Source organism: Herminiimonas sp. Marseille-P9896, assembly GCF_903993245.1.
Lineage (GTDB): Bacteria > Pseudomonadota > Gammaproteobacteria > Burkholderiales > Burkholderiaceae_D > Oxalicibacterium > Oxalicibacterium contaminans.
On the sequence record NZ_CAJEVT010000001.1, the window covers coordinates 229527 to 344869 of the forward strand.

A 115343-nucleotide genomic window follows, 5' to 3' on the forward strand; every position below is an offset into this window, starting at 1 on the left:
GCCCGGGTTTTTCGGCACAAGCACTGGCGCCTGTCTCGGATTCGGTGTAAAGCCGAACTGTCCGGCCGAAAAATTCTGCGCCCCTCCCGTATTTGTCACGGCAATCAAACCATCAATTACCTGCACATACAAACCCGGCGGCAACGGTGGCGTTGAACCAGTAGCGGTCGGCGTCACTCCTGTGGGCAAAGGTATATTGAGTTGCGCCAGCAGCAAAGGCCGGATAACTGCAGGTGCTGGCATGTCGCTGCGAATTGTCAGCATGGAGGAATCAAGCGCCGCAGTACTTGCCAGCAAATATGCATGGCGCGCAGCTGCAACTGTTTCCTCTGTCGGCTTGACATACTGCACGATCACATTCGCGGCTTGCATATTGATGTTGGCACTCGGAGTCACCATCTGCACGCTGTCCTTGCTGCGCTTGCCGAGTAAACCGGCATTGGAACGTACGCCACCTTGTACCAGCGTGAAGGCAACACTATCTGCCGCAGGCTTGGCCGCATCATACGAGAATTTATCTATAGTCAGCGTGGTATCTGGTTGCAGGATGAGCGTACTGCCATCGCTGAACCTGACTTGCGCATACGCTTTACCCTGGGTGGATAAAGTATCACCCGCTTCTACCGATGACTTCGTACCCAGCACGCGCATCGTACCGTTTGCTTTCTTTGCCAGCAAGGGTCCACTCAACAACGTGACCTTGCCGACTTCTGCCGCCTGAACCACTGTTGCTGTACACAAGACGGCCAGCAACAGGGCTGACTTAATTACAGTACATTTTTTTGGTCGGTTCATTTTTAGTTCCACTCTTGTCATTGGATGCGACTTCTTTGGTGTCGGCTTTCTTGTCATCGGATTTTTTATCATCTGGCGTCGAGCTACTTGCAGATGGTCCCGAACCGCCAGATGAACTATCGCCTTGCTTTTTTGTATCGAGGAAAGCTAGCTGATCGAAATCAGTCTTAGGCGCGGATGAATTAACGGTCTTGATGATTTCATTGCTTGCCTGTTGTACCGGCTTGACTGGTTCACTGGCAGTTGGCGGCGACAATACCTGGCACAAGGCCGAATTAGGCGCGATAGTGCAGATGTCAACGGAAGGGGGTGGAGTCACTGGAGGGACTACAACGGGCGGATTCAAATAGTCTGTAATGGTCTTGACCCCTCCGGCATTGATGGCAGTTATACCATCACCTAGAACTCGCCCTTCCCCAGTACCAAAGTAATTCGCAGCCAGCGTTATGTTTTTAGTGAAACTCAACATCGCATCCACGTATATGTTGTTACCGGCCTGAGCAGTGAGACTCACACCTTCATGTGTGTTGACGACACCATACTGAAAGGTAATGTCGTTGGTCGCTTGCAGAATAACGTCTGCTGTTGCATTCGACAGTAACTGCGCACTGATTTCTGTAGTTTCACCGGGGCGACTGTCAAATGCTGCAACATCAATCAAAGACGCAGGTCCGTCGTTCACAATAATATTTTCCGGATCAAGCAACCACTGACCGTTCTTTCCTTTCGACGCACCGGCATTCACACGTATGCCCGCCACATCCAGATGATGACCAGAGGTTTCGATAAATCCACCATTCCCCGACTGCGCACCGCCGCGTGCAAAGATAGAACCATAAGCCTGCGCAGTCTGGGTACCCCAGACAATGACCTTGCCGCCATCACCACTCGTGATCGCGTCTGCTTTGATGACCGCATCCTTGCCGACAAAAGTTTGCTCGGCATTCATCACCGCAGCATTTTTGCCCTGGTAGTCACCACCGATCAGCGCTGTCCCGCCGCCGGTCTGACCGCTGACATCAACTAATGCGTCACCCATCAGGCCAACTTTTTCACCGAGCACCTGCACTTCGCCGCCTTTGCCCTCACCAGTTGCACTCGTCACGCTACCGGCTTCCAGCAAAGTCGTACCGCTGGCCTTCAGGATAATCTTGCCGTTCTCACCGACCACCGCGCTGTTCGCATTCAGCTTGCCGCGCTGGTTAATCAGAGCGCCATAGATACCGATCTTGCCGCCTTGCGCAATGACGTCACCAAGATTCAGCGCACGATCAGTCGGCGCTGATACGACTACCTGCATGTCTGGATTGGTCGAGTCTGCCAGTTGTACGCTACGCCCCGCTGCCAGTACCACATCACCTTTAGGCGAGGTGATGATGCCGCTATTGCTGACATCCGGCGCGATCAGATAAACCTGCCCACCGCTAGGCGTGGTAATCGCACCGAGATTGCTCACCGCTCCGGTGACATCACCTGCGGTGAATTTATTCTTACCAGCGAGGAAGTCGCTATTTGAAATCGCCAGCGTCGATGCTACAAGACCAGCCACGTTCACTTGCGACCCAGCACCAAACATAATGCCGTTTGGATTGATCAGGAACACGCGACCGTTTGATTGCAGTGCACCCATAATGCGGGTCGGGTCCTGACCAGTGATGCGGTTCAACACAGCGCTGCTGCTGTTTTGCTGTATGAAGCGCACCATCTCACCGGCACCAATGGAGAAGCTGCTCCAGTTAATAATCGCGTTCGGGCTATTCGTAATCGTGAAGACATTCCCTTGCTGCGAGAAGGTGACCTGTCCATTCACGACTGTAGGATTGGATGGATTCGCAACTGCGCTACCGATACCTGTAACACCGAGGCAAGCGGCCAACAGCGGCGGTAAAAATGCGCAGCGCACAGACCAGGCGAGGGTAGAGGGTTTATTCAAAGCCATATTCATCGATTTCTTCATCATGGCTCCTTAGAAAGACAAGGCAAGACGTGCGTGTACACGGTTGTCACCGCTGCGGGTTACTGTCAGCGGAGAATCCCGCAGCACATGGCCGACATCAACCTGGAAGTTCACGTCATTACCTAGCTGCAAGCGTAGACCTAAACCGACGCTATTGATAGAAATTGTGCTGAACTCGCCTGGCAAGGCGTGATTACGTGTCAGATAAGCATGATCGTAAAAGGCCAAGGCGCGGCATGACCACTTGCTATTGCTGCATAAAGGCGCGGTGTACACCTCAAAGTTACCTGTAATACCGGAATCATTCGCCACTTCACGTTCGAGGAAACCACGTACCGAAGCAGAACCGCCAGCACCAAATTGCTCACCCGGAATCAAGGCATCCTTGGTGTACTGACCATTAATAATCGCGCGCGCCAGCCATTGCTCCGGCAAGGCTTGCGTCAGGCTCGCACCGACGCGCAGCGCTGTGTAATTCGCTTTTGCGTTAATACGTGCACGTTCAAAGTCGCTCTGACGCCCATTCGAACCACCAGAAATGTTCTGCAATAAAGTCGTAACGAACCCGATGGAACCATCGCCCCAAGTCCAATCTGCCTGATAAGCCAGGCTCAACGGACGCACCGTAATATCTGCGCCCAGCTCGTAGCCGCTCCACTGAGTACTGTTTTTATACTCTTTCAAGTCGATGCCATAAATCAATTTGGATTCGTAGTTGCCAACGGTCGCTAGGTTTTGGTTATAACGTGCGCCATACATATAACCTTTACCGCTCACTACGAAATCAAGAAGTCCTGCCGTCACCGTGCCTGCATTCACATCCGAATAACTCGCATAGAAATCCATCGAGTCACCCAGCGCATATAGCGGCACGTGATAACCAACGCCATACACACCGACACGGCTAGGTTCTTCCAGCGTAGTCGTGTACTGCAAGCTCATCACATGATCGAGACCGAACATATTTGCGTTCTGCAAAACGACACCAGCGCGGGTACGGCCAGTGGACGGCACGCCGGTATTGTCCAGGCTCACCGTCGTACGCCAGATCGATTCGTCAACAACTGCCAACGTCGCTTCGACTTCATCATCCTGCTCGGTCGACTTCATCCGCATCGTCACCTTCTTGGCCGGATTCTCATTCGCCAGCTTCAGGCTCTTGGAAACCGCTTTCAGATCAGGTGTTTGTCCCTCTTGCAGCGCAGGCAGGGAACGACGGATATTCGCATCATCGAAATGGCTATTGCCTTCGATGACCACATTGCTAATCTTGGTCTGCACCACATTCAGCACTACGGTGCCGTGATCCAGCTCCTGCTCAGGCAAATCGACACGCACCAACTGATATCCGCGCGCGCGGTAAGCCGCCTCCAGCGCTTCCAGCGCCCCCATCACATCAGCAAAATCACGCTGCTTGCCGAGGTAGGGCGCAACCAGGCTATCGACAGTCTGCGCAGGCAACAAAGTATTGCCGCGGACATCGAAGTGGTTGATATCAAAATGAACGGAAGTGCCAGTATCGGCGGACGCCGAAGCACAGGTCGCGGCCAGCAAAGTGCCGGCCAGCATAGACATAAAACGGTATTTCATCGGATCGCCCTTGGGCAGCGTAGTTATTATGGTTTTAGGTAGACGCCACGCGGGTTGCGGAGCGATCCTGCCGTGGGGTTCTAGTCTACAGAATTTGTATTTCCTGTAAGGAAAATTTCTGCTTGGGAACTGACATATGATGTTGGGACGCTACAGTCCGCTCACGATTTGATTACAACTAAAAATCGAACTCTTCCGATGGAAATGATATTAGTTATTTCCATGCCACAACCCTTTTCGATTGCTCTTTTCTGCATATTCATCTGGGTTAAATGAGTGATATCATGTCACGCATTAATCCCCGAAATAAAAATGACCATGAACTCAAAAGACGAAGAATTATCCCTATTAAAAAGTGTTCTTGAGATTTATGATCAGAAGTATATTGCCGAATACCTGAACAGGATATCACCGACAGATTGGTGCAGAGAGACTATCAATCGTTGGCTCAATGGCAAAGCATCGCCCAAACTTAGCCACAATGAATTTGAGGAATTGCAACGCCTGCTTCCTCAGCCGCCCTCGGCTAAAACCAAATATGATTTTGACTTCATTGATCTTTTTGCCGGCATCGGGGGCATTCGTCTTGGTTTTGAAAAAGCAGGTGGCCGTTGCGTGATGACCAGCGAATGGAATAAATACTCTGTCAAAACATATAAAGCAAACCATTATTCTGACCCTGACGCGCACATTTTTAATGAAGACATCCGCGAACTGACTTTAAGCGATAAAGAAGATGTATCCGAAGATGATGCTTATAAGCACATTGACTCCGCGGTGCCCAACCATGATGTTCTACTGGCTGGCTTCCCTTGTCAGCCATTCTCGATTGCCGGGGTTTCGAAGAAAAATTCGCTTGGTGTAAAACATGGATTTGAATGCAAAACTCAAGGCACATTATTTTTCGATGTCGCCCGGATCATTGCTGTCAAACGGCCGGTTGCGTTCGTACTTGAAAACGTCAAAAATCTAAAAAGCCACGATAAAGGACGCACCTTTAAGGTCATTACAGAGACACTGGAAGAACTTGGATACTGGATTGCAGATGTAAATCACGATGGCACAAACGACCCCAAAATTATTGACGGGAAAAATTTTGTGCCACAACATCGCGAACGAATAGTATTAGTCGGTTTTCGAAAAGATTTAGGCGTTCACGATGGCTTTACCTTAAGTGACGTATCTAAACAATTTCCGAAGCAGAAACCGGTTTTAAGTGATGTCCTTGATGAGGTTGTAGATAATAAATACATTCTGACTCCCAAACTTTGGGAGTACCTGTTCAACTATTCCATTAAACACAAAGCCAAAGGAAACGGATTTGGTTACGGACTAGTCAAAGGCACAGATACGACACGCACCCTATCCGCCCGGTATCACAAAGATGGCTCAGAGATTTTGGTTGATCGTGGCTTTAATCATTCAAAGCCACTGTCTGACAAAAAAAATCAAGCAAATCGTCCGCGACGCCTGACTCCTCGCGAGTGTGCGCGACTAATGGGTTATGACGGTCCAGGCGAAAGTAATTTCCGGATTCCTGTTTCTGATACTCAGGCATACAGACAATTTGGTAACTCTGTCGTGGTACCGGTTTTTTCAGCTGTCGCCAAAATAATGAAATCCAGAATTCTGGAAGCAAAGGTACGGGCCTGCCAAAAACTTGATAAGGCTGCGTAACTTTTGACAGATGTTCACAGCACATCAATTCGCTCAAAAAACATGCGGGCTATCCGGCATCGTGATACGAAGCCGGAACTTCTCATAAGAAAAGCCCTGCATAAGAGAGGATTCAGATACCGCCTGAACGTTAAGAAACTACCAGGCACTCCAGATATCGTACTTCCGAAATATCGCGCCCTGATCTTCGTCCACGGTTGTTTCTGGCATGGTCATCAATGCCATCTGTTTAAAATCCCCAAAACACGAACAGATTTTTGGCTTACAAAGATAGAGAATAATCTTAAAAGAGATATAATTTCCCAGAAGAACTTATGTGCCGGGGACTGGCGCGTAGCTGTCGTTTGGGAATGCGCTCTTAAAGGTCAGCACAAGCTTTCCTTCGAGGCACTGATCAATGAGCTAAGCAATTGGATAGTCAATCCCCGAGTTCAAAACGTTGAATTCCAGGGGACGGTGATTGAAAGAGTTTCAGACACTTGATGCGTTGCTAGCTTGCGTGACCGGTCTTGGTGCGAAACATGTTTATTGCAAATTGCTCGCTGAAAATGACAATACAAAGCAGCAAATTTATCTCGGTAAGAATTTTGACGTTCTGAAGTTGCTGAAGTTTGGACCAGTGCAAACCTTCCCAGGAGGCAAGCGTCCGAATTTTAAGGCTAATGTTCCGATGAGTTGGATCGATGGAACTGGCCAAGCAGAGCCTGCAACCGGGGCGCAACTGATTCTTTATCCCGACTATCCGGAGGTACGACTTTCCGGCTTCTTACGAGGCTGCAAACTCGCACCCTCCCACCTGCTTCAACCCATCCCAAAGGAGTTTCGGAAATTTAATCAGGGCAGAGATGGCCGCGTCATGTTTTTTGCTGTCACTGAAACGGACGTGTATACCTATCTGGCTGCCGCCGATACCGCTGTAGCCAGAGAGATTCAAGCGGTAGGTTTGCCGGAAGGCCTTCCGGAATGGGGCACATTACAGGAAGTTGTCAGTGCTAAGTCTCCCGATCTGCGAGAAGTCCTGTTAGCCAAACTAAGCGAATTTTGTAATTCAGGATGGCATAAGTCTCAGCGCCTGAACAAACATGGCGTCTTGCAACCATATGTTGCTCAGAATGGTGGTGGCTATACCTTAGAAGCTTTGTTCGGCATCATTCCTAATGGCAAATCCGCCCCCGATTTTATGGGGTGGGAGCTAAAAGCCTACAGCAGTTCACGTATTACATTAATGACGCCGGAACCTGACGGCGGCTATTACGGAAACAATGGCGTCGAGGCATTCCTCCGGCGGTACGGCAGACAACTCGAGGACGATGTCATCTATTTCACCGGCAGCCATAAAAGTGGTGTACCGTCTGCAAGCTCTGGACATACCCTTTCGATATCGGGGTTTGATGCTATCGCCAACAAGGTCACCGACGTAGATGGCGGCATTCAGTTACGAGCACCTGATGGAACACTATCAGCCGAATGGTCATTTGCAGGTCTGATTGAGCATTGGGGGCGCAAACACGCAGCTGCCGCTTACATTCCATATCAAAAATCAAAAACTATACCACCTGAGTATCAATACGACAGCCCGATCTTGTTAGGTGAAGGTACTCAGTTCACGTTATTTTTAAGTGCATTGGCCGCGGGATATGTAGTTTATGACCCCGCACCAAAACTTATGAATGCCAGCGGCATACGACCAAAGACGAAGGCCCGCAGCCAGTTCCGGATGAAAGTAAAAGATCTGCATCATCTTTACCTTCGCTTCTCCGAAATTAAGCTTTAACTGCGTCCCTTCAAACGATATGACGCAGACCACAGAATTTGATGACCAAAGATACCTGGTCGACTGGATACATAAAGCAGAATGGATCTTCCCGACAAGAAGTTCCGAAACAGGAAATTTATCTTCTAGGACCCCAAGCCTTGTAACCGACCTGCATTTTGAGCATTACCTTATCGGACGTTCCGAGCTTGGCCTTGATGGCGACATAACATTCGGCTGGAGCGTATGCGAAGAACATCGCACAATGAATCGTCATTGGTACAAGATTTCCGAGAAAAATCAGAACCCACAAACCGACCTGAATAAAGCTTTTATTCTTTCCGTTGCACAGGCTTCCCCGAAAGACCGTTTCTTTGTTGTCGACTGGAGCGTAGAGGAAGAGCAAAACGCGCCGCCGAGCCTCAATTGGAAAATCAAGGAGGTAATAGTCAATGCGGGCAACATCAAATGGGCTTCAAATCAAAAGCTTGCTGAGTACCAATCCAAGACCATTTCTAAAAGTGTCAAAGCAGCACTTGAAAGTCGCAAGAACTGCGAACACAACGGACTGATCTCCAAATGGCTGATGCGAATTGGATCCGAGCATTTGAAACGTCTTCTGATTACTCGTTGCCTGATGAATTTCGGCGGTCTATACCTGACAGATATAGACGCTGTTGGGACAGATACATCCGGACGAACTCAAATCATTGAGTTCAAACGAAAAGATCCCGCAAAGGGTAATGATTGTTATCAACTGCTCCCTCTGCCTCCTGCAAAAGAAACCATATCAACATACTTGAATGTAATAGCTACCGAATTGGATCCCATTAAGAAAAACAAGGTCGAACTCAATGCCACATTTAAGAATAAGGATCGCTGGAAACAAATGCCGGCTGAAGCGTGTTTTGGATTAGATACATCACATGCAAAGAATATTGAATTATGTGAGCGGACTGGAATGATATACAGACATATCATATGGAATAACGATGAAAAAACACCTGGAAATTTACTTGAGGCAGATCTGACACCGGTACATTTTCAAAATTTACTAATGCTCACAGTATGTGCCAAGCATATAGAGAAAATCAGCAGGACCGGTGGACGAGATTCAGGCTCCTATACAACTAACACGCGGTTCCAGTTAATGATTCCAGAGAAAATATTTGAACCTGTAAAAATAGCTCCTTACTAAAATTTATCAAAAAAAACGGCCCTTACGGGCCGTTTTTAACAAGAACATATCAGATATCAATATTCCCCGCCGAAAGCGCATTCAACTCAATAAACGCCCGACGTGGTTCCACGTCATCGCCCATCAAAGTAGTGAAGATCTGATCCGCAGCAATCGCGTCTTCGATCTGCACTTTTAACAAGCGGCGTACAGCTGGGTCCATCGTTGTTTCCCACAGCTGCTCTGGATTCATTTCACCCAGACCTTTGTAGCGTTGTTTGCCGACGTTGCGTTCTGCTTCGCTACGCAGCCAGTTCATCGCCTGGTGGAAGTCGCTGACTGCCGATACCTTGGCTTTGTCGCCTGCGCCACGTTGCACGATTGCGCCTGGGCCGATGAGGCCTTTGAAGGTTGCTGCTGCAGCTGCCAGTACGGTGTAGTCGGAGCCATTGACGAAGTCGGTGTCTATGCTGCTGACTTTGACGTTGCCGTGGTACATGCGCTGGATGCGCAGTGTGTGTTTGTCGGACAGTTCATCCGATTTCACGGTGACGGTGACCGATGGTTCGTTGATGCCGTCTTGCAAACGTTGTGCCGATTCTTGTGCTGCGCTGACCGAGCTCAGGTCCAGCGTGACGCCGGTCATGATGGCGGTGAGGGCGGCGCCGTCTACTGCGCGGGTGAGGCGGTTGATGATGGCGTTGGCCATGTTGTACTGGCGTACGAGTTCGGCCAGTGCATCACCAGCGATCGGTTGTGCACCTTCTGCAGGAATCAGTGCCGCGTCGTTCAATGCGATTTGCATCATGTAGACGGCTTCTTCCACGTCATCTTTCAGATAACGTTCGTCCTTGCCGTGCTTGACCTTGTACAGCGGCGGTTGCGCGATGTAGACGTGGCCGCGCTCTACCAGTTGCGGCATCTGGCGATACAGCAGGGTGAGCAGCAGGGTGCGGATGTGCGCGCCGTCGACGTCCGCATCGGTCATGATGATGATGCGGTGGTAACGCAGTTTCTCGATGTTGAATTCGTCGGCACCGATGCTGGTACCCAGCGTTGCGATCAGGGTGGTGATTTGTTCGCTGGCCAGCATTTTTTCAAAGCGGGCTTTTTCAACGTTGAGGACTTTACCGCGCAATGGCAGGATGGCCTGGAATTTACGGTCGCGACCTTGCTTGGCCGAGCCGCCCGCGGAGTCACCTTCGACTACGTAGAGTTCGCACAGTGCCGGATCTTTTTCCTGGCAGTCAGCCAGCTTGGCGGAAAGACCGAGGCCGTCCATGACACCTTTACGACGGGTGAGGTCGCGCGCCTTGCGTGCTGCTTCACGGGCACGTGCTGCTTCGACGATTTTGCCGCAGATAATTTTGGCGTCGTTTGGTTTTTCCTGCAGGTAGTCAGCCAATGTCTTCGCAACGATTTCTTCGACCGGGCCACGCACTTCGCTCGATACCAGTTTGTCTTTGGTTTGCGAGCTGAATTTAGGCTCAGGTACTTTGACCGACAATACGCAGGTCAGACCTTCGCGCATGTCGTCGCCGCTGATTTCTACTTTGGCTTTTTTCGCGAATTCGTGTTCGTCGATGTATTTGTTGATGACGCGTGTCATCGCCGCGCGCAGGCCGGTGAGGTGAGTACCACCGTCGCGTTGCGGAATGTTGTTGGTGAAGCAGAGTACTTGTTCGTTGTAGGCGTCGTTCCATTGCATGGAGACGTCGACCGTGATGTTGGTGTTCTGGTCCGACATACGTTCGCCAGTTGCCTGGAAGATGGTCGGGTGCAGGACGCTCTTCGCTTTATTGATGTATTCAACGAAGCCACGGGTGCCGCCTTCGAATGCGAAGTCTTCTTCCTTGCCGGTGCGCTGATCGCTGAGCTTGATGTGCACGCCGTTGTTGAGGAAGGACAGTTCGCGGATACGCTTGGCCAGGATGTCGTAGTGGAATTCGACGTTGGTGAAGATTTCTTCATCCGCCCAGAAGTGCACTTCGGTACCGCGCTTTTCGGTATCGCCTATGACTTTGATCGGAGAGACGACCATGCCGTCTATGGTTTCGAGTTCACGGTTTTGCGGTACACCGCGCACGAATTCCATTTGATGTTTTTTGCCATCGCGACGGATGGTCAGGCGCAGCAGCTTGGATAAGCCGTTGACGCAAGAGACACCCACACCGTGCAAACCGCCGGAGACTTTGTATGCGTTTTGATCGAATTTGCCGCCTGCGTGCAGTTCGGTCATGACGATTTCTGCCGCGCTGCGTTTAGGCTCGTGCTTGTCATCCCATTTGATGCCGGTCGGAATACCGCGGCCGTTGTCAGTGATGGAGATGGAATTGTCTGAGTGGATGGTGACGTGGATGTCGGTGCAGTGACCGGCCAGCGCTTCATCGATGGAGTTGTCCAGCACTTCGAACACGCAGTGGTGCAGACCGGTACCGTCCGACGTATCACCAATGTACATACCTGGGCGCTTGCGCACCGCTTCCAGCCCTTCGAGGATCTGGATGGAGGACGCACCGTATTGAGCGGATTGCGGCTGTGGGGCGTTGTCGTTAGGGATCGCGGACATGGTTACCTTTAATAACGGTTACTAAGTCATAGACCTGCTGTGGGAGTGTGGACGGAAGGCGGGTTTGAATACCTGGCGGTTACTCAAAGAGGCTGACCTGTCCGGTTTCTCCTGAAGAAGAACTGGCTTGCGCGGCTTACGCGCTGGCTGGCTTGACCTCACACATACGGGCTATGACTTAACTACAAAAAATTGCTGCAAAACTGAGTGCTACTACGGCAAAGCCGGACCATCTTTATTTAGTGCAACAAAACAAGGATGGTGCGTGCTTTGCGATCTTTTCTACATGGGGGCAAAGTGCTGTTTTTAAAGCGTTTTATCCCCTTTTTTACCTCTGATTCCGGGCCTTAAATACGCATCGGCATGACGACGTATTTGAAGTCTGGATTGTCCGGCACGGTGATCAGTGCAGACGAGTTGGCGTCGCCGAGGGCGATGTTGATGCTGTCGCCTTTGAGGTTGTTCAATACGTCCAGCAAGTAGGTCACGTTGAAGCCGATATCGACGCTATCGCCGCCGTAATCGATTTCGATTTCTTCGACTGCTTCTTCCTGGTCGGCATTGGTCGAGCTGATTTTCATGCTGCCCGGGCTCATGATGCAACGCACGCCTTTGAACTTGTCCGAGGTCATGATCGCTGCACGTTGCAACGAACGCAGCAGCGCATCGCGGCCGATGGTGAAGTTGTTTTTGTAACCCTTAGGTACGACGCGGGTGTAATCCGGGAACTTGCCTTCTACCAGTTTGGAGATCAGTTCGATGTCGCCAAAGGTCAGCTTGACCTGATTGTTGGCGATTTCCAGATCGACTGGCTGATCGTTTTCTTCCAGCAGGCGTTGCAGTTCGATGATGGTTTTGCGCGGGATGATGACTTCCTGACGCGGGAATTCCTGCTCGGTTGCGACCTGGCAGAACGCCAGACGGTGACCGTCGGTAGCCACCGCAATGACGTTCTTGCCATCAACGACCAGCAACAAACCATTGAGGTAGTAACGGATGTCTTGCTGCGCCATCGAGAAGTGCACCATGTTGAACAGGTGCTTCAAGGTTTTTTGCGGCAGCGTGACTTTGGCGTTGTATTGCTCAGCCTGGGCCACGGTAGGGAATTCTTCAGCCGCCAGGGTCTGCAATGCGAAACGGGATTTGCCCGATTGCACGGTCATGCGCTTGTTAGCGAGTGTCAGCGAGACGTCACCGGAGTCCGGCAGCGCGCGCAAGATGTCGAGCAGTTTACGTGCAGCAACCGTGGTCGATGCAACGTCGTTGCCGCTACCGACTTGGGCGTGCGTAGTGATCTGCACTTCAATGTCGGTCGACAGGAAAGAGACTCTCTCGCCATCCTTGCGTATGAGGATATTGGCCAGAATCGGCAATGTGTGCCGACGCTCGACAATACCACTCACAATCTGCAGCGGACGTAACAGCGCGTCTCGTTGGGTTTTGACCAATTGCATAGTTAGATCCTTATCGATAGTTAAACGAATACGGTATTCAGTGAAACCCATGCCTGATGCACTTCATCGGCACTCTATATATAGAGACTGATTTCGCGCACGTCGACCGGCATTCTTTTTGGCCTTCATTCCATTTCCACCTGGATATATACAGAGGGAAAGGAACGCGGCATTTTTAACCGGAGGCATACTCTACAACACCCCGTATTTTGACAGAAACACCCGTCTAAAAGCCGGTTTGCCGCGATTTTGTCCTTCTTCTTACTTATGCACCGGATATCCACCACTTATCCCACGGATATCCACAAAGTTATCCACAGGCCGATAGGCAGCAGCGATTTCGGTGCTTAACCCTTTAAGGTTTGCTCGAGCACGTGCAACTCATGGTTGCATTCCGGGCTCTTGCCGCGATCCGCGGCGATCTTGCGAACTGCGTGCAAGACTGTCGTGTGGTCGCGTCCGCCAAACAGCTCACCAATTTCGGGCAAGCTCTTTTGCGTTAATTCTTTAGCAAGGTACATCGCAATCTGGCGTGGTCGGGCAATATTCGCAGGGCGTTTTTTGGAGTACATATCCGCCACTTTGATATTAAAAAAGTCAGCCACGGTCTTTTGAATGTTCTCTACCGAGATCTGACGATTTTGCACCGATAACAAGTCTTTTAATGCATCCTTGACAACTTCAATCGTGATGTCTTTGCCATGGAAACGAGAGTAAGCAAGAATCTTGCGCAGCGCACCTTCCAGTTCACGGACGTTGGAACGTAAATGTTTGGCAACAAAAAATGCCACGTCATCGGAGAAGGTCACGCCTTCCTGCACCGCTTTTTTGAGCAAAATGGCAACCCGCATTTCCAGTTCCGGCGGTTCGACGGCGACCGTCAAACCCGAATCGAAACGTGAAATCAGGCGATCATCCATACCCGTAATTTCTTTTGGATAGGTATCGCTGGTGATGATGATTTGCTTCTTCGCAGCGATCAGCGCTTCGAACGCATAGAAGAATTCTTCCTGCGTGCGGCTCTTGCCGCCAAAGAACTGGATGTCGTCGATCAGCAACAGATCGAGCGAGTGATAGTAGCGCTTGAAGTCGTCAAAACCCTTACGTTGGTAAGCGGTCACTACGTCGCGAACGTACTGTTCTGCGTGGATGTAGCGAATTTTGACGTCTGGATTGTCAGCCAGCACCTGGTTGCCGATGGCGTGGATCAAGTGGGTTTTACCGAGGCCGACACCGCCATATAAGAACAGCGGGTTGTACGAACTACCCGGATTATTGGCGACCTGAATCGCTGCCGCGCGTGCCAGCTGGTTGGCTTTACCGGTGACGAAACTGTCAAATGTCAGTGCTGTATTAATACGGCTTTGATCACGACGTGGGGTCGCTTCGCTGGCGTTCGATGGAATCGGTTCGAGCACGCTGGCCGGCACATCGTCGGATTGCGATGGCGCAATACTGGCGGAGGTGGTTGGCTTTTTGGCTGCGCTCAGGCGTGGGTCCAGGACAAACTGTACGTCCACCGGCATTTCCCAGAATTGGGTCGCCAGGGTGGTGATGCGGCTCGCAAACTGGGTTTTTACCCAGTCCAGCTTGAAACGATTCGGCGCGGCGATACGCAAGGTGCCGTCCTCGTAATCAAGCGGAGCGAGTGGTTTAATCCACGCACTATATTGTTGAGGCGTCAATTCCTGCTCCAACTGGGCGGAACAGGTCTGCCAGAAATTTTCCATGAATCTTCTACGTGAATTTGTTCGGGGGTGTTGCTGCGGCGCCCAGGGGTGGTCTATTTATATGCCGGGCGGCGTGCCACATGTAGTCCTATTCTACCCTTGACCGGCAAAGTTATCCACAGGCCAGGCGCTTATTTCAATGTGTACTTTCCTACTAAAAGTATGCTAAGTGATTGACAGGGAAGCGGAAAATGCTGTCTAATTCAGGGTTCACTACCCAGGATGTTGGTAAGTTGTGTTGTCGCCAGTCAGGCATCAGCATGCACCAGCTGCCCAGAAATTTGGCGATGGGCGCGTGATGTTCCGATTTATATTATTTGCTGATTAGCGAGACCAACATGAAACGTACTTACCAACCTTCCGTCGTACGCCGCAAGCGCACCCATGGCTTTCGCGTCCGTATGGCAACCCGCGGTGGCCGCGCTGTGCTCAATGCACGTCGCGCCAAAGGCCGTAAGCGCCTCGCTGCTTAAGCGAATGGCGTGACCGGCGATCGTTCGCTCGACTTTGCACGCGATCGGCGGATCGTTAAAACGGATGAATTTTCATCCGTTTTTCGTTTGCGACCCGTGCAACGTACCGCACACTTCGTGCTGTATACACGTCAGACCGATCTGCCACACGCCCGTCTGGGTGTGGTAGCCGCCAAGCGCTTCGCGCCACGTGCCGTGACTCGTAATACGATCAAGCGCGTGACGCGGGAGTTGTTCCGACAAACGGCATTGCCGTCCATCGATTGCATCGTCCGTCTGTCACAACCTGTTAATTCGAAAAAAGGGCCAGCCACTACAGCCAGCCTGAAAGCCGCATTACGGGAAGAATTGACGCGACTGTTTGCTTCTCTAAGTCTGCATCAAGGTGTTTCGCAGCGTTTGCCGGAGGCGAACAAATGAAAACGATCTTGCAGTTACTGGTACGTGCTTATCAATTGGGCATCAGCCCGTTTCTCGGACAAAATTGTCGCTTTTATCCAAGCTGCTCCAGCTATGCTATCGAGGCTCTTGAAGAGCACGGTGCACTGAAGGGCAGCTTTTTGGCGGCCAGACGCTTGTGCAAATGCCATCCGTGGCATGCCGGAGGCCTTGATCCGGTACCCAAAAAATCATCGTCCAAAACTTCTACAACCGCTTGCGGTTGCGGCCATTCCTGATTACTGATTAAGACACTTATGGATATCAAACGTACCGTCCTGTGGGTTGTGTTCTCGTTTTCACTGCTAATGCTGTGGGACAACTACAACCGCTATACCGGCAAACCATCGATCTTCTTCGACAATCCGACCACGCAAGCAGCCAAACCTGCTGCCACCGACGACGGTAAAACGGCCCCAGCCCCAACCGCAGACGTTCCGACTTCCAGCAGTGCACAGCAGGCAAATGCCAGCGGCGTACCAACTGACGCTGCCACAGCAGCAACAAAAAGCGAAGTGGTTACCATCACCACTGACCTGATCAAGGTTGACATCGATACCGTCGGCGGCGAAATCCGTCACCTGGAATTGCTGACCCACCACGAAAGCTCGGATTCGACCAAAGACGTGGTCTTGTTTGATTCGACTCCGCCACGTACTTACCTCGGCCAGACCGGCCTGATCGGCGGCGCGTATCCTAACCATAAATCAGTCTTCACCGTACGTCCGGGTCCACGCACACTGGAAAGCGGTGATCAGGTTCAACTGGTACTGGAAGCCGAACAAAGCGGCGTGAAACTGGTCAAGACCTACACTTTCAAGCGCGGCGAATACAAGATCGACATCAAGCATGACGTCGTCAACAAAACCGCTGCGCCTATTAACCCATCGCTCTACCTGCAACTGGTACGCGACGGTTCCAAGCTGAACAATGAATCGATGTTCTACAGCACCTTCACTGGTCCTGCGGTCTACTCGAATACCGACAAGTTCCAGAAAGTCAGCTTCGAATCGATCGAAAAAGGCAAGATTGAGCACGTCCTGAAAGCCGACAGCGGCTGGATCGCGATGGTGCAGCATTACTTCGTTTCGGCGTTCGTACCACCGGCCGATGCGCCACGTGAATACTTCACCAAGAAACTGGCAACCAATCTGTACGCAGTCGGCGCGATCATGCCTATGGGCGCTGTCGCTCCTGGCGCAACCGGATCGATGGACGCTACGCTGTACTCCGGCCCACAAGAATCGAAACGTCTGGAAGCCGTGGCTCCTGGCTTTGAACTGGTCAAGGACTATGGCTGGCTGACCGTCATCGCACGTCCGATTTTCTGGCTGATGATCCAGATCCACCAATTGCTCGGCAACTGGGGCTGGACCATTATCGTGTTGACCATCGTCATCAAACTGGCGTTCTTCCCATTGTCGGCAGCCAGCTATCGCAGTATGGCGAAGATGAAACTGGTCACGCCAAAAATGACCGAAATCCGTACCAAGTACAAAAATGAGCCGCAAAAAATGAACGCGGCCATGATGGAGCTGTACAAGAAAGAGAAGATCAATCCGCTGGGTGGCTGTATGCCTATCCTGATCCAGATCCCGGTCTTCATTTCGCTGTACTGGGTACTGCTGGCCAGCGTCGAAATGCGCAATGCACCATGGCTGTGGATTACCGATCTGGCGTCGCCTGACGTGCTGTTCGGCTCCTACATGATCGGTTCGTTCCACCTGACCATTGGTATCCTGCCTATCCTGATGGCGGTTTCGATGTTCATCCAGACCAAGCTGAACCCGACACCACCGGATCCTATCCAGGCTAAAGTGATGATGTTCATGCCGATCGCATTCTCGCTGATGTTCTTCTTCTTCCCGGCCGGTCTGGTGCTGTACTGGGTAGTCAACAACATCCTGTCGATTGCGCAGCAATGGACCATCGGCAAAAAGATGGGTACCAACTAAAACTGCATGCCGGTAATCGCTGATTACCGTATATAAAAAAAGCCCGTGTTGTTTGCGGGCTTTTTTGTTGCCTAAAATATCTGAACTCACTATAGAATTGCTGCATGAACTTTGACTCTTCCCCCATCGCAGCAATCGCCACCGCACCAGGCCGTGGCGGCATCGGCGTCGTACGCGTCTCCGGTAAAAATATCTCTTCCATCGTCGAGGCAGTGTGCGCCACCAAAGGTGCCGAACTCCAGCCGCGGCATGCCACTTTCACCAACTTCGTCAACGCTGATGGCAGCGTGATCGACCAGGGCCTGGCGCTGTACTTCAAGGCACCACATTCCTATACCGGCGAAGACGTGCTGGAACTGCAGGGCCACGGTGGCCCGGTGGTTTTGCAAATGTTGCTGACTCGCTGCCTGGAAGCAGGTGCGGACATCGGTTTGCGCATGGCGCAACCAGGTGAATTCACACACCGCGCCTTCCTCAACGACAAACTGGACCTGGCGCAAGCCGAAGGTGTCATCGACCTGATCGAAGCATCGACCGAAGCCGCCGCCAAATCCGCCTCGCAATCCTTGTCCGGCGCATTCTCCAAGACCATCCAGGAACTGGTCGACAAGATTACCAACCTGCGCATGCTGGTCGAAGCTACGCTGGATTTCCCGGAAGAAGAAATCGACTTCCTGGAAAAATCCGACGCGCGCGGTCAGCTCACCGGCATACGTGAAGCGCTGCAAGCGGTTTTCGCCCAGGCTTCGCAGGGTGCCTTGCTGCGTGACGGTCTCAACATCGTGCTGGCCGGACAACCGAACGTCGGCAAATCTTCGTTGCTCAATGCGCTAGCTGGCAGCGATGTCGCCATCGTCACCGCCATCGCCGGTACCACCCGCGACAAAGTCATCGAAACCATCCAGATCGAAGGCATACCGGTCAATGTGATCGATACCGCCGGTATCCGTGACGCCAGCGATGCGACTGATGAAGTGGAGCGCATCGGTATCGAACGCACCTGGGCCGCAGTAAAAACCGCCGACGTCATCATCCACATGCTGGACGCCAGCCGCGGCCCGACCCGTGCGGATGAACAAATCGTCGAACGCTTCCCGGAAAACATCCCGGTCATGCGCATCTGGAACAAGATCGACTTGTCGGGTCACCGCCCGGCGATCGACCGCATGCCGGACTCGACCCACATCTATGTCTCGGCAACGGATTTGCAGGGTATGGATTTATTGCGTGGTGAATTGTTGCGCCTGATCGGCTGGCAGCAAACCGGTGAATCGCTATACCTCGCACGCGAACGTCACTTGATCGCGTTGAAAGCAGCGCATGATCATCTGGAAATGGCAGCACAGCATGCGGCGCACGATAGCGAAGCAACTGATCCGGCACTCGATTTATTCGCTGAAGAATTGCGTCTGGCGCAGGAACGTCTGTCCAGCATTACCGGTGAATTCACTTCGGATGATTTGCTCGGTGTGATTTTCAGTCGCTTCTGTATCGGCAAGTAACTATCTCGGCCAGGGTTTCGTCTGCTTGCGGAACCCCAGTCGCATCACTCCTGCAGCGGATAAATATCCTTACCCCACATTTCTGCAGACCCATCTACCGGAAACAGTACTACGCCGGTCTTGCTAGGCATCAAGATGGGTGCGTGTTGCTGGCCCGCTTGTCGTACATAGCGCGCGCCTATAAAAGTCTTCACCAACACACCACTGCGATACTCTATCGCGCATGAATTGCCATCCGTATCCAGACCAAACCTGCGCGCTATTTCATCTGGCGACAAACGTTTTGCCGAAGACTCGATGATGTTCCAGCGCTCTGACTTGGCCTCGCGTTGCATCAGTACAAATCTGTTCTTTTGCCGCTTCACGCGATATTGGGTTTCTGCACCTCGCCACGGCTCATACATGCCGATCAGTTCGCTGCACGCCCATGCCGACGGCACGACCAGCATGAGTGCCGACAGCAGCGCTACCGGTTTTACCCGATGTATCCCGTTCATATGGTTACTCCCCGCCTGTGACGATGCCTATCAGCTAGCCAGTATTCATCTCCGTCTGAGTCGCGGAGAATAGGACGCTTCCCGAAAGGTCAGGCGGGGCTTTGCGAACACTGGTTCTACCCGCGTAAACCCATATAACTCTTGTGGATTTGTCACAATAAGCAGTCTGGTATGCGCTTGCGACCACAGTTGGGTACAATTTGGGGTTCCAGTCACACTGAAACCGAATTGGCGACCACAGATCTGCCATCAAGAGACCCGTGTGATACTCAGCCGTCCCTGCAGCGGCTAATAGAACTCATTTCACAAATATCCGTGAGATGCGTTCTAAGTACAATATGCACGTGTAACCGTCGTGGATGGCGACCCGGGCATACAGCAGATGTTCCACACTAACGTGTCATCGCATCGATCACGGCAAGAGCCGCTCCTTGCTTTGATATTTCTTTACCTCCGCACTATAGGAAATGACCCATGTCAGCACGCTCAAAGATTATCTACACCCTCACTGACGAAGCACCTGCGCTGGCAACGTACTCATTACTTCCTATCGTCGAAACCTTTACCCGTTCTTCCGGTATCGCCGTGGAAACCCGCGACATCTCGCTGGCTGGCCGTATCCTCGCCGCCTTCCCCGACTACCTGGACGACAAACAAAAAATCGCACCGGCACTGGCCGAACTCGGCGAACTGGCGACCAAGCAGGAAGCCAATATCATCAAGCTGCCCAACATCAGCGCCTCGATCCCGCAGTTGAAAGCCGCCATCAAGGAACTGCAAGATCAGGGCTACAAGCTGCCGTCCTATCCGGATGAAGCGAAGACCCCGGAAGAAAAAGATGCCAAGGCACGCTACGACAAGATCAAGGGCAGTGCGGTCAATCCGGTACTGCGCGAGGGCAACTCTGATCGCCGCGCACCTTTGTCGGTTAAAAATTACGCACGCAAACATCCACACAAAATGGGTGCGTGGTCCAAGGATTCGAAAGCCCATGTAGCCCACATGAGCAACGGCGACTTCTACGGCAGTGAAAAATCTGCACTGATCGCGCAAGCGGGCAATGTGAAGATCGAATTGTTTGCAGCGGATGGCAGCAAAACCGTACTGAAAGAAAAGACCGTCGTTAAAGCAGGCGAGATCATCGACGCAGCGGTCATGAGCCGCAATGCCCTGCGCAGCTTCATCGAAGCGCAGGTGGTCGACGCCAAGGCACAAGGCGTACTGTTTTCCATCCATTTGAAAGCAACGATGATGAAGGTGTCCGACCCTATCATCTTCGGCCACGCGGTTTCGGTGTTCTACAAGGATGCGCTGAGCAAACACGCAGACAGCCTGAAGCAAGTCGGCTTCGATCCGAATAACGGCATCGGCGATCTGTACACCCGCATTAAAACCCTGCCAGCCGATACCCAGGCTGCCATCATCGCCGACGTGGAAGCCGCCTATACCCTGCGCGCTCCCCTGGCGATGGTGAACTCAGACAAAGGCATTACCAATCTGCACGTACCTAGCGATGTCATCGTTGATGCATCGATGCCAGCCATGATTCGTGACTCCGGCAAGATGTGGAATGCCGCCGGCGACTTGCAGGATGCGAAAGCAGTGATTCCTGATCGCTGCTACGCCGGCATCTATCAAGTCGTGATCGACGACTGCAAACAAAATGGCCCGTTCGATCCGGTCACCATGGGCAGTGTGCCTAACGTCGGCCTGATGGCGCAAGCTGCTGAAGAATACGGTTCACACGACAAAACCTTCCAGCTCGCAGCGGACGGTGTCGTGCGTGTGACAGATGAAAACGGCCAGGTCTTGCTGGAGCAAAAAGTTGAAGCAGGTGACTTGTTCCGTATGTGCCAGACCAAGGATGCGTCTATCCAGGATTGGGTCAAGCTGGCCGTCAACCGTGCCCGCGCTACCGGCACGCCAGCTGTGTTCTGGCTGGATGCACAACGTGCACACGATGCGCAAATCATTGCCAAGGTAAATCACTACCTGAAAGACCACGACACCAAAGGCCTGGACCTGCGCATCCTGTCGCCAGTCGAAGCGATCAAGTTCTCGGTCGAACGCATCCGCGCGGGCAAGGACACCATTTCGGTGACCGGTAACGTCTTGCGCGATTACCTAACCGACTTGTTCCCTATCATGGAGCTGGGTACCAGCGCCAAGATGTTGTCCATCGTGCCTTTGATGGCAGGTGGCGGTTTGTTCGAAACCGGTGCCGGTGGTTCGGCGCCGAAACACGTGCAGCAATTCGTTGAAGAAGACTTCCTGCGCTGGGATTCGCTCGGCGAATTCATGGCCCTGGCCGCTTCGCTGGAACACCTCGGCAATGCTTACGGCAATGCCAAGGCGCTGGTACTGGCAAAAACGCTGGATCAGGCGACCGGCAAATTCCTCGATACCGACAAATCGCCAGCACGTAAGGTCGGCGGCCTCGATAACCGCGGCAGCCATTTCTATCTGGCACTGTACTGGGCGCAAGCACTGGCCGAACAAACCGAAGATCCAGCCTTGCAAGCGCAGTTCAAAGGTCTGGCGCAAGCACTGCAAGATAACGAAACCACCATCGTGGCCGAGTTGAAGGCAGCCCAAGGCAAGCCGGTCGATATCGGTGGCTATTACCATCCTGACACCAGCAAAGCCAGCAAGGCCATGCGCCCAAGCACCACGCTGAACCAGGTATTGCAAGCCGTAGCTTAAATCCCGCATCAGCAGCCACACTGCGGATCGCCCCGGCCTGATGGTCGGCGCGGTCCGTTTTTTCCGGGCAAGATTGTTAAGATAATGTTCAGATTGCAACACTCTCTGCACAGCCTGCTGCAGTTGGGTACAATTTGCCTTTCGCCCTGTCTGTACTATTTCTACCAATGATTAAATGGACTCTAATCACGCTCTTCCTGGCCAGCGTTTGCTATACGCACTATCGCGGCAAGGTACGGCATAAATGGCTGCGCCAGTCGACCGACCATTCGACTTTCATGGCGCCTATCAACGCGTTCATGACGCTGTTCTCCAGCCTGCCGGACAAGCCTTACCATGATGTAAACAGCTATCCGGAACTGAAGAAGCTGGCTGACCAGTGGGAAGTCATCCGCGATGAAGCGGTCGCGCTGCAAAGCGAAGGCGGCATCAAGGCTTCGGCCAAGATGGATGACGCCGGCTTCAATTCCTTCTTCCGTCGTGGCTGGACCCGCTTCTACCTGAAATGGTACGGTGACAGCCACCCATCGGCGATCGCACGTTGCCCGCGCACAGTCGAAATCCTGGATTCCATCCCTTGCATCAAGGCGGCCATGTTTGCGCAATTGCCTCCGGGCGCTGATCTCGGCAAGCACCGTGATCCGTATGCCGGTTCGCTGCGCTACCACCTCGGTCTGGTTACACCTAACGATGATCGCTGCTTCATCAATGTGGATGGCGTCGATTACAGCTGGCGCGACGGCGAAGCGGTGATCTTTGATGAAACCTATATCCACTGGGCAGCCAACAATAGCGACAAAAACCGCATCATTCTGTTCTGCGATCTGGAACGCAAGATGAAATGGGGTTGGGCGCAAGCAGTGAACCACTGGTTCAGCAACACCGTGATGTCGGCCACGGCAGCGCCTAACGATATGGAAGATCGCACCGGCGGCGTGAATCGCGCATTCAAGAATATCTATGCGATCCGTGCCAACGGCAAGAAACTGAAGGCTTACAACAAGCCGCTTTACTATTTGGTGAAGTGGTCCATCCTGCTCGGCATCGTGGCTGCGATCATCCTGATCTGATGCTAACGGACTGAAACAAGAAAGCTCGCTACGGCGGGCTTTTTTATTGTCTATCGCATGTGCTAAAGCGAACGCCCAAATAAAAATGGCCTGGTTGCCCAAGCCATTAATCGTGGTTACAGGTGTTTATCTAATGGTGTACGGCGGGAATATCCAGCCGCTTGTTCCAGGCAGTTACTGCGTTTTCGCTATTCTTGGCTTCAGTGTTGCCGCTGAAATGCGCAGTGTTGTGGTTGAGGGTGCAACTTTCACTCGTGCAATGCACGTAGCTGTAAGGCAATTCGGATTCAAGGTAATGGGCTTCTTTCAGTTCTGCCTTGCTGCCGCAAAACGGACAGGATTTCAGTGCTTTATCCATTTTTTTCCTCCAAGTGATTGCGTTATATCTCTCAGTTTGGTCCCATCGTTTGATAACTTGGATACTCAAGAGTTCAGCCGAATTCCCCTTAATAAAAATGAGTTGTTGTTGACGCCTGATGAAGGGCTGCAGTGACGCAGCCACTCGATTTAAATTCTAGTACAAATTTAAAAGTAAAGTTTGAAGTAAAACTGATAACCCTATTACTTGTATCTATATTGCCGCAGGACTCAGTTTGTTCCGCTCAGCGCGTTGCATTTCAACTGGTCGCTCGGCCACGGCTGTACGTGCAGGCGTTGACCCGCCACCTCCAGATCTTGGAACAGCGGCGTAGTACTGCGGAAGCGACCAGCGGCCAGCGCTTCTGCCACTTCCTTGCAACCAGCGTTACCCGTCATCGTCCCGGCTGGTTTCCACGATCCATCGGTTTGCTGCGCAAACACGACTAACTGGCCGTAATCCTGCACATTTTTCAACAGGATCTCGGTTTTGCCGTCGCCGTTCAAATCCAGTATGTAGGCATTGCATTTGCTGTCCTGCAACTTGAGACAGTCAGGCAGCAGATAACTACGCCCGCCATCGCCCCAGTCCTGTTTCAGGAACGCTTCCGGCAAAGTCTGACCTTCCGGCCAGACCGTAATGTTGGCGCCACGCGACTGGCTGTTCGCATCCGGATTCTGGCGGCTCCAGCGATTTTTCTTTTCCAGCGCGGCAGTCGCACGTTTGCTGATCACCGCCGCGTCCGGACCTTCAGCTTTCTCCTTGAACGCTTTCAAGGCTTTATCGCCGTAGCGCGCACCTTGAAAGCGCAGGTATTCAAAATCAAACTTATCCGCGCTGACCTGGCCGGACTGCAAGCGTGCCAATTGATTAGCGACGGAGATCCGCGCCGGATCTGCCACCGGAGTAAACAGTGCCAGCAGTGTCGCCAGGATCAGGAAGGAGGTCAGGACATTGACCGCCGCTATGCGCGCCAGCCAGACTCCGCGTTCCAGTGCCGCCCACAGATAACCGCTGGCGTAGCAAGTGGCCACCAACAGACAGGCGGCGGCAATCACACGATCATGGCTCCAGCCATATTGCTGCACACGCAAAGTCAGCGAATAGATGGCGATCAGCGTCATCGGCAACAACAGTACACAGGCCAGCCGGGCGCTGATACGTAGTACGCGCGCGACTTCCTTACCGACTTCGCCGCCCTGGAATGCCGCATTGATCAATATCACCAGGGTCGCGCTGGCACCGAGCAAGACCGATGTCGCATGCCGCGTGGCCCATAGCGGTTCCAGTCCGGTGAACGGCAAGGTCAGCAAAAAGCCGCCCACGATCAGGGCCGTAATCGGCAACAGCCAGGACATCAGTACCAGCAACAGGCTGCGTATGCCTCGCACGATGCCGGGTCGCACATCGGTAATGTGCAAAGCAGTGGAGAAGGCAAAGGTGATCACCGGGATGACAAACCAGGATTGCTCCATCAACTTTCGCAAGAAGTTGACCTTGACCAGCATAAACAGCGTGGCGCCCAGCCACAGGATCAGCCACAGCACGGCGACAAAGAGTATGGAGAACTTGATCTGGATGATCAGCTTCCACGCCGTTTCAAAGTAAGTCGGGTAACGCGCGATGCGTTTGTCATCGGCCGCAGCGGCGAGTACCAAGGCATGCGCTATATAAAAACCGCCGGTAACGAATAACAGCACCAGCGTGGAAGGCGTGCGTCGGACGCCGTTCACGCCGAACAAATCATTGCTGTCGACATAGCCTATGCGCCAGATATCGTAGACACCCATCACCACACATATCACGGCGGCGACTATCATCCAGATCCACATCCGACGCGCGTTCAGATGTCCGAGCGCAGAGATGAAGAGGATGGGCACGAAGACAAAAATCATCGTCAACGGCGAAAACAGATAGCCGTTGGTGGCAGGCCACGCTTTCTCTTTTAGACTGAGATAGAGCGCATACAGGATCACACCCTGCAGCAAACCCATCAACAGGCGCAGGCGTGCCACGCGGCTGGTGACGATGGCTTTGGGTATCGATAGTTCTTCATCTGCCGTATGCATGCTTGCTCTCACTGTTGTTATTCATGACGGGACGCCCGGGATGTGGGCACCACTCTACACAGGAATTGCCAGCCTGACCACGCATGAGCCTGGGGCTCAGATAAAACTGAAGAGAAGGAGGAACTTGACTCAGGCTTTTTCAAACACACCGGCACTGCGGTTCTTGCGCACATTATTCCAGGTGAAGATTTGCGCATTCATCGCGATGTAGACGCCATGCGGCAGTGCCTGGGCGATGCCGCAGGCAAAACCAAAGTTGAACAGCGCATCTGAATTCTTGATTTCATACGGAATCATCGCACCGGTCAGAACGATAGTCTTCGGCAGTTGTGCCGCGCCGAGTACTTCCGCGGTTTCGCGCATGGTATCGGTACCGTGCACCACGACTATGCTGGTTTCATCTGCGCGCAGGCAGCAGGCCGCAATGCGCTGGCGATCCGCATCATGCATATCGAGGGAATCAAGGAAGGGGAGTTGTTCCAGCTGCAGCGGTACGGTGATGCGTGCGCGCTTGATGACCTGCGGCAGGTGACCATGACTGAAATTTAACTGGCCAGTAATTTCATCGTAATGCTTATCGAAAGTACCGCCGGTAGCAATGATGCGCAGTGTCATTTAAGGTCACACAACTGAGATAGTCCAAAAGCGGATATCACATCATAAGCGAGCCGGATGATTGTGAAAAGAGGCGCGCATTTATTAGCCGATAAATTTACAAATGGTTGGGCCGATATCCAGGCCCAACCATCATGTGCTTATGCAGCAATTTTCATGGTCTCGCTTACAGCTGTATGCGGAATCGGGATTTCCTCATCATTCAGCAGTGCAAACAAATGATCGACGTTGATAGCCTGGATCAGCAAACGGCCAGCGTTCGCCTGGATCACTTCGGTCACCAGCATGCCGTCGGTCGGGCTGGCCAATGGCGTCGGCGTGATTTGTGACTCCTGGAATTCGGGCACGCCGTGCAATTCGCTGACCAGCAAGCCTATGCTTTGCGAACCACGCTTGACGATAATGACCTGACTGCTGCTATCGATCTCGGAGCGGTAACCGCGCATCAGATGGCCAAGGTCAAAGACCCAGACGAAACGCTTGGCTTCTTGGTCATGTTGCAGTGCGAGTATGCCTATGCGTTCTGCACGACCACCCATGGAGACAGGTGACACCGCAGATGCTGGCAAGGCTTCCTCGGCGTGTTCTGCTGCAATCGCAAACAAGGAACCATCAATGAAGAAGGTCGCGAACTCACGACCCGGTACCGCATTGATATCGACTTCCAGCGTGGTGTCGACATTGTTGCCGTTGTTGATTTTTTGCCGTTCCTCACCGAAGGATTTATAAACTACGGCCAGCACATCTTCGCGATAACCGTCCGTCGTTTTGAATTCGCGATAGCCGTGCGATACAGTGCAACCAAGAATCGCATAGTGACCGTCATGGATAACAATGCGCGATGTGCTGCTGCCGTTTTCCATCGTCAACAGTTCCGGTGCGATATCCAGCACGTCACCGACCGGACGTGTGGGATCAGTGCTGGAGATAATGCGGCCGCTACGGTTGATGAAGAGGGCGCTGACATCTTCCTTGTCACCCAGCGCACCTTGCAGCATCGCAGCAAACTCCGGCTCGGAATCAAACACGATCCCGATGCCTCCGACCATTTGCGCCGTGTGCTCCGGATGACGGATCGCGGCGTGGTACACATAGGTCGGCCGCTCACCGTACAAGGCCGTGCTTGCAAACGGCGTCACGTAGTATTGCTGATCGTTGCGTAGCATGGTCACATGTTCCAGCGTCGAGCTGTCTATGCTGGTACCGACCACATCCAGTCCGTCCGCTTTGAAATCTGTACTGGCGATGATCACACCTTCGCTGTCGTAGATAAAGATGCGCGTATAAACGGTGTAGAGCGAGTTGATGTAATCGAGGATTTCGGTCAGGCGCGCCACACTCTCTGCCGATTTATGTGGCTCGGCCAGCGCTACTTGCAGCTCCGGCGTCAGCGCCCACCAGCGGCAGTCATCCGAGCGCTCGTATAGATTGCGATCCAGCAGATCCACCATCAGGTGCGACACGAATTCCGAATCGCTCAGGCTGGACGACAGCACCGTTTCATACAAATCACGTATCGATTGCGAGAACAGCTCATTGCTGCGCGCACCGGTTTCGCTGATTTGCTCCAGTATGGTTTTCAGTTTCAGCAGTTCACCGTTTTGTCCGGCCGTCATGACCTGGCCATTCCACACCACGCGTCGTATCGTCTCGGCTGCACTCATGATTTCAAACAAAGGCGGGCAGAACGATTGCGCGTGCGACAGCAAACCATCGGCGACGTCGACATCCAGCGATTTCAAAGCCGTGGTTGCCAGTCCGGTAAAGCCGAGCTCGACCGGAATCATGACTTGCCCTTGCCAGCCCGGTGGCCCCATATAACCTTGGTAACCGTCAGCCGAGAAAGTACGCGCCAGGTATTCGCGGCCGCCATAAACCACTAGCCGCGGATCGGCATCGCGATTGACCGGTACCGTCGCACCTACCGGTATCCACAATGGATCGGCACTGGCGATAACGCGATTGCTGCCATCCAGCAGCAACATATTCGAACGTTGCGCCGGATCGCGATGCGAACGGAAAATACCCGCCATTTCTTCTTCGAAGTGAAAGCACAGACACAGGATGCCGACCACCTCACCGGTTTCCGGATGATGCATGCGACGCGAGTAAACCAGAGCTTCGTGTTTGCCGGGACGCAAATCGGTGGCGCGAAAGGTTTCAACATAGTTATCGGATGCCAGTGTTTCCCTCAGCAGCGGATCGGTGGTGCCTTCCAGCGGTGTAGCTTCATCGATTTGCACCAGCACATTCCCGGCCACATCGATCAGCATGATTTCATCGTAGACGGTGTACTTGCTGCGATAGGCACGCAGGCGCGCACGTATCATGTCGCGGTCTTCGTGCAGGCCCGCGACGAAGCTACACAATTCGCGGTCGGTAGCGAGGAAGCCGACGTCAGCGGTGCGCTCATACAGATTGCGCACCACGATATCGATGACGTATTGCGCCTTGGTGCCTATCTCTTCCAGCACATTGGCGACTTTCTCGCGTACCAGGCTGCTGACCAACTCTTGCTCGAGGCGATTGAAACCGGCGCGCGTCGCGGCCATGGTCGGCAGGATGGCCTTGGCTTCGACCGGACAATTCATCTTGGCCGACGCTTCTATCATGCGCCACATCAGGTTCAGTTCCCGCAAGGACTGTTCACATCGGCTGACATCCCGCATATACGGCAAGAAGGTATCGATTTGTAGCGCGGCTTGCGGGTTCATCATGGGCTCCTGGGCTGTAATTATTCTGACGCTGACCCGCATTCATTACTGCGAGACCCGGCACAGGGATTTCCTGCGCCTTTAGATGCTTCAAAGCAATTTACAGACCACCCAAACCCGCTGAATCAGCCCACACACGCACAGCGGAACGGCGTTTTTAGCGCAGGTATTCATGTGTGAACCCGACACGGTATACTTACTCTTTTTTGCGCGCACCGAAATAGTGCAAGCGACTGTACAAGCAAGCATTAAAAATGTGCCGCTGCCATATGCACGACAGAAATTCCCGCTACACTAGCGCGGGATCAAAACCCTGATTAAAAGTATTTACGAACTCGCTTTACCCATGAAACCTATCGCTCCCGGCACTGTGATTTTCCATCGCCATCGTGGCTATGGCGTGATCACGGCCGTCAACCTGATGACAGGCTGGATCTCGGCTCGTTTCGGCAACGAGATGCGCACGCTCGACCTGAATTTGTCGACCGATGAGGTGCAGCATGCTGATGGGGAAGCGATCCTGTTCCGTCGTGCGCCACCTGATCCTATGCCGCATGCACGGCTGATGGCGATGGTGCGCGAGCTGCACAAAGCGGGTTACCAACGCCTGTATCTGTATAGCTGGCCCAAGCCTTCCGGCTTGCACTGGCGCTGGCATTTGTTCACCGGCCCACGTAGCTGGATGGAGCGTCCATGGCGCGAAGGCTGGTATGGCTCAGGTGCCGAGTACAACTGCAATCCGGTAATGGGTTGGGGCGATGCGCCGGGTGAAACCGCAGAAGAATTGGCCAGCACCCTGGCGCAGTTCGATCCGACCGGCCTGGCACAAGCACTGGGACGTGATGAAGACCATACCAGATGGTTCGATATGGTGTGTGATGCGCTACTGCCTGACTACACGTTCTCGCTGGGTTGGGATAAACAGGATGGCCGTATTCCCGATGCCTTGCCGGTGATACCGGTGCGTCGCGGTGTGCCGGAATATACAGGCCCCGCCTTGCCGTGGCCACCAGGCTGGGCCAAGTTGCTGGGTAGCGCACACCTGGCCAGTACGACTGCGACCGTGTTGCCGAAACCAGCCAGCAGCGATAAATCCGATACCGTCAAATAAACTGCGACTTTACATCCGCAGCATCACTGCAAAACATTCTTGGGCGTGCCATTGGCGTAGTCGACGATGTTTTGAAACGCGCTGCCAAAGTAGAGTTCGTAACTATCCTTCTCTACATAGCCGAGATGCGGCGAGGCCAGCACATTCTCCATGCGTAGCAGAGGCGACGTCGGCGGCAGTGGCTCACTCTCAAATACATCCAGCGCAGCAAAACCGGGACGACCTTGTTCCAGTGCTGCCAGCAATGCATCCGTTGCCACCAGCTCGGCACGACTGGTATTCACAAACAAAGCTTGCGGTTTCATTTGCGCCAGATCGTCGGCAGTAACGATGCCGCGCGTCGCATCATTCAGGCGCAAGTGCAGGGTCAATACATCCGCCTCACTAAAGAATGCCTGTCGCGAACTCGCTGCACGATAGCCGTCACGTACTGCGGCCTCACAACTGGCGGGACGTCCCCACACCATCACATCCATGCCGAAAGCTTTACCGTAAGCGGCAATCATCTGGCCGATGCGGCCATAGCCCCAGATCCCCAGCGTGCGTCCTTTCAATGCCGTACCCAGCGTATTGCGCGCAGGCGACATCGATGCGATCTGCCACAAACCATCTTTCAGATTATTTACATACTGCGGCAGTTTGCGCATCGCTGCCATGATCAGGGTCCAGGTCAGCTCCGCTGGCGCAGTCGGATCGCCAACGCCTTCCACGATGGTGATACCGCGCGCCGCTGCTGTCGCCAAATCGATATGGCCGCTGACCTTGCCGGTTTGCGCAATCAGTTTCAGATTGGGTAATTTTTCCAGCAACTGCCGCGACAAGACCGTACGCTCACGTATCAGAACCAGTGCGTCGAAGCTTGCCAGGCGGATTGCCAGCTGACCGACACCACGTGCACCGTTGGTAAATATTTTGACTTCATGCCCATCCAGCAGCGAGTAACAGTCCAGGTGGCGCACGCTATCCTGATAGTCGTCGAGTATCGCAATTTTCATCTACACATTCCTGTCGAGGTCAGCTGATTGAGCTGCTTATTATCCGACAGCTGGGGCAGATGCGGATGCTCTCGCCAAGTTGTCTGGACAATAAAAAAGCCGCTGATCATCAGCGGCTCAGTTCAACCATGCCAGCGGACGTTAAACAGTCTGCATATGCGACGCATCCGATGGCGCGGCCTTGCGTGCTTCGACCCTGGCGCGTATACGTTCCCACATCTTGTCGTGCAAGGGCAACAGCATCACGTTACAGATAGGCTCGACCACTGCGGCCACACCGCCCAGCGCGAGCGAACCAGTGGCGACATACATAACGGCAAATGCAACGGTCATGTGCATTGCAACCTGGCTAACGGTTTTTGCTGCGGTGACCATGATGGAATCCTTTCTTTCTTCTTAGCGGGAGCATTCATTTCTGAACCATGTAACAGATGATAACGATACGCATTTGATAGTTCAAATTGATTTAAATAAAGAATTTAATAGAAATTGGCTATAAATCCTTCAGCGCTTTACCAACGGCTTAGTCCCGCTTCGCGTAGAATCAAGGGGAGATTTACCCTTTAGCCATCCGGAACATACGTGCCACGTCGAATCACTCCTATCATTGCATCGCCTTATCGTGTGATTCGCAACTCCGTCCATACCCTGTGGGCCGTCCAAAGCCGGGAACGCGTGCGCCTGTGGGATGAGATGAACGAAATGCGTGGCTTGCTGCCTTTGCTCATGAAGCAACGCAATGGCTATCGCTGGACCGAACTGGATCGCAAACGCATCAAGGTGCACCTGCGCAAGCTGGTGGAACTGAGTCCTTACCTGGTTTTATTTGTTGCGCCGGGCGGCTTCATCGTGCTGCCGGTACTAGCCTGGTGGCTGGATAGACGTCGCCTGAAACACGACGAAGAAACCGCTGCACGCATCGCGGAAGAAGCGCAGCAACCTTAAAATTCAGGCTGCCGCGCGTGGCGGCAAGATGATGCGCATCAGCGCATCGATGACGAAGCAGGTGGCCCACACCAGCCACATACTCCACAGATTGTGCGACAGGAAATGCGCGCCGCGCGCCATTTGCACCACACTCATCAGCGCACCTATCGCCAGGCTGAATACCAGTATCAAACGCGCCAGTTTTGCTTTGCTGTCACGCAAGGCAAAATAACCCGCCATCACCGCAAAGCCACCCGAGGCATGACCGCCCGGCCAGCACAAACCCGGACCGGACATGGCGCCGATAGGACCAAATAAAGGAAACCACTGCGCCGAGCCGCCAAAGGTATTGATATCCCACGGGCAGGAATGCACGCTCGCACCTTTCAGGGTTTGCACCAGATAGGCTGCACACGCTGCCATCACGACAAACACAAACAATGCACGCCGCCACGGCTTCAGGCTCTCCACCCAATTGCTGGCGACCATCGCGACTCCGGCAATAACAAGTATCCAGACCGTAAACAATTTCAATACGGTGTGCCCCCAGAAATCCAGTGCGTCAGAAACCCTTAAAGGAAAGCTATGGGTAGAGGGATCGAAGAACAGGTGCGCCAACCGGAAGTCCAGCGCGCCATCACGCGCTATCCATGTGAATAACAAGACGCACAACAGCAAGCCGATCACATTGATCGTGGCAAAACGGGCATAGGAAGAATTCATTTTTTATCGTCGCGCAAACGGATCAGGCCCTCTTGCGCCACGGTCGCCAGCAATACGCCATATTGATTGTAAACATGTAGGAAACACAGGCCGCGACCACCGGATGCATTCGGGCTTTCCATCGCAAACAGCAGCCAGTCATCCATGCGGATCGGACGATGGAACCAGATCGTATGATCAAGGCTGGCGATCTGCAAACGCGGATCACCCATCTGGATGCCATGTGGTTGCAGCGCAGTCCATAACAAGCCGAAATCGGATACATAAGCAAACAAGCTCTCATGTACCAATGGATCGTTCGGCAACTCGACAGGCGCACGCGCCCATACCTGACGCACCGCCGAAGCCCGCTCTCCGCCAAAAATATCATCGGCTACATTTGCCCGGAAATCAACCGGTGCCGGATAGAAGGCACGACCGGTGGAAATGCCGCGTTGCTGCCATAGCTTGACACTGGAAGGCAGCGTCTCTGGATCTGTCATCACCGGCGCCGCCTTCTGATGCGACAGTCCGTCCTCTTCCGACTGAAAAGAAGCCGACATCACAAAGATACGTCGGCCTTCCTGCGTCGCCACCACGCGACGTGTGCTGAAAGTACCGCCATCACGCACACGCTCGACTTCATACTCGATAGGCAACTGATGATTGCCCGGCAGGATGAACAAGGCATGCATTGAATGCGGCCGGCGTTGCGGTACCGTGCTGCAGGCTGCATACAGTGCCTGGCCCAGCGCCTGGCCGCCGAACACATTCGGGCTACCCATGAAATGGCTTTGCCCGATGTATCTGTCCGTGTCGATTTGCTGCAAGGCCAGTAACTGGACTATCTCTTCCGTGTTGTATAAGGATGTATCCAGCATGGGATGCCTTTGTTAGGGACGATTAATCGCTCAGGACTGCCAGACATCAGCCACGATGTCATACGAACGCACGCGTTTGGCATGATCGAAAATCATGCTGTTGATGATGATCTCATCCGCTTGCGTGCTTTCCAGGAAATCTTCCAGCTTTGCTTTCACCAGCGGTGCATCACCAATGATGGAGGCTCGCAGCATGGACTCCACCGAAATGCGCTCATGCGGCAGCCATGCATCGTCCATATTCTCTATAGGAGGCGGCAATTTACCCGGCGTGCCACGCACCAGACTCAAATGCATTTGCTGTTGCGAAGTCGCCAGGCGCTGTGCTTCCTCTTCCGTTTCCGCTGCGAACACATTCACGCCTACCATCGCATACGGGGCGTCCAGCGTATCGGAAGGAACAAAAGTCTGGCGATACAAATGCAATGCATTCAGCATGTAATCGGGTGAAAACTGTCCGGCAAATGCAAACGGCAAACCTAGATGTCCAGCCAGTTGTGCGCTATAGCTGCTGGAACCGAGCAACCAGATAGGGATATCGATACCTGCACCCGGCACCGCTTTCACCGCGGCGTTTTCATTGGTCGGCTTCAGGAAAGCACGCAGCTCATTCAACTGACGCGGAAATTCGCTGCCATCATCGCTGATCTCCCGACGCAAGGCACGCGCCGTCGCCTGATTCGAACCCGGTGCACGCCCCAGGCCGAGATCAATACGCCCCGGATATAAGGAAGCGAGCGTGCCGAATTGTTCTGCGATGACGAGCGGCGCGTGATTCGGCAGCATGATGCCGCCGGAGCCGACGCGTATGGTCGAGGTCCCGCCTGCGACGTAACCAATCACGACCGAAGTCGCCGCGCTCGCAATACCCGGCATGCTGTGGTGCTCGGCCAGCCAGTAACGGTTATAACCACGCTTCTCTGCATGTTGTGCGAGATCGAGCGAACGATGAAAAGCATCTGCTGGTGTACCGTCCACCAGAATAGGAGAGAGGTCCAGTACGGATAAGGGCGTATTTTTCAGGGATTTCATGAGCAACTATCTGACGGCGTAATGTATGCAATCCGTTGACACTCGGAAATACACAAAGAAGTTTAAGCAAGGAACATAAGACAGACAGCATAGCGTGAATCTGAAAATCGGGTCGGCCATCAAAATTTGGCGAGGACGATACAGTCGCAAAAGCCCTGAGCGGAGAACAGTGCGCAATTGCGTGTAATTTTTACAAACCCGGGCTTTTCTTCTTATTGTTGAAAAATAAACCTTACCTTGGCCCGATTCGCTCACTACAATGGGACGACCAACTCACTGAAGGAGGTCACATGCTTTATACCCGCTCCATACTTGTTTCTGCTTTTCTGGCGATACTGTTGATCGGTTGTAAAAAAGCAGAAACGCCACCAGTGCCGAAAATGGATAGCAGCGGCTCCGTCGCTGCTCCAGTCACTTCCATGCCGCCATCCGAAGCCAGCACACCAGCTGCAGCACCTGGCGCCGTTACCAGCGGCGGTGATACCAGCGGAACGACGCAGGCCAGTCCGAAAGAGTTGAACAAAGAGCAGGAATCTGCTGCCATGCCTTTGCCTGGGCAGGCAAATAATCACTCAACAGCACCACCGGCAGACGGCAAAAAATAAAGCACTGTTGTACTTCAAGCCAGCAGTCGTACGGTAAATTCCGTGCCCTGGCCGGGTTCGCTCCTGACCGTGATGGTGCCGCCATAGCGCGCAACCAGCGTGTAGCTGATGGACAGACCCAGACCGGTTCCGCCTTGTCGCTTGGTGGTGAAGAAGGCATCAAAGATATGCGCGATGTCTTCTTGCCGGATGCCGCTGCCGGTGTCTTCTACCCGTATCAGGACACCGCGCGCACCTTTTTCATCTGCCCAATCGCTGGTAACAATAGTCAGCTTGCCGCCATCCTTCATCGCATGTATCGCATTGGTACAGAGATTAATCAACACCTGTTGCAACTCGCCGCGATTGATGGAGACAGACAAGGTCGCTTCTTTTTTATGCACGACGACGATGCGGCTTTGATTCAGTAAATGTCGTACCAGCACCAGCGAGTCGGCAACCACTTCATCGATGTTGACCGTTTCAACGTAACCGGCAAATTCACCCGGGCTGGCAAATTGCAGCAACTTGGTGACGATGGTGTTGATGCGATAGATTTGTTGATCCATCAATTGCAATTCACCTTGTACCGGCTGGACCGCTGCGCCCAGGGTATCGCGCAGCACATCCAGATTGCCTTGCAAGACTGCAACCGGATTATTGATTTCATGCGCGACGCCTGCGGTGATCTCACCGATCGCAGCCAGCTTCTCGGCCAATACCAACTGCTGTTGTGCCTGCACCAGCAATTTATTGGTTTGCTGTAATTCGGCGGTGCGCTCGACTACTTTTTGATCGAGCTCATTACCCCAGCTTTTCAGTTCCGCATTTTGCTGCTGTACGGTATCCAGCAATTCATCGAGATGGCGTGACAGATTGCCCAGCTCATCACGTGCTTGCACGCCACCGGTACGCGCATCCATATCACCCAGCTCTACCGCAGTCATGGTGCGGTTCATGCCCTTCAGCGGTTCGTAGATGCTGCGTGCGACACGCAAGGAGAAGTAAGCACCACCGATACCTATGGCGATAAACAGGAGCGCCAACAGGAGGATGGCGGTTTCCTTGGCCTTGCGGAATGGCTCTTCGAGGTAACCAACGTACAACATGCCGACCCGCTTACCGAAACTGTCGCTGATGGGCTCATATGCCGAGATGTACCAGTCGTGCACAACGAAGGCACGATCCAGCCAGGTCTTGCCATCATTGAGTACATGATCGCGTACGATTTGCGATGCACGCGTACCCAGCGCACGCTTGTTGCCAAACAGGCGCACATTGGTGGCGACGCGCACATCATCGATGAAGAGGGTGGCGGTACCGGCACTACCTTCCGGCAAGGAGCCTTCGGCGTAGACCAGGCTGTTGATGGTATCGACGAAGCTCAGGTTCTGGTTCAACAACATGCCGCCTTCGAGTACACCCAGCAATTTGCCATCGTCGTCATACACTGGCGTTGCCGAGTGGATCACCATGCCGCTCTTCTCTGCAGTCTTTTTGGTGGCGGCTGCATTCGGCGTATTCAGTAATTCTATGTAAGCCTGCTGCGCTGCCTTGTCGCTCAGCTGACGCAACTGCTCTTCGGAGTAGATATCAATCGCGGTCGCTTTCTCACCCTGCAAGGCGCTGTACACCACCGGCCAGCTTTCCGCGATCAGCTCTGCCGGTTTGCCATTGGAAGAGACGATGACGCGTCCTTGCGGATCGAGGAAGTTGAGGAAATCGAGGTCCAGTGATTTTTGCTTTTCCGCCAGCATGCGCTGCAGGTTTGCATTGCCGTCATCACGCACGGTCGTCACGAAGCGATAGGAATCACCGAGGCTGGACACGTCCTGGCCTATGCGCTCGCGCACATGGATGAAGTATTCATGCGCGACCGTCAGGTCGCTGCTGACCTTGAAGGTCAACAAGCGGTCGTAGTAACCGAGACCCCAGTAGAAAATCAGTGAGAAAAGTATCGGCAGCGCCGTCAGCAAAGGTACCAGTGCCACCAGCAATAGCTTGGTGCGTACCGAGACATTGCCAAGGATATGACGGGTAGCGACCCATTGCATGAAACGTCGCACAGTCTTCCGTTTCTATACGCCCCACTCGGCGCATTTGCGCTCGAGGGTCTTGCGTGAAATGCCGAGGCGACGACCAGCCTCGGTTTTATTGCCACCGACTTCGGCCAGTATCTTGAGGATATGTTGTTTCTCGACAGCTTCCAGCGTGACGTCACCGTTCGCGCTTGTAGTTCCGGTATTGGTCGCTGCGGTCACATCGGAGATATTACCGAGGATAAGCCAGCGCTCGATCAGGTTGCGTAGCTCGCGCACATTACCCGGCCAGCTGTATGTCGCCAGTGCAGCGAATAAATTGCTATCCGGTTTCTTCGCTGCCACGCCTAGCTGGTGCGCCAGTTGACGCACAAAGTATTCAGCCAGCGCAGGGATGTCTTCGCTACGTTCACGCAGCGGCGGCATATGCAGTTGCACGACGTTGAGGCGGTAATACAAATCCTGACGGAAGCGCCCTTCCTGCACCGCCTCTTCGACATTGCGATTGGTCGCTGCGATGACGCGTACATCAACGGGTATCTCGCGCTCGGCACCGACCGGACGTATTTTCTTTTCTTCCAGCACGCGCAGCAGTTTGACTTGCATGGTCAATGGCAACTCGGCGACTTCATCGAGGAAGAGGGTGCCGCCTTGTGCGTAAAAGAATAGGCCTTCACGTGATGAAGCTGCGCCACTAAACGCACCTTTCACATGACCGAACAATTCGCTTTCGATGATCTCTGGTGCAACCGCACCGCAATTAACCGGGACAAAATGATTGCCCGAACGATTGCTGAGATTGTGCATCGCGCGTGCGGCGATCTCTTTGCCGGTACCTGATTCGCCGGTGATGAGCACCGTGCTGGGTACGGTCGCCAGGCGCTTGATCGCTTCACGTATCGGTTGCAAGGCGGCTGAAGCACCGATCAATCCATCGACGCCAGCGAGATCCACATGCGTATCCAGCTCGCGGCGCAGGATAAAGTTCTCACGTCGTAGATGCGCACGATCAAAGCAACGACCTATCGCACTCAATATCTGATTAACGCGAAAAGGTTTGAGCAGGAAGTCAGCCGCACCAGCGCGCAGGGCACGGATGGCCGTTTCCAGATCGGCGAATGCGGTGATCAATACCACGTCGTTATGCAAACCCAGTTCGCGTATTTCTTGCAACCAGTCGACACCTGATTTACCCGGTAGCGAGTTATCCAGAATGATCAAATCAAAATGATACTGACCCAGCAATACGTTAGCCGCTTCTACCGACTCCACGGTTTCTACACGACTACAGCGTCCGACCAGCGTACGTTGCAAAAAGCTGCGCATGCCAGGTTCGTCATCCACGATCAGGATGGAGCGCTCTTGCCAACCGCCAAATGCTTCGACGAAAGGCTCTTCTGGATGGTTGACGGGGGTTGCAGCAGTCATAATCAATTTTATGCGGGATGGGCCACGAACTATGGATAAGCTTTTCTTATAACCCATAATTGTTCTTCCTGCAGTAGCCGTCTGGCGAGGCGGCAACAGGGCAGAAAAAAGCGAGGTACATCCAAGTACCTCGCTTTGGCCGGATGCGATGGAATTTAATGGAACAGCGCCATCGCCTTTTGCAGCGTAGACCACACGCCCCAGACCAACGGTATCGTGACGTACGCCCAGAAAATGGCGATCACTGCCGGGCTGGTTTGCTTGCTGCTAACAGATGTATTTGCATTCATATCTTTCTCCTGGTCATGTATCGCAAGCTTAAGCAGCGCTGGCAGCTTGTGCGTTACCGCCGTGCACCGGCTTGTTGGCTTTCGCTGTGTCGTCACGCATATAGTGCTTGGCATCTACCGGCTTGATCAGCATATTGCAGACGAAACCAACCAGCAGCAGACCGGCCATGATGTACATGGTGACGGCATAAGCTTCACCTTTGGCGACACCCTGATCGATCTGGTATTGACGGATGTAATTCACCAGCACCGGACCCAGCACGCCAGCAGCCGACCATGCGGTCAGCAAACGACCATGGATTGCACCGACGAATTTGGTACCGAACAGATCGGCCAGGTACACAGGCACGGTCGAGAAGCCGCCACCGTACATGCTGACGATGATGCCGTAGAAGATCACGAATAGCGCCACGCTACCGCTATGACCGGTGTATGGAATGCATGAGTAGAGGATGATGCCGACGGTAAAGAAGATGAAGTAGGTACGCTTGCGACCGAGGTAGTCAGATGCCGACGACCAGAAGAAACGGCCACCCATATTGAACACGCTCAACAGGCCAACGAAACCAGCAGCTGCTGCGACCGATACAGTGTCCTTGAAGGTTTCCTGGATCATCACCGAAGCCTGACCCAGGACGCCGATACCGGCGGTGACGTTCAGACACAGCACCAGCCACAGCAGATAAAACTGTGGTGTTTTCATCGCTTGTTCAATATCGACGTGGTGCTTGGTAATCATTTTGTTCTCGACCACCGGCGGTACCCAGCCTGCCGGTTTCCAGTCAGGTGGTGGAATGCGGATAGCCAGCGCACCGATTGCCATCGAGATGAAGTAAAGCACGCCCATCACAACGAAGGTTTCCGTTACGCCGACCGAAGTCGCGGTCTTGAAGTGATCCATCAGGTAGACCGACAATGGTGCGCCTATCATCGCGCCGCCGCCGAAACCCATGATGGCCATACCGGTCGCCATGCCGCGACGATCCGGGAACCATTTGATGAGCGTTGAGACCGGTGAAACATAACCGAGACCCAAACCTATGCCGCCGATGACGCCATAACCGAGGTATACCAGCCAGATCTGGTGCAGCGAAACACCGATGGCAGAGATCAAAAAGCCACCGCCGAAGCAGCAGGCTGCAACAAACATGGTCAGGCGTGGACCGACTTTTTCCAGCCATTTACCACCGAAAGCGGCTGCCAAACCCAGGAACACGATGGCAAGACTGAAGATCCAGCCCAGCGTGGTCAGCTTCCAGTCCTCCGGTGCCGGACTGTCTATACCTATCAACTTGGATAAAGGGCCGTTGAATACGCTGAACGCGTAGGCCTGTCCTATACACAGATGAACTGCCAATGCGGCTGGCGGCACCATCCAGCGGTTGAAGCCGGGACCGGCGACACTTTTATCTTTAGCAAAAAAATCGAGCATGTAAATCTCCTCATTTGATCTTGTTCGCAACATCGCTGTGTTGCGAGGCGTTTTTGACGGCGCTCATGCATCGTCTGCGGTGAAGCTTCTTCACCAGGCCCGGATCTATAGGCAATCGACATGCCATGCAGGGAAATCAATACAAGTCATTGATTCTTATTACTTATTGCGACCGCACATTAATTCGGCGCAGGGACAATTTGACCGCGTATAGCGACAATTTGACCCGCTTTAACTAGAAATGATGACTACTCTCAAAACTGCCATGCCTGCGCTCAATCTGTGGCAAATCATCATCAAATCCGGTTAATTTATCGTTAAATCATTATGTCGTTTAAATGCATAACGTATATACTCTCGCTTTTTAAAAATAGGTCGTTATTCCTGAACAGCTACAACGTGGCCGTCAGCGAGGCCATAAAATAGTAGAGGGAGTAAGATGAAATACCCGTTGTCCCGTACCACCATTGCAGCGTCCTTGCTGCTGGCGTTCGGTAGCAGCTTCGCTGCAGAACCGACGAATGAATCCAATGTATTCAAGCTGGGTGAAATCAATGTTGCCGGAACCGGCAGCAAAGCACCTGCCGTCGGTGGCGGCAGTGTCACTCGCGAAGATTTGGATGATTTCAATCGTGAAACCCTGGTTGACGCACTCGACCTGCTGCCTGGCGTGACCACCACAGGCGGTGGTCAGCGTAATGAACGCATGGTGACGGTACGTGGCTTCGATAGCCGTCAGGTGCCAGTCTTCATCGACGGTATTCCGGTCTATGTTCCATATGACGGCAACGTCGATATGTCGCGTTTCACGACTTACGATCTCTCCACCATAGAAGTCGCCAAAGGATTCAGCTCGGTACTGTACGGTTCGAACACCATAGGTGGTGCCATCAACCTGGTGACACGTCGTCCGGTGAAAGCATTTGAAGGCAATGTCGGCGTCGGCATCCGCAGCAACGACAGCTTCAACAGCAATGGCAAGAGTACCAATATCAATCTCGGAACCAACCAGGGCTTGTGGTACGCGCAGTTGGGCTTGTCTTATCTCGACCGCGATGCTTACACGCTGTCGCGCAACTTCCGTCCTGTCGCCGAACAACCGGATCGCGAACGACGCAATTCGTACAGCACAGATAAAAAGCTCAACCTCAAAGTAGGCCTGACACCAAATGCGACTGATGAATACGCACTGAACTACATCAATCAAAAAGGTGAAAAAGGCAGCCCACCATATGCAGGCAAGGTTGATACCGCACGCTATTGGCAATGGCCGGCATGGGATAAAGAGAGTTTGTATTTCATCTCGAATACAGCCATCGGCCAGGCCTCATATATCAAAACCCGTTTGTACTACGACAAGTTCACCAATCGTCTGACTTCGTATGACGATGCAACGTATACCGGCGTGTCTAAAGGCTATGCGTTCCGCAGCTTTTACGATGACCACACGTACGGTGGTAGCGTCGAGCTCGGCACCAAGATTTCGGACGTCAACACCTTGAAGGTTTCCCTGCATGTGAAGAAAGACTTTCACAAGGAACATAACCTCGGTGAGCCGGAACAGCGCTCGGAAGATCGCACCACCTCACTCGGTATCGAAGACACGCACAAGCTGACCAGCAAACTGGATCTGATCGTCGGTGCCAGCTATGACAAACGCAAAGAAGAAATTGCGCAGAAATGGGACAAGACACGCGGCCTGTACAACTTCCCGGTGAAAGATTCGTCGGCCTTCAATCCGCAAGCAGGCTTGATTTATCACACCTCGGAAACCGGTAATGCTTACTTCACGATTGCACGTAAGTCACGCTTCCCGACCATCAAGCAACGTTACTCCGGTGGCCTGGGTACAGCGCTGCCGAATCCTGACCTGAACGTGGAACGCGCGATCAACTATCAATTGGGTATCTCGGAAAAGCTGAACTCAAAAGTCCGGGTCGATGCCGCGATTTTCTATAGTGACATTACCGATATGATGCAGTCGAACATCGTTGCAGGCACCGTATGTCCGGATAGCAAGAATGCCGGTAAAGCCTGTAATCAAATGCAAAACATAGGCAAGGTTTCCAGCAAAGGTATAGAGCTCGGCCTGACAACAGCCGTCAGCAATACGCTGGAACTGGGTGGCAACTACACCTATCTCGACCGCAAAAACAAAACGGATACCAAGTTCCTGACTGATGCCCCTGCGCACAAACTGTTCACCTATGCCAAATGGGCGGCAACACCTAGTATGAATGTGATTGGTAGTGCGGAATACAATTCCAAACGCTATAGCAACGACACGGGTACACGTATTGCAAATGGCTTCAGCATGGTCAACGCAAAGCTGAGCTATACGCTGCAAAAAGATGTAACGCTGGAAGCAGGCGTCAACAATCTGCTGGATCGTAACTACGCGTATTCCGAGGGCTACTACGAAGAAGGCCGTAATTTCTTCGCTAACATGAACTACCGTTTCTAAGAGTTTTACTATGCTACGTACACCATTTTCTCTCGGTAAGCTGTTCGCTACTGCGCTCTTCAGCTTCGTCTCTGTCATCGCTTTGGCGGCAGACAAGCCTGCGGGCAAGGTCGTGGTCATGACCAGTTATCCGGAAGAAGTGGTGTCGCGTTTCGAAGCTGCTTTTGAAAAAGCGCATCCCGGTACGCGCGTCGAAATACTCTGGCGCCGTTCCGGAGATGCCTTGTCTTACTTACGCAAACCGAATCAAGGCAATGTCGATGTCTACTGGACACCGGCACAACGCAATTTTCAAATCCTCGCCCAAGAGGGAGCATTCCGCCGTCCTGATCTGGATATGACGGGTCTGCCTGCCAAAGTCGGCGGCTTTCCTATCTCCGATCCTGCCGGTTTCTATCTCGCCAGTGAAATTGCGGGCTATGGCCTGGCGATCAATCCACAACGCCTGCAAGACAAAAAGTTAGTACAACCACGACAATGGACAGACCTGACCGGTCCCGAGTGGCAAGACGAAATCGTTTTCCCGGTACCGGGCAAGGTCGGCTTCGCACCGATACTGATAGACATCATCCTGCAAGGGTATGGCTGGGATAAAGGCTGGGCGCTACTGCAGGCTATCGGTAGCAACGCGAAACTATTGGGTCAAGGCGGAGCCAATATTTCTGACGACGTACGTAACGGCCAGGCCAGTGTCGGCGTTTCCATCGACTTCTTCATCAAATCAGCTATCGCGAATGGCGCGCCGCTGCAATTTATCTACCCCGGCATTACCGGTTATTCGCCAGCACATGTAGGCATCATGAAAGGCGCACCGAACCCGGAAGCAGCGCGCGCATTTGCTACCTTCGTTTTGTCGGATGAAGGGCAAAAAATCTTGTTCCATCACGACATCCGTAAACTGCCGGTGCGTCCCGCAGTCTATGCGAACAAACCAGCTGGCTACTACGATCCGTTCGAAGCAGCTAAGGCCATGCCGTTTGTGTTTGATACCACGCACGCACTCGCGCGTCAGGGCTTGAACAACACTTTGTACGATGTATTGATCAGCAATGAACATGCGCGCCTGCGTCAGACCAATGACAAAGTCATGCAGGCTGAACGTGCTGCCAACACCGCTGCCTTGAAAGCAAAAGCGGCGCAAGCGCGCAACCTGCTCGATGCGGTGCCAGTAAGCGAAGCTGAAGCCGACAAACTCGCGCCGCAATTTGTGTTTGCCTTCGATGAAACCACAGACACACATCGCAACGACGCCATCACCGCACAATGGACGGCACGCATACGGCAAAACCGTGACCGCGCAGAACAACTGGCGCAAGAAGTATTGAACACCGCAGGTACAAAGTGAAACTTGGGCGTCTTGTTGGCTACCTCGGTATCTTGCCGCTAGCCTTTCTGTTAAGCGGCGCGGCCAGCGTAGATCCGAAAGCATTGAGCGGCGGCACTGCCACCGTGTTTGATGACAGCCGTGAAGCATACTCGCTACCGAGTCCGGTCATGGACCCGGACAATGTCGCCGCATTCGCACAAGGCCGTAGCCTGTTCCGTCAGTCCTGGGTCATCGCTCCGGCGAATGACAGGGCGGCCGGGCTCGGCCCGCTGTACAACCGTATTTCCTGCATCGCCTGTCATGCCAAGAACGGTCGTGGCGGCGCGCCGGATGGTCCCGACGGCACCATGCAGGCGATGCTCTTGCGCCTCAGCATACCCGGCGCCAATCCGCATGGTGGCCCGAAACCACATCCGGCCTATGGCGACCAACTGAATGAACGCGGTGTGCCTGGCGTACCGGGTGAGGGTATAGGCTTTCTGATCTATGACGAGCATGTGGAAACACTGCCTGACGGCACCAAAGTAACGCTGCGCAAACCCAATGTGCATTTCAAGGAAATGGCTTACGGCGCACTCGGCTCAGACATCATGGTGTCACCACGCGTAGGCCCGGTCGTGTACGGCCTGGGGCTGCTGGAAGCAATCAGCGACGACACCATATTGGCCATGGCCAAACAAACCAAACCGGATGGTATCGCAGGGCGCGTGAATATCGTGTGGGACGCGATGGCGCAGAAAGAGGCAATAGGCCGCTTCGGCATGAAAGCAAATGTCGCGACATTGACCGAACAAATCGCCAACGCCTTCTCCGGCGATCTCGGCATTACTTCGCCATTGATGCCGCATGAGAATTGCACCAAGGTACAAACTGCATGTCAGCGTGCTCCGTCCGGTGGCGAACCCGAACTGACACGTGCAGAGTTATATGCGACGGTGTTTTATCAACGCATGTTGGCAGTCCCGGCACGCCGCGATGTGAATGACAAACAAGTCATACACGGCAACCGCTTGTTTGTGCAGGCACGCTGCATAGCCTGTCATGTCGCGCCTTTGCGTACGCGCCCGGATGCTGCGTTACCTGCATTATCAAATCAGTTGATACGGCCTTACACCGATTTGCTGCTGCACGATATGGGGCCGGGCCTGGCCGATGGCCGCAGTGACTACCTGGCGAATGGCAGGGAATGGCGTACGCCACCACTGTGGGGCATAGGTCTGACGCACAAGGTCAATCCAGATGCTGGTTATCTGCACGACGGCCGCGCCCGTACCTTGCTGGAAGCCATCATGTGGCACGGTGGTGAAGGCAATTATTCGAAGGAAGCAGTCCGTGCGATGTCGACCGAAGATCGTACTGCCTTGTTGCGTTTCCTGGAATCACTGTGAGATAAAAATCCTGCTTCCACTATGCGCGCCGACATGTGACACTGTGCACATCAACGCATAAATGGAAGAATCATCATGGCCAAGAAAGAAGAACTCGATCCGGAAACACTCGCACTGATCAACTGGTGCATAGAAGTAGAGGGATTCCTGGTTGCCGGTGGCGCCACCGTAGCAGAAGCACAAGATCATATCGAAGAACAAATCGAATGGTTCACCGACTTGTTCTATGACGGTTTAACGCCTGAAGAAGCGGCGAAGGAAGCATTGGCCTGAAATCTGTGTAATTCAAAAAAAAGCGCGCTCTGTTTAATCAGGCGCGCTTTTTTGTTGGCCGGAGGTTTAGTTTCCGGCGGTAGTCACAGGCGTAAAGCCATATTGCGCAATCAATTTCTGCGCTTGCGGACTCATGAGGAAAAGTGCAAAGCGATACGCTGCCTCATGTGATTTCTTGTCACGGGTGATGACAGTCAAACCATAGTCTGGCGTGACGGCCAGGCCCGCTGGCAATGGCACACTGGTGAACTTGGGGTCTGGCGTTGTTTGACGCGAACTGCAATAGCCGAGTGAAATATGCACCTTCTTGCGGGCAAAGAAGTATTCCATCGCATTCACACCGGCTGGCACCGGTGGATTGTTTTTGCCGCCGACCAGTTGCTGTGCTTTGGCTTCCAGGATGGCCTGCGCACCGGGTCGGAGTTTCTCAGCGCGAGCAAATACCTGCCATGCATAGTCGCCACCCGGATCTGCTTTCGGTGTCGAAGTGCCGAGACCGACCTTGGGATCAAGCAAACGATCCAGTACGTTGTCCGTCGTCAGACCTGACTCCGGCAAGGCCTTCGCACATAGCTGGTTACGTAGCATTACCACCGGTTGCGTTGCCCAGCCTCGATCTGCCAACGCTTGCGGGTGTTCCATATTGGCCGATGCAAAAACGTCGACTTGCTCACCGTTCTCTATGCGTTCACGCAATAGACCAGCAGGGCCGAATTGCGCATCTATCTTTTGTCCGGTCTGCTGCGTGTAGAGTTGCGCTACCGCCGTCATCGCACCGGTCAGGCTACCTGCCGCCAGCACTTTAACCGGTGGCAGTGTCTGAACCGCAGTGTCTGCCCAAGCAGCGCTGCTTAGCAATGCCATCGACCACGCGAGATAGGAAGAATTTATTTTCATCATGGTCCGCTTTCAGGAAATCAGAAATCCATTTGCATCGATGCGCGTATGGTGCGCGGTGCACCCAGCGTGCCTGTACCTGCCCCAGTACCGGTGTAGCCGTTCTGTCCGCTCGGAGTAATGTTGGCCCAGTAGCGCTCATCGGTGACGTTATTGATGGCGAGACGCCAGGTGGTCGGACGACCCATCAGCAAAGTCGAGTAACGTGCGCCCAAATCTGCAACGGTGTAACCATCCACTTTGTAGGTATTGGTGCTGTCGCCCTGACGGCTGCCCGCGTGGTTGACGTTCAGGTTAACAGCGAGACCCGGCACAGCGGCGATGCGATAGTCGAGCAGGATGTTGCCGACGATGCGCGACAAGCCCATGATCTGTTTACCCGCAGTCGTTGCGCTGGCAGTGTTTAGCAAACGTGGATCAAGGTAGGTAAGACCACCATACATGGTGAGGTTGCGTGTCAATGCGCCATTCGCCGTCAGTTCCAGGCCACGGTTACGCTGATCGCCCTGTACCGCAAACACGCCATTCTGCGCGTAAGCAAACGGACGTTCGATCTGGAACAAGGCTGCACCGACATTCACTTTTTCAAATGCGTGTTTGTAACCCAGTTCCCATTGCTTGCTGCGGTAAGGAGCTGTTGTGCTTGTGCCCGAGGTCTCACCTTGCTGCAGACTGTCGGCATAAGATACGTAGACGGTCGTATTCTTTTGCGGCTTGTATGACACAGTCGCATTGCTGCTGAGACCGCTATCGTTGTAGTACTTGCCCGGTGCTGTTGAACCATTCGGATTGTTGCCGCTTTGGTCTATCCAGCTTTTACTGAGGTACAAACCTGCTGACCATTGCTCGTTGAATCCTACCGTGTCGCCAACCGTAATCGCCTGTTGGCGCGTGGTTTGTGCCTTGTAGCGATTCTTGAAGTTGGGAATGTTGCCCGGCTGATTGAAGACGATCGGATTGTTTAAATTTGAGGTACCCAAGCCAATTGCGCCAGTTGTGTATGGCGAGTATCTGTCCCATTCAAAGCCAGTAGTCGACACCACGATATCGTGTGTCATGCCTGCCGCATTCACACGACCATTCAATGCCAGGTTATAGCTAAGGATTTCATCCAGGCTAAAAGTCGTCGTCGCTACTTTGACGCTGTATGCCCCCGCATTGTTGGTCAGGGTATTGGTCGGTACTGTCGACGCACGGTCGCTGCTTTGTTTCAGGATGCCCGCTGTGACGTTCCAGTTTTGATTCAGCCTGTGCTTAAGACGTGCACTATAGGTTTCAGTCACATTGTCATCACCTGCAAATGGCTGGCCGTAGCCTACTCGTTTCGGATCAGGCGCGGCCGGGTACACCACACCCGTACCCAGCTCAAATGTTCCTGGCAAGCCTTTGCTGGTGTAGTGATAACGGCTGATATTTGTTTCCAGCTTGGTGTCGCTGGTGAGCTGCACGTCAAACGCCAGGCTCGCCAGTTTGCGATCCAGCTTGCTGCGATCGACATAGCTTTCACCGCCTTCATCCAACAAGTTGACGCGGAAGCCGAAACGCTTATCTTCACCAAAGCGATCACTAATGTCCGCACTCACCGAGCCCGAGCCCTGGCTGGCGTAGCCAAGCGAGAAGCGACGCAAAGACATTTCGGTAGGGCGCTTCAATACATAGTTGAAAGTACCGGCCGGGCTGGCTGGGCCATATAAGGCACCGGCCAAACCATTCAATACTTCTATACGGTCAAACTGTTCTATCGGGTAATCGGTAGTAGCCGCGATGTTCATGCCATCTATACGGGTGTTCTGCACTACACCTGCCTGCAAGCCGCGCGTTTGCGGACGGATGTTTTCACCTTGCACGGAAGGCATGTAACGGAAGGCTTCGCGCACGCTTTTCAGTTGCTGGTTCTCCAGCAGTTCGGCTGGTACGACATTGATTGCATACGGGGTGTCCAGCACACTTTTCTCGCCGAGCGGGCCCATGCTCGCGGTTTCTGGTTTGTAAGCAGGCGCGCCGGTGCCGACAACATCCACGGTTTCCAGCACGGCTGCCTTGTCAGCAGCGTAGGCAGGGATACTTGCAATGGCGAGCGCCAATACCGTCATACCCGAGACATGACGGGAGAGTGTAGGTTTGTTTTTCAGGGTTTTCATAGTAATCAAAAGAGGGCGACGTAGCACGGTGTTGCCGCACGAGGAGACCTGGTACTGCGGATCTGATACTGCTCAATGTCGGGGAGACATCGGCATCCGGCGCCAGATTCTAATCGATATAACTTTTAACTACATAATGAAAATACGTATGTCGTTGTATTTTTGTTGATATGACGCTGCACGGACTCGCTGGGAAACTGACAAAATCATGCGCATGATTGGTATATTTCAGGCAAATCTGGGCGAAAATACGCCCATTCAGTAAAAGTCCAAGCCAAGCCATGCCTAAAAGCCAGACTAAAAAACCCCAGGCCCCGCAACCACGCGTACGCGTATTGATGGGGGAATTGACCGCGATGGGCCCAGGTCGCGCCGACCTGATCGATGCGATAGAACGTACCGGTTCGATTTCTGCTGCAGGCCGCGAAATGAATATGTCCTACCGCCGTGCATGGACACTGGTGGAAACCACCAATGCGTCCTTCATCGAACCACTGGTAGTGACCAGTACCGGTGGCAGTGGTGGTGGTGGCGCACTGGTCACCGACTTCGGCCGTGGCGTGGTAGAGCGCTATCGCGCGATGGAGCGCAAGGCATCGAAGGCCATCAGCAGTGACTTCGCGGTATTCAGCAAACTCTTATCCACTACGCCGCCACCAGAAAGCAAAGCCAAGGCCAGCAAGACGCCGCAAAAATAAGCCCCGCGCTCATCTGTAGCGATAGGATCAACCTATCGCTACCTGCCTTTTACTTAACAAAAAATTGATACAACCCTGCCGTATTTCGGCTAATCTTTGCTTACGAAACGCAAGGAAACGCTGATAAATACTTGCGTTAGGTAGTACAACGCTATATTCTTACGGATATAGCGAAATCGGTTTAACCCGCGCACTGCGAAATACATACCCTTCCGGCACAATTTTCCACGCTGATAACCGAACGCGTTATTAATTTCTGTCACTGACTTTGCATCGCACGATGCTGATGCAATAGAACCGTCGGTGACTTTGTGTATATCCAGTTGAATCATTAACAGGACGAACATCGTGGCTTTACTTGAGTACAAAGGGTACGTTATTTCGGTAACGGCAACCGAACAGACATGGGGCTTCTCATTCGGGGAGTGGGGTGGGACTTATCGCGTCTGGCATAAGGAAAACCTGGCACCGATAGAAGGCGTGATCGAAGGATGTGAAACCTCTGCGTTTGAAGCGGAGCAGCGCACCTTGCGCATCGTCAAAGTGGCGATCGATGAAGCAACCTCGAAAACCAGCGAACAGTTAATGCAGTCGCTCAGCCAATTGGGCGAACGCTTTGCGATGTAAGCACACCCTGTATCGCATCCATACTTGCAACTGATCTGATGCCTGCACCTGTGACATCAGATCAGCGACACACTCCCGCTTACCAATACTTCGGATACTTATTCTTGCGTACGACGTTGTTGTAGAACATCGCAACCAACACCAGTATGCAAGCTCCTATCAGTGTCGGAAAGATCAAAAAACTCCAGCCTGGCATCGCAAGAAAAACAATCACCGGATTAGAACCTGCCGGCGGATGTACGACACGGAACGCCATCATCACGATGATGGCAGTCGCTACGGCCAGTGCCAATGCCCACCAGTGCTGACCAAATACATTGAGATAAAACAGACCTGACAAACTGCTCAGGAAATGTCCGGCAATAACGTTGCGCGGTTGCGCCAATGGCGTGTCGGGCAAGGCAAAAACAATCACACATGACGCACCAAAAGATCCGAGGATCAGGATCGCCTGCGTGTAGTCCGCTGCCAGTGCAATGACACTGATGGCGATGAAGCCACCGAGGCCGGACAACATAACGTTGGCGAATGTGGGTTGTGGTGGCAGCGACATGCTGCTGCTAAAAAATTTCTTGATGGGATTGGACATGAAAGATCCTGGCGTATAGATGGCTGCGGATACAGCAGCATCTCTAAAGAAAAAAATGCCGACGTCATTACTGCACGTCGGCACTCAGTAAAAATAGTCAGCCACCAGATCCGGTCACCCGGTGGCTTACCGTCAGGTCGAATTACGCTACTTTAAACTTCGCAGCTTCTTCCGAGCCTTTGGTTGCGTTACCGTCACTGTAGGAGTGAGCGCCGACGCCTGCCAGTTTGCCGCCTTGAACGATGAGGTATTCGTCACGGATAGGACGACCTTCAAAGTAGCATTCCAGGATTTCGCGGGTACCTGCTGCGTAACGGGTTTGTGCCGTCAGGCTGGTGCCGGAAATGTGTGGTGTCATGCCGTGGTGCGGCATGGTGCGCCATGGATGGTCTTTTGGTGCTGGTTGTGGGAACCAGACGTCGCCAGCGTAACCCGCCAGTTGACCGCTCTTCAATGCTGCAACAATCGCGTCGCGATCGCACAGTTTGCCGCGTGCGGTGTTGATGATGTACGAACCACGCTTGAAGTTTTTCAAGGTTTTTTCGTTGATCATGTGTTCTGTTTCTGGGTGCAGCGGGCAGTTCAGCGTCACAACGTCACAGACTTTGGTCAGGCTGTCGAGTGTGCTGTGGTAGGTCAGGTTCAGTTCTTTTTCAACTGCTTCTGGCAGACGGTGCCTATCCATGTAGTGCAGTTTGACGTCGAATGGTTTCAACAGACGCAGTACGCGCAGACCGATACGACCAGCAGCAACCGTACCCACGCTCATTGCTTCCAGATCGTAGGAACGTTCTACGCAGTCAGCAATGTTCCAGCCGCCGTTGATCACTTGGTTGTACGAAGGGATGTAGTTACGTACTTGCGACAGGATCATCATGACGACGTGTTCTGCAACGCTATGGCTGTTGCAATAGGTCACTTCGGCAACGGTGATGTTGTGCTTGTTCGCTGCTTCCAGGTCGGTGTGATCGGAACCGATACCAGCTGTCACGATCATTTTCAGTTTCTTGGCTTTAGCGATGCGTTCTGCTGTCATATATGCAGGCCAGAATGGTTGCGAGATGATGATCTCTGCATCGTGCAATTCTTTGTCGAGGACGCTGTCTGCGCCGTCTTTGCTGGAAGTAACAACCAGGGTGTGGCCGTTCGATTCCAGGTATTTACGCAGGCCCAGTTCACCGGATACGCTACCGAGCAGTGTGCCTGGTTTGAAATCGATACCTTTAGGTGTCGGCAGTGTTTGGCCGTCTGGGTAGATCGATGGTTGCGCTACGTCATCACGTGCGTAGGTTTTAGGATAACCGTTGACTGGATCATCATACAAAACACATAAAACTTTTGCCATGTTACTTCTCCATAAGATTGGTTGCATAAAATTGCTGGCTACACCGAATCGAAAATTGCTGGCGGTAGCTGAATTCTCTTTTTCTTCTGCACACGGACATCAAGATGTATGTCCAGCGCAGCCATCTTATGGAGTAAGTTTTTTACGGTCTAATCGTTTGATGTGATGGGCTGATAGCCTCCGCTTATGTATGCATCAAATTGGGCTTGCAGATTGATCTGCTCAGCGATGCTGCGCGCTGCCACCACTATCGGTGAACATGGCTCGTGGTCGAGTGAGATCAAGCCGATTGAACGACTCAATTCAGGCACGATAGGGATCGCCATCATGCCGTCACGCAATTCAAACAGGTAGAGCAAGCTATGCGGCACCACGCTGAATAAATCCGCGTGGCGAACATGGGAATACAAGGCAAATACCGAATCCGTTTCCACCACCACATTCGGATGCACCTCAGCGCGACGAAAAGCCGCATCAACGATGCGACGATTCTGCATATGGGAAGTCAGCAGACACAGCGGCAACTCGGACGCTTCTTCCCAACTTACTTCCTGCTTGCCATCCAGCTCTGTCCCGGCACGCGCCAGCAACATATAGCGTTCGCGATATAAAGGTTGCACATGGAAACCATTGAGTCGCTGGTCTTCCAGATAAGTCAGGCCGACATCCAGTTCAAAGTCGTCCAGCCTGCGCATGATTTCTTCGGTACTTAAAGAAAGCACCAGTTGCCGCAAGTCCGCATGCTGGGCACGGCAACGACCGGTCAGCAAGGAAACAATAGGCATCGTGGTCGGGATTGCTCCCAGGCGTAACGTGCCACTCAGCTTGACGCGCGACATCGATGCCTCCTGCTTCAGGCCTTCCAGTGCCGCCAGCGTCTGCCGCGCCCAGTCCAGGATGCGCTCACCTTCCGGCGTAAAGCCCTGGAAACGCTGGCCGCGCTGCACGATGGCTATGCCCAGTTCGGTTTCCAGATTCCGCACTGCCGCTGACAGCGCCGGTTGCGAGACACAACAAATTTCAGCTGCGCGGGCGAAGTGTTTTTCCCGGGCAAGGGTGACGAGGTAATCGAGCTGACGTACAAACATCGGGATAACCTGTAGAAAAAAGGTGGCAGGACATACGGGGGAGGGAATGCAGGATCTGCTTCATCTTATCCGCTTATGCGCGATTTTCCGGAATGCCCCTGCTGCCAAAGTGCCCAATAGACCAACGGAGTTCACGATACACAAATAGAATGGCAATACTTCACCCTGTTCTCGTTATGTCGTTAAAAGTTATATCGTGTATAGTATCAACTTTTAGAGCGACTTTTGCTGAACAGCCCTTCATCATTTTTTAAAAAGATATCGACTGTTATGAGCAAGACAACTTCGCCCATCAAACTGGAAGGTCTGTCCAAATCGCGCGGCAAGCGCTGGGATCATTTGGAGCTGCTGGAGCGTATCGATGCTTCGGGCTCCATTTCCGCTGCCGCAAGCGCCATGGGCATGAGTTACAAAGCCGCCTGGCAAGCCGTCGAATCGGTGAACAACCTGTCGCACGAACCGCTGGTCATACGCCAGCCGGGTGGCAGCACCGGTGGCGGCACTTGCCTGACCGAGTATGGCAGGCGTGTGGTTGCCACCTATCGCCGCCTCGAGCAGGAGTGGGCAGCAGTACCGGCGGCTATAGGCCGCACCATGGACGATTTTGATCAGTACTACACAATGAGCAGGAGATTCGATATGCAAACCAGCGCACGCAACCAGTTCCTCGGCACCGTCAGCGCCGTCAAGAAGGGCGCGGTCAATGCGGAAGTCATACTCGATATCGGCAATGGTGCCCAATTGGCAGCCATTATCACCAATGACAGCGCAGATCACCTGGCGCTGGAAGTCGGCTCTGAAGCTTATGCGCTGGTGAAGGCGCAATGGATCATCCTCACCGTAGAAACTAATTTCAAAACCAGTGCACGCAATTCCCTGACCGGCACCGTGGTCCGTTGCCAGGAAGGTGCAGTCAATGCAGAAGTCGTGATCGAACTGCCAGGCGGTAAAACCGTGGCAGCCATCATCACCAATGAAAGCGTGAAGACACTCGGTTTAAAAGAAGGTGTACATGCCACAGCCATGATCAAGGCATCGCACATCATTCTGGCGGTGCCCGCCTAAAAGGTTTTTTAACTCGTTTTACTCATCACCATGAAAAAACTTTCGTACTCGCTCCTGTCCGGTTTGCTCGCCCTCGGTATCTCTGCTTCTGCTTCGGCTGAAGAAGTGCAAGTCGCTGTTGCCGCCAACTTCACCGCACCGATGAAAGTCATCGCCGCTGATTTTGAAAAAGCAACCGGCCACAAAGTAACGCCTTCATTCGGCGCTACCGGCAAGTTCTACGCGCAGATCACCAATGGCGCACCTTACGATGTGTTCCTCGCGGCTGATGATGAAACACCAATCAAACTGGAAAAAGAAAACGGCATCGTTGCAGGTTCGCGTTTCACCTACGCGACCGGCAAACTGGTACTGTGGTCAGCCAAGCCAGACTTCGTTGATGCCAAGGGTGAAGTCCTGAAAAAAGGCAACTTCGCACACATCGCCCTGGCCACACCAAAACTGGCTCCTTATGGCCTGGCTGCAGAAGAAGCGATGAAAAAACTGGGCGTGTATGACAGCCTGCAATCCAAATTTGTCCAAGGCGAAAGCATCGGTCAAACCTTCACTTTCATCTCGACCGGCAATGCGGAACTCGGCTTCGTCGCGCTGTCGCAAGTATTTGAAGGCGGCAAAGTAAAAAGCGGTTCGGCATGGATCGTTCCGGCCAATCTGCACAACCCTATCCGCCAGGACGCAGTCATCCTGAACAAAGGCAAAGACAATAAGGCTGCTGCTGAATTCGTCAAATACCTGAAATCGGAACCAGTCAAAGCCATCATCCGTAGCTACGGTTACGACCTGTAAGAGAGGTTCCGTTGTTCACCGATCCTAATATCGGTGCGATTGTCCTGACCCTCAAGCTCGCCAGTCTCACCACTATCATTCTTCTCTTGATAGGTACGCCTTTGGCGTGGTGGCTGGCGCGCACACGTTCCTGGTTGAAAGGTCCGGTAGGCGCGTTCGTTGCGCTGCCTATCGTGCTGCCGCCTACCGTCATCGGCTTCTATTTGCTGGTGGCGCTCGGCCCCAATGGCCCGGTCGGGCAGCTGACGCAAGCAATGGGCTTAGGCACCTTGCCCTTCAGTTTTACCGGCCTGGTCGTCGGTTCGGTTTTTTACTCGATGCCCTTCGTAGTACAACCTATCCAGAACGCTTTTGAGGCGATGGGCGATCGCCCGCTCGAAGTGGCCGCTACTTTGCGTGCGTCCCCACTCGATACTTTTTTCAGTGTCACCCTGCCATTGGCCAAACCCGGTTACCTGACCGCTATCGTGATGGGCTTTGCTCATACCGTCGGCGAGTTCGGCGTGGTGCTGATGATAGGCGGCAATATCCCGAATCAAACACGCATGATTTCTGTACAAATTTACGACCATGTAGAAGCACTTGAGTACGCGCAGGCGCATTGGCTGGCAGCCGGTATGCTGGTGTTCTCGATGCTGGTACTGATCATCCTGTACACATTGAATCCAACCGGACGGCGCAAATGAGCGATATCCGAGCACGATTCAATATCGCTTACAGTGCGTTCAAACTGGATGTAGACCTGAGCTTGCCGGGTCGTGGCGTGACTGCATTATTTGGTCCGTCCGGCTCCGGCAAAACTACCTGCCTGCGGGCGATGACCGGACTGGAGCGCTTTCCCGGCTCCTATCTGGAAGTCAACGGTGAAGTCTGGCAGGACGACGAACGTAATATCTTCCTGCCGACGTTCAAACGGCCACTGGGTTATGTGTTCCAGGAAGCCAGCCTGTTTCCACACCTGAGCGTACAGCGCAATCTGGAATACGGCATGCGCCGGGTTCCGCGCGCCATGCATCAGGTCTCGCTGGATCAGGCGGTGGCCTTGCTGGATATCGGCCATCTCTTGCAACGCAATCCGGACAAGCTATCGGGCGGTGAACGTCAGCGCGTTGCCATCGCCCGCGCACTGGCGACCAGCCCGCGCATCCTGTTAATGGATGAACCGCTGGCCGCACTCGACAGCAAGCGCAAGGAAGAAATCATGCCGTATCTGGAAAGACTGCATGATGAGCTGGACATCCCGGTCATCTACGTCAGCCATTCGTCGGACGAGGTCGCGCGCCTGGCCGATCATTTGGTGCTGCTGGAAAACGGCAAAGTCGTCGCCAGCGGTGCCACCAGTGATCTGATGACGCGCCTGGATCTGAATTTCGCCCACGGCGATACGGCCAGTGCATTGGTGGCCGCAACGGTGACTGCACATGACGCAAGCTTCCATCTGACTTCTGTCGAGTTCTCCGGTGGCCAGCTGTTGTTACCGCAACAGGCCGCCACCATCGGTCAGCAGATCCGCGTACGGATACAGGCGCGTGACGTCAGCTTAAGCCTGACACCACAACGTGATAGCAGTATCTTGAATATTGTCCCGGCAACCGTCGCAGAGTTGTCTGACGATGCAGCGGGGCAGGTGATGATAGGACTGGATGCAAATGGCACGCGCCTGCTGGCACGTATCACGCGCAAATCATGCGAGGCCATGGGCCTGGCGCTGGGTACGCCAGTGTTTGCGCAAATCAAGGGTATCGCTATTCTTAAATAGCGACACCTCTTTAGATGGCTGCCATTTTTGCGTGGCCGAAAGCTTCCGACAGCAACAGGATCTTGCCGGTGTCACTGGAATCATACCCGGCAAGACCATTAATCACTTTGCGGAAATATCCTGACTGCACGACGTCTATGACCAACTGTATCAGCGGGTCATCCATGATGGACAAAGGCAGCGCCAGGAAATAGCGTTCACGTATCAAAGGAATGAAGTCCAGGCTGAAACGTTGTGCTGCGGTCTGCACGCCTACGCCCACATCAGCCATGCCGCTGGCTATATAAGCAGCGACCGCTGAATGGGTGAATTCATTGCTTTGATAGCCTTCGATATCAAACGGCGAGATATTCGCGCCTGCCAGCATCAGCTCCAGCAGCATGCGGGTGCCGGAACCAATTTGCCGGTTCACGAAGCGCACGCCTGGCCGTTTCAGATCTTGTAAAGTTTGTATGCCTTTCGGATTGCCAGGTGCCACAAACATGCCCTGGGTGCGTATGGCCAGATGGATCAGGCAGTGTTCACGCGGATTGAGCCACTGGGTATAGCGCTCCACCGCTTTCTTCTCAAAGTCCCCGAGCGGCACGTGAAAGCCCGCCAGATCACATTCATTTCGTGACAAAGCAGCAACTGCATCGGTGCTGTTGCGATAACGCAAATCGACCGGCAGATTGGCTTCTGTTAATTGATGCAGCAAGGCATCGACCGCAAAACCATGGCTGGCGTCGAGGCGGAGCGGCTTGGTTTTGCCGACGATGGTTTTGCCGATTTCGCTTTCCAGCTCGGAAGCCAGACTTTCCAGGGTAGGGGACAGGCGCGCGCGGATGCGGCGATCCGCCCAGATCAATTTTTCCGCCAAAGGCGTCAATGTCGTCCCGCGACCGCGATCCGTATTTAACAAAGCCGTACCGAAAAGTTTTTCCGCTTCGCGCAGCAAGCCCCAGGAATAGCGATATGACAAGTCGACCAGGCGCGCGGCCTTGGAGATCGAACCGGTCTTCTGGATCGACATTAATAGATTGAGCAATACCGCCGTGTCCAGCGGGGCGTCATTGCTGTGGGTAATTTCCCAATGGGGATTAATGACAACTTTAAACATAAGCCATACCGCCTATCAGTTCGCTAATGCAAGCGACGGGTGTCCTTGATGTAGCGTTTACGCCTCTTTTTAGGTTATGCAGAAGATAGCCTATTGAAGCTAGTGTTTACCAGTGCTACCTTTCGGATGTTGCAAAGGTGCGCCCGCAAACTATATGCTATAAAAAGCATATATACAAGATAATTTTTAACAAGGAAGCAGTATGGTTTCGTTCGATTTCACGACCTCGCGGCAAGTAGTATTGCCATCGGTGTCGCTAGCTGGAGACTCTAAGTGAACACCCAAACCCAATTTGATCTGGCCGCGGTCGAGGCCATTATTGCACAGCGCAAAGCTACACCTGGCGCGCTTTTGCCTATCCTGCACGACATCCAGGGTGTGGTTGGTTATATCCCGCCTAGCGTGGTTCCTGCGATTGCTGAGGGCTTGAACATCTCGCGCGCAGAAGTACACGGCGTGATCACCTATTACCACTTCTTCCGTCAACATCCGGTCGGCGAACACGTCGTCCAGATCTGCCGTGCAGAAGCTTGCCAGGCACGCGGTTGCGAATCGCTGGCTGACCATGCAAAAGAATTGCTGGGCTGTGATTTCCACGGCACCACTGACGACAACAAATTCACCTTGCAAACCGTGTACTGCCTCGGCCAATGCGCCAGCGGCCCGGCGATCCAGATCGATGACGACCTGTACGCCCGCGTCTCCAAGGAAAAATTCAATAGCCTGATCCAGGCCAAGCGAGGTGTGCAATGACCGTAACTATCTTTGTTCCACGCGACTCGACCGCCCTGGCGCTCGGCGCAAATGAAACCGCAGCAGCCATCGAACGCGAAGCCAAAGCACGCGGCATCGATATCAAACTGGTACGCAACGGTTCGCGCGGCATGTTCTGGCTGGAGCCACTGGTTGAAGTAGCGACCGACGCTGGCCGTATCGGCTTTGGTCCTATCGAAGAGCACGAAGTTGCTGGTCTGTTCGACGCTGGTTTCACCACCGGTGGCAGCCACCCGAAAGCTCTCGGCCTGACCGAAGAAATCCCGTACCTGAAAAAACAGGAACGTCTGCAATTTGCACGCGTAGGCATTACCGATCCGGTATCGCTGGACGACTACCTGGCGCATGAAGGCTATGTCGGCCTGAAAAACGCCATCGCGATGGAACCTGCTGCCATCGTGCAGCAAGTCACCGACTCCGGCCTGCGTGGTCGCGGCGGTGCAGCTTTCCCTACCGGTATCAAATGGAAAACCGTGTTGGGCGCAGAAGCTCCACAAAAATACATCGCTTGTAACGCCGACGAAGGCGACTCCGGCACCTTCTCCGACCGCATGGTGATGGAAGATGATCCTTTCATGCTGATCGAAGGCATGACCATCGCTGGCCTGGCAGTCAAGGCTACCGAAGGTTATATCTATGTGCGTTCCGAATACCCGCACTCGATCGCCAACCTGAACGAAGCAATCGCTGCAGCCAACGCCGCCGGTTACCTCGGTGAAAACATCCTCGGTTCCGGCCGCACTTTCAACCTGCAAGTACGTAAAGCTGCTGGCGCTTACGTTTGCGGCGAAGAAACCGCGATGCTGGAAAGTATCGAAGGCAAACGCGGCATGGTACGTGCCAAACCGCCACTGCCAGCGCTGCAAGGCTTGTTCGGCCAGCCTACCGTCATCAACAACGTGATTTCGTTGTCTGCAGTACCATTAATCATGTCCCGTGGTGCTGAGTTCTACAAAAACTTCGGCATGGGTCGTTCGCGCGGCACCTTGCCTATGCAACTGGCAGGCAACCTGAAATACGGCGGCCTGGTAGAAAAAGCATTCGGCGTGACCTTGCGCGAATTGCTGTACGACTTTGGCGGCGGCTCGGAATCCGGTCGTCCTATCCGTGCAGTACAAGTTGGCGGCCCACTCGGTGCCTACATGCCTGAGTCGCTGTTCGACACCCCGTTTGACTATGAAGCATTCGCTGCTGTTGCCTCGACTGTAGGCCATGGTGGCTTGGTCGCCTTCGACGATACCGTCGATATGGCCAAACAAGCACGTTACGCGATGCACTTCTGTGCAGAAGAGTCGTGCGGCAAGTGCACACCGTGCCGGATTGGTTCGACACGTGGTGTAGAAGTTATGGACAAAATCATCGCTAACCAGAATCGGCCACAGCAAATCCACCTGCTGCGTGATTTGTGCGATGTGATGGTAACGGGATCGCTATGTGCGATGGGTAACATGACACCATTTCCGGTGTTGTCTGCCCTGAACCACTTCCCAGAAGATTTCGGCGATCAAAAAACATTGGCAAACGCGGCTTAATCGGCAGCCTAAGCTTAGAAACTGGAGCGAAAAATGAATCAACTTAACGGTATCGACTACGGCACGAAAAAAAGCACGTCCGAAGTCATGATCTCCCTGGAAATCGATGGCGTAGCCATCACCGTGCCGCAAGGCACTTCCGTCATGCGTGCAGCAGCTGAGTACGGCATCAACGTACCTAAGCTGTGTGCTACCGACAGCCTGGAATCTTTCGGCTCTTGCCGTCTGTGCCTGGTTGAAATCGAAGGCCGTCGCGGCTACCCGGCATCGTGTACGACTCCTGCCGAAGCCGGCATGAAAGTCAAAACACAAACACCTAAGCTGGCAGACATCCGCCGTGGCGTGATGGAACTGTACATCTCGGATCACCCGCTGGACTGCCTGACCTGCCCAACCAACGGCAACTGCGAACTGCAGGACATGGCTGGTGTAGTTGGTCTGCGCGACGTACGTTACGGCTACGACGGCAGCAACCATCTGAAACTGGAAAAAGACGAATCCAATCCTTACTTCACCTACGACGCATCGAAATGTATCGTTTGTAACCGCTGCGTCCGCGCTTGCGAAGAAACACAAGGTACATTCGCTCTGACCATCGACGGCCGCGGCTTCACATCGCGCGTGTCAGCTGGTCAAAAAGAAGACTTCATTGATTCGGAATGCGTATCTTGCGGTGCTTGCGTAGACGCATGCCCAACCGCAACGCTGACCGAAAAAACCGTCATCATGATGGGTCAGGCAGAACACAGCAAAGTAACCACCTGCGCATACTGCGGCGTCGGTTGCTCGTTCAAGGCCGAAATGAAAGGTAATGAAGTAGTACGCATGGTGCCGAATCCGGATGGTAAAGCCAACCAGGGTCACGCTTGCGTCAAAGGCCGCTTCGCATGGGGTTATGCAACACATAAAGACCGCATGTTGAAACCGATGATCCGTAGCAAAATCACCGACCCATGGAAAGAAGTATCGTGGGACGAAGCGATCAACTACGCTGCTTCCGAACTGAAACGCATCCAGGCTAAATACGGCAAGGATTCGATCGGTGGCCTGGTTTCCTCGCGTTGCACCAACGAAGAAGGCTACCTGGTTCAGAAGCTGGTTCGCGCTGCATTCGGTAACAACAACGTTGACACCTGCGCACGCGTTTGCCACTCGCCTACCGGTTACGGCCTGAAAGTAACCATGGGTGAATCTGCTGGTACCCAAACCTTTGAATCGGTGATGAAGTCTGACGTCATCCTGGTCATCGGTGCTAACCCGGCGTCCGGTCACCCGGTATTTGCATCGCAAATGAAACGTCGCATCCGTCAGGGCGCGAAACTGATCGTTGTCGATCCACGTACTACCGAAATGGTTAAGTCGCCGCACATCCAGGCTGACTACCACCTGAAACTGAAACCAGGCAGCAACGTTGCTATCGTTAATGCACTGGCGCACGTCATCATCACCGAAAAACTGCACAAGCCTGACTTCATCGCAGCACGTTGTGAAGTTGACTCGTTCGAAGAATGGGCAGAATTCGTTTCGCTGCCAGAAAACTCGCCAGAAGCAATGGAAGAAGTGTCCGGCGTACCAGCTGCTGACATCCGTGCTGCTGCACGTCTGTTTGCAACCGGTGGCAATGCAGCGATCTACTACGGTCTCGGCGTTACCGAACACGCTCAAGGTTCGACCACTGTTATCGGTATCGCCAACCTGGCGATGGCAACCGGCAACATCGGCCGTGAAGGCGTCGGCGTGAACCCACTGCGCGGTCAAAACAACGTGCAAGGTTCTTGCGATATGGGTTCCTTCCCGCACGAACTGCCAGGCTATCGTCACGTCTCTGACTCCGTCGCACGTGCAGAATTCGAAGCAGTTTGGGGTTGCACACTGGAATCCGAACCAGGCCTGCGTATTCCTAACATGTTCGATGCAGCGATGGACGGCACCTTCATGGGTCTGTACTGCGAAGGTGAAGACATTGTTCAGTCCGATCCGAACACACAGCACGTTACCGCTGCTCTGGAAGCAATGGAGTGCATCATCGTTCAGGACATCTTCCTGAACGAAACAGCGAAATACGCACACGTCTTCCTGCCAGGTTCGTCGTTCCTGGAAAAAGACGGTACCTTCACCAATGCAGAACGTCGCATCTCGCGCGTACGCAAAGTGATGCCACCGAAATCGGGTTACGGCGACTGGGAAGTCACCCAAATGCTGTCGAACGCACTCGGCTATCCTATGAACTACAAACATCCACGTGAAATCATGGATGAGATCGCTGCGTTGACCCCGACCTTTACCGGTGTGAGCTTCAAGCGTATCGACGAATTGGGCGGCAGCATCCAATGGCCTTGCAACGCTGAAGCGCCAGAAGGTACCCCAACCATGCACACAGAAGAATTCGTGCGCGGTAAAGGTCGCTTCATCAATACCAAGTACTTCGGTGCTGGCGAGAAGGTCAATAAGAAATTCCCATTGATCCTGACCACCGGTCGTATCCTGTCGCAATACAACGTTGGTGCGCAAACCCGTCGTACCTTCAACAATATGTGGCACAGCGAAGATCGCCTGGAAATCCATCCACACGATGCGGAAGAACGCGGCATCAAGCAGGACGACTGGGTTGGTATTGAATCGCGTGCCGGTCAAACCGTATTGCGTGCAGATATCACCGAGCGTATCCAGCCTGGCGTCGTGTACACCACGTTCCACTTCCCTGAATCGGGTGCTAACGTGATTACGACCAACTCGTCCGACTGGGCTACCAACTGCCCAGAGTACAAAGTGACGGCGGTGCAGGTAATGCCGGTTGCCCAACCTTCGGAATGGCAACGCTCGTATAATCGCTTTAACCGCGAGCAAGAAAGCTTTGCCGCTGAGAAGATGATTCCACGTGGCTCGGAGTTGTCCACATCGAAGTAAGGTCTGAGGTCTGATAAAGGGTCTGTGTGATGAATGCAAGCACTGACGACGAACGTACGGCACTGGTTCGCGTCCCGGTAGAAAAATGGGACGCGGATCAGCACACTATCTGCGAGGATGACGTCGCGGAAGAAGTGCCGGTCGCGTTGGAATACAACGGTATTTCGCACGCCGTCATGCTGGCTTCGCCATACGACCTGGAAGACTTTGCGCTCGGCTTTTCGCTCAGTGAAGGCATACTGAAAGACAAGTCCGAACTCTACGATTGCGAAGTTGTGCCTGGCTGCGAAGGCATACAGGTACAAATGCGTATCGCGACGGAACGCTTCGTCACGTTAAAAGACAAACGACGCAACATGACCGGTCGTACCGGCTGTGGTTTGTGTGGTGCAGAAACACTGGAACAGGCAATACGCCATCCGCAGGCAACTGTCGGACATGCGATGTTTTCGGCGCAGCAGATTTACGCTGGCATGAAAGCCATGAAAGCGCAGCAACGCCTGCAGAAGCATACCGGCGCCACCCATGCAGCTGCGTGGATGAACCTGGATGGTTCAGTCGACCTGGTACGTGAAGATGTAGGGCGTCACAACGCGCTCGACAAACTGATCGGTGCCATGGCTGAAGACAAGCGTGATTTCACGCAAGGTGCGGCATTGATTACCAGCCGTGCCAGCTATGAAATGGTGCAGAAGTCGGCCACCATGGGCATCGGTTTCCTGGCGGCTATCTCGGCGCCTACCAGCCTGGCAATACAGTTGGCAGATGAAACCAATGTCACGCTGATCGGTTTTGTTCGTGATCAAAGCCACGTCGTTTATGCGCAAGCACATCGCCTGATACGCGAGTCGAAATAAATTATATTAAGGAAGAGCAGAATGAGCGGTAGCACAGTAGATAATCTGATCAAGATGGCTAACCAGATCGGCGACTTTTTTGAAACCATGAGAGATCGCAATAAATCCCTGGAAGAAATCGCGGGCCATCTGAAACGTTCGTGGGATCCACGTATGCGTCGTGCATTGATGGAACACGTCGAACACCACAATGGTGAAGGCTTGAAGCCTATCGTGCTGGATGCAGTACGCACCCACAAAATGCTGAACTGATTCCTATCGGGTTGTCCTGACGATCCAATACGATTACCATGGCTGCGCTACCCTCCGGGTTACGCAGCCATTTTCATTTATAACACCTACAGGAGAAACCATGTCACGTCGCCCATTATTGCGTTTTGCCGCCGTTGTTCTGGCATCTGCATTCGTCGCGCCACTCGGCTTCGCACAACAAATCATCAAACTCTCGACCACTACCAGCACCGAAAACTCGGGCCTGCTGCCTTATCTGTTGCCTGAGTTTGAAGCCAAGACCAATTCCAAAGTCCACGTGATCTCGGTTGGTACCGGCAAAGCCCTGGAACTGGCCAAGAACGGTGACGTCGATGTAACTCTGGTACACGCACGTTCGGCTGAAGATAAATTCGTTGCTGAAGGCCACGGCGTAGATCGCCGCGACGTGATGTACAACGACTTCATCATCGTCGGTCCTGCCAGCGATCCTGCCGGTATCAAGGGCAGCAAAGACGTACTCGCATCGATGAAGAAAATCGTCGATAGCAAAGCCAAATTCATTTCGCGTGGTGACAACTCCGGCACCGACGTCATGGAAAAAGCCTACTGGAAAGAAATCGGCGTGAAGCCTGAAGGCAGCGCGTATGTGTCCGCTGGTCTGGGCATGGGCGAAGTATTGACGATGGCAGGCGAACTGCAGGCTTACACTTTATCGGACCGTGCAACCTTCGGTGCCTACAAAGCCAAAACCGGCCTGGCGATCGTGGTGCAGGGCGACAAGAAGATGTTTAACCCATACGGCGTGATTGCAGTGAATCCAGCCAAGTACAAAGACATCAACTACAAAGGCGCCAAGCAGTTCATCGACTACCTGACTTCACCTGAAGGTCAAAAGAAAATCGCTGCTTACAAAATCGACGGCGAACAAGTGTTCTTCCCATCGGCCAAGTAAGTGGATAGTGCACCGTATGATCGCTGAGCCGGATCATGCGTAGTGCAGTAGCCTGGAACATACAGGCTGCACAAAAAACAAAAGCGCGGAATTCCGCGCTTTTTTATTTACAGCTGTTCAAATACGTCTTCGCTGGCTGTCTTTAATTCCTTCGCTTCTTCCAGCATCCTGCGGTGTTCTATGCGCTTGCGCATGATGTCCGCATGCTGCTTCGCTGTCATCGGCGGCGTAGTCATTAAATCCTTCAACAAAGCGGTATTGGAGTAGTTGTTTTTGATCAGACGGCCCAAGTTGCTTGACTCCGTAATTAAGCATCAACATCACTGCACTATCAGAACTGAAGCAGGCCAGATAGATGATGTGTAAAACGATTACCTTGCTGTATTTTGCACGAAATTAGCTTCTTTATCATGACATCGAAAAAAATAGCCGATTTAAACAACAGTCAGGCTTAAACGCTGTCTCAGTCATAGACGAAAAAAATCCCGCCGAGCTTGGGGCTCGCGGGACCTTGAGACCTTCCTTGAGAGGGAAGAAACAGCAACTGGTAAGCAGCTACCGAAACGATCATCCTTGTGGGCGGACCGCCTCGGTATCGGCGTTAAAACTTTTCCGGATGTGTGCAATTCGTGGTCGCAACGCCCGGGTGATGAGAACGGCGGCAAAGCTGCCGCCGCCATTCAGCACCACGCCAGATAACAGCGCTTGTACTGCAGGTGACCAACGTAATGCGTGTACGACGTAACTGGCATAAACGTTGCCTGCTACCAGTCGCATTAAATTGATCAGATAAATTTGATTACCGTTCAACTAAAACTCGCGCTACAGCGTTAAGCGTAGGCAGCTTGCATACGCAGCTTGGCTGCCAGTTCAGGTTGAGTCTGGGCAATCTGGTTCGCTTTGCGATTCAATGCAAAACGAGTCTGTGCCGGAGCCTGTGCCTGCACAACAGCGCGTTTGCTGATACGTTGTGGTGCGGAGTAAGCAGCACGCATACGCAGTTCAGCAGCCAGCGCAGGTTGTGTTTGCGCGATTTGGTTGGCTTTGCGGTTCAAAGCAAATGCGGTTTGTACCGGGCTGGTTGCAGCGACAGTGGCTTTCTTGGCAACAGCGACCTTTTGGCTAGGTGCCAGCGCCAGCAAGATGTTGCGCAGCAGGGCTACGGTCAATGGCTTAAACAGCAATGCCAGGGCAACTACACCAGCTACCGCGATGATCGCTGGACGTGCCGGGGTGTAGGCGAGGCCGATTGCAGCCAAAACAGCTGGAACGGCGATCAGCGCCGGGTTCGTGTATGTGCTATTCGATAAAGTAGACATGATGATTTCCTTTTTTCTCTGATAATCCTTGTTGTTGCATTGCAGTATAGGTAGGATAGAGATATAAATCTAATTTCAATTCAGGATACCAGTCATCGATTTCGTGAATATGTCTGCTAAGCTCCTGATAAGCCCTTTTTTGGTAAAAATAATATGAGTTTCCTCACCCTGGATTTGAACTTGCTGCGCGTTTTTGACGCCGTCATGACCGAGCAAAACCTGACGCGCGCCGCAAATTTGTTGGCAATGACACAACCCGCCGTCTCCAACGCGCTGCGCCGCCTGCGCGACACCTTGGGCGATGAGCTGGTGATCCGCACCGCCCACGGTGTCAAACCGACATCACGAGCCGAAGAGCTATGGCCGGTGGTACGTCGCGCGCTGTCTGACCTGGAAGCCGCGGTGACACCCGATACCTTTGACGTGTCCCGCGCCAACACAACTTTCCGCATGGCAATGGCTGATGCGACCGCTGCACTGTGGCTGCCTTTCCTGGTGCGCGCCATCGAAAAAGACGCGCCAGGCCTGAATGTACGCATGGTGCCGCTGACCACCCGCGAACCCCGCCCTATGTTGCTGCGCGGTGATATCGATCTGGCTATCGGCTTTTTCCCGGGCGTAGCCGCGCAACTGGCAAGTGGACAAAACACCGCTGTTTCGCAGATCCGCCACGAGCGTCTGTACACCGGTGAATATGTTTGCGTGATGCGGAAAAACCATCCTTTGGCCAAAGTCGAACTGACACTGGACAATTATTGTGCGGCGCATCATTTATTGGTGAGTTTTTCCGGCCGAGCGAAAGGTTTGATGGATGAAGCCCTGACCAACCTGGGCCGTGAACGCCGCATCCTGCTGACCGTGAATCAATTCTTTACCGCTGGTCGCGTCGTTGCCAGCTCGGATCTGATTACCGTCTTGCCACGCCATTTGATCGCTTCTACCGGTATGGCTGAAGCATTGATCGCCAAGGACTTGCCGTTTGAATTACCGGACGTGCACGTGGATATGCTATGGCACGAACGAGATGCGCGTAATCCTGCGCATAAGTGGTTGCGTGAGCAACTGAGCGCCAGCACCGAAGAAGGTATAGGCCGCGTCAAGAAACGACGCTAAACCGCATACCGGGCTGCATCTTCTGATGCAGCTATCAGTCTGAATGAATCTGCTTAATCTATATCGCAGACCAAATATTCAAGTATCGCCGCCATCAAGGCATTGATTTCAACATAGTTGCCGGGGCTGACATTACGCAACTCGGCTTCACTTTGTACATAGCGCTGCGGCACCAATTCATCAGCACAATGCCGGATGATGGAGTCCGCACTCTCCGGCGTGGTCTCCAGATGAAATTGCAGACCAATCACGCGACTTCCTACCTGGAACGCCTGGTTACGACAGGCAGCGCTGCTGGCCAGGCGGATGGCTCCTTCCGGTAAATCAAAGGTTTCACCATGCCAATGGAATACATCCACCTTGGCAGGGAAGGCCAGTCCATCCAGCATTGCCGGTTCAGCCACGATAGGAAACCAGCCTATCTCTTTCTCTGCTGCCGGATACACCTTAGCGCCCAGTGCATTTGCTATCAGCTGTGAACCCAGGCAAATACCCAGCACAGCTTTATGCCCGGCAATCGCTTCTGCAATAAAACATTTCTCGGTACGTAACCACGGCAAAGTGTCTTCATCATTCACACTCATGGGACCACCGAGCGCAATGATCAAATCAATGCCATCCAGCGACGGGAAGCGGTCTGATTCAAACAACCGTGTATAGCTGAAGGTCATATTACGTTGCAGCAGCCACTCTTCTATGCTGCCCAAACCTTCAAATGGAACGTGTTGTAGTACATGTACGTGCATACCAGGACCAAAGCGTGAGTTGATCGGATAGAGCAGGTGATGAAACGACAGAAGCGACGTTCGACACAGGACAAGGACTTTAACACGCGTTTCATTTTCGTTCCGGCGACATCATCAGAGCGGCGTTTTCATCCCGCGCTGGCCGTGACCTTCCAGCACGCCGCATTGAAGCTGACCTGCCTACCATGCACATAAGGCTCGAACGCGTGTCGCACGACCTGAATGACGCGGCTACGTGTTTGTTCATCCTCTCGTTGCAAGGCGCGACCCAGCGGTCCCATACGAGTCAGGTAAAGCGGCAAATCCTTTGCCTCAAAAGAACAAGGTACATCGATCGCTACGACAGCTGGCTCTTTCCAGCCACTTGCCTGCAGGATTTGCTTCACCCGCTCCTTGTTTGCAAATGCAAATTGCCCGGGCTCATCAGGTTTGCGTACCGGCATATGCGGCAGCAGGCTGCTGCCTACACGTTCCGCCGTCGTCATAAAGGGATTTTCATCCGCGCTACGCCAGGCAATAAACCTCAATTCAGCATGTGTACGTGCCGCCTGCCTCAAGTTGGTAAATGCAGCGACGGGATCATCAAAAAACATCATCCCAAACCGCGACATGATTACATCGAAACTCGCTGGCACAAACGCATATCTTTGTGCGTCATCACAGATGAAGCGCGTAGTTAAGCCTTGTTCCTTTGCGGCAGTATGCGCAACATCCTTCATCTGCTGCGAGATATCTATACCTGTGCATAATCCTTGCAACCCGAGTTGTCGCGATACAGCGATAGTGGTGCTGCCAGTACCGCAACCTACATCCAATACTTTGCTTGCACCACTGATGTCACGCACGAGCAGTGTGGCTATCGGTTGAAACATCTGCTCCACCAGCTGCTGAGTTTCTACCCATGCACGTCCTGCATCACCATTCCAGATGTTAGTTTGTTCAGTGTTCATGATTGCTTCCTTTTATACACATGTAAAAGCGGGAAGTGATATCGTGCAACTTAAAGTCTACTTGAGGTCAAGCATGGCAAGACTGGATATCGCCGAAGTTGTTGCACAAGCGGGAGTACCTGCATCCACGCTGCGCTACTACGAAGAAAAAGGGTTGATCAAATCCATAGGCAGGAGTGGATTGCGTCGCGTATTCGATGCCACCGTACTGGAGCGCCTGACGCTGATTGCATTGGGACGTGCCGCCGGTTTTGCGCTGGATGAAATTGCCGCCATGTTTGAAACCAACGGCAAGGTGAACCTGGATAGAAAGGTGCTTCTCAGCAAGGCGGATGAACTCGATCTCACTATCCGCAAACTATCTGCCATGCGTGACGGATTACGTCATGCTGCCAAGTGTGCAGCACCCAGTCATATGGAATGTCCGACCTTTAAAAAAATCCTGCGAGCAACTGCATCCGGCATCATTAGCGCACACACTCCGACCCGGGTTCGCAAAAAATAATTACCGCAGCATTGGCCCATCGTAAGTTCTATATTTTTTCACCGTAATTGCTAAAAACCCCCAGCTGTCTTAACGAAGACCAGTGCTGCGGATATTTCTTCACGGAATATCTTATTGAACTCGCAAGTTATCGCAGGGTCGTATTAATTCGTCTCCCACTATTTGAGTCCTTTTATGTCTCGTACAAAAAAAATAATGATGTGGAGCGCCATCGGCTTTTCCGCGCTATTGCTGATCTGTGTCTTGTTTCTGTTGATGTTTGACTGGAACCGGGCCAAACCATGGCTGAATGAAAAAGTCAGTGAAGCAACAGGTCGTCGCTTTGCCATCAATGGTGATTTGATCCTGACCTGGCAACGCGCCGAACCAGCTACCGGCACCTGGCGCGATTGGGTCCCGGCACCGCGCCTGAGTGCGCATGACGTCACCCTGGGCAATCCGGAATGGGCTAAAGCAGATAGCAATATGGCGGAGATAGGTCACATTACTTTCTCTGTAAATCCATTACCGCTGTTGAACAAAACCATCGTCATCCCATCGCTGCAGCTGGATGATCCCAACCTTGCATTGCAACGCGTCAGCAAAGATAAAGATAACTGGACCTTCAAACAAACCGAACCATCAGCCTGGACACTGGATCTGCAACGACTGTATTTTTATCGCGGCGAGATCACACTGAAAGATGAAGTTGAACATATCGATGCCAAAGCAAACATCGATACGCTCGAGCCTACAGCAGTCAATGACTTTGTAATGGGCTGGAAAATCACCGGTACTTACAACGGTGCACGCATTACTGGTGACGGTAAAGCGGGTGCTTTGCTTGCGTTAAAGAATGTAGATAAACCTTTTCCGCTGGAAGCAAAACTGAATGTGGGTAAAACCACCATACGCGTCAACGGCACAGTTACCAAACCACAGGAACTTGCCGCTATCGATATGCGTTTGTATCTGGCCGGTGCCAGCATGGCCGATCTGTATCCGTTGACTGGCATTACATTGCCGAAGACACCTGAGTTTTCCACAGAAGGACATTTGATAGGTGTGACTGATAAGCGCGGTGGCAAGTGGACCTATGAAAAATTCAAAGGCAAAGTAGGGGATAGCGATATTGCCGGTAGCCTGGTGTATGAAGCCAAGCAACCACGTCCTTTGCTGTCGGGCACGGTGGTTTCCAATTTGCTGCAACTAAGCGATCTTGGTCCAGTGATAGGTGCGGATTCCAACGAGAGCAAAAAGGAACGCGGCGTTGCTGCCAACCAACCTGCAAACAAAGTTTTGCCAGTCGAGAAATTTACGACTGAGCGTTGGGGCAGCATAGATGCAGATGTGAAAATCACCGGACATAAAATCGTCCACAGTGCTTCACTGCCTATAGAAAACCTCGATACCCATCTGAAGTTACAAGACAGCGTCATTACTTTGTCACCACTGAAATTCGGTGTCGCCGGTGGTAACTTGATCGGTGATATCAAACTCGATGGTCGCAATAATGTGATCAAGGCCGAAGCAAAAGTCTCAGCACGTCATTTGAAGCTGAAGCAGTTATTCCCAACCTTCCAGCCTATGCAAGCCAGCTTTGGTGAAGTCAATGGCGATACTTCCTTATCCGGTACCGGTAATTCGATAGCCAGCCTGCTCGCCACTTCGAATGGTGAAATCAAATCACTGATCAATGAAGGCACCATCAGCAAACTCTTGCTGGAACAGATCGGTTTGAATATCGGCAATATCGTCATCTCTAAATTATTTGGCGATAAACAAGTACAACTGAATTGCATGGCCACTGATCTTTCGGTTACCAATGGCCTGGTACAAACACGCACCTTCATTGTTGATACCAGCGATGCGGTGATGTATGTAACGGGTACCGTTGATTTGGCGAAGGAACAACTGAACCTGACCATCAAACCGGAAACCAAAGGTTTGCGCATTGTTTCCCTGCGTGCTCCGCTGTATGTGACCGGTGAATTCGCCAATCCGAAAGTAGGGGTGGATACCGGCGTGCTGGCATTGAAAGCGGGGAGTGCGGTAGCACTGGCTGTCGTTGCTCCAGTCACCGCTCTATTACCTTTGATTAATGTAGGTAACCCAGAAGAAAACAAATGCACCAGCTTACTCAAGGAAGCGCGCAGCAAACCGGTCGCTCCACCGCCTGGTAAAACCTATAAAGCCAAAGCAAGCAGCAAGGAAGCGGCAAAGTAGTTGATTTATCCATCTGATTTTGCCGGGCCTGTACAAGCTGTGCATAAAGCTCTGCAGAAACGGTGGATAGCTTGTGGATAATCCTGTGGAAAAAGAAGGCTGCATTTTTATCCCCGAACTATCCTAGGCAAGTACACCGTTTATGCAGGCTTTATCCAAATTCCAAGCCTTTGATTTTTATCAGGCTTTAGTGCTTATCCACAGAAAAGTGCTCGCGTTAACTATTACTACTAAACATATATATAAACAATCAATATAAAACCAGAATCGCGTTTTCTTCTCGAAGTTCAAAAAACCCAAGTCAAAAGCCTCTGTAAAAGCACTACTTTCATCTCATTGCAAAGCTGGCTAACAGCTGTTGCTTAGCAAATCCTTCCTGAAATACCCATCCTTGTACTGCGCAGCAGACAAAAGCCATCGTTTTTACTTTTTAGCTGCTGTTAAAAACGTCAGTACCTAAACGCTCATTCTTCATTTAAGAGTTCTGTAGCTGCTATCCAGGGCATTTGGAGCGGCAATGGACGGGGTAGGTACAGGATTTCATTTAAAAATCGCCTGCAAGCGGCAAATTTCATTTCCCGGTTCAGCAAAACTCGATTTTTTATACAAACCAGGGGTTGAGGAAATTTTTAAACAGCTGTTATCAAAAAATGAATTCAACTGAATTTGAAATTCATCTGTGATTTGTTTGGTAAAGAGGCTGTGGTCTTTCAGTTTTAAGGTTTTAGTTTTTAAAGCTTTTGCGCTTTTAGGTTTTAAAAAGGGTTTTCTGTTTTAAGTTAATTGTTTATATATATGTTTAGTAGTAATAGTTAACGCAGGTGCTTTTCTGTGGATAAGGGTAAAAGCCTGAAACAAATCAAATACTTGGAATCTGGATAAAGCCTGCATAAGCGGTGTACTTGCCTAGGATAGTTCGGGGATAAAAATGCAGCCTTCTTTTTCCACAGGATTATCCACAAGCTATCCACCGTTTCTGCAGAGCTTTATGCACAGCATTTTTCCCTTATTGCCATGTTAATCTTGAACAGATTACAAGCAGGCTTATAAAACCTTTTCGAGGAAAGTAGATGACGACGACTGCCCAAATTAAGCATTACATTCATGGTCGCCTGGTAGGTACCGAGGGCGGCAGGGAACAGGATGTCTTTAACCCGGCAACTGGCCAGGTCAGTGCGCAAGTGGTTCTGGCCAGTGATGCGGATGTGCAGGCAGTCGTGGCGACAGCGAAAGCAGCAGCACCGGCATGGGCCGACACGGCACCCTTGAAGCGGGCACGCATACTTTTCAAATTCAAGGAATTAATAGAGAAGCACCATGATGACCTGGCAGCTGCTATTACCCGTGAACACGGTAAGGTTTTTTCCGATGCTAAAGGTGAGGTGACGCGTGGGCTGGAAGTCGTCGAGTTTGCCTGTGGCGTACCGCAATTATTAAAAAACCAGTTCACGGACAATATTGGCGGCGGTATAGATAACTGGAATCTGCGTCAGCCTTTAGGCGTGACCGCAGGTATTACGCCTTTCAACTTTCCTTTTATGGTGCCGATGTGGATGGCGCCGGTAGCTCTCGCAACGGGCAATACATTCATCCTTAAACCTTCTGAGCGCGATCCTTCACCGTCGTTGATGGTAGCGGAGCTGCTACAGCAAGCTGGGCTGCCTGACGGCGTATTTAACGTCTTGCAGGGCGATAAGCTGGCGGTAGATGGCTTGCTGCAGCACCCGGATGTGAAGGCAGTGTCTTTTGTCGGCTCCACGCCGATTGCAGAATATATTTATGCCGCTGGAGCGGCGCGCAAGGGCGGTAGTTATCCACTGCGGGTACAGGCACTGGGCGGTGCAAAAAATCATTTGGTCGTGATGCCAGACGCCAACCTGGAGCAAGCGGTCGATGCCTTGATAGGTGCGGCTTATGGTTCGGCCGGCGAGCGTTGCATGGCGATCTCGGTGGCGGTGGCAGTAGGTGACGTAGCCGACAAACTGGTGGCTGCGCTAATCCCGCGCGTCAAATCGCTGAAGGTAAAGAATGGCATGGAAGCCGATGCCGAAATGGGACCAGTGGTCAGCGCCGCGCATAAGGCCAAGATAGAAGGCTATATAGATGCAGGCGTAAAAGCCGGTGCCAAATTACTGGTAGATGGTCGCGGCTTGAAAGTGGCCGGACATGAGCAAGGATTTTTCCTGGGTGGTTGTCTATTTGATCACGTCACGCCAGAGATGATAATTTATCAAGAAGAGATATTTGGCCCGGTACTTTGTGTTGTGCGCGTACCTAACTTTGCAGCTGCCCTGGATTTGATTAATCGGCATGAGTTTGGCAATGGTGTGTCGCTATTCACATCGGATGGGAATACTGCACGTGAATTTTCCCGGCGGGTCGAAGTGGGTATGGTCGGTATCAATGTACCTATCCCGGTGCCGATGGCCTGGCATTCGTTCGGTGGCTGGAAGCGCTCGATGTTTGGCGACACCCATGCGTATGGCGAAGAGGGCGTGAAGTTTTACACGCGCTATAAATCCATCATGCAGCGTTGGCCGGAATCGATAGTCAAAGGCGCGGAATTCGCGATGCCCACTACCAAGTAAATATAGATCAGTGTTGCTCCAGGAGGCAGCGACGAGTCAGGTGATGAATAATAATTAGAACTCATTGTCAGTCGACTGTAAGTGCAGTCAGTGATGATGGAGTTAGTCCAACGCAACATCAACCTTACCAATAGAGACCATGGCAGAATCCGCAGGGAAGTACGATTACATCATCGTAGGGGCTGGCACTGCCGGCTGCGTATTAGCCAACCGACTGACACAGGATAAGGGCGTGTCAGTATTACTGATAGAAGCAGGAGCGAAGGACGACTATGTGTGGGTGCACATACCGCTCGGTTTTCGCCAGATGATAGATAACCCGCGCACCGACTGGCGCTATCGCACCCAGCCCGAACCTGGCCTGAACGGACGCAGCCTGCTTTATCCTAGCGGCAAAATTCTCGGCGGTTCTTCCTGTATTAACTCCATGATCTACCAGCGCGGCCAGTCGCATGACTACGATAACTGGGCTGAACTGACCGGCGACATGAGTTGGCGCTGGGAGCAAGTATTGCCCTTATTCCGTAGCACCGAAGATCACGAACAGGGTGCTGATAGCTGGCATGGGGTAGGTGGCGACTGGCATATTGAAAAGCAAAAGGCCCACTGGAAGACACTCGATGCTTTCCGCGAAGCCGCGTCTCAAACCGGGATACCCAAGATAGATGATTTCAGTCGTGGGGAAGGGTGTGCCTATTTCTATATCAACCAAAAAAACGGTTTGCGCCTGAACACTGCCAAAGCATTTCTTCGCACCATCACCCGCCGTGGCAATCTGGAAATTATGACCGGTTCGCAAGTGCGTCGGCTGATCATAGAAGAAACCGATCAGGGCAAGGTATGTACCGGAGTCGAGTTTGTCGGTGGCGGCAAGGAATGGACTGCTGATGTTTCACGTGAAACAATCCTGACGGCAGGTACTTTTGGTAGTCCACAAATACTGCAACGTTCGGGTATAGGTCCTGCCGACTTGCTACAGGAACATGGAATCCGGGTCGTGCAGGATATCCCCGGCGTCGGTGAGAATGTGCAGGATCATATGCCCTTGCGCATGCGCTACAAAATATCGGGTGCCAAATCACTGAATACCTCGGGTAGGGGTTACCTGGGGATGGCAGCGATGGGGCTCGAATACATCTTCAAGAAAAATGGCTTGGCATCGACGGTACCCTCACCCTTGGGTGCGATGGTACGTTCCGATCCGACACAAGCCAGACCGAATCTGTCCTATCAAGTCCAGCCTTGGTCACAGGCAGAAGTCGGACCGGAGATGGACGCTTTCCCGGCAATCACTGCCAATGTCAGCAACTTGCGCCCGACGTCCCGCGGGCAAGTCAGGATTCAGGGGGGCGATCTTTCCGTCGCCCCGGCGATACGGATGAATTACCTGAGCACCGACGAAGACCGCAATATAGCTGCTGCCGCCATCCAATTGACGCGTAAAATTATGGCTGCACCAGCCTTGCAGCCCTATGCACCACAGGAAATTAAGGGCACATCCCAGCAGGAAGCTGACTTGCATCAGCTCGCCAGCCAGCTTGCCATCGCTGGCAGCAACCCGGTTGGTAGTTGCAAAATGGGCGCTGTCGATGACAGCCGGGCGGTGGTGGATAGTGACTTAAAGGTGAGGGGAGTGGCTGGGCTGCGGGTGGCGGATGCTTCCATCATGCCGGTAATTATTGCTGGTGATACCGGTGCGACTACCATCATGATTGCAGAGAAAGCCGCCCAATTGGTGCGCGCCTCGGTGAAAACCGGCACTTAATATGGGTAAGCTGCTGTTGCCATTCGGTCGACAGTTTATGAATTTTTGGATCAAGCATGACTGATTATGTGTTTCTGGCTGCGGCCGCATTTGTAGCCGGAATGATAGATGCGGTCGTCGGTGGTGGTGGCTTGATCCAGATTCCCGCCCTGTTTTCTGCTTTTCCTAATGCTTCCATGGGTACCTTGCTGGGTACCAATAAGCTGGCCAGTGTCTGCGGCACTAGTGCCGCGGCGGTCGGATTTGCCCGTAAAGTGAAGCTGCAGTGGAGTACGGCAGCGCCTGCTGCCATGGCTGCTTTTGCCTTTGCTTTCATTGGTGCTTTCACCGTGACGCAGATTCCGTCGGAATTCATGCGTAAGTTGCTACCCTTTATCCTGGTAGCCGTCGCCATTTATACCTATAGAAAGAAGGACTTCGGCAGCGTCCATGCTCCTATGCATGTCGGGGGAAAAGAGAAGGGCATCGCTATTTTGGTCGGCGCCGGGATCGGTTTCTACGACGGATTCTTTGGCCCGGGTACCGGTAGCTTCCTGGTTTTCCTGTTTGTCCGCTTCTTTGGCTTTGACTTCCTGGGTGCATCGGCGGTAGCCAAGATAGTCAATGTCGCCTGCAATATTGCCGCGATACTCTGGTTTGGCTACAGCTCGGAATTGTTGTGGAAGCTGGCGGCGGTGATGGCGGTATGTAATGTGCTGGGTTCTTTGTTGGGAATACGTCTGGCAATACGACATGGCAGTGGTTTCGTACGCAAGATATTCCTGGTCGTCGTTTCGGCGCTGATTTTGAAAAGTATTTACGATGCCTTCCTTCGTTAGGGAAGGGGTGCATCAGGGCAAACTTATGTTTCACGTGAAACAAACGTGGCTTAATTTGTAGCTAAATTCGGCTTGCGGGGAAATTAAAGCAAAAAGACTTTATAATCTCGCCTCTGCTTAAGGTCTTACTTAAGGTCTCATCGAGGCACACCATGATCTTTCCTACCAAATTTGATGTCATCGTAGTTGGCGGCGGCCATGCCGGAACGGAGGCCGCGCTGGCTTCTGCGCGCATGGGGCAAACAACGCTTTTGCTCTCGCACAACATAGAAACCCTGGGGCAAATGTCCTGCAATCCATCCATCGGTGGTATCGGCAAAGGCCATCTGGTCAAGGAAGTCGATGCGATGGGTGGTGCTATGGCAATCGCTACCGATGAAGCGGGTATCCAGTTCCGCATCCTGAATTCGTCCAAAGGGCCGGCAGTACGCGCTACCCGCGCGCAAGCCGACCGTATCCTGTACAAGCAGGCGATACGTTCACGCCTGGAAAACCAGCCTAATTTGTGGCTGTTCCAGCAAGCAGTCGATGATTTGCTGGTAGAGGGTGATCGCGTCGTTGGTGCGGTAACCCAGGTCGGGATCAAGTTTGAGGCCAAGGCTGTAGTGCTGACCGCCGGTACCTTCCTTGATGGCAAGATACACGTAGGCCTGAATAACTATTCGGCTGGCCGTGCTGGTGATCCACCTGCGATCTCGCTGTCGGCTCGTCTGAAAGAATTAAAGCTGCCGCAAGGTCGCCTGAAAACCGGTACACCGCCACGGATCGATGGTCGATCTATAGATTTCTCCGTGATGCTGGAACAACCGGGTGACCTCGACCCTGTACCGGTATTTTCGGTGATGGGTAACGCGGCCATGCATCCTAAGCAATTGCCTTGCTGGATTACGCATACCAATGAAAAAACCCATGACCTGATACGTAGCGGACTGGATCGCAGCCCTATGTACACAGGTGTGATCGAAGGGGTGGGGCCACGTTACTGCCCATCTATCGAAGACAAGATACATCGCTTTGCGGGCAAGGAATCGCATCAAATCTTCCTCGAACCGGAAGGCCTGACGACCAATGAGTTTTACCCCAACGGTATCTCGACCAGCCTGCCGTTCGATATCCAGCTGGCACTGGTGCAATCGATGCGCGGCCTTGAGCATGCGCACATCCTGCGTCCGGGTTATGCGATTGAATACGACTACTTTGATCCGCGTGGTTTGAAGTCGACGCTGGAAACCAAGGTTATCCAGGGCTTGTTCTTTGCCGGACAAATCAACGGTACTACCGGTTACGAAGAAGCGGCGGCACAAGGTATGTTGGCTGGTATCAATGCCGCCCTGCAAACACAGGAGCGTGAGGCCTGGACGCCGCGCCGTGATGAAGCCTACCTCGGCGTATTGGTCGATGACTTGATTACCAAGGGTGTGCTGGAGCCTTACCGTATGTTTACCAGCCGTGCCGAATATCGCCTCAGCTTGCGCGAAGACAATGCCGATATGCGCCTGACCGAGATCGGGCGCAAGCTCGGTTGCGTCGGTGATGCACAGTGGGCGGTGTTTGAAGCCAAGCGCGAAGCGGTGGCACGGGAGCTGGAACGCCTGCGTTCGACCTGGGTCAACCCGCGAGTTTTGGCTGCTGCCGAAGCGGAACGTGTGTTAGGTAAAGGGATAGAGCGTGAGTATGCACTCGCTGACTTGCTGCGTCGCCCAAACGTTAGCTATGAAACCCTGATGAGTCTGAAGGGCGTGGATGGGCAGGATTTGGCTGGTCCGGGCGTGAGCGAAGATGCGGTGCGTGAGCAAGTCGAGATCCAATTGAAATACTCCGGTTACATCGATCGCCAGGCCAAAGAGGTCGAGCGTCATGATTACTACGAGAATTTGAAGCTGCCACAGGAATTCGATTACATGGAAGTCAAAGGCTTGTCCTTTGAAGTACGTCAGAAGCTGTGCAAGCACAAACCGGAAACCCTGGGCCAGGCTTCGCGTATCTCCGGTGTGACACCGGCTGCGATTTCCTTGCTGTTGGTACATCTGAAAAAAGGCGGTTTCAAGGAATTCGCTGCTCTACCACCTACTTCTGAAGCTGCTGCATGAAGGCATTTGATCGTCCCGCATTAACCGTATTGTTGATCCAGGGTGCGCGCGATTTATCGCTGGACCTGAGTGAAGCGCAAATCAATAAGCTGATCGATTACCTGGCCTTGATGGCGAAATGGAATTCGGTCTACAACCTGACCGCGGTGCGCGATCCGGTCCAGATGGTGACCCAGCATTTGCTGGATTCATTGGCTGCAGTATCAGCCTTCACTGGTGCGAAGAATGTTCTTGATGTCGGTGCCGGTGGTGGTTTGCCTGGCATCGTGTTGGCAATATGGGCGGCGGAAGCACAGCCTGATATGCGTATCGCTATGATAGATACTGTGCATAAAAAGACAGCCTTCCTGACGCAAGTAAAAGCAGAACTTAGTCTGAGCAATGTTAGTGTGCACACGGCACGCGTGGAACAATGGCAAGCGCCGCAAAAGTTTGATGTGATTACTTCGCGCGCTTTTGCTGACCTCTCTGATTTCGTAAATTGGTCGGAACATCTGTTGGCAGATGGCGGGCAATACATTGCACTCAAGGGCGTGGCACCGGATAGCGAAGTGGCAGGATTGCCGCCGGGCTGGCAAGTCAGTGAAGTGCGCGCATTGCAGGTACCGACTTTGCAGGCTGAACGTCATTTGGTTTTTATCAAAAGGACAGTGCCATGAAAAAGCTGCTGATCGCTACCGCCTTATTTGCTGCATGCCTGAGCGCGCCGTCATGGGCGCAGCAGGTGAGTACCGTTGTCAGTGTTGACCTGGCACGCTACACCGGCAAGTGGTATGAGATCGCACGCTTTCCCAATCGCTTTCAGGACGACTGCATTGCGAATGTAACGGCGCAATACGACAAGCGCGCCGACGGTGACATTGATGTTACCAATCGTTGCTTGCAAGCGGGTGGCAAGATAGACGAAGCTATCGGACGTGCACGTGTAGACGATGGTACCAATGCCAAACTGAAGGTGCGCTTTGCACCGGACTGGCTGAGCTGGATACCTTATGTCTGGGCCGACTACTGGATCATTGATCTGGATCCGGCTTACACACTGGCTGCAGTGGGCGGTCCTAGCCGTGATTACCTGTGGGTACTGTCACGCACACCAACAGTGCCGGAAGCAGCGTATGAAGCATTGGTGAATCGCGTAACGGCACAAGGCTTTGATACGGCCAAGCTGGTTAAAACCCGGCAGGACAGTGCAGGCAAGTAAAGCAGTTGGCAGTAGCAGTACTTGATGGATCCAGAAATGTTTGACCACTAACTAGAACGAGAATATGGCAAAAATATTTTGCGTTGCGAATCAAAAGGGCGGGGTCGGTAAGACCACCACAGCAGTGAATCTGGCAGCAGGGCTGGCGCAATTGAATCAGCGCGTATTGCTGGTGGATCTTGATCCGCAAGGTAATGCCACGATGGGTGCAGGGATCAACAAGGCAGAATTGTCGTCATCTATTTATGAAGTCTTGCTCGGCATCGCGGATGTCGCGACTGCGCGCGTGCGATCAGAGACCGGCAGGTTTGATGTATTGCCAGCCAATCGCGAACTCGCTGGTGCCGAAGTGGAAATGGTCGAGCTCGATAATCGCGAAAAGCGTTTGAAGGATGCGCTTGGCCTGGTCGATGCGGAATACGATTTCATGCTGATCGATTGCCCGCCTGCGCTGTCGATGCTGACGCTGAATGGTTTGTGTGCAGCACACGGCGTCATCATTCCGATGCAGTGTGAATACTATGCACTCGAAGGTTTGTCCGATCTGGTCAACACCATCAAGAAAGTACATGCGAAGCTCAACACCGATCTGAAAATCATCGGCCTGTTGCGTGTGATGTTTGATCCGCGCATGACTTTATCGCAGCAAGTATCGTCGCAGCTGGAACAGCATTTCGGCGACAAGGTATTCAAGACCATCATCCCGCGCAATGTGCGTCTGGCCGAAGCGCCATCGTATGGCATGCCGGGCATTAACTTCGATCCGTCGGCCAAAGGTGCGCAAGCTTACCTGGCCTTCGGCGCGGAAATGGTTGAGCGGATTAAAACGATTTAAATATGCTGCGGGCGAGGGCGCTGTCGGCGTCGGTCCGTAACGAACTAAGAATGTGAGTCGGGAATTATGGTCACGAAAAAACAAAAGGGTTTGGGTCGCGGTCTGGAAGCATTGCTGGGCGGTGCTTCCGACTTCAATGAAGCGATCGCTGCATTGCCGGGTGCACCTTCGGTGCTGCAAGTCACCGATATGCAAGCTGGTAAATACCAGCCACGTACCCGGATGGATGAAGGTGCGCTGAATGAACTGGCGGCATCGATCAAGGCGCAGGGTTTGCTGCAAGCTATTCTGGTACGTCCGATCGCATCGGGCAACGGTCGCCAACGCTATGAAATCATCGCCGGTGAGCGCCGCTTCCGCGCAGCGCAACTGGCTGGCCTGACCGAAGTACCAGTGCTGGTCAAGGAAGTCGACGACGAAGCCACGGCGGCGATGGCGCTGATTGAAAACATCCAGCGCGAAGATTTGAATCCACTGGAAGAAGCGCAGGGCATACACCGCCTGATCGCCGATTTCAATTTCACCCATGAACAGGCAGCCAACTCGGTTGGTCGTTCGCGGAGTGCGGTGTCCAACCTGCTGCGTTTGCTGAACCTGGCGAAACCGGTACAAACCATGCTGATGGCTGGTGATATCGATATGGGCCACGCCCGCGCCTTGCTGGCAGTGGATGCGGCGACGCAGATTACGCTGGCCAATCAGGTAGTGGCTAAACGCATGTCGGTACGCGAAGCGGAAAAACTGGTGGTGCGTTCGACGCTGGACCAGAACGGCGCCGGCAAGCCGCGCAGCAATGGCAAGGAAAAATCCCGCGACATCACCCGTCTGGAAGAAGAGTTGTCAGATTTGCTCGCCAGCAAGGTCGAAATCAAGCTGGGTGCAAAGAACAAGGGTCAACTAACCGTCGATTTTGCTGATCTGGATGCGCTGGACGGCATTATTGCCAAACTGCGCGTGACGGCCTGATCCTCCATACGCTGTTTGCAGGCTATAGACGGCGAAACGCAGGCAGATCCCGCGGTTTCGGCGTCCTGTGGTGACGTTGTTCTGCGGCAACAGCGTGTTAAATGTTTGTTAAACATCTAATTCCCGCTGCCACATAGACAGAACACAAATAATTCCATCCGCAAGGCTTAATTTGCAACGTAGCTACGTGTTTTTCACATAGCAAACGTTTGACGGTGGCGAAGGAAAGCCCTTATAATCCCGTGGCTTCATGGAACGCACGACTTAGTTTGTATTCACTCCAGTCCGAGTAGCTCGATCGTGAGGGTCGCCAAAGGACTGCATCATTTGGACCAGTATGCTGCCCGTCGTCCTCCTGCAACTCGCGACAACGGTAATAGCCAGCATTATTGCCGGTTTGATTGCCGGAATGCCTGCGCTGTACTCGGCGTTGTTGGGAGGGTTGTGTTGCGTGGTGCCGAATGGTTTGTTTGCGCTACGTCTATTTTCCGCTGCGCAAAAATCCGAATCCGTTAATCCGATGACTTTTTTCATCGGAGAATTTATCAAGATTGCATTGACGATCGCTTTGTTGGGTGCGGTTGTCTGGTTGTACCGCGATTTGAATTTGCTGGCGCTAGTCGCCGCGTTCGTCGTGGCACTGAAGAGTTACATAATCTTATTATTTAGGCACTAAAATGGCGACTGATCACGCAGCACCGACGGCTTCCGAATATATCGTCCACCATCTGGGGCATTTTTCTACCAAGCACCAAGACAAAATTGTCGATTTTTCGATCATCAATATGGACACGATTTTCTGGTCCATACTTGCTGGCGTAATCGGCTGTTTTTTTATGTATCTGGCAGCACGTAAAGCGACCTCCGGCGTACCGGGTCGTTTCCAGGCAGCTGTTGAAATGATCGTTGAAATGGTCGACAACCAGGCCAAATCGATTGTTCACGGCGACCGTACCTTTATCGCTCCACTGGCATTGACCGTATTCGTCTGGGTTGCCCTGATGAACTCGCTCGATTTCCTGCCAGTCGACATGTTCTCCGCTTTCTTTCACGCTGTCGGCCTCGATAGCCTGATTACACATCATCGCGTTGTTCCTACTGCCGACCTGAACGGCACCATGGGTATCGCGCTCGGCGTATTCGCGCTGATGATCTACTACAACTTCAAAATCAAAGGCGCTGGCGGCTTCATCCATGAACTGTTCGCTGCTCCGTTTGGTATCTGGCTCGCGCCGTTCAACCTGTTGTTGAACATGATCGAATTCGCAGCAAAAACCGTTTCCCTGGCGATGCGGTTGTTCGGCAACATGTACGCCGGCGAATTGTTATTCCTGTTGATTGCATTGCTGGGTTCGACCGCTACCGCGTTCGGTTTCTTTGGTCATGTGGTAGCAGGTACGATGTGGGCAATCTTCCACATCCTGATCGTCTTCTTGCAGGCGTTCATTTTCATGATGCTGACTCTGGTGTACATCGGCCAGGCACATGAATCGCATTAATGGTTTAAGTATTTAGGCTTTTGGTTTTTTGATTTAATTTTTGATTTAACTTTAACTTTGAAGGAATTGTTATGACTGACCTCTCATTTGTTGCGCTGGCTTGTGGTTTGATTATTGGTCTGGGCGCGATCGGCGCTTGTATCGGTATCGCTATCATGGGTGGCAAATATCTTGAGGCATCTGCTCGTCAACCAGAATTGATGAATACACTGCAAACCAAAATGTTCCTGTTGGCTGGTCTGATCGATGCTGCGTTCCTGATTGGTGTTGGTATCGCTATGTTGTTCGCATTCGCAAACCCGTTCATCGCTAAGTAATTCGGTAGTTTTACCGGTTCTCACGCTGAAGATATTTTCGGCACACGATACTTAGAGAAGGAATTACCATGAACTTAAATGCAACTTTGATTGCGCAGTTCGTGGTCTTCTTCATCCTGGCAGGCTTCACGATGAAATTCGTGTGGCCGCCACTGATGAATGCGCTCGATGAGCGCGCCAAGAAGATCGCGGATGGTTTGGCAGCAGCCGAACGTGGCAAGTCTGATCTGGCAGTAGCTGAAAAGCGCGCCCAGGCAGAACTCGCTTCCGCGCAAGAAGCAGGTCAAAAGCGTATCAGCGATGCTGAGAAGCGCGGACTGAGCATTATTGAAGAAGCCAAGAAAACTGCAGCTGAAGAAGCCGCACGCATCCTGGCCGCTGCTAAAGCAGATGCAGATCAGCAAGCAACCCAGGTACGTGAAGCATTGCGTGACCAGGTCGCTACCCTGGCAGTTAAGGGTGCTGAGCAAATCCTGAAGCGCGAAGTCAATGCTGCTGTTCACGCTGATCTGTTGAACCAACTGAAAGCCGAGCTGTAATCATGGCCGAACTCGCAACGATTGCCCGTCCTTACGCCGAAGCTCTGTTCCGTGTGGCGAAAGCTGCCGATCTGAACGGCTGGTCTGATCTGGTCTCCGAAATGGCCCAGGTTGCTGCGAATCCCGATGTGTATGCATTGGCGCACAACCCGAAAGCTTCGGATGAACTGATCGCTAGTGCATTCATTTCGGCGCTGAAATCGCCGGTTGGCGCTGAAGCGAAAAACTTCATCAACATGCTGGTGCAAAACGACCGCTTGACGCTGTTGCCGGAAATCGCGACTCAGTTCCACGCATTGAAAAATGCGCAAGAAGGCGCAGCTGACGCAGAAATCGTCAGCGCGTTTGAACTGTCGTCAGCGCAGTTGACCGAACTGGTCGCAACGCTGGAAAAGAAATTCGGCCGCAAGCTCAACCCGACAGTCGCCGTTGATGGCGCATTGATCGGTGGTGTGCGCGTCGTTGTCGGTGATGAAGTGCTCGACACCTCGGTGCGCGCGAAACTGCAACAGATGCAAGTTGCGTTGACTGCGTAATCGTCGCCGGGCCCCTAGCCTAAGCTACAGAGAAAAATTTTAGGAGTTTATATGCAACTCAACCCGTCTGAAATCAGCGAACTGATCAAGAGCCGGATTCAAGGGCTTAGCGACAGCGCTGAGATTCGCAATCAAGGCACGGTCATTTCCGTGTCCGACGGTATCTGCCGCATCCACGGTCTGTCTGACGTTATGCAAGGCGAGATGCTGGAGTTTCCAGGCAACACGTTCGGCCTCGCGCTGAACTTGGAGCGTGACTCCGTCGGTGCCGTTATCCTGGGTGAATACGAACACATTTCCGAAGGCGATACAGTTAAATGTACCGGTCGCATTCTGGAAGTGCCGATTGGTCCTGAACTGCGTGGCCGTGTGGTCAACGCTTTGGGTCAGCCTATCGACGGTAAAGGTCCGGTTACTACCAAGTTGACCACCCCTATCGAAAAAATCGCTCCAGGCGTTATCGCCCGTCAATCCGTTGATCAACCGATGCAAACCGGTATCAAGGCTATTGACGCGATGGTGCCTATCGGCCGCGGCCAACGTGAATTGATCATTGGCGATCGTCAAACTGGTAAAACAGCTGTTGCGATCGATGCCATCATCAACCAAAAAGGTCAGAACGTAACATGTATCTATGTTGCGATCGGTCAAAAAGCATCGTCGATCAAAAACATCGTGCGTTCGCTCGAACAGCACGGCGCAATGGAATACACGATCGTGGTTGCTGCAACCGCATCCGAATCCGCTGCGATGCAATTCGTGTCGGCATACTCCGGCTGCGCGATGGGCGAATACTTCCGCGACCGCGGTGAAGATGCGCTGATCGTGTATGACGATTTGTCGAAACAAGCTGTTGCGTACCGTCAGGTTTCCCTGCTGTTGCGCCGTCCACCAGGCCGCGAAGCGTTCCCTGGCGACGTGTTCTATCTCCACAGCCGTTTGCTCGAACGCGCAGCACGTGTTAACGCCGACTACGTCGAAGCGTTCACCAAAGGTGCAGTTAAAGGCAAAACCGGTTCGTTGACAGCATTGCCTATCATCGAAACACAAGCAGGCGACGTTTCCGCATTCGTTCCAACCAACGTAATTTCGATTACCGACGGTCAGATCTTCCTGGAAACATCGTTGTTCAACTCGGGCGTACGTCCAGCTATTAACGCTGGTATCTCGGTTTCCCGCGTTGGTGGTGCAGCTCAAACCAAAGTCATCAAGGGCTTGTCCGGCGGTATCCGTACCGACTTGGCGCAATACCGTGAATTGGCAGCGTTTGCGCAGTTCGCTTCGGACCTCGATGCTTCGACACGTAAACAACTGGACCGCGGTGCACGCGTTACAGAATTGTTGAAACAAGCTCAGTACGCTCCATTGTCGATCTCGTTGATGGCGGTTTCGCTGTTCGCGGTCAACAAAGGCTACTTCGATGACCTCGAAGTCAAAAAAGTACTGGCGTTTGAATCGGGTCTGCACGGTTTCATGAAGTCCAGCCACGCAGCATTGCTGCAAAAAATCGAAGACACCAAAAAGCTCGAGAAAGACGACGAAGCTACTTTGGCTGCTGCGATTGCTGACTTCAAAAAATCGTTCTGATTCTGAGGCTATAAGGAGTAACAACTCATGGCTTCAGGCAAAGAGATACGTGGCAAGATCAAGAGCGTAGAAAATACGAAGAAGATCACCAAGGCGATGGAAATGGTCGCTGCATCCAAAATGCGTAAAGCGCAAGACCGGATGCACGCGGCACGTCCTTACAGCGACAAGATTCGCAACATCGCTGCGAATCTGTCGCAAGCCAATCCGGAATATACGCACCCGTTTCTGGTGAAGTCGGATGCGTCGAAAACGGTCGGTTTCATCATCGTGACAACTGACAAGGGTTTGTGCGGCGGTATGAACACAAACTCCTTGCGTATCGTGACGACCAAGCTGCGCGAGTTGGAAGCAGAAGGCAAGAAAGTCGAAGCAGTTGCAATCGGTAACAAGGGTTTGGGCTTCCTGAATCGTATCGGCGCGCGTGTCGTGTCGCATGCGGTACAAATCGGTGACACCCCGCACCTGGACAAGTTGATTGGTCCAGTCAAGGTGATGCTCGATGCGTATCAGGACGGCAAGCTGGACGCGGTTTACCTCGTCTACACCAAATTCATCAACACGATGAAACAAGAGCCAATGATGGAGCAACTGCTGCCATTGGCGACTGACAAGCTGAAGGCAGATGAAGATTCGCTGGCATGGGATTACATCTACGAACCTGATGCGCAAACCGTGATTGACGAATTGTTGGTGCGTTACGTTGAAGCGCTGATTTTCCAAGCTGTTGCTGAAAACCTCGCGTCCGAGCAATCGGCACGTATGGTGGCGATGAAGTCGGCTAGCGACAACGCCGGTAGCGTGATTGGCGAATTGAAATTGGTCTATAACAAGACGCGTCAAGCTGCGATTACGAAAGAACTTTCAGAGATCGTCGCCGGTGCGGCTGCGGTTTAATTCGATTGCTGGACGGCGTAGCGATACGCTGTCCTCAACAACCAGATTTTAAATTTTATATATTGAAGGAACGAAAATGGCTGATGGCAAAATCGTTCAGTGTATCGGCGCCGTGGTGGACGTTGAATTCCCCCGCAATGCGATGCCTAAGATTTACGATGCCTTGAAAATGGCAGGCTCTGAACTGACGCTGGAAGTTCAGCAGCAGCTTGGCGACGGTATTGTACGTACCATTGCGCTCGGTACCTCCGACGGTTTGCGCCGCGGCATGATGATTCAAAACACCGGCAATCCAATCACGGTGCCAGTCGGCAAAGCAACACTGGGCCGCATCATGGACGTATTGGGTAACCCTATCGACGAATGCGGTCCTGTGAGCCAAGAGCGCACAGCATCGATTCACCGCAAAGCGCCTGCGTATGACGACCTGTCGCCATCGCAAGATTTGCTGGAAACAGGCATCAAGGTTATTGACCTGGTTTGCCCGTTCGCAAAAGGCGGTAAAGTCGGTCTGTTCGGTGGTGCGGGTGTTGGTAAAACCGTCAACATGATGGAACTGATTAACAACATCGCTAAAGCACACAGCGGCTTGTCCGTGTTTGCTGGTGTTGGTGAACGTACTCGTGAAGGTAATGACTTCTACCACGAGATGGCTGACGCGAAAGTGGTTGATCTGGAAAACCCAGAGAACTCCAAAGTGGCGATGGTTTACGGTCAGATGAATGAACCACCAGGTAACCGTCTGCGCGTTGCGTTGACCGGTCTGACCATGGCTGAAGCATTCCGTGACGAAGGTAAAGACGTGTTGTTCTTCGTCGATAACATCTATCGTTTCACACTGGCTGGTACCGAAGTATCCGCGTTGCTGGGTCGTATGCCTTCCGCTGTGGGTTATCAACCTACACTGGCTGAAGAAATGGGCCGTCTGCAAGAGCGTATTACATCGACCAAAACCGGTTCGATTACTTCGATCCAAGCTGTTTATGTTCCAGCGGATGACTTGACCGATCCATCGCCAGCAACCACCTTTGCTCACTTGGATTCCACCGTCGTTCTGTCGCGTGACATCGCATCGCTCGGTATTTACCCAGCGGTTGATCCACTCGATTCGACATCGCGTCAATTGGATCCACTGGTCGTTGGTCAAGATCACTACGACACCGCACGTGCTGTGCAAGGTACATTGCAACGCTACAAAGAATTGCGCGACATTATCGCGATTCTGGGTATGGACGAGCTGGCACCAGAAGACAAACTGCTGGTCGCACGTGCACGTAAGATGCAACGTTTCCTGTCGCAGCCGTTCCACGTTGCTGAAGTGTTTACCGGCGCGCCTGGTAAATACGTTTCGCTGAAAGATACGATCAAGGGCTTCAAAATGATCGCATCGGGCGAACTCGATCACCTGCCAGAACAAGCGTTCTACATGGTAGGTACCATCGAAGAAGCAATCGAAAAAGCGAAAAAACTCAACTAATCGTTGAGCAGCCTATGCCCTGCGTAACAGCAGTGCATAGGCTGTAAATTAGCTGCAAGTTCGCATCGATCCTGTATCGATCTTTGAACGAATGAATAAGGTTCTAACATGGCACATACTATGCGCGTAGACGTCGTCTCAGCCGAAGAAGAAATCTTCTCCGGCGAGGCAGAATTTGTCGCGCTGCCGGGTGAATCGGGCGAGCTCGGGATTTTGCCGGGACATACGCCTTTGATTACACGCATCCGACCAGGTGCGGTACGCATCAAGGTTACAGGCCAGGCTGAAGATGAATTTGTCTTCGTCGCAGGCGGTATCCTGGAAGTGCAACCGCATGTAGTTACGGTTTTGGCTGACACCGCGATCCGTGGTGGCGACCTGGATGAAGCGAAGGCAGCGGAAGCTAAACAATTGGCCGAAGAAGCACTGGTCAATAAAGAATCGAAAATCGACTACGCACAAGCACAGGCTGAATTGGCCAGCGCAATTGCACAGTTGGCGGCGATCCAAAGATTGCGTCAAAAACGCTAATCTTCAAATCCCGCATACAATAAAGGGCAGCTTAGGCTGCCCTTTTTGTTTTTGGAAAAAGAATCTATGAATAATGATCTCCAGATAGCCGACAAAATACTCGCCGAATCACGCGTCATCGCAGTGGTAGGCATCTCACCGAAACCAGATCGTCCCAGCCACTACGTTGCTGAATACTTGCAGCGCCATGGCTACCGCATCATTCCGGTCAACCCGGTCTGTGCAGGGACGCACATCCTCGGCGAACATTGCTATGCGACGCTGACTCAGGCAGCAGCAGCGCTTGCTGAGCAACAGATTCGCATCGACCTGGTAGATGTATTCCGCAAGTCGGAACTGGTCGAGCCTATCGCAGATGAAGCGATCGCAATCAAGGCACGCGCCTTCTGGTTGCAGATGGGTATCGTCAATGAAGCAGCGACCAACAAGGCGCGCGCAGCAGGGCTGGACGTGGTGGCAGATCGTTGTACCAAAGTCGATCACGCCAGATGGCGTGCCCAGCAAGCCTAACGGAGATACAGATGGCCAGCATCCAGCAATCATTTCGTGCCGATAAAAAACAAAAGGTAGCAGATGCCGCTGCAGGAGAAAAATCTTTATCCAGTGGCGACAAGGAGCAGGACAAGTTACTGGTCGAGCAGCAGGCGCAACAGATCGCAGACTTGCAGGAGGTCCTCTATGCCGAGCGCAAGCACAAAATACTCATCGTGCTGCAAGGCATGGATACCTCGGGCAAGGATGGCACCGTACGCGGCGTATTCGGCAAGATAGATCCGCTGGGTGTCAGCAGTGTGGCCTTCAAGGCGCCGAGTACCGAAGAGAAGGCGCATGACTTCCTGTGGCGCATACACAAGCAGGTGCCGTCACAAGGCGAGTTCACCATCTTCAATCGTAGTCACTACGAAGACGTATTGATTACACGTGTACACGACTGGATAGATGACAAGGAATGCAAGCGTCGTTACCAGCACATCCGCGACTTTGAACGCATGCTGGCAGAGACAGGAACCGTCATACTCAAGTTCTTCCTGCACATCTCCAGTGCCGAGCAAAAGAAGCGTCTGGAAGAGCGCATAGCCGATCCGAACAAGCACTGGAAATTTGATCCGGCAGATCTGGAAGAGCGCAAATCCTGGGATGCTTATCAGGCGCAGTACGAAGAAGTCATACGCGAAACGGATGCCGATCATGCGCCGTGGTATGTCGTGCCCGCAGATTCGAAGACGCATCGCAATCTGGTCATCAGCAGCATCGTGCTGGAAAAATTGAATAAATTGAAACCGGAATTTCCGCCCGGGAATCCGGAGTTTTCCAAGTTGAAAGTAATCTGAGCCGGTGGCGCAAAAACACCCATTTGCGCCACCAAAAAAGCAACAGTGCCGCAGGTATGCGTTGACCCATAAAACGCGAATCATTATCATTGCCAGACCAGACAAATCTGTCTGATTTGTCCCTGTCCCCGCCAGCCGTTCTCTCCCCGCCGACTACGTCGCGCTGTCAGAAAATCAGCCAGTGCGTACCAATCAAAACGGAGAAATATCCATGGCTAATAAGCAAAGCCGCAAATTCGCATCGCTGCGCAAGCTGAAGTGTTCAGCTGCAGTTTCTGTTGCCATGCTGGCGTTCCCAGCGTTGTCGCATGCACAGCAGGCAACGAGCAACGCTGATGAGCCGACTACGCTGGAAGCGATCCAGGTGAGTGGCGATTTGCTCGGTACCGGTTTGCAAAACAGCGTGAAACGTTACGCTGGTGCACGCACCGTCGTGAAGAAGGAAGAGATAGAGAACTCCGGTGCTGCCAGTATCAGCGATGTGATGCGTCGTATCCCCGGGGTTCAAAGTACTGATAACTCCGGCAGTGCGGGTAGTGCCGTTTCGCTTAATATTGGCGTGCGCGGTTTGGCAGGTCGTTACTCCCCGCGTTCAACGGTCTTGCTTGATGGTATTCCTATGGCGGTTGCACCTTATGGCCAACCACAGTTGTCATTTGCCCCGGTTAGTTTGAATAACATTGAATCGATAGATGTTGTGCGTGGTGGTGGCGCGGTACGCTACGGACCGCAAAACGTTGGCGGCATCATCAATTTCAAAACTCGTTCAATTCCGATGGGGGGTGACGCAGTTGGAGACGTGTCAGTACGTCAGAATGACTACAGCAAGGGCGGCAGCAATACCCAGTACAGTGCATTTGCGGGCAAGCAACTGGATAACGGTTTGGGTTTTGCGGTGTTGTACTCGGGTATGAGTGGCAGTGATTGGCGTGTGGGCAGCGATGAAAAGGTCAATGATCTCGCGTTGAAGTTCCGTTATGAACTGAGTCCTACCTCAGAAATCTACGGTAAATTTTCCTATTACGACGTTACTTCGCGGACGCCAGGTGGTTTGACGACTGCGCAGTACAATGCGAATCCATTTCAAAATACTCGCCCTACGGATTTTTGGAGTGGTGATCGTACGGCCCTCGATGTTGGCTATATCAACACAATTTCCGACACGCAGGAATTTGAGATTCGTACTTATTACAATGAGAGCAATCGCCAAAGCACGCTATTCAACAATACGAACAAAACGGATATCGATCATCAGCCGCGTAGCTATCAAACATTGGGTATAGAGCCGCGTTATACGCAGCGCTTTAATATCGGCAAGACTACAAATGATGTGACTGTAGGTTATCGCTACATACGTGAGCGTGGTGACGATAATAAGTTCAGCGAAAAAATTGCGACAGGCGTTACTACTGCGCAGACAACCGTCGATAACTCAACCGACGCACACGCAATTTATATCGATGACAAGATCGCTTTCGGTGCTTGGCGTATTACGCCTGGGATCCGCTTTGAGCGCATAAAATCTGTCAGTACCGATCGCACGACAGGTAAGAGTCCTGAGATCACTAACAACGAACCTTTGCCTTCGTTAAACATAGCTTATCTTCTTACTCAGGACATAACCTTGTTCGCTAACTACGGAACCTCGTTTGGAACAATTCAGAATTTCCAGCTGGCGGCACCAGTGGCACCGACTACCCCTTTGAAACCTGAATTAGCTAGGACAACAGAAGCAGGGGTGCGCTGGCAAAACAAAAGTTTTTCGGCTGAATTGACGGTATTTAATATTCGCTTCGACAATCAAATTCAGTCCGTTGGTAGTGGCACATCATTGTCTTACTACAACCTAGGAAAAACTACACACAACGGTGTGGAAACGGCGTTTGACTACACCTTTGACAAGACAGGTCCTTTTGCGGGACTGAACGCCTACATTAACTATACATATACTCGCGCCACGTTGGAGTCGGGAATAACAGCGGGTAATGATGTGCCTTTCTACGCGCGTAATACCGACACAGTTGGCTTGCGCTATAACGTTGGAAATTGGGGGCTGAACCTTTCAACTACACATCAAAGCAAACAATTTGCTGATGAAAAAAATACCGTCGCTGAAAGTGCGGATGGTAGCAATGGCGTCATTCCGGGGTTCCGTTTGTGGAATGCACAGGTCAACTGGAAAGTACCGAAGCAAAAAGGATTGGAAATTCTTGCCGGGGTTAATAATTTAACTGACGAGCGTTACTTTACTCGTACTACCGACGGTAACAGAGGGAAGTTGGTTGGCGCGCCGCGTATGGCGTATGTTCAAGCTCGTTACTCTTTCTGATGAACTAGAACAGTAAACAAAAGGCCGGTTATATGACCGGCCTTTTTACTTGTATCAGCAGATTGCGAGACAGACTTCTGATATCCCGTGCAGTCAGTGATAAGGTTGGTTTCCAAATAAAAGGAGAGCATTGCTCTCCTTAAGTCCGAATAGACAACGTCACAGATCTTCTTCAGATCGACCACATAAACCACAGTCCAGCGAACAACGCACCCACGCTGGTAAGCACAGCAACCGTGCGCACCGTATGCAACTGCGTCCATAACAACAAGCCGGTAATCGATAACAGTATCAAGCCACCGGCGATGGTGTCGGATAACAATACCCAGAATGCGTTGACGCCTATCGACATGTGCAGACGGGTTAGTGTTCCTATCGGTGTTGCATCTATCTGATCCAGTTTGACCGATTGACTGCCCACGTAATACTCCGCCGATATACCGCTGCCCGGGCGATTCATTGCGATGGTCCAGCGTTCAGGCTGCGCCACATCCTGACCGTTCCAGATGACGGTTTTGGCTGGCTGGGTGCGGACTACGGGAGGAGCAACAGGGGTGAATTTCAACTCTTCCTGTAGCCACTTGGTCATGAGATCCGGTTTGGCAAAACTATGTGGCAGGTTCAGCTGTACTGTAGTGACGACAGTTTTTTCGACAGGAATCTTGAGGATGGCGCGATGATTCAGTATCAGTCCGGTAGCACCGAACAGCAAGCCAAACAGGGCTCCCCACAAGCCGACATATAAATGTATCTTGCGCAGCCAGGTCAGGAAGATTGCGCGTTTGCTACGTTTGCGTACAGCTTTGCCATGATGCCCTGAAGCGGACACTTCAACCGCTTTGCCTTCGCGTGTACGAAATATCAGGTTGGGGGAGTCGACAGTCATTTTTATTCCAATGGAGCTTGTAAAGACCTGCTAACCATGATGGCTAGCAGGCTGATTTCATATCTGAGCATGGGTGATGTGGCTGAGAAATATACTCTTATAGAAGCAAGGTGTGGCAGTACCAAGGCGAGTCGATACCTCTGCATCTATGCCTATAGCGATCATGCGATCTGGGCTAGGTTAGTTCGCTGAGAACGAAGAAGCGGTCGTGTAAGCGCGCTAGGATTGGCGTCATTATAAATGAGAAGCATTCCTAAGGGCTGTTATGTTGCTTGCCTGATGTCTTAACGTTTTCTTAACATGCTTTTGCAACAGAAAGTAACAAATCCAGATGAATCCGCTGGATTTCATTGATGTTATTAATGCGAATTATTATCATTCGTTTCTAGCCGATATTCATCGACTGCCAGCCATCTGATTGATACCTCCGACAAGTGTTGTCGCGCCGGTTGCAGACTAGCCAGCCACAAATACTCATCTAAACCAGGAGAACACCAGATGGCTCACATCAAAAGCCGCAAGCACCCTATTGGCCGTCGTTTGAATTGCTCGGCGGCTGTCGCGCTTGCAGTTATGACATTGCCAGCAGCTTACGCACAGCAAACTAGCGACCCGTCGACACAAAAAGCCTCAACGCTGCCGCAGATTACCGTACAAGGCGTAGCTGAATCGTACAAAGCTGATTCGGTTGCATCGCCAAAATTCACGCAACCGCTGCTGGATACGACCCAAACTATTTCTGTCGTCAGGAAAGAAGTCATACAGGAGCAGGCGGCCACTACATTGACTGAAGCACTGCGTAATGTTGCAGGTGTCGGTACTTTCTTTGCAGGCGAAAATGGCAATACAAACACAGGCGACGCAATTTTCATGCGTGGCTTCGATACATCAAACAGCATTTATGTCGATGGTGTGCGCGATCTGGGTTCGATTTCCCGCGACATCTTCAATACAGAACAAATTGAAGTAACCAAGGGGCCGTCCAGCACGGACTATGGTCGTAGCGCGCCAACTGGCGCCATCAACATGGTCAGCAAGCAGCCGACTTTGAAAGACGCAGCCAGCGGCACCGTGGGTTTCGGTAGCGGCAGCTATAAACGTTCCAGCATAGATTTGAACAAAGCATTGACTGGTATCGAAGGCGCAGCGATCCGCCTGAACGCCGTTGTACAGGATGCGGGTGTTGCCGGACGCAACGAGGTTGAAAACAATCGCTGGGCGATTGCGCCGTCGATCGCGTTTGGTCTGAACTCTCCTACGCGTACCTTCTTGAATTTCCTGCATGTCGATCAAAACAACGTTCCGGATGGCGGCGTGCCGACCATAGGTTTGCCGGGATATGGTGCATCTGCGGGCAGCAAGGTCAATCCGAAAAATTTCTATGGCACGCAATACGATAAAGACGATGTGACAGCCGATATGGTCACGCTCCGTGTAGAACATGATTTCAGTGCTACCACCACTTTGCGCAACACGACACGCTGGGGCAAAACCACGCAGGATTATCTGCTGACCTCATTCATGGCTCCGGTCACTACCAGTGCAAATCCTGCCGCCTGGACCGTGGCACGAAGCAGTCCGACGTTCAAGGATCAGACCAACGAGATCATTACCAACCAGACTAACCTGACGACTTCTTTTGAAACCGGCACGGTCACGCACAGCTTGAGCACAGGTTTTGAAATTACCCGCGAGGAACAAAAGAACGCCGGTATCGGTACCACGGGGGCATGGACTGCCGCCAATCTTTACAATCCACAAATGAATACCTCCGGTCTTAGCTGGGCACCGAATGGCGCGGATAGTAAAGGTTCGACGGATACCGTGTCGCTATATGCGTTCGACACTTTAAAATTTAACGAGCAATGGCAAGCCAACATTGGCGCACGTCTGGATCACTACAAGACCAAATACAATGCTTTAGGTGTGTGTGGCGGTACACGTGGACCTGCTTGTGGCGGACTCCCGACCGGCTCCCTGGTATCGACGGCGAACAACTTGCAAGCCTCTGACAATATCCTTAGCTGGAAAGCTGGCTTGCTGTATAAACCAGCCTCTAACGGTAGCATCTATGTCAATTATGCGGTTTCGAAGCAACCGCCAGGCGGCGCCAATTTCCAATTGAGCGCGACGGCAAACAATGCAAACAATCCGAATGTGGATCCGCAGCAAGCCAAGACTGCTGAGATTGGTACCAAGTGGGATCTGCTCGACAAACGACTCATGCTGACGGGCGCAATTTTCAGAACAGAAGTCGAGAATGAAATAGTAACGACTACAGACGGTACTGTTAATCAAACCGGCAAGAAACGTGTGCAGGGTATCGAGCTGTCGGCAACAGGTCAGATTACGCGTGATTGGGCCGTCATCGCTAGCTACACATACCAGGATAGCAAGGTTGCTCGAGGTAACAACCTGGCTCAGGATGGTTCGGATGGCTTGACCTACACGCCGACTGATGCGTTCTCGCTGTGGTCAACTTACCAGATGCCAGCAGGGTTTACGATTGGTGGCGGTGCGCGTTATACCGGTGGTTTGAAGCGCGGTACGGACGGCGCAGTCGGAACACCTAACTTTACTGAGTCTTACTGGGTAGTCGATGCGGTAGCAACTTATCGCGTCAACAAGAACGTAGATCTGCAGTTCAACGTGTACAACCTGTTCGACAAGGAATACGTTGCTGCGATTAACAAAAGCGGCTGGCGCTACTTCCCTGGTATCGAGCGTTCTGCACGCCTGACCGCAAATATCCGCTTCTAAGTTGTTAAAAGTAGTCCGGAGCTGAAGTTATACTGATAAGCCTCTCCTCAGGGAGAGGCTTTTTTTCATTGAGGTGGCCATCATGATGCTGCATATACCCGAAGTACTGACTCCTGCTCAGGTAGCTGAAATCCGTCAACGGCTGGATGCGGCCGACTGGGTGGATGGCAAGGCGACCGTCGGCGCGCAAGGGGCGCAGGTCAAAAAGAACCGCCAGCTGCCGGAGCTGTCGCCGGTAGGTATGGAACTAGGTCAGATCATCCTGAAGGCACTGGTAAATAACCCGCTGTTTTTTGCAGCAGCTTTGCCTATGCGTTATATGCCGCCATTATTCAATCGTTATGAAGGTGGCGAGCATTACGGCTTTCATATCGATGGTTCGGTGCGCAACATCCCTGGCTCTAACCTGAGCTTGCGCACGGATCTGTCCTGCACTTTGTTTTTGTGTGAGCCGGAAGATTACGACGGCGGCGAATTAATCGTAGCCGATACTTACGGTGAGCACGAAGTAAAGCTACCGGCCGGCGACATGATCCTGTATCCGTCTAGCAGCTTGCATAAGGTGGAGCCGGTAACGCGCGGTGCACGCGTCTGTTCATTCTTTTGGTTGCAGAGCATGGTCGCCGATGACGGCAAGCGTAGCCTGCTGTTTGAGCTAGACCAGAATATCCAAAAATTGCGCGCGAAGCTGGGTGACTGTGAGGAAGTAGTTGGCCTTACCGGGCATTATCACAACCTGTTGCGTCAATGGGCCGCGGTATAAGTCGGAATCCGCAACCCTCATTGCTGATCGAAACAACCGTCCGATACCGCTATCTTTCATGCCCGCCGGTGTTGCTGCGGTTAAGGCCGTAGCTAGATCTGCAATACCCTGAAGCAAAGGCAGCACTCTTGTTGCGGCCGTCTATCCGAAGTTCTTTTTCCCGCACGTTTTGAGAAAATTCCCGTTGGCATCTGGGATACATTCACTCGACCGCCAGCCATTCCTTTGTGCCTCCGATCTCATCGGTTGCAGACCAGCCAGCACACGTCTTCAACCTACTCGGAGGAATTACAGATGGCCTATATCAAGAGCCGCAAGCATGCTGCTACGCGTCGTTCAAATTGTTCGGCAGCAGTTGCATTGGCATTCATTGCATTACCCGGTGCTGCGTATGCACAACAGACAGACGACAAGGCTGTAAAAAAAGCAGGCACCCTGCCGCAAATCACCGTGCAAAGCACCGCTGCAGAGAATTACAAGGCTGATACAGTGGCATCGCCCAAATTTACCCAGCCCTTGGTCGATACACCGCAAACCATTTCCGTCATCAAGAAAGAACTCTTGCAGCAGCAAGCCGCGACGACCCTGGAAGAAGCATTGTCGAACACTCCCGGCATTACCTTCCAGCTAGGTGAAGGTGGCAATACATCAACGGGTGACACGATATTCATGCGCGGCTTCGATACAGCCGGGAGTATCTATATAGACGGCGTACGCGATCTCGGTGCTATCTCGCGCGATACATTTAACCTGGAACAGATTGAAGTAGTGAAAGGGCCATCCGGCTCTGATAATGGCCGTGGTACTTCGTCCGGCTATATCAACATGGTGTCCAAAGCGCCACAGCTGTACGACATCACGGCTGGATCAGTGGTCGTGGGTACCGATAATCGCCAACGGGCGACAGTAGACCTGAATCGCAAGCTGGACCTGGGTGTACCTGGCTCGGCATTCCGGCTCAACTTCCTCGCTCAGGATTACGATGTTCCCGGACGTGATGTCGTCAACAGCAAGCGCATCGGTATTGCGCCGTCAATTGCGTTTGGTTTGGGTACTGCAACACGCACCACGCTCAGCTATTTGCATATGGAGCAGGACAACATACCGGATGGGGGTGTGCCCACCTTTGGCATGCCCGGTTACTTCTATGGGACCAGTAGACTGCGTGGTCCGGCGGTTAATCCGAGCAATTACTATGGTTTGAGTGGTGACCGTAACGACATTAATACCGATATGGTAACGGCGAAGATAGAGCACGATATCGCACCAGGAACGACGATACGGAATACGACACGTATCGGCCGTTCGAAGCAGGATTTGGTTGTCACCGGTATGGGTACTGTGGCCGAACCAAGTGCGGGCTCCAGTCCATCGTCATACACAATGTCCAGAGGCCGGCGCGGTCGGATACAAACCAATGACATTGCGACGAACCAAACCAACCTGACGACCGAATTCGCTACCGGCTCCATCAAACATACTTTATCCGCTGGTGTTGAGTTCATCTATGAAAGACAAAAAATCCAGGTAGCTACCAGGCCAGATGGCTTACCAGCCGCGAATCTATATGCGCCAAACAGCAATGTCGCGGCGGGCATGCCGCAACAATTGGGGGCTTACACGGATGGGAATACATTCACCACGGCCTTGTATGCATTCGATACTTTGAAGTTATCGGACCGCTGGATGTTGAATGCCGGGATTCGTTGGGAAAAATTCAAAACAAAAACAGACTCCAAAAGCCATCCACGGGGAAGCACGGCCTTGAATACCGATCCCGATCGCCAGCTATCGGACACATTATTAAGCTGGAAGCTCGGGGCGGTTTTCAAGCCGGCCAGTAACGGTAGTATTTATGCCGGTTGGTCTACTTCATTCCAGCCACCTGGTGGCGCTAATTTCGAGCTGTCAACAAATTCAAATAATCAGGCGAGTTCAAATCTCGATCCGCAGGAAGGCAGCAATATAGAAATAGGTACCAAATGGGATTTGTTTGACAACCGTGTGTCTGCGACCGCTGCAATCTATCGCAGTCAAAACAAGAAAGAGTTGATCTCGGACGGCGCCACTCCGCCAAGCTACAGCCAGCTTGGCAAGCGTCGCGTGGATGGTGTTGAGCTGGGCCTGGTTGGGATGATCACGCCCAATCTGAACATCACTACCGGTCTTGCATATATGGATTCCAAGATCGTGCGCGGTACACCGGCGAATGAAGGCGGTGTCATTGTTTTCTCACCTAAATTGACGTTCACATCCTGGTTGACCTACAAGTTACCAAACGGGGTCACGATAGGCGGGGGCGCGCGTTATGTGGATACAGCGGCGCGCAGCAGTAACGTTACCCAGGCACCGACCAATTTGTGGACCATGCCGGATTACTGGGTAGGAAATGCGATGGCCTCGTACGACGTTAACAAGAATTTTTCCTTGCAGCTGAATATCAATAACGTATTCAACAAAAAATACATTTCGCGCATAAACAGCGGCGGTTCGCGTTATCAACCGGGTGCGGAACGCAACGCCTTGCTGACCGCAAACCTGAAATTCTGATCTAACGACTCAAGCGATAAACCATGTCGCCGAGCCCCTCCGACCAGAGGGGCTCTTTTCATTGGAGTGTTCATTATGATGCTGCATATACCGGAAGTGCTGACTGCGGCTCAGGTAATAGAGATTCGTAAAACAATAGAGGCTGAAGATTGGGTGGATGGCAAGGCCACGGTGGGCGCGCAAGGCGCAAAGGTCAAAAGAAACCGGCAATTGCCCGAGCTATCACCGACAGGATTAAAGGTCGGACAATCTATCCTTAAGGCCCTGGCAAACCATCCCTTGTTTGTCTCGGCGGCTTTGCCGATGCGATATATGCCGCCGCTGTTTAATCGCTATGAAGGCGGGGAACATTACGGTTTTCATATCGACGGTTCGGTGCGCAGTATTCCCGGTAGCAATCTAAGCTTGCGTACCGACCTGTCGTGTACCTTGTTTTTAAGCGCGCCGGAAGAGTATGACGGAGGAGAATTGATAGTTGCCGATACCTATGGCGAACATGCGGTCAAATTGCCTGCCGGCGATATGATTCTGTATCCGGCCAGTAGCGTGCACCAGGTGGAGCCGGTGACGCGTGGTGCGCGCATCAGTTCCTTTTTTTGGGTGCAAAGCATGGTAGCGGATGATGGCAAGCGCGGCTTGTTGTTTGAACTGGATCAGAATATCCAGAAGCTACGTGCAAAACTGGGGGATAGTGAAGAGCTGGTCGGACTTACCGGGCATTATCACAATCTCTTGCGTCAGTGGGCTATCGTGTAATACCCGTTTCAGTTAGTACACATCACGCCGGTAACGACCTTGCTGGATCAGTTGTTCCACCCCGGCGCTGCCGATGATTTCGGTCAGCGTCGCTTCTACACCGCCAGCCATGCCTTCCAGGCTGCCGCATACATAGATGGCAGCATCGGCGTCTAACCAGCTGCGTACTTGCTCTGCCTGCTCGCGCAGCTTGTCCTGCACATAGATGCGTTGCTCCTGGTCACGTGAGAAGACCATATCCGCGCGCTCTAGTACGCCCTGGTTTTGCCAGGCTTCGATTTCATCACGATAGTAAAAATCGTTCGCTACATTGCGCTCACCAAAGACCAGCCAGTTTCTTTGCATGCCATTTGCTGCGCGTGCTTTCAGGTGACTACGCAAACCAGCGAGACCGGTACCGTTGCCGATGAGGATGAGAGGGCGGTGCTGGTTATCACCGAGGCGGAAGTTGCTGTGTGGGCGCAGGCGCAGATCGATGGTGTCGCCAACTACCGCCTGTTCGGTCAACCAGCCAGAGGCGATGCCGAGTGTGCCGTCTTCACGGCGCTCTTGTCTTACCAACAGATGTACACGGCCGTCAGCAGGTATGGAGGCGACCGAGTACTCGCGAGGCCGGTCCTGATCAGCAGGTGCCAGCACTTGCACCAGGTCACCAGCTTCCCATGTCGTTTCGTCGGCGATCGCTTCCAGTTCCAGATGAAAAGTAGGGCCGCCTGCGCTGTCGGGATTGAGGCGGTGGCGTGCTGCCAGTCGCCATGGTTGGTAGGACGGTGCCTGCCAGTCAGGTGTGTCTGCAGTGCCAGCCAGGTGACTCAGATGGTGCTGCCAGGTGTGCAGTGCTTTGGTATCGCCATTGTCTGCCGCCACGCTTTCAAATATTGCTTGCGCGCCGCTCTTGCGTAGCCAGCTAGTCAAGGTATGTCCGAAGCCGCAGAAATGCGCGTAGTGACTATCACCCAGCATCAATACACCGAAGTGCAGGTGCGGCAGCGCTTGTTTGGCATTCATCAGTTTGGTCGCAAACAGAGATGCGTTATCCGGCGGGTCGCCTTCACCGTAAGTGCTGACGACAAACAATGCACGTTCGCTTTGCATCAGGTCGTCGAGGCCGATGTCCGAGAGTGCGGCGACGCGTGTAGGGACACCGGCGGTATGCAGCATGCGCGCGGTTTGCCATGCGAGTTGTTCGGCTGAACCGGTCTGGCTGGCATAGCCGATCAGCCACGGTTGTGCGCCGTCGGCGGCAGGACGCAAGGCAGCAGCGTCGCGCAGCGCTTGCAGGCGTTTGCGTCGTTCGGAAAGATAGATACCGCCACATAGTGCAAGGTAGGCGAGTACCAGCAGCGCCGCGACGATGAGGCGGGTAGTGTCGCTCCAGTTCATTGGAGTAAGGCCAGTAGTGATGCACTCAGATGTTCTTCAAATCCATCTGTGCTGCGATTGATAAACAATGCGGCGAGATCATGCTGGTTGGCGTAAGCCAGTCCCTGTTCGGCACCCATCACATTGAGTGCGGTCGACCACGCATCGGCTGCCATGCAGTCCGCATGCAGCACGGTGACAGAAGCCAGACCATGTTGTATCGGTTCGCCGCTGCGCGGATCTATGGTGTGCGAATAACGTGTCGTGTCATTTTCAAAATAACGTCGGTAATCACCTGAAGTAGCGACTGACCAGTCATACAGGGCGGCGATGGTTTCTACGCCGATGGCAGTATTCGATGCGGCAGATGCAAGTGCATCCGGCAACGGATGTTCGAGTGCAACCCACCATGGCTGCCCGTCGGGTTTGACGCCTGCGCCACGCAGCTCACCGCCGACTTCAACCAGGAAACTATCTATACCCAGACGTAGTAATTCGCGTGCTACCAGGTCTACGCCATAGCCTTTGGCGATAGCGGACAGATCAATGTAAATGCTGCCGGGCTGTTGTACACGTTTGTTAGCGGCATCAATTTGTATGCGCTGCCAGCCGCATTGCGCGCGTGCAGCCTCGAGCGTTTGTTCAGTCGGGGCGATGAAGCCCGCTTCGTTATAACGTTGGTTCGGACCAAAGCCCCAGGCATTGACCAATGCACCTGCGCTTGGGTCGTAGGCACCGTCGCTGGCATGTGCGACTTGCAATGCATATTCCAGTACGGTGAAAAAATCATCCGGCAGCGCATGCCATGAACCTGCTGCGGATTGATTGTAGATGCTGAGATTCGATGTCGATTCCCAGGTACTCATCTGGGCGACGACGGTGTCGAGCCGGGTTTGTATCGCCTGACGCAAGGGCGGCAAACGACGCGTTGCCTCGGCTACCAGTTTGACGGACCAGCTGGTGCCCATCGTCTGGCCGTGCAAGGTGTGCACGACACCGCCCAGAGCAGGCGATGCAGGTGGGTTTTCTATCAGCGGGACTAGTGTGCGTCGCATGAATTTGTTCACGGCCACTAAACTAAAAACGCCCGTTACCTGTGACAGGCAACGGGCGCATAGCAAGTTGCTTAGTTAGGGTTGCAGTACTTCCAGTGTTGCTGTGTAGCTGACGCGACGGATAGGTTTATCCAGTGTGCCCACAGTCTTAGGCGCTGCGGATGCACCCATTTGCGGACCACCATTGTTGGCGCTCATCCAGTACATACCTGCAGTTGGCCATTTGACGCTGAATTTGCCATCCTTGTCGGTTTTGACTTTGATCTCACCGAGTTGATCGCGGTAGCGTATGCCGCCAGGGATGACGGTGACTTCAATGTCAGCAGCTGGTTTGCCATCGAGCACGAAACGGAAGTTGCTGGTGTCGCCAGCGAACAGGTCGTTAGGGTGGGTGATAGGAACCAGTTCCAGGCCAGCGCCAGTTGGTTTCAAGACACTATCCGATGGTTTGCCGGAGCTGACGAACACTTCCATGCGGCTTTGATTGCGGCTGACGTTGACGTCTTTGGCATCAGCTGGCACTTCTTTCGCGAAGTTGTCAGCGGTGCCGCGCCAGCGTTTGTTTTCTGTACCAACTTTGTAGCTGGCGCTCAAACCATCGTTGACCATGGTCAGTTTGTACGTGCCTTTTTGCGCCAACTTGACGTCGAAAGTGCTGCGATATTTACCAGTGCTTTTGTTTTCTACCGCGGCAGCGCTGCCGTCCGGAGCAATGACCGCCAGGCCGTCCAGGCGTAGCGCATTGTGTTCAAAGTAAAACAAGTCATTCGATACGGCGGCATCCACGGTGACCCATGGTTCGTTACCGGACAAGACGGTGGCGGATGGCAACATCCACGCGCGGTGTGCGTGTGCTGCCATAGGCAGGGCAACGGAGAGAGATACGGCGAGTGCGGCGACGCGCCACAAAGGAATTTTTTTCATGGGGATGTCCTTGGATCTTATGGTTTTAATTCGATGGAGACGGCGCCGAGCTCGTGCTCGCCTTTAACTTGCGCGCTTTGCACAGATTTTGGTGGCCACTGGAACGGTACGCGGATCAATTCACGACCGCCGACTTCACGTGCGGCCTCCACCACCAGTGAGTACTCACCGGCAGGCAGCTTGTCGAGGCCAGACTTGGCGCCGTTGAAGCTGAGGGTTTGCTCACCCGGTGCGCGGGTTGCACCGCTCAGGCCGTCGACCGGCATCTGCAAATCACGGCCGCTCTTGCGCCACCATTGGCGCATATCTTTCAGCCATTTGGTGCCTTCGTTATTCTTCATTTTCAGGTCATACCAGACCGCCAGGTTGCGTACGAAAGCCTGATCAGCGCCTTCAATCCAGAATGCGACGTAAGGCTTGTGGTATTCGGCAACGGTCAGGCGAGGGATCTCGACTTTGACGTTCAGGTCGGCGGCAAAAGCCGGAGTGGTGAGTGCAGCACCCAACATGAAGGAATAAGAAATGCGCATAAAACCCCGTATTTATCGGTTGATGTATTGGTTAATGGATAAACAAAATCGCCAGCAAGAACGGAATCAATACGCCGAGGCCGACAATAGGCCAGGTACTCGGACGATTGCTTGCGTGCATCTTGAGGATGAATAAACCGGTAATCGAAAAAATCAGGCAGGCTGCCGCGAAAATGTCGATGAACCAACTCCAGGCCACCCCGGTATTGCGGCCTTTGTGCAAATCATTCAGGTAAGAAATCCAGCCGCGATTGGTCGTTTCATATTCAACTGCACCGCTGCTGCGATCTATCCTTACCCAGGCATCGCCACCAGGACGTGGCAGCGCGATATAAACCTCTTCCGGCGACCACTCTATGTCGCGTCCGCCTACATCTACTGACAAGCGTTCTTTCATCCAGCCCTGCAATTCCGGTGACAGGGTACGGCCTGAATTGCCAGACTCAGTTGTATTTGGTTTTGCCAACTGCGCTTGCAGTGCCGCGGGCAGTTGTAATTCCTGGGTAGAAACTTGTGGTTTTGCTTCGATCTGAGATGAGTGATTCAACGTAATGCCGGTCACGCTGAACAGCAGCATGCCCAACAGACACAGTGCCGAACTGATCCAGTGCCATTGGTGCAGGGTCTTTAGCCAGTAAGCACGTTGCGGATTATTCGGTCGTGCTTCCATTACATATTCATTTTCATATCATTTCGGTGGTGCGATTGCATGTAAATAGCAATTATTCTCATTTGGATTTTCGTCGATCCGGTACCCAAATGCAAGGTTTTTCATGTAAAGAAGTTTGAAGTTGCGGCTTTTCAGAACTTGTCTGGTTGCGCGTACTTGGCAGGGGATAAAAAAAATGAAAAAAATGCGTTGCCATCGGGGCACAGCAGTCATTTTTCAAGATCTTGAAACTCATTTTGTCGCGCTTATATCCGACTCAGCGGATGCTCAATTGAGGTCCGCATTAACCATATCGCTTAACTTTAAAAGGATATAACCATGCGTACATACGACTTTTCCCCACTTTATCGCTCCGCTATCGGCTTTGATCGTCTGGCCCAGCTATTCGACGAAGCACAGCGTGGTGAAGCACAACCGAGCTACCCGCCATACAACATAGAGCTGGTAGGCGAGAACAAATACCGCATCACGATGGCCGTCGCCGGTTTTGACCGCTCGGAAATTGAAATCGAAAGCGAGCGCGATACGCTCAAGATCACCGGCCGCAAGGCACGTGAAGAAGGCGCGCGCAATTTTCTGCACCGTGGTATCGCATCACGTAATTTCGAACATAGCTTCCAGCTAGCCGATCACGTCTATGTCGTCGGTGCGAAACTGGATAACGGCCTGTTGAATATAGAACTGGCGCGTGAAATACCGGAAGCGCTGAAGCCACGCAAGATTGCGATCGACGCAGTGGCTGACAATGTGCAAAGCCTGAAAGCAGCTTAACTGGAAACAGTTTAAGCGCTATGCGGATGCCGTCATATCCTGGATGACGGTACAAGCATGCAGGGAGCGGCGGAGTGTGCGATGCAGACTCCGCCGCTTTTTGCTTATCAGGTGGTTTTATCTTTGATAGTGCTGGACGCACCGTTAGCCTTGACCGATGCGATACCGGCATCACGTGCCTGTTCGCTCGCGTACATCTGGCTGGTGCCTATGATTTGATGGTTGCCTGCCTTCAGGTTGAAGTAAGGTCGGCCATTTGTTGACGTTTCTTTCTCATAGCGCTCATTCAGGGGCGCATTTTTTTGCACAGATGCGATACCGTTTTCTGCTGCATCTTTGCTGGTGTAGGTCTCGCTGCTCAAAATCGTTTCTGCATTGCCAGCCTTGAGGATAAACCGATACTGGCCATTGCTGCTGTAATCGAGTTCAAACCATCCTGTCATTTTTCACTCCTTCGGAAGGCATCTCACGCATAGCGGTGAAATGAATTTCGGAAATAAGGTAGCAGTTCATTGCTGCCGGGAACAAACCGGAAAACCCGACCTTATTATAAGCAGCAAGGAAAAAATGGCATGACACGCTGCAGCACGAACAGTGACCACGCCGAAGTGACAAATTACATGGGTGGCGCAGTGCGCATCATTTCGGTAAAGGAATCGAGCAAGGCAGGATCATAGAACTTCTTGTCTTTTTGCAGCAGCGCCAAGGCCTCCGACGAAGAGCGCCCCTTGTGATAAGGCCGGTTCATCGTGATCGCATCGTAGGAATCCAAGATTCGGACGGCGCGTGCAAACAGCGGAATGTCCTCGCCTGCAAGACTTTGCGGATAGCCGCTGCCGTCGTAGTTCTCGTGATGATACAAAACGCAATCAGTGACGCGCTTATCTAGCTCCAGCGGTGCCAACAACTGATAACCGGCCATCGGATGTTGCTTGATAAAAAAGAATTCGGCAGGAGTAAGTCGCGATGGCTTGTTCAGCACATGCTCATTGATGCATAGTTTGCCGATATCGTGGATGCCGGCGCCTATACCCAGCAGCTTCGCTTCCTGCTCAGGCAGCCCTATGTAACGGCCAAATTGCGCGGCCTGGGTGTCCAGCCTTTGCAAATGATCCGCCAGATCGGGATCGCGACCCCGCATGATTCCTCCTATGAATCTGGAAATCTTCTCAAGCTGGAGTTCAGGGGAAGTGGTGCTCATGGGCTGGTTCTTTCATACGGCTTAACAATACACACGCATGCTTTATTGGCATGGTATACGAATGGCGCAATTCTCTTGTGGAGAATCGGCAGGCCGAGATTTTAACTGCCATACGGCAACATGTCTAAAAATGGACAATTTGTCCAAGCCGGATGCGACTAGACGAGAGGTATTTTACTTAGTTAACTCTTGCAACCAATGATTCAGGCTGCGGCGCGATGCGCTGCCTTGAGCCAGGTGCAATCCCAGTTTGGTACGACGCCAGAGTATGTCTTCAGTACTGGTCGCCCATTCATAGTGCGTCAGGTATTCGACCTCGGCGGCAAATAAGCCGGGGGCGATTTCTTCGCCCATGTCGGCCATGTTGCTTCGATCTTTCAGCAATAGTTTGATGCGCGTACCGTAAGCACGGGCGTAGCGCTCAACCAGCGCAGCTGGCAGCCACGCGTACTCTAGTTGTAGCTCGCGCACATACTCGTCGAATTCCAATACGGCCTTGTTGTTTGCTTGTGCACCGTAGATGTCGCCACCAGGGAGGAGTGCGTCTGCAGTCCATGCGCCATGCTGGTTGTCGAATATGGGCGCGATGAGGTCGACGGTTTCTTCTGCCAGTTTGCGGAAGGTGGTGATCTTGCCGCCGAAGATGGTGAGTACCGGCGCCGCATCGGTATCGAGCGCGAGTTTGTAATCACGTGTCACCGCTGATGCTTTTTCATTGTCATCATCGCTGACATCTTCAACCAGCGGACGCACGCCGGAGTAGGACCATACGACATCAGACGGATTGATGGCTTGCTTAAAGTAGTGGTTCGATAGTTCGCACAGATAGGCAATCTCGCTGGCGTCTATGCTGACACTATCGGTATCGCCGTGATAGTCGATATCGGTAGTGCCTATCAGCGTGTAGTCTTGTTCATACGGAATCGCGAAGACGATGCGACCGTCCGGATGCTGGAAGATGTAGGCGTAGGGGTGGTCGAATAATTTCCTGACGACGATGTGGCTGCCTTTGATCAGGCGCAGCTTTTTGCCGCTGCGACCGTGTACGGTGTTGTGCAGGAAGCTGGCGGCCCAGGGTCCAGCGGCATTGATCAGCAGCTTGGCCTCAACCTGGATTTCTTCATTGTCCCTGGTGCGCAAGATCGCTTGCCATTTATCCGCTTGCCGTGTGACGGCGACGCAAGCGGTACGCGTCAGTATGCGGGCGCCTTGTTCTGCGGCAGCGATTGCATTCAATACAACCAGGCGCGCATCGTTGACCCAGCCATCAGAATAGACGAAGCCCTTGCTGAATTCTTCCTTTAACGGACTACCGGCCGTATGCGTACGCAAATTGATACCGCGTGAACCGGGTAGCAGTTCGCGTTTGGCCAAATGGTCATACAGGAACAAACCTGCACGTATCATCCAGGCCGGGCGCTGTCCCTGATCGTGCGGCATGACGAAGCGTAAAGGATGCATGATGTGCGGCGCCGAGCGCAGCAGGATTTCACGCTCTATCAGCGCTTTGCGCACCAGGCTGAATTCATAATTTTCCAGATACCGAAGGCCACCGTGTATCAGCTTGGTGGAGGCGGACGAGGTGTGTGCCGCTAGGTCATCTTTTTCGCACAGTACCACCGAGAGGCCGCGGCCAGCCGCATCGCGCGCGATGCCGGCACCATTGATGCCGCCGCCTACGATCAGGATGTCGCATTGAAGTACTTGCTGCATCTGTGCCCCGTGTCGAATTGCCGTGCAAGTATTGTAAGCGCTGATGGTGGAGTTCGCGCATGCTCGCGTTACACTGAATCATCTTTCTCTCCACGGTGCCGCCATGAGCTTTCTTCTCGATATCGCATTTTGGGAGGTTGCCAGTTATGTCGTGACGACACTGGCGCTGCCGTTTGCAATTTATATCTTCCTGTTTGAACAGCGCAAGGAACGTGACGCCGAAGACGAAGAGGCCTACCAGTTGCTGCAGGATGCGTATAACGACTTCCTCAAGATCGTGCTGGATAATCCGGATTTGCGCTTGCGCAGTGCGACAGCACGCAGCGACCTCAGCGCAGATCAAAAAGAGCGCACGCTCATCATTTATGAAATGCTGATCGCATTATTCGAGCGTGCATATATCGTTTCGTATGTCCCGAATATGCGTGGCATCGCTTTGCGCCGTTGGCATTCGTGGGATGATTACATGCGTGAATGGTGCCGCCGCGAGGATTTTTATTATCTGTTGCCGCAGCTGTTACGAGGCGAAGATCAGGATTTCGTTGACTATATACGTGTGCTGGCAGAACAGGAGCACGCGGATAAGCTGCTTAAGATAGGACACAATAAATAAACCCGGACTTTGAATTTGCTGACAGAGTGGCATCGAAGGTCCGGCCATGCATTCTTTAGGGGATAATAGCGGCTCAATTAATGCCGTGATGACAAGTCTGATGCCTACACAATTTGCTCCGCTCCAGAACGACACCTTCTTACGCGCATTGTTGCGCCAACCTACCGAATACACGCCTTTGTGGCTGATGCGCCAGGCCGGTCGCTACCTGCCTGAGTATCGTGCCACCCGTGCCCGTGCCGGTTCTTTCCTTGGTCTGGCCAAGAGCCCTGATTTTGCTACCGAAGTGACGCTGCAGCCGCTGGATCGTTACGACCTGGATGCGGCCATCCTGTTTTCGGACATCCTGACGGTACCGGATGCGATGGGCCTGGGTTTGTACTTCATCGAAAGCGAAGGGCCAAAGTTTGAACGTCCTTTGCGTGATGAAAAAGCAGTGCAGGCGCTGAAAGTGCCGGAGCTGGGCTCGCTGCAATACGTTTTTGACGCGGTCACGCAAATCCGTACCGAATTGAAAGGCCGCGTGCCGTTGATCGGCTTTACCGGCAGCCCGTGGACGCTGGCCTGCTATATGGTCGAGGGCGGCGGTTCGGACGACTTCCGCACCGTCAAGGCCATGCTGTACAACCGCCCGGACCTGATGCACCACATCCTGCAAACCAATGCACTGACTGTGGCGGCTTACCTGAATGCCCAGATCGACGCCGGTGCGCAGGCAGTGATGATGTTTGATACCTGGGGCGGTGCGCTGGCCGATGGCGCATATCAGCAATTCTCGCTGCACTATATGCGTGAAGTGATGAAACATGTCAAAACAGAAAAAGACGGCGTGCGCATCCCTAGCATCGTGTTTACCAAAGGCGGTGGTTTGTGGCTCAAGGAAATAGCCGCAGTCGGCGCAGATGCGGTCGGCCTCGACTGGACCGTCAATCTCGGCGCGGCGCGTGCCAAAGTCGGTGACCGCGTTGCCCTGCAAGGCAATCTGGACCCTAGCATTCTGTTTGCGCAGCCGGACCAGATTCGCAGCGAAGTGGCCAAAGTATTGGATTCCTTCGGCAAACACAGTGCCGGTTCCGGGCATGTGTTCAATCTCGGTCATGGCATTTCGCAGTTCACGCCGCCAGAAGCGGTGTCGGTACTGGTTGAGGCCGTCCACGAGTTCAGCCGCCCCCTGCATAAGTAATCAGTGCCTGTCTGTGGGCAGCGGCGCTAATTAACGGCTACAGCGCCGAAACTGACGTTAAAAACGCCCGGTTTTGGCGCGCATTAATTCAGCTTATGCACAGAATGAGGCCTTGACTGCCATTTTGCCGATTTGGTCTTGCATTAACATTTCGTAACAAATCGTTTTCCGTAAGTATTTGATTTTATTGAATAAATATTTTGCTTTTTGTTTTGGCATTTTATTGAAACCCGCATGGAACATGGCGTTTCCCGCCATCTAAGCCGCTTATCCACAAAGTTATCCACAGGATTTGTGGATAGAAAAAAAAGAGCTTTAGAAACGAGGGCTTAGCGCACTTGTTGATATTTCACTTGAGGTTTGGTGATGGCTTGGGTTTTCGCTAGCAGAAATTGCAATCTGAGAAATATTGCTACCAAGAAGTGCAGGGCGGATGTGGAAGCTTGTTTTTTGTGGTTCCCCAGCAAGAAACTTCCTAGCTTATTCACAAAATGGTGCAAGTCGGTATCGAGAATGGCTACTATTTGGTTTTTTGAGTCCCCGGGCAGAATTTATATATCTTATTGATTTTAAAGAGTTTAATTTCCCCGCGAAAAAAGGCTGGCGAGCTGATACTGGGCTGAATGTCTGTACGATAGTTACGAAGAAGTACTTATTCACAAAGTTATCCACAGGCTTGTGGATACTTTTGAAAATCGTTTATGAAACCGCGAGTTACGGAATATTCTCAAGTTGAATGTGAGCTTCCTGTGCAGATGCAATAAAATCCGACATCTTAAATGCCGCTTTTTGCCTGTTTGCCGGCCTGGCCCGGGCGCTGATATCCAAGGTGTACATAATTGGTACGCAGCACGAAAAAATTGACAGAAAAAAGGTGTTTGGGGTATGGCCGAAGCAAACTTATACACAAAAATATACTTGTGCATAGCAATAACATTTATTTAGAAGTTTTATTCATAGCAAAAATCATCTATTTATAAGTTGTTGATTTTTATAGGGTTTATTTGTGCTTCGGTTTTAGGCAATCTATTGGAAGCCGCATCAATGCTGGCCTCCCTGCCTGTCAAGAGGTCCTTATCCACAAAGTTATCCACAGCGACTGTGGATAGTTAAAAAAGCGCTTATGAAACCGGTAGTTAGGTCATTTTCTCAGGTAACACATTAAGTCCGTGGAACACTGCATCCTTAAAGTCGCCCTCGACACGCCTCTCGATTTCTGCTTCGACTATCTGTGGAGCCTGGAGGCTGATGCGCCGCGGCCTTTGACCGGTCAGTTAGCGCTGGTGCCTTTTGGCCGGCGTGAAGTCATGGGTCTGATAGTGGCTGTGCAGGACGAGACCGATGTGCCGCTGGATAAGCTCAAATCCGCGTTGGCCGTGCGTGCACAACTGGCGCCTTTATCTGCGGAATGGATAGCGCTATGTACATTTGCCGCCGATTACTATCAGCGTCCGCTGGGTGAAGTCGCGATACCGGGTTTGCCGAAAAACCTGCGTTTGTTGAAAACTACCTCGCTGGACAAGGCGATCAAGAAGCTGGCCAAACGTGACGCGATCCATGATGCTACGCCGTTTGCGACGCCGCAACTCAATCCGGCGCAGCAAGAGGCCGCCGATGCCATCGCGCGCGCCAGCGGATTCGCGCCGACCTTGTTGTATGGCGTGACCGGCAGTGGCAAGACGGAAGTCTATCTGCAGGCGGCGGCGCAAATCCTGGCGCATAGCAAGGAAGACGATAACCCGGCGCAAATCCTGATCCTGGTGCCGGAGATCAATCTCACACCGCAACTTGAGGCCAATGTGCGGGCGCGCTTCCCAGGGGTAATGGTCGCCACCTTGCATAGCGGGCTGGCCGAGGGCGAGCGCATGATGCACTGGCTGGCCGCGCATCTGGGGCAAGCGCGCATCATATTGGGTACGCGCCTGGCTATCCTGTCTTCGCTGCCCAACTTGAAACTGATCATCGTCGATGAAGAACACGATCCTTCCTATAAGCAGCAGGAGGGTTTGCGCTATTCGGCACGCGACCTCGCGGTCTGGCGTGCACATCAGCTGAGTATCCCCATCGTGCTGGGTTCCGCCACGCCATCACTGGAAACCTGGCATCACGCGCAATCCGGCCGCTATCGCAAACTGGAGTTGCGCGAACGGGCGGTCAAGGACGCGGTTTTGCCCAAGGTCGGCTTGATTGATCTGGAACGCAAGGCACCACGCGAGCAAATGATAGAAGGCGTCAGCGCGACGCTGATCGCCGCGCTGAAGTTGCGGATGGAGCGTGGTGAGCAATCACTGCTGTTTCTGAACCGACGTGGTTACGCACCGGTGATCGCTTGCGATTCCTGTGGCTGGATCAGCAACTGTACGCGTTGCAGTGCTTTCCTGGTTTTGCACAAACTGGATAAGCGTTTGCGCTGCCATCACTGCGGCTTCGAGCAACGCATCCCTAAATCCTGCCCGACTTGCGGCAACGTCGACCTGCAACCTTTGGGCCGCGGTACGCAGCGGGTCGAAGAAAGCCTGCAGCAAATATTTCCCGAGGCGCGCATCATGCGCATAGACGCGGATTCGACGCGACGCAAGGGCAGTGCGCAGGAAGCGTTTGATACCGTGCACCGGGGTGAAGTCGATATCCTGATCGGCACGCAAATGGTAGCCAAGGGTCATGATTTCCAGAACCTGACTCTGGTCGGCGTACTGAATCCGGACACAGCCTTGTTCTCGCATGATTACCGTGCCAGTGAGCGCTTGTTTGCGCAACTGATGCAGGTAGCCGGTCGCGCCGGACGTGCAGCGCAGAAAGAGGGGGGCAGTGCGAGTGAAGTGCTGATACAGACGCGCTATCCGCAGCATCCCTTGTATGCCGCAGTACGCAGCCACGACTACGATACGTTTGCGACGGAGCTATTGGAAGAACGTCAGCAGGCGAGTTTCCCGCCTTTTATATACCAGGCCTTGCTGCGCGCCGAAGCGAAGGAAATCAAGATCGCGCTGGATTTCCTGCATGAAGCGATCGCCTGCGTTGATTATCCGGGCATCACCATGAATGACCCGATACCGATGACCATGACACGTGTCGCCAATGTCGACCGCGCGCAATTGCTGGTCGAATGTACCTCGCGTCCGGCCTTGCAGGCTTTCCTCAAAGTCTGGATCGCTACCTTGCGCGAAATGAAGACGCGGGTGCGCTGGTCGCTGGAAGTGGATCCGGTAGATATTTAATTACGCAGTACCCACACCCAGAAGCAGAGGCCAGCATGACCATCAAACTCAGTGCAGAAACCGAAGAACGTTTGATCGGTTCTATCCGTCGTTACTTTGATGTCAACATGGATGAAAGCATAGGCGACCTGAAGGCCAAGCTCTTGCTCGACTACTGCGTCCGTGAACTCGGCCCTTGCATCTACAATCAGGCTATCGCTGATGCGCAATCGGCAATGCAGGATAAAGTGGCGGAACTGGATGTAACTTGTTACGAAGCTGAATTCGGATACTGGAGCAAGAAATGAAAATCCATCATTTGTTTGCAAGTCTGTTGCTGCTCAGTGGCGCGGCGCTGGCGCAGGATCAGGCGCTGATGCAGGAAGCGCTGAAGGATTGCGACAAAAACCAGCTGACCATGAATATGTGCGCCAGCCATCGCTATAGCACGGCCGACCAGAAACTCAATCAGCAATACAAGCAACTCATGGCGCAGCAGGATGCGACCGGCAAACAGCGTTTGCGCGATGCGCAGCGTGCCTGGATCAGCTTCCGCGACAAGGATTGCCTGGCCAATACCGGTTTGCGGGAAGAATCCGGTTCGATCTGGCCCTTGCTGCATTTCTCCTGCCTCGAACGTCACACCTTACAGCGCAGCGAAGATTTGAAACTGCAGGCTTGCGGCATGGAAGGCTGCGCCAAGTAATGACTAAGCTGGAATGGCAATGGGCGGCGTTCGGCCAACTGGACGGTGCCAGTTGGTATGAAGTACTGCGCGCGCGGCAGGATGTATTTGTGCTGGAACAGCAATGTCTGTATCCGGATATTGATGGTGCCGACCCGCGTGCTTATCACTTGTTGGGCTGGGGTGAGCCAGACGGGCAGCGCCAGTTGCTGGCCTACCTGCGCTGCTTCGCGCCGGGTGAGAAATATGTCGAAGCCTCGCTGGGCCGCGTATTGACCGTAC

Annotated in this window: 105 protein-coding genes (2 of these 105 cut by a window edge); 65 read left to right on the forward strand and 40 right to left on the reverse strand. The window is 52.8% G+C overall.

What is annotated here, in order from left to right:
- The 3 genes in view from H7U06_RS01125 to H7U06_RS01135 are tightly spaced (at most 6 nt apart) and all read right to left on the reverse strand, a layout consistent with a single transcriptional unit that may run on beyond the window.
- On the reverse strand, positions 1-795 hold the 5' portion of the coding sequence (locus tag H7U06_RS01125) for a FecR domain-containing protein (protein ID WP_175624401.1). 99 nt of this gene lie to the left of the window's left edge; the window shows 795 of its 894 coding nt (coding positions 1-795); its start codon is at positions 793-795; the stop codon falls past the left edge of the window.
- On the reverse strand, positions 764-2755 hold the full coding sequence (locus H7U06_RS01130; RefSeq protein ID WP_254873104.1) for a filamentous hemagglutinin N-terminal domain-containing protein: 1992 nt from the start codon (positions 2753-2755) through the stop codon (positions 764-766). The genes H7U06_RS01125 and H7U06_RS01130 overlap by 32 nt, the downstream gene beginning before the upstream one ends.
- A gap of 6 nt (positions 2756-2761) precedes the next feature.
- Positions 2762-4342 (reverse strand): ShlB/FhaC/HecB family hemolysin secretion/activation protein, encoded by a 1581-nt coding sequence (locus tag H7U06_RS01135; RefSeq protein WP_175624402.1) that lies wholly within the window; start codon positions 4340-4342, stop codon positions 2762-2764.
- Between the two features lie 312 nt (positions 4343-4654).
- On the opposite strand from H7U06_RS01135, the gene dcm reads away from it, so the two are divergent.
- The 4 genes from dcm to H7U06_RS01155 are packed head-to-tail and all read left to right on the forward strand — an operon-like array spanning position 4655 to position 8970.
- A complete protein-coding gene (dcm, locus tag H7U06_RS01140) occupies positions 4655-6019 on the forward strand; it encodes a DNA (cytosine-5-)-methyltransferase (protein ID WP_217703420.1) in 1365 nt (454 codons plus the stop codon).
- Positions 6020-6022: 3 nt separating this feature from the next.
- Positions 6023-6502, forward strand: a complete 480-nt coding sequence (locus tag H7U06_RS01145) for a very short patch repair endonuclease (RefSeq protein ID WP_175624403.1) — start codon at positions 6023-6025, stop codon at positions 6500-6502.
- Positions 6480-7793, forward strand: coding sequence for an MvaI/BcnI family restriction endonuclease (locus H7U06_RS01150; protein ID WP_175624404.1), 1314 nt, complete (start codon positions 6480-6482; stop codon positions 7791-7793). Before H7U06_RS01145 ends, H7U06_RS01150 begins: the two co-directional genes overlap by 23 nt.
- Positions 7794-7812: 19 nt before the next feature.
- A complete protein-coding gene (locus H7U06_RS01155; RefSeq protein ID WP_175624405.1) occupies positions 7813-8970 on the forward strand; it encodes a hypothetical protein in 1158 nt (385 codons plus the stop codon).
- A 49-nt stretch (positions 8971-9019) separates the two neighbouring features.
- Here the strand turns inward: H7U06_RS01155 and gyrB are convergent, their stop codons facing one another.
- The 3 genes from gyrB to dnaA form a co-directional block, all read right to left on the reverse strand.
- On the reverse strand, positions 9020-11518 hold the full coding sequence (gyrB, locus tag H7U06_RS01160) for a DNA topoisomerase (ATP-hydrolyzing) subunit B (protein ID WP_175624406.1): 2499 nt from the start codon (positions 11516-11518) through the stop codon (positions 9020-9022).
- A 347-nt stretch (positions 11519-11865) separates the two neighbouring features.
- Complete coding sequence (dnaN, locus tag H7U06_RS01165) at positions 11866-12972, reverse strand: DNA polymerase III subunit beta (protein WP_011979228.1); 1107 nt, start codon at positions 12970-12972, stop codon at positions 11866-11868.
- Between the two features lie 347 nt (positions 12973-13319).
- Positions 13320-14702 (reverse strand): chromosomal replication initiator protein DnaA, encoded by a 1383-nt coding sequence (dnaA, locus tag H7U06_RS01170; protein ID WP_175624407.1) that lies wholly within the window; start codon positions 14700-14702, stop codon positions 13320-13322.
- A 338-nt stretch (positions 14703-15040) separates the two neighbouring features.
- On the opposite strand from dnaA, the gene rpmH reads away from it, so the two are divergent.
- From rpmH to mnmE, 5 genes are all read left to right on the forward strand, one after another.
- Positions 15041-15175, forward strand: coding sequence for a 50S ribosomal protein L34 (gene rpmH, locus H7U06_RS01175; RefSeq protein ID WP_011872825.1), 135 nt, complete (start codon positions 15041-15043; stop codon positions 15173-15175).
- A gap of 9 nt (positions 15176-15184) precedes the next feature.
- Entirely contained in the window at positions 15185-15595 is a 411-nt protein-coding gene (gene rnpA, locus H7U06_RS01180; RefSeq protein ID WP_012081531.1) for a ribonuclease P protein component, read from the forward strand.
- Entirely contained in the window at positions 15592-15852 is a 261-nt protein-coding gene (gene yidD / locus H7U06_RS01185; RefSeq protein ID WP_175624408.1) for a membrane protein insertion efficiency factor YidD, read from the forward strand. Before rnpA ends, yidD begins: the two co-directional genes overlap by 4 nt.
- An 18-nt stretch (positions 15853-15870) precedes the next feature.
- Positions 15871-17568, forward strand: coding sequence for a membrane protein insertase YidC (gene yidC / locus H7U06_RS01190; RefSeq protein WP_175624409.1), 1698 nt, complete (start codon positions 15871-15873; stop codon positions 17566-17568).
- Positions 17569-17672: 104 nt separating this feature from the next.
- A complete protein-coding gene (gene mnmE / locus H7U06_RS01195) occupies positions 17673-19070 on the forward strand; it encodes a tRNA uridine-5-carboxymethylaminomethyl(34) synthesis GTPase MnmE (RefSeq protein WP_175624410.1) in 1398 nt (465 codons plus the stop codon).
- A gap of 44 nt (positions 19071-19114) precedes the next feature.
- On the opposite strand, the gene H7U06_RS01200 is transcribed toward mnmE, so the two are convergent.
- Positions 19115-19567: a hypothetical protein gene (locus H7U06_RS01200; protein WP_175624411.1), complete on the reverse strand. Its 453-nt coding sequence runs from the start codon at positions 19565-19567 to the stop codon at positions 19115-19117.
- A 474-nt stretch (positions 19568-20041) separates the two neighbouring features.
- Between H7U06_RS01200 and H7U06_RS01205 the strand changes: the two genes are divergently transcribed.
- On the forward strand, positions 20042-22270 hold the full coding sequence (locus tag H7U06_RS01205) for an NADP-dependent isocitrate dehydrogenase (protein WP_175624412.1): 2229 nt from the start codon (positions 20042-20044) through the stop codon (positions 22268-22270).
- A gap of 170 nt (positions 22271-22440) precedes the next feature.
- Positions 22441-23340, forward strand: coding sequence for a lipid A hydroxylase LpxO (gene lpxO / locus H7U06_RS01210; RefSeq protein WP_217703437.1), 900 nt, complete (start codon positions 22441-22443; stop codon positions 23338-23340).
- 130 nt (positions 23341-23470) lie between these two features.
- Here lpxO and H7U06_RS01215 read toward each other — a convergent pair whose 3' ends face one another.
- From H7U06_RS01215 to H7U06_RS01230, 4 genes are all read right to left on the reverse strand, one after another.
- Positions 23471-23698 carry a Lar family restriction alleviation protein gene (locus H7U06_RS01215; RefSeq protein WP_175624414.1) on the reverse strand — a complete coding sequence of 76 codons (228 nt, stop codon included), beginning with the start codon at positions 23696-23698 and terminating at the stop codon, positions 23471-23473.
- A gap of 230 nt (positions 23699-23928) precedes the next feature.
- On the reverse strand, positions 23929-25767 hold the full coding sequence (locus tag H7U06_RS01220; protein ID WP_175624415.1) for a DUF4153 domain-containing protein: 1839 nt from the start codon (positions 25765-25767) through the stop codon (positions 23929-23931).
- 129 nt (positions 25768-25896) lie between these two features.
- Positions 25897-26382 (reverse strand): asparaginase domain-containing protein, encoded by a 486-nt coding sequence (locus H7U06_RS01225; protein ID WP_175624416.1) that lies wholly within the window; start codon positions 26380-26382, stop codon positions 25897-25899.
- Positions 26383-26522: 140 nt separating this feature from the next.
- Positions 26523-29096, reverse strand: coding sequence for a chemotaxis protein CheW (locus H7U06_RS01230; RefSeq protein ID WP_175625178.1), 2574 nt, complete (start codon positions 29094-29096; stop codon positions 26523-26525).
- A gap of 346 nt (positions 29097-29442) precedes the next feature.
- Between H7U06_RS01230 and H7U06_RS01235 the strand changes: the two genes are divergently transcribed.
- Positions 29443-30207 carry an L-asparaginase gene (locus tag H7U06_RS01235; RefSeq protein ID WP_175624417.1) on the forward strand — a complete coding sequence of 255 codons (765 nt, stop codon included), beginning with the start codon at positions 29443-29445 and terminating at the stop codon, positions 30205-30207.
- A gap of 23 nt (positions 30208-30230) precedes the next feature.
- On the opposite strand, the gene H7U06_RS01240 is transcribed toward H7U06_RS01235, so the two are convergent.
- Both H7U06_RS01240 and H7U06_RS01245 read right to left on the reverse strand, forming a co-directional pair.
- Entirely contained in the window at positions 30231-31202 is a 972-nt protein-coding gene (locus H7U06_RS01240) for a D-2-hydroxyacid dehydrogenase family protein (RefSeq protein ID WP_175624418.1), read from the reverse strand.
- 141 nt (positions 31203-31343) lie between these two features.
- Complete coding sequence (locus H7U06_RS01245; protein WP_175624419.1) at positions 31344-31577, reverse strand: DUF2061 domain-containing protein; 234 nt, start codon at positions 31575-31577, stop codon at positions 31344-31346.
- A gap of 207 nt (positions 31578-31784) precedes the next feature.
- Between H7U06_RS01245 and H7U06_RS01250 the strand changes: the two genes are divergently transcribed.
- Positions 31785-32147: a hypothetical protein gene (locus H7U06_RS01250; protein WP_217703421.1), complete on the forward strand. Its 363-nt coding sequence runs from the start codon at positions 31785-31787 to the stop codon at positions 32145-32147.
- 3 nt (positions 32148-32150) lie between these two features.
- Here the strand turns inward: H7U06_RS01250 and H7U06_RS01255 are convergent, their stop codons facing one another.
- From H7U06_RS01255 to H7U06_RS01265, 3 genes are read right to left on the reverse strand one after another with little or no spacing between them, the layout of a single operon-like run.
- Positions 32151-32852 carry a phosphatase PAP2 family protein gene (locus tag H7U06_RS01255; protein ID WP_175624420.1) on the reverse strand — a complete coding sequence of 234 codons (702 nt, stop codon included), beginning with the start codon at positions 32850-32852 and terminating at the stop codon, positions 32151-32153.
- On the reverse strand, positions 32849-33712 hold the full coding sequence (locus tag H7U06_RS01260) for an acyl-CoA thioesterase II (RefSeq protein ID WP_175624421.1): 864 nt from the start codon (positions 33710-33712) through the stop codon (positions 32849-32851). Before H7U06_RS01260 ends, H7U06_RS01255 begins: the two co-directional genes overlap by 4 nt.
- A gap of 30 nt (positions 33713-33742) precedes the next feature.
- Positions 33743-34744 carry an LLM class flavin-dependent oxidoreductase gene (locus H7U06_RS01265; RefSeq protein WP_175624422.1) on the reverse strand — a complete coding sequence of 334 codons (1002 nt, stop codon included), beginning with the start codon at positions 34742-34744 and terminating at the stop codon, positions 33743-33745.
- 290 nt (positions 34745-35034) lie between these two features.
- On the opposite strand from H7U06_RS01265, the gene H7U06_RS01270 reads away from it, so the two are divergent.
- Positions 35035-35349, forward strand: coding sequence for a hypothetical protein (locus tag H7U06_RS01270; RefSeq protein WP_175624423.1), 315 nt, complete (start codon positions 35035-35037; stop codon positions 35347-35349).
- Positions 35350-35363: 14 nt separating this feature from the next.
- On the opposite strand, the gene H7U06_RS01275 is transcribed toward H7U06_RS01270, so the two are convergent.
- The 4 genes from H7U06_RS01275 to H7U06_RS01290 form a co-directional block, all read right to left on the reverse strand.
- Positions 35364-37394: a cache domain-containing protein gene (locus H7U06_RS01275; protein ID WP_368492550.1), complete on the reverse strand. Its 2031-nt coding sequence runs from the start codon at positions 37392-37394 to the stop codon at positions 35364-35366.
- Between the two features lie 12 nt (positions 37395-37406).
- Positions 37407-38795: a sigma-54 dependent transcriptional regulator gene (locus H7U06_RS01280; protein ID WP_175624424.1), complete on the reverse strand. Its 1389-nt coding sequence runs from the start codon at positions 38793-38795 to the stop codon at positions 37407-37409.
- Between the two features lie 155 nt (positions 38796-38950).
- Complete coding sequence (locus H7U06_RS01285; RefSeq protein ID WP_175624425.1) at positions 38951-39085, reverse strand: oxalate:formate antiporter; 135 nt, start codon at positions 39083-39085, stop codon at positions 38951-38953.
- A 28-nt stretch (positions 39086-39113) separates the two neighbouring features.
- Positions 39114-40517: an OFA family MFS transporter gene (locus H7U06_RS01290; RefSeq protein WP_175624426.1), complete on the reverse strand. Its 1404-nt coding sequence runs from the start codon at positions 40515-40517 to the stop codon at positions 39114-39116.
- 439 nt (positions 40518-40956) lie between these two features.
- On the opposite strand from H7U06_RS01290, the gene H7U06_RS01295 reads away from it, so the two are divergent.
- The 4 genes from H7U06_RS01295 (at position 40957) to H7U06_RS01310 (ending at position 45969) form a co-directional block, all read left to right on the forward strand.
- Positions 40957-42981 carry a TonB-dependent siderophore receptor gene (locus H7U06_RS01295; RefSeq protein WP_175624427.1) on the forward strand — a complete coding sequence of 675 codons (2025 nt, stop codon included), beginning with the start codon at positions 40957-40959 and terminating at the stop codon, positions 42979-42981.
- A 10-nt stretch (positions 42982-42991) separates the two neighbouring features.
- Entirely contained in the window at positions 42992-44326 is a 1335-nt protein-coding gene (locus H7U06_RS01300) for an ABC transporter substrate-binding protein (RefSeq protein WP_175624428.1), read from the forward strand.
- Positions 44323-45696 (forward strand): di-heme oxidoredictase family protein, encoded by a 1374-nt coding sequence (locus tag H7U06_RS01305; protein WP_175624429.1) that lies wholly within the window; start codon positions 44323-44325, stop codon positions 45694-45696. The genes H7U06_RS01300 and H7U06_RS01305 overlap by 4 nt, the downstream gene beginning before the upstream one ends.
- 75 nt (positions 45697-45771) lie before the next feature.
- The gene (locus H7U06_RS01310; RefSeq protein ID WP_041297232.1) at positions 45772-45969 is read left to right on the forward strand and encodes a hypothetical protein; all 198 of its coding nucleotides are present in this window, start codon (positions 45772-45774) and stop codon (positions 45967-45969) included.
- Between the two features lie 66 nt (positions 45970-46035).
- Here H7U06_RS01310 and modA (H7U06_RS01315) read toward each other — a convergent pair whose 3' ends face one another.
- Positions 46036-46869 carry a molybdate ABC transporter substrate-binding protein gene (gene modA / locus H7U06_RS01315; protein ID WP_217703423.1) on the reverse strand — a complete coding sequence of 278 codons (834 nt, stop codon included), beginning with the start codon at positions 46867-46869 and terminating at the stop codon, positions 46036-46038.
- A 17-nt stretch (positions 46870-46886) separates the two neighbouring features.
- The gene (locus tag H7U06_RS01320; protein WP_175624430.1) at positions 46887-49007 is read right to left on the reverse strand and encodes a TonB-dependent siderophore receptor; all 2121 of its coding nucleotides are present in this window, start codon (positions 49005-49007) and stop codon (positions 46887-46889) included.
- A gap of 281 nt (positions 49008-49288) precedes the next feature.
- Here H7U06_RS01320 and H7U06_RS01325 point away from each other — a divergent pair, with 281 nt between their 5' ends.
- Both H7U06_RS01325 and H7U06_RS01330 read left to right on the forward strand, forming a co-directional pair.
- Complete coding sequence (locus H7U06_RS01325) at positions 49289-49705, forward strand: winged helix-turn-helix domain-containing protein (RefSeq protein WP_175624431.1); 417 nt, start codon at positions 49289-49291, stop codon at positions 49703-49705.
- A gap of 348 nt (positions 49706-50053) precedes the next feature.
- Positions 50054-50332: a hypothetical protein gene (locus tag H7U06_RS01330; RefSeq protein WP_175624432.1), complete on the forward strand. Its 279-nt coding sequence runs from the start codon at positions 50054-50056 to the stop codon at positions 50330-50332.
- Between the two features lie 79 nt (positions 50333-50411).
- Here H7U06_RS01330 and H7U06_RS01335 read toward each other — a convergent pair whose 3' ends face one another.
- The 3 genes from H7U06_RS01335 to H7U06_RS01345 form a co-directional block, all read right to left on the reverse strand.
- Positions 50412-50921, reverse strand: coding sequence for an HPP family protein (locus H7U06_RS01335; RefSeq protein ID WP_175624433.1), 510 nt, complete (start codon positions 50919-50921; stop codon positions 50412-50414).
- A 142-nt stretch (positions 50922-51063) separates the two neighbouring features.
- Positions 51064-52266, reverse strand: coding sequence for an NAD-dependent formate dehydrogenase (locus H7U06_RS01340; protein ID WP_012081496.1), 1203 nt, complete (start codon positions 52264-52266; stop codon positions 51064-51066).
- 149 nt (positions 52267-52415) lie between these two features.
- The gene (locus H7U06_RS01345) at positions 52416-53354 is read right to left on the reverse strand and encodes a LysR family transcriptional regulator (RefSeq protein ID WP_175624434.1); all 939 of its coding nucleotides are present in this window, start codon (positions 53352-53354) and stop codon (positions 52416-52418) included.
- 270 nt (positions 53355-53624) lie between these two features.
- On the opposite strand from H7U06_RS01345, the gene H7U06_RS01350 reads away from it, so the two are divergent.
- Genes H7U06_RS01350 through modC form a run of 4 tightly spaced genes read left to right on the forward strand, consistent with a single transcriptional unit; the run spans position 53625 to position 56964 of the window.
- Positions 53625-54419 carry a TOBE domain-containing protein gene (locus H7U06_RS01350; RefSeq protein ID WP_175624435.1) on the forward strand — a complete coding sequence of 265 codons (795 nt, stop codon included), beginning with the start codon at positions 53625-53627 and terminating at the stop codon, positions 54417-54419.
- 30 nt (positions 54420-54449) lie between these two features.
- A complete protein-coding gene (gene modA / locus H7U06_RS01355) occupies positions 54450-55205 on the forward strand; it encodes a molybdate ABC transporter substrate-binding protein (protein WP_175624436.1) in 756 nt (251 codons plus the stop codon).
- Between the two features lie 11 nt (positions 55206-55216).
- Positions 55217-55891, forward strand: a complete 675-nt coding sequence (modB, locus tag H7U06_RS01360; RefSeq protein WP_175624437.1) for a molybdate ABC transporter permease subunit — start codon at positions 55217-55219, stop codon at positions 55889-55891.
- Positions 55888-56964 carry a molybdenum ABC transporter ATP-binding protein gene (modC, locus tag H7U06_RS01365; protein WP_175624438.1) on the forward strand — a complete coding sequence of 359 codons (1077 nt, stop codon included), beginning with the start codon at positions 55888-55890 and terminating at the stop codon, positions 56962-56964. Before modB ends, modC begins: the two co-directional genes overlap by 4 nt.
- Positions 56965-56974: 10 nt before the next feature.
- Here the strand turns inward: modC and H7U06_RS01370 are convergent, their stop codons facing one another.
- On the reverse strand, positions 56975-58063 hold the full coding sequence (locus H7U06_RS01370; protein WP_175624439.1) for a substrate-binding domain-containing protein: 1089 nt from the start codon (positions 58061-58063) through the stop codon (positions 56975-56977).
- Positions 58064-58336: 273 nt separating this feature from the next.
- On the opposite strand from H7U06_RS01370, the gene H7U06_RS01375 reads away from it, so the two are divergent.
- From H7U06_RS01375 to H7U06_RS01400, 6 genes are all read left to right on the forward strand, one after another.
- A complete protein-coding gene (locus H7U06_RS01375) occupies positions 58337-58816 on the forward strand; it encodes a formate dehydrogenase subunit gamma (protein ID WP_124572804.1) in 480 nt (159 codons plus the stop codon).
- A complete protein-coding gene (locus tag H7U06_RS01380) occupies positions 58813-60369 on the forward strand; it encodes an NADH-quinone oxidoreductase subunit NuoF (RefSeq protein WP_175624440.1) in 1557 nt (518 codons plus the stop codon). The genes H7U06_RS01375 and H7U06_RS01380 overlap by 4 nt, the downstream gene beginning before the upstream one ends.
- 33 nt (positions 60370-60402) lie before the next feature.
- Positions 60403-63276 carry a formate dehydrogenase subunit alpha gene (gene fdhF, locus H7U06_RS01385; protein ID WP_175624441.1) on the forward strand — a complete coding sequence of 958 codons (2874 nt, stop codon included), beginning with the start codon at positions 60403-60405 and terminating at the stop codon, positions 63274-63276.
- A 29-nt stretch (positions 63277-63305) separates the two neighbouring features.
- Positions 63306-64133: a formate dehydrogenase accessory sulfurtransferase FdhD gene (gene fdhD, locus H7U06_RS01390; protein ID WP_175624442.1), complete on the forward strand. Its 828-nt coding sequence runs from the start codon at positions 63306-63308 to the stop codon at positions 64131-64133.
- 21 nt (positions 64134-64154) lie between these two features.
- Positions 64155-64385, forward strand: a complete 231-nt coding sequence (locus H7U06_RS01395; protein WP_175624443.1) for a formate dehydrogenase subunit delta — start codon at positions 64155-64157, stop codon at positions 64383-64385.
- A 100-nt stretch (positions 64386-64485) separates the two neighbouring features.
- Complete coding sequence (locus H7U06_RS01400; protein ID WP_124572799.1) at positions 64486-65298, forward strand: extracellular solute-binding protein; 813 nt, start codon at positions 64486-64488, stop codon at positions 65296-65298.
- Positions 65299-65405: 107 nt separating this feature from the next.
- Here the strand turns inward: H7U06_RS01400 and H7U06_RS01405 are convergent, their stop codons facing one another.
- From H7U06_RS01405 to H7U06_RS01415, 3 genes are all read right to left on the reverse strand, one after another.
- Positions 65406-65588 (reverse strand): hypothetical protein, encoded by a 183-nt coding sequence (locus H7U06_RS01405; RefSeq protein WP_124572798.1) that lies wholly within the window; start codon positions 65586-65588, stop codon positions 65406-65408.
- Between the two features lie 277 nt (positions 65589-65865).
- Complete coding sequence (locus H7U06_RS01410; RefSeq protein ID WP_175624444.1) at positions 65866-66108, reverse strand: hypothetical protein; 243 nt, start codon at positions 66106-66108, stop codon at positions 65866-65868.
- Positions 66109-66128: 20 nt separating this feature from the next.
- Complete coding sequence (locus H7U06_RS01415; protein ID WP_175624445.1) at positions 66129-66617, reverse strand: hypothetical protein; 489 nt, start codon at positions 66615-66617, stop codon at positions 66129-66131.
- A gap of 153 nt (positions 66618-66770) precedes the next feature.
- Here H7U06_RS01415 and H7U06_RS01420 point away from each other — a divergent pair, with 153 nt between their 5' ends.
- Complete coding sequence (locus H7U06_RS01420; RefSeq protein ID WP_012081482.1) at positions 66771-67730, forward strand: LysR family transcriptional regulator; 960 nt, start codon at positions 66771-66773, stop codon at positions 67728-67730.
- 53 nt (positions 67731-67783) lie between these two features.
- Here H7U06_RS01420 and H7U06_RS01425 read toward each other — a convergent pair whose 3' ends face one another.
- Together H7U06_RS01425 and H7U06_RS01430 are read right to left on the reverse strand one after the other, a co-directional pair.
- Complete coding sequence (locus tag H7U06_RS01425; RefSeq protein WP_175624446.1) at positions 67784-68476, reverse strand: type 1 glutamine amidotransferase; 693 nt, start codon at positions 68474-68476, stop codon at positions 67784-67786.
- Positions 68477-68604: 128 nt separating this feature from the next.
- On the reverse strand, positions 68605-69426 hold the full coding sequence (locus H7U06_RS01430; protein ID WP_175624447.1) for a class I SAM-dependent methyltransferase: 822 nt from the start codon (positions 69424-69426) through the stop codon (positions 68605-68607).
- Positions 69427-69499: 73 nt separating this feature from the next.
- Here H7U06_RS01430 and H7U06_RS01435 point away from each other — a divergent pair, with 73 nt between their 5' ends.
- The 23 genes from H7U06_RS01435 to H7U06_RS01545 all read left to right on the forward strand — a co-directional run bounded on the left by H7U06_RS01435 (position 69500) and on the right by H7U06_RS01545 (position 93442).
- On the forward strand, positions 69500-69931 hold the full coding sequence (locus tag H7U06_RS01435) for a helix-turn-helix domain-containing protein (RefSeq protein WP_175624448.1): 432 nt from the start codon (positions 69500-69502) through the stop codon (positions 69929-69931).
- A 174-nt stretch (positions 69932-70105) separates the two neighbouring features.
- Positions 70106-72136, forward strand: a complete 2031-nt coding sequence (locus tag H7U06_RS01440; protein WP_175624449.1) for an AsmA family protein — start codon at positions 70106-70108, stop codon at positions 72134-72136.
- Between the two features lie 517 nt (positions 72137-72653).
- Positions 72654-72800, forward strand: a complete 147-nt coding sequence (locus H7U06_RS01445) for a hypothetical protein (protein WP_175624450.1) — start codon at positions 72654-72656, stop codon at positions 72798-72800.
- A gap of 406 nt (positions 72801-73206) precedes the next feature.
- Positions 73207-74724 carry a CoA-acylating methylmalonate-semialdehyde dehydrogenase gene (locus tag H7U06_RS01450; RefSeq protein ID WP_175624451.1) on the forward strand — a complete coding sequence of 506 codons (1518 nt, stop codon included), beginning with the start codon at positions 73207-73209 and terminating at the stop codon, positions 74722-74724.
- Between the two features lie 139 nt (positions 74725-74863).
- Complete coding sequence (locus H7U06_RS01455; RefSeq protein WP_175624452.1) at positions 74864-76489, forward strand: GMC family oxidoreductase; 1626 nt, start codon at positions 74864-74866, stop codon at positions 76487-76489.
- 56 nt (positions 76490-76545) lie between these two features.
- Positions 76546-77307, forward strand: coding sequence for a TSUP family transporter (locus H7U06_RS01460; RefSeq protein WP_175624453.1), 762 nt, complete (start codon positions 76546-76548; stop codon positions 77305-77307).
- 152 nt (positions 77308-77459) lie between these two features.
- On the forward strand, positions 77460-79397 hold the full coding sequence (gene mnmG / locus H7U06_RS01465; protein WP_175624454.1) for a tRNA uridine-5-carboxymethylaminomethyl(34) synthesis enzyme MnmG: 1938 nt from the start codon (positions 77460-77462) through the stop codon (positions 79395-79397).
- Positions 79394-80056 (forward strand): 16S rRNA (guanine(527)-N(7))-methyltransferase RsmG, encoded by a 663-nt coding sequence (gene rsmG / locus H7U06_RS01470; RefSeq protein WP_175624455.1) that lies wholly within the window; start codon positions 79394-79396, stop codon positions 80054-80056. The genes mnmG and rsmG overlap by 4 nt, the downstream gene beginning before the upstream one ends.
- Positions 80053-80598, forward strand: coding sequence for a lipocalin family protein (locus H7U06_RS01475; protein WP_175624456.1), 546 nt, complete (start codon positions 80053-80055; stop codon positions 80596-80598). Before rsmG ends, H7U06_RS01475 begins: the two co-directional genes overlap by 4 nt.
- Positions 80599-80662: 64 nt before the next feature.
- Entirely contained in the window at positions 80663-81433 is a 771-nt protein-coding gene (locus H7U06_RS01480) for a ParA family protein (RefSeq protein ID WP_175624457.1), read from the forward strand.
- 66 nt (positions 81434-81499) lie between these two features.
- A complete protein-coding gene (locus tag H7U06_RS01485; protein WP_175624458.1) occupies positions 81500-82399 on the forward strand; it encodes a ParB/RepB/Spo0J family partition protein in 900 nt (299 codons plus the stop codon).
- 337 nt (positions 82400-82736) lie between these two features.
- The gene (locus tag H7U06_RS01490; RefSeq protein WP_012081469.1) at positions 82737-83075 is read left to right on the forward strand and encodes an ATP synthase subunit I; all 339 of its coding nucleotides are present in this window, start codon (positions 82737-82739) and stop codon (positions 83073-83075) included.
- 1 nt (position 83076) lies between these two features.
- Positions 83077-83898, forward strand: coding sequence for a F0F1 ATP synthase subunit A (gene atpB, locus H7U06_RS01495; RefSeq protein WP_175624459.1), 822 nt, complete (start codon positions 83077-83079; stop codon positions 83896-83898).
- 71 nt (positions 83899-83969) lie between these two features.
- The gene (gene atpE, locus H7U06_RS01500) at positions 83970-84215 is read left to right on the forward strand and encodes a F0F1 ATP synthase subunit C (RefSeq protein WP_011872763.1); all 246 of its coding nucleotides are present in this window, start codon (positions 83970-83972) and stop codon (positions 84213-84215) included.
- A 68-nt stretch (positions 84216-84283) separates the two neighbouring features.
- A complete protein-coding gene (locus H7U06_RS01505; RefSeq protein ID WP_175624460.1) occupies positions 84284-84754 on the forward strand; it encodes a F0F1 ATP synthase subunit B in 471 nt (156 codons plus the stop codon).
- Between the two features lie 2 nt (positions 84755-84756).
- The gene (locus H7U06_RS01510) at positions 84757-85290 is read left to right on the forward strand and encodes a F0F1 ATP synthase subunit delta (protein WP_175624461.1); all 534 of its coding nucleotides are present in this window, start codon (positions 84757-84759) and stop codon (positions 85288-85290) included.
- Positions 85291-85341: 51 nt separating this feature from the next.
- Positions 85342-86877, forward strand: a complete 1536-nt coding sequence (atpA, locus tag H7U06_RS01515) for a F0F1 ATP synthase subunit alpha (protein ID WP_175624462.1) — start codon at positions 85342-85344, stop codon at positions 86875-86877.
- 27 nt (positions 86878-86904) lie between these two features.
- Complete coding sequence (gene atpG / locus H7U06_RS01520) at positions 86905-87774, forward strand: F0F1 ATP synthase subunit gamma (protein WP_175624463.1); 870 nt, start codon at positions 86905-86907, stop codon at positions 87772-87774.
- A 76-nt stretch (positions 87775-87850) separates the two neighbouring features.
- Positions 87851-89251 carry a F0F1 ATP synthase subunit beta gene (atpD, locus tag H7U06_RS01525; protein ID WP_175624464.1) on the forward strand — a complete coding sequence of 467 codons (1401 nt, stop codon included), beginning with the start codon at positions 87851-87853 and terminating at the stop codon, positions 89249-89251.
- A 108-nt stretch (positions 89252-89359) separates the two neighbouring features.
- The gene (locus tag H7U06_RS01530; RefSeq protein ID WP_012081462.1) at positions 89360-89782 is read left to right on the forward strand and encodes a F0F1 ATP synthase subunit epsilon; all 423 of its coding nucleotides are present in this window, start codon (positions 89360-89362) and stop codon (positions 89780-89782) included.
- Positions 89783-89848: 66 nt separating this feature from the next.
- Entirely contained in the window at positions 89849-90292 is a 444-nt protein-coding gene (locus tag H7U06_RS01535; RefSeq protein ID WP_175624465.1) for a CoA-binding protein, read from the forward strand.
- Between the two features lie 11 nt (positions 90293-90303).
- Complete coding sequence (locus H7U06_RS01540) at positions 90304-91113, forward strand: polyphosphate kinase 2 family protein (protein ID WP_175624466.1); 810 nt, start codon at positions 90304-90306, stop codon at positions 91111-91113.
- Positions 91114-91324: 211 nt separating this feature from the next.
- The gene (locus tag H7U06_RS01545) at positions 91325-93442 is read left to right on the forward strand and encodes a TonB-dependent siderophore receptor (RefSeq protein ID WP_175624467.1); all 2118 of its coding nucleotides are present in this window, start codon (positions 91325-91327) and stop codon (positions 93440-93442) included.
- A 172-nt stretch (positions 93443-93614) separates the two neighbouring features.
- On the opposite strand, the gene H7U06_RS01550 is transcribed toward H7U06_RS01545, so the two are convergent.
- Positions 93615-94328 (reverse strand): PepSY-associated TM helix domain-containing protein, encoded by a 714-nt coding sequence (locus H7U06_RS01550; RefSeq protein WP_175624468.1) that lies wholly within the window; start codon positions 94326-94328, stop codon positions 93615-93617.
- A 498-nt stretch (positions 94329-94826) separates the two neighbouring features.
- On the opposite strand from H7U06_RS01550, the gene H7U06_RS01555 reads away from it, so the two are divergent.
- The 4 genes from H7U06_RS01555 to H7U06_RS01570 all read left to right on the forward strand — a co-directional run bounded on the left by H7U06_RS01555 (position 94827) and on the right by H7U06_RS01570 (position 101157).
- Positions 94827-97088 carry a catecholate siderophore receptor Fiu gene (locus H7U06_RS01555; protein WP_175624469.1) on the forward strand — a complete coding sequence of 754 codons (2262 nt, stop codon included), beginning with the start codon at positions 94827-94829 and terminating at the stop codon, positions 97086-97088.
- An 82-nt stretch (positions 97089-97170) separates the two neighbouring features.
- Positions 97171-97851: a Fe2+-dependent dioxygenase gene (locus tag H7U06_RS01560; RefSeq protein WP_175624470.1), complete on the forward strand. Its 681-nt coding sequence runs from the start codon at positions 97171-97173 to the stop codon at positions 97849-97851.
- A 294-nt stretch (positions 97852-98145) separates the two neighbouring features.
- Positions 98146-100401, forward strand: coding sequence for a catecholate siderophore receptor Fiu (locus H7U06_RS01565; RefSeq protein ID WP_175624471.1), 2256 nt, complete (start codon positions 98146-98148; stop codon positions 100399-100401).
- 75 nt (positions 100402-100476) lie between these two features.
- A complete protein-coding gene (locus H7U06_RS01570) occupies positions 100477-101157 on the forward strand; it encodes a Fe2+-dependent dioxygenase (RefSeq protein WP_175624472.1) in 681 nt (226 codons plus the stop codon).
- Positions 101158-101169: 12 nt separating this feature from the next.
- On the opposite strand, the gene H7U06_RS01575 is transcribed toward H7U06_RS01570, so the two are convergent.
- The 5 genes from H7U06_RS01575 to H7U06_RS01595 form a co-directional block, all read right to left on the reverse strand.
- On the reverse strand, positions 101170-102540 hold the full coding sequence (locus tag H7U06_RS01575) for a sulfite reductase subunit alpha (RefSeq protein WP_175624473.1): 1371 nt from the start codon (positions 102538-102540) through the stop codon (positions 101170-101172).
- Complete coding sequence (locus tag H7U06_RS01580) at positions 102537-103574, reverse strand: FAD:protein FMN transferase (protein ID WP_175624474.1); 1038 nt, start codon at positions 103572-103574, stop codon at positions 102537-102539. The genes H7U06_RS01575 and H7U06_RS01580 overlap by 4 nt, the downstream gene beginning before the upstream one ends.
- 75 nt (positions 103575-103649) lie before the next feature.
- Positions 103650-104498, reverse strand: coding sequence for a DUF4198 domain-containing protein (locus tag H7U06_RS01585; RefSeq protein ID WP_175624475.1), 849 nt, complete (start codon positions 104496-104498; stop codon positions 103650-103652).
- Positions 104499-104515: 17 nt separating this feature from the next.
- Positions 104516-105028, reverse strand: coding sequence for a DUF2271 domain-containing protein (locus H7U06_RS01590; RefSeq protein WP_175624476.1), 513 nt, complete (start codon positions 105026-105028; stop codon positions 104516-104518).
- Between the two features lie 31 nt (positions 105029-105059).
- On the reverse strand, positions 105060-105698 hold the full coding sequence (locus tag H7U06_RS01595; RefSeq protein WP_175624477.1) for a PepSY-associated TM helix domain-containing protein: 639 nt from the start codon (positions 105696-105698) through the stop codon (positions 105060-105062).
- A 318-nt stretch (positions 105699-106016) separates the two neighbouring features.
- On the opposite strand from H7U06_RS01595, the gene H7U06_RS01600 reads away from it, so the two are divergent.
- Complete coding sequence (locus H7U06_RS01600) at positions 106017-106469, forward strand: Hsp20 family protein (protein ID WP_175624478.1); 453 nt, start codon at positions 106017-106019, stop codon at positions 106467-106469.
- 107 nt (positions 106470-106576) lie between these two features.
- Here H7U06_RS01600 and H7U06_RS01605 read toward each other — a convergent pair whose 3' ends face one another.
- The 3 genes from H7U06_RS01605 to glpD form a co-directional block, all read right to left on the reverse strand.
- A complete protein-coding gene (locus H7U06_RS01605; protein ID WP_175624479.1) occupies positions 106577-106912 on the reverse strand; it encodes a YegP family protein in 336 nt (111 codons plus the stop codon).
- A 173-nt stretch (positions 106913-107085) separates the two neighbouring features.
- Positions 107086-107670: an HD-GYP domain-containing protein gene (locus tag H7U06_RS01610; RefSeq protein ID WP_175624480.1), complete on the reverse strand. Its 585-nt coding sequence runs from the start codon at positions 107668-107670 to the stop codon at positions 107086-107088.
- 174 nt (positions 107671-107844) lie between these two features.
- Positions 107845-109383: a glycerol-3-phosphate dehydrogenase gene (gene glpD / locus H7U06_RS01615; protein ID WP_175624481.1), complete on the reverse strand. Its 1539-nt coding sequence runs from the start codon at positions 109381-109383 to the stop codon at positions 107845-107847.
- Between the two features lie 103 nt (positions 109384-109486).
- Between glpD and H7U06_RS01620 the strand changes: the two genes are divergently transcribed.
- The 6 genes from H7U06_RS01620 to H7U06_RS01645 all read left to right on the forward strand — a co-directional run.
- Positions 109487-109996, forward strand: coding sequence for a hypothetical protein (locus H7U06_RS01620; RefSeq protein ID WP_175624482.1), 510 nt, complete (start codon positions 109487-109489; stop codon positions 109994-109996).
- A 100-nt stretch (positions 109997-110096) separates the two neighbouring features.
- Positions 110097-111179 (forward strand): uroporphyrinogen decarboxylase, encoded by a 1083-nt coding sequence (gene hemE / locus H7U06_RS01625; protein ID WP_175624483.1) that lies wholly within the window; start codon positions 110097-110099, stop codon positions 111177-111179.
- Between the two features lie 1169 nt (positions 111180-112348).
- Positions 112349-114397 carry a primosomal protein N' gene (locus H7U06_RS01630; protein WP_175624484.1) on the forward strand — a complete coding sequence of 683 codons (2049 nt, stop codon included), beginning with the start codon at positions 112349-112351 and terminating at the stop codon, positions 114395-114397.
- A gap of 35 nt (positions 114398-114432) precedes the next feature.
- The gene (locus H7U06_RS01635; protein WP_175624485.1) at positions 114433-114684 is read left to right on the forward strand and encodes a DUF2164 domain-containing protein; all 252 of its coding nucleotides are present in this window, start codon (positions 114433-114435) and stop codon (positions 114682-114684) included.
- Positions 114681-115082 carry a lysozyme inhibitor LprI family protein gene (locus H7U06_RS01640; protein WP_175624486.1) on the forward strand — a complete coding sequence of 134 codons (402 nt, stop codon included), beginning with the start codon at positions 114681-114683 and terminating at the stop codon, positions 115080-115082. The genes H7U06_RS01635 and H7U06_RS01640 overlap by 4 nt, the downstream gene beginning before the upstream one ends.
- A protein-coding gene (locus tag H7U06_RS01645; protein ID WP_175624487.1) for a GNAT family N-acetyltransferase crosses the window boundary here: on the forward strand, positions 115082-115343 show its 5' portion. It continues 197 nt past the right edge of the window; 262 of the gene's 459 nt are visible here — the first part of the coding sequence; its start codon is at positions 115082-115084; its stop codon lies off the right edge, out of view. The genes H7U06_RS01640 and H7U06_RS01645 overlap by 1 nt, the downstream gene beginning before the upstream one ends.

What these genes read in the sequence shown, in the direction of transcription:
- modA (WP_175624436.1), top strand. Translation starts at nt 54,450, where the DNA reads ATGAAAAAACTTTCGTACTCGCTCCTGTCCGGTTTGCTCGCCCTCGGT.
- H7U06_RS01595 (WP_175624477.1), bottom strand. Translation starts at nt 105,698, where the DNA reads ATGGAAGCACGACCGAATAATCCGCAACGTGCTTACTGGCTAAAGACC.
- H7U06_RS01200 (WP_175624411.1), bottom strand. Translation starts at nt 19,567, where the DNA reads ATGAACGGGATACATCGGGTAAAACCGGTAGCGCTGCTGTCGGCACTC.
- H7U06_RS01635 (WP_175624485.1), top strand. Translation starts at nt 114,433, where the DNA reads ATGACCATCAAACTCAGTGCAGAAACCGAAGAACGTTTGATCGGTTCT.
- H7U06_RS01335 (WP_175624433.1), bottom strand. Translation starts at nt 50,921, where the DNA reads ATGTCCAATCCCATCAAGAAATTTTTTAGCAGCAGCATGTCGCTGCCA.
- H7U06_RS01505 (WP_175624460.1), top strand. Translation starts at nt 84,284, where the DNA reads ATGAACTTAAATGCAACTTTGATTGCGCAGTTCGTGGTCTTCTTCATC.
- H7U06_RS01455 (WP_175624452.1), top strand. Translation starts at nt 74,864, where the DNA reads ATGGCAGAATCCGCAGGGAAGTACGATTACATCATCGTAGGGGCTGGC.
- H7U06_RS01535 (WP_175624465.1), top strand. Translation starts at nt 89,849, where the DNA reads ATGAATAATGATCTCCAGATAGCCGACAAAATACTCGCCGAATCACGC.
- dnaN (WP_011979228.1), bottom strand. Translation starts at nt 12,972, where the DNA reads ATGCAATTGGTCAAAACCCAACGAGACGCGCTGTTACGTCCGCTGCAG.
- H7U06_RS01640 (WP_175624486.1), top strand. Translation starts at nt 114,681, where the DNA reads ATGAAAATCCATCATTTGTTTGCAAGTCTGTTGCTGCTCAGTGGCGCG.
- atpB (WP_175624459.1), top strand. Translation starts at nt 83,077, where the DNA reads ATGGCGACTGATCACGCAGCACCGACGGCTTCCGAATATATCGTCCAC.
- atpA (WP_175624462.1), top strand. Translation starts at nt 85,342, where the DNA reads ATGCAACTCAACCCGTCTGAAATCAGCGAACTGATCAAGAGCCGGATT.
- gyrB (WP_175624406.1), bottom strand. Translation starts at nt 11,518, where the DNA reads ATGTCCGCGATCCCTAACGACAACGCCCCACAGCCGCAATCCGCTCAA.
- H7U06_RS01475 (WP_175624456.1), top strand. Translation starts at nt 80,053, where the DNA reads ATGAAAAAGCTGCTGATCGCTACCGCCTTATTTGCTGCATGCCTGAGC.
- H7U06_RS01265 (WP_175624422.1), bottom strand. Translation starts at nt 34,744, where the DNA reads ATGAAATCCCTGAAAAATACGCCCTTATCCGTACTGGACCTCTCTCCT.
- hemE (WP_175624483.1), top strand. Translation starts at nt 110,097, where the DNA reads ATGCCTACACAATTTGCTCCGCTCCAGAACGACACCTTCTTACGCGCA.
- H7U06_RS01540 (WP_175624466.1), top strand. Translation starts at nt 90,304, where the DNA reads ATGGCCAGCATCCAGCAATCATTTCGTGCCGATAAAAAACAAAAGGTA.
- H7U06_RS01425 (WP_175624446.1), bottom strand. Translation starts at nt 68,476, where the DNA reads ATGCACGTACATGTACTACAACACGTTCCATTTGAAGGTTTGGGCAGC.
- yidD (WP_175624408.1), top strand. Translation starts at nt 15,592, where the DNA reads ATGAAAACGATCTTGCAGTTACTGGTACGTGCTTATCAATTGGGCATC.
- H7U06_RS01490 (WP_012081469.1), top strand. Translation starts at nt 82,737, where the DNA reads ATGCTGCCCGTCGTCCTCCTGCAACTCGCGACAACGGTAATAGCCAGC.
- atpE (WP_011872763.1), top strand. Translation starts at nt 83,970, where the DNA reads ATGACTGACCTCTCATTTGTTGCGCTGGCTTGTGGTTTGATTATTGGT.
- H7U06_RS01585 (WP_175624475.1), bottom strand. Translation starts at nt 104,498, where the DNA reads ATGAAAAAAATTCCTTTGTGGCGCGTCGCCGCACTCGCCGTATCTCTC.
- H7U06_RS01480 (WP_175624457.1), top strand. Translation starts at nt 80,663, where the DNA reads ATGGCAAAAATATTTTGCGTTGCGAATCAAAAGGGCGGGGTCGGTAAG.
- H7U06_RS01255 (WP_175624420.1), bottom strand. Translation starts at nt 32,852, where the DNA reads ATGAATTCTTCCTATGCCCGTTTTGCCACGATCAATGTGATCGGCTTG.
- modC (WP_175624438.1), top strand. Translation starts at nt 55,888, where the DNA reads ATGAGCGATATCCGAGCACGATTCAATATCGCTTACAGTGCGTTCAAA.
- H7U06_RS01345 (WP_175624434.1), bottom strand. Translation starts at nt 53,354, where the DNA reads ATGTTTGTACGTCAGCTCGATTACCTCGTCACCCTTGCCCGGGAAAAA.
- H7U06_RS01485 (WP_175624458.1), top strand. Translation starts at nt 81,500, where the DNA reads ATGGTCACGAAAAAACAAAAGGGTTTGGGTCGCGGTCTGGAAGCATTG.
- H7U06_RS01620 (WP_175624482.1), top strand. Translation starts at nt 109,487, where the DNA reads ATGAGCTTTCTTCTCGATATCGCATTTTGGGAGGTTGCCAGTTATGTC.
- dcm (WP_217703420.1), top strand. Translation starts at nt 4,655, where the DNA reads ATGACCATGAACTCAAAAGACGAAGAATTATCCCTATTAAAAAGTGTT.
- H7U06_RS01350 (WP_175624435.1), top strand. Translation starts at nt 53,625, where the DNA reads ATGAGCAAGACAACTTCGCCCATCAAACTGGAAGGTCTGTCCAAATCG.
- modA (WP_217703423.1), bottom strand. Translation starts at nt 46,869, where the DNA reads ATGATGAAAATAAATTCTTCCTATCTCGCGTGGTCGATGGCATTGCTA.
- H7U06_RS01575 (WP_175624473.1), bottom strand. Translation starts at nt 102,540, where the DNA reads ATGAACTGGAGCGACACTACCCGCCTCATCGTCGCGGCGCTGCTGGTA.
- H7U06_RS01230 (WP_175625178.1), bottom strand. Translation starts at nt 29,096, where the DNA reads ATGAACCCGCAAGCCGCGCTACAAATCGATACCTTCTTGCCGTATATG.
- H7U06_RS01550 (WP_175624468.1), bottom strand. Translation starts at nt 94,328, where the DNA reads ATGACTGTCGACTCCCCCAACCTGATATTTCGTACACGCGAAGGCAAA.
- H7U06_RS01220 (WP_175624415.1), bottom strand. Translation starts at nt 25,767, where the DNA reads ATGCATACGGCAGATGAAGAACTATCGATACCCAAAGCCATCGTCACC.
- H7U06_RS01130 (WP_254873104.1), bottom strand. Translation starts at nt 2,755, where the DNA reads ATGATGAAGAAATCGATGAATATGGCTTTGAATAAACCCTCTACCCTC.
- H7U06_RS01545 (WP_175624467.1), top strand. Translation starts at nt 91,325, where the DNA reads ATGGCTAATAAGCAAAGCCGCAAATTCGCATCGCTGCGCAAGCTGAAG.
- H7U06_RS01600 (WP_175624478.1), top strand. Translation starts at nt 106,017, where the DNA reads ATGCGTACATACGACTTTTCCCCACTTTATCGCTCCGCTATCGGCTTT.
- H7U06_RS01510 (WP_175624461.1), top strand. Translation starts at nt 84,757, where the DNA reads ATGGCCGAACTCGCAACGATTGCCCGTCCTTACGCCGAAGCTCTGTTC.
- H7U06_RS01450 (WP_175624451.1), top strand. Translation starts at nt 73,207, where the DNA reads ATGACGACGACTGCCCAAATTAAGCATTACATTCATGGTCGCCTGGTA.
- H7U06_RS01415 (WP_175624445.1), bottom strand. Translation starts at nt 66,617, where the DNA reads ATGTCTACTTTATCGAATAGCACATACACGAACCCGGCGCTGATCGCC.
- H7U06_RS01430 (WP_175624447.1), bottom strand. Translation starts at nt 69,426, where the DNA reads ATGAACACTGAACAAACTAACATCTGGAATGGTGATGCAGGACGTGCA.
- yidC (WP_175624409.1), top strand. Translation starts at nt 15,871, where the DNA reads ATGGATATCAAACGTACCGTCCTGTGGGTTGTGTTCTCGTTTTCACTG.
- rpmH (WP_011872825.1), top strand. Translation starts at nt 15,041, where the DNA reads ATGAAACGTACTTACCAACCTTCCGTCGTACGCCGCAAGCGCACCCAT.
- mnmG (WP_175624454.1), top strand. Translation starts at nt 77,460, where the DNA reads ATGATCTTTCCTACCAAATTTGATGTCATCGTAGTTGGCGGCGGCCAT.
- H7U06_RS01300 (WP_175624428.1), top strand. Translation starts at nt 42,992, where the DNA reads ATGCTACGTACACCATTTTCTCTCGGTAAGCTGTTCGCTACTGCGCTC.
- fdhD (WP_175624442.1), top strand. Translation starts at nt 63,306, where the DNA reads ATGAATGCAAGCACTGACGACGAACGTACGGCACTGGTTCGCGTCCCG.
- H7U06_RS01530 (WP_012081462.1), top strand. Translation starts at nt 89,360, where the DNA reads ATGGCACATACTATGCGCGTAGACGTCGTCTCAGCCGAAGAAGAAATC.
- H7U06_RS01155 (WP_175624405.1), top strand. Translation starts at nt 7,813, where the DNA reads ATGACGCAGACCACAGAATTTGATGACCAAAGATACCTGGTCGACTGG.
- H7U06_RS01280 (WP_175624424.1), bottom strand. Translation starts at nt 38,795, where the DNA reads ATGACTGCTGCAACCCCCGTCAACCATCCAGAAGAGCCTTTCGTCGAA.
- glpD (WP_175624481.1), bottom strand. Translation starts at nt 109,383, where the DNA reads ATGCAGCAAGTACTTCAATGCGACATCCTGATCGTAGGCGGCGGCATC.
- H7U06_RS01285 (WP_175624425.1), bottom strand. Translation starts at nt 39,085, where the DNA reads ATGAATGCAAATACATCTGTTAGCAGCAAGCAAACCAGCCCGGCAGTG.
- H7U06_RS01290 (WP_175624426.1), bottom strand. Translation starts at nt 40,517, where the DNA reads ATGCTCGATTTTTTTGCTAAAGATAAAAGTGTCGCCGGTCCCGGCTTC.
- H7U06_RS01560 (WP_175624470.1), top strand. Translation starts at nt 97,171, where the DNA reads ATGATGCTGCATATACCCGAAGTACTGACTCCTGCTCAGGTAGCTGAA.
- H7U06_RS01205 (WP_175624412.1), top strand. Translation starts at nt 20,042, where the DNA reads ATGTCAGCACGCTCAAAGATTATCTACACCCTCACTGACGAAGCACCT.
- H7U06_RS01270 (WP_175624423.1), top strand. Translation starts at nt 35,035, where the DNA reads ATGCTTTATACCCGCTCCATACTTGTTTCTGCTTTTCTGGCGATACTG.
- H7U06_RS01395 (WP_175624443.1), top strand. Translation starts at nt 64,155, where the DNA reads ATGAGCGGTAGCACAGTAGATAATCTGATCAAGATGGCTAACCAGATC.
- H7U06_RS01310 (WP_041297232.1), top strand. Translation starts at nt 45,772, where the DNA reads ATGGCCAAGAAAGAAGAACTCGATCCGGAAACACTCGCACTGATCAAC.
- H7U06_RS01225 (WP_175624416.1), bottom strand. Translation starts at nt 26,382, where the DNA reads ATGACACTGCGCATCATTGCTACCGGCGGTACTTTCGATAAGCATTAC.
- H7U06_RS01240 (WP_175624418.1), bottom strand. Translation starts at nt 31,202, where the DNA reads ATGAAAATTGCGATACTCGACGACTATCAGGATAGCGTGCGCCACCTG.
- H7U06_RS01320 (WP_175624430.1), bottom strand. Translation starts at nt 49,007, where the DNA reads ATGAAAACCCTGAAAAACAAACCTACACTCTCCCGTCATGTCTCGGGT.
- H7U06_RS01605 (WP_175624479.1), bottom strand. Translation starts at nt 106,912, where the DNA reads ATGACAGGATGGTTTGAACTCGATTACAGCAGCAATGGCCAGTATCGG.
- H7U06_RS01610 (WP_175624480.1), bottom strand. Translation starts at nt 107,670, where the DNA reads ATGAGCACCACTTCCCCTGAACTCCAGCTTGAGAAGATTTCCAGATTC.
- dnaA (WP_175624407.1), bottom strand. Translation starts at nt 14,702, where the DNA reads ATGGAAAATTTCTGGCAGACCTGTTCCGCCCAGTTGGAGCAGGAATTG.
- H7U06_RS01460 (WP_175624453.1), top strand. Translation starts at nt 76,546, where the DNA reads ATGACTGATTATGTGTTTCTGGCTGCGGCCGCATTTGTAGCCGGAATG.
- rsmG (WP_175624455.1), top strand. Translation starts at nt 79,394, where the DNA reads ATGAAGGCATTTGATCGTCCCGCATTAACCGTATTGTTGATCCAGGGT.
- H7U06_RS01570 (WP_175624472.1), top strand. Translation starts at nt 100,477, where the DNA reads ATGATGCTGCATATACCGGAAGTGCTGACTGCGGCTCAGGTAATAGAG.
- H7U06_RS01215 (WP_175624414.1), bottom strand. Translation starts at nt 23,698, where the DNA reads ATGGATAAAGCACTGAAATCCTGTCCGTTTTGCGGCAGCAAGGCAGAA.
- H7U06_RS01400 (WP_124572799.1), top strand. Translation starts at nt 64,486, where the DNA reads ATGTCACGTCGCCCATTATTGCGTTTTGCCGCCGTTGTTCTGGCATCT.
- H7U06_RS01435 (WP_175624448.1), top strand. Translation starts at nt 69,500, where the DNA reads ATGGCAAGACTGGATATCGCCGAAGTTGTTGCACAAGCGGGAGTACCT.
- mnmE (WP_175624410.1), top strand. Translation starts at nt 17,673, where the DNA reads ATGAACTTTGACTCTTCCCCCATCGCAGCAATCGCCACCGCACCAGGC.
- H7U06_RS01325 (WP_175624431.1), top strand. Translation starts at nt 49,289, where the DNA reads ATGCCTAAAAGCCAGACTAAAAAACCCCAGGCCCCGCAACCACGCGTA.
- H7U06_RS01295 (WP_175624427.1), top strand. Translation starts at nt 40,957, where the DNA reads ATGAAATACCCGTTGTCCCGTACCACCATTGCAGCGTCCTTGCTGCTG.
- atpD (WP_175624464.1), top strand. Translation starts at nt 87,851, where the DNA reads ATGGCTGATGGCAAAATCGTTCAGTGTATCGGCGCCGTGGTGGACGTT.
- fdhF (WP_175624441.1), top strand. Translation starts at nt 60,403, where the DNA reads ATGAATCAACTTAACGGTATCGACTACGGCACGAAAAAAAGCACGTCC.
- H7U06_RS01580 (WP_175624474.1), bottom strand. Translation starts at nt 103,574, where the DNA reads ATGCGACGCACACTAGTCCCGCTGATAGAAAACCCACCTGCATCGCCT.
- H7U06_RS01590 (WP_175624476.1), bottom strand. Translation starts at nt 105,028, where the DNA reads ATGCGCATTTCTTATTCCTTCATGTTGGGTGCTGCACTCACCACTCCG.
- H7U06_RS01555 (WP_175624469.1), top strand. Translation starts at nt 94,827, where the DNA reads ATGGCTCACATCAAAAGCCGCAAGCACCCTATTGGCCGTCGTTTGAAT.
- H7U06_RS01565 (WP_175624471.1), top strand. Translation starts at nt 98,146, where the DNA reads ATGGCCTATATCAAGAGCCGCAAGCATGCTGCTACGCGTCGTTCAAAT.
- H7U06_RS01245 (WP_175624419.1), bottom strand. Translation starts at nt 31,577, where the DNA reads ATGGTCACCGCAGCAAAAACCGTTAGCCAGGTTGCAATGCACATGACC.
- H7U06_RS01340 (WP_012081496.1), bottom strand. Translation starts at nt 52,266, where the DNA reads ATGGCAAAAGTTTTATGTGTTTTGTATGATGATCCAGTCAACGGTTAT.
- H7U06_RS01420 (WP_012081482.1), top strand. Translation starts at nt 66,771, where the DNA reads ATGAGTTTCCTCACCCTGGATTTGAACTTGCTGCGCGTTTTTGACGCC.
- H7U06_RS01380 (WP_175624440.1), top strand. Translation starts at nt 58,813, where the DNA reads ATGACCGTAACTATCTTTGTTCCACGCGACTCGACCGCCCTGGCGCTC.
- H7U06_RS01260 (WP_175624421.1), bottom strand. Translation starts at nt 33,712, where the DNA reads ATGCTGGATACATCCTTATACAACACGGAAGAGATAGTCCAGTTACTG.
- H7U06_RS01370 (WP_175624439.1), bottom strand. Translation starts at nt 58,063, where the DNA reads ATGTTTAAAGTTGTCATTAATCCCCATTGGGAAATTACCCACAGCAAT.
- atpG (WP_175624463.1), top strand. Translation starts at nt 86,905, where the DNA reads ATGGCTTCAGGCAAAGAGATACGTGGCAAGATCAAGAGCGTAGAAAAT.
- H7U06_RS01235 (WP_175624417.1), top strand. Translation starts at nt 29,443, where the DNA reads ATGAAACCTATCGCTCCCGGCACTGTGATTTTCCATCGCCATCGTGGC.
- H7U06_RS01135 (WP_175624402.1), bottom strand. Translation starts at nt 4,342, where the DNA reads ATGAAATACCGTTTTATGTCTATGCTGGCCGGCACTTTGCTGGCCGCG.
- H7U06_RS01440 (WP_175624449.1), top strand. Translation starts at nt 70,106, where the DNA reads ATGTCTCGTACAAAAAAAATAATGATGTGGAGCGCCATCGGCTTTTCC.
- H7U06_RS01445 (WP_175624450.1), top strand. Translation starts at nt 72,654, where the DNA reads ATGGACGGGGTAGGTACAGGATTTCATTTAAAAATCGCCTGCAAGCGG.